General features: G+C 62.8%; 81 protein-coding genes, 3 tRNA genes and 4 pseudogenes. 39 read left to right on the forward strand and 49 right to left on the reverse strand.

Annotated elements, in window-relative coordinates:
- Nucleotides 1–52: 52 nt before the first annotated feature.
- A complete protein-coding gene (locus tag QPK32_RS21520; protein ID WP_290414851.1) occupies nt 53–1,150 on the reverse strand; it encodes a serine hydrolase in 1,098 nt (365 codons plus the stop codon).
- A 488-nt stretch (nt 1,151–1,638) separates the two neighbouring features.
- On the opposite strand from QPK32_RS21520, the gene QPK32_RS21525 reads away from it, so the two are divergent.
- Genes QPK32_RS21525 through QPK32_RS21535 form a run of 3 tightly spaced genes read left to right on the forward strand, consistent with a single transcriptional unit; the run spans nt 1,639 to nt 5,758 of the window.
- On the forward strand, nt 1,639–3,324 hold the full coding sequence (locus tag QPK32_RS21525; RefSeq protein WP_290414852.1) for a GMC oxidoreductase: 1,686 nt from the start codon (nt 1,639–1,641) through the stop codon (nt 3,322–3,324).
- Nucleotides 3,325–3,344: 20 nt separating this feature from the next.
- Entirely contained in the window at nt 3,345–4,574 is a 1,230-nt protein-coding gene (locus tag QPK32_RS21530) for a glycosyltransferase (RefSeq protein ID WP_290414853.1), read from the forward strand.
- Between the two features lie 2 nt (nt 4,575–4,576).
- Nucleotides 4,577–5,758, forward strand: a complete 1,182-nt coding sequence (locus QPK32_RS21535; protein WP_290414854.1) for a glycosyltransferase family 2 protein — start codon at nt 4,577–4,579, stop codon at nt 5,756–5,758.
- Nucleotides 5,759–5,793: 35 nt separating this feature from the next.
- Here the strand turns inward: QPK32_RS21535 and QPK32_RS21540 are convergent, their stop codons facing one another.
- Both QPK32_RS21540 and QPK32_RS21545 read right to left on the reverse strand, forming a co-directional pair.
- A complete protein-coding gene (locus QPK32_RS21540) occupies nt 5,794–6,513 on the reverse strand; it encodes a nitroreductase (RefSeq protein WP_290414855.1) in 720 nt (239 codons plus the stop codon).
- A 10-nt stretch (nt 6,514–6,523) separates the two neighbouring features.
- Nucleotides 6,524–7,420, reverse strand: a complete 897-nt coding sequence (locus tag QPK32_RS21545) for a DMT family transporter (RefSeq protein ID WP_290414856.1) — start codon at nt 7,418–7,420, stop codon at nt 6,524–6,526.
- Nucleotides 7,421–7,793: 373 nt separating this feature from the next.
- Between QPK32_RS21545 and QPK32_RS21550 the strand changes: the two genes are divergently transcribed.
- On the forward strand, nt 7,794–8,360 hold the full coding sequence (locus QPK32_RS21550) for a phasin family protein (RefSeq protein ID WP_290414857.1): 567 nt from the start codon (nt 7,794–7,796) through the stop codon (nt 8,358–8,360).
- Nucleotides 8,361–8,485: 125 nt separating this feature from the next.
- Here the strand turns inward: QPK32_RS21550 and QPK32_RS21555 are convergent, their stop codons facing one another.
- From QPK32_RS21555 to QPK32_RS21585, 7 genes are all read right to left on the reverse strand, one after another.
- Nucleotides 8,486–9,208, reverse strand: a complete 723-nt coding sequence (locus tag QPK32_RS21555; protein WP_290414858.1) for an ABC transporter ATP-binding protein — start codon at nt 9,206–9,208, stop codon at nt 8,486–8,488.
- Entirely contained in the window at nt 9,208–9,975 is a 768-nt protein-coding gene (locus tag QPK32_RS21560) for an ABC transporter ATP-binding protein (protein ID WP_290414859.1), read from the reverse strand. Before QPK32_RS21560 ends, QPK32_RS21555 begins: the two co-directional genes overlap by 1 nt.
- Nucleotides 9,972–11,192, reverse strand: coding sequence for an ABC transporter ATP-binding protein (locus QPK32_RS21565; protein WP_290414860.1), 1,221 nt, complete (start codon nt 11,190–11,192; stop codon nt 9,972–9,974). The genes QPK32_RS21560 and QPK32_RS21565 overlap by 4 nt, the downstream gene beginning before the upstream one ends.
- A 14-nt stretch (nt 11,193–11,206) precedes the next feature.
- Nucleotides 11,207–12,136: a branched-chain amino acid ABC transporter permease gene (locus QPK32_RS21570; protein ID WP_290414861.1), complete on the reverse strand. Its 930-nt coding sequence runs from the start codon at nt 12,134–12,136 to the stop codon at nt 11,207–11,209.
- Between the two features lie 280 nt (nt 12,137–12,416).
- On the reverse strand, nt 12,417–13,361 hold the full coding sequence (ispH, locus tag QPK32_RS21575; RefSeq protein ID WP_290414862.1) for a 4-hydroxy-3-methylbut-2-enyl diphosphate reductase: 945 nt from the start codon (nt 13,359–13,361) through the stop codon (nt 12,417–12,419).
- Nucleotides 13,362–13,368: 7 nt separating this feature from the next.
- On the reverse strand, nt 13,369–13,827 hold the full coding sequence (locus QPK32_RS21580; protein ID WP_290414863.1) for a peptidylprolyl isomerase: 459 nt from the start codon (nt 13,825–13,827) through the stop codon (nt 13,369–13,371).
- A gap of 132 nt (nt 13,828–13,959) precedes the next feature.
- Nucleotides 13,960–14,904 carry an AraC family transcriptional regulator gene (locus QPK32_RS21585; protein WP_290414864.1) on the reverse strand — a complete coding sequence of 315 codons (945 nt, stop codon included), beginning with the start codon at nt 14,902–14,904 and terminating at the stop codon, nt 13,960–13,962.
- A 99-nt stretch (nt 14,905–15,003) separates the two neighbouring features.
- On the opposite strand from QPK32_RS21585, the gene QPK32_RS21590 reads away from it, so the two are divergent.
- The 4 genes from QPK32_RS21590 to radC all read left to right on the forward strand — a co-directional run bounded on the left by QPK32_RS21590 (nt 15,004) and on the right by radC (nt 18,969).
- A complete protein-coding gene (locus tag QPK32_RS21590; RefSeq protein WP_290414865.1) occupies nt 15,004–15,750 on the forward strand; it encodes an SDR family oxidoreductase in 747 nt (248 codons plus the stop codon).
- Nucleotides 15,751–15,790: 40 nt separating this feature from the next.
- A complete protein-coding gene (locus QPK32_RS21595; protein ID WP_290414866.1) occupies nt 15,791–16,552 on the forward strand; it encodes an AraC family transcriptional regulator in 762 nt (253 codons plus the stop codon).
- 181 nt (nt 16,553–16,733) lie between these two features.
- Nucleotides 16,734–18,227 (forward strand): FAD-dependent monooxygenase, encoded by a 1,494-nt coding sequence (locus QPK32_RS21600; protein WP_290414867.1) that lies wholly within the window; start codon nt 16,734–16,736, stop codon nt 18,225–18,227.
- A gap of 67 nt (nt 18,228–18,294) precedes the next feature.
- Nucleotides 18,295–18,969, forward strand: a complete 675-nt coding sequence (gene radC / locus QPK32_RS21605) for a DNA repair protein RadC (RefSeq protein WP_290414868.1) — start codon at nt 18,295–18,297, stop codon at nt 18,967–18,969.
- On the opposite strand, the gene QPK32_RS21610 is transcribed toward radC, so the two are convergent.
- Together QPK32_RS21610 and QPK32_RS21615 are read right to left on the reverse strand one after the other, a co-directional pair.
- On the reverse strand, nt 18,964–20,670 hold the full coding sequence (locus QPK32_RS21610) for a response regulator (RefSeq protein ID WP_290414869.1): 1,707 nt from the start codon (nt 20,668–20,670) through the stop codon (nt 18,964–18,966). The two genes, radC and QPK32_RS21610, sit on opposite strands and share 6 nt — an antisense overlap.
- Nucleotides 20,657–22,186: an ATPase domain-containing protein gene (locus QPK32_RS21615; protein WP_290414870.1), complete on the reverse strand. Its 1,530-nt coding sequence runs from the start codon at nt 22,184–22,186 to the stop codon at nt 20,657–20,659. The genes QPK32_RS21610 and QPK32_RS21615 overlap by 14 nt, the downstream gene beginning before the upstream one ends.
- Before the next feature lie 350 nt (nt 22,187–22,536).
- On the opposite strand from QPK32_RS21615, the gene rpmB reads away from it, so the two are divergent.
- On the forward strand, nt 22,537–22,773 hold the full coding sequence (gene rpmB / locus QPK32_RS21620) for a 50S ribosomal protein L28 (protein WP_025511730.1): 237 nt from the start codon (nt 22,537–22,539) through the stop codon (nt 22,771–22,773).
- Nucleotides 22,774–22,786: 13 nt separating this feature from the next.
- On the forward strand, nt 22,787–22,954 hold the full coding sequence (gene rpmG / locus QPK32_RS21625; RefSeq protein WP_078034102.1) for a 50S ribosomal protein L33: 168 nt from the start codon (nt 22,787–22,789) through the stop codon (nt 22,952–22,954).
- A 189-nt stretch (nt 22,955–23,143) separates the two neighbouring features.
- Here the strand turns inward: rpmG and QPK32_RS21630 are convergent, their stop codons facing one another.
- The 5 genes from QPK32_RS21630 to QPK32_RS21650 all read right to left on the reverse strand — a co-directional run bounded on the left by QPK32_RS21630 (nt 23,144) and on the right by QPK32_RS21650 (nt 28,504).
- Nucleotides 23,144–24,355, reverse strand: coding sequence for a fatty acid desaturase (locus tag QPK32_RS21630; protein WP_290414871.1), 1,212 nt, complete (start codon nt 24,353–24,355; stop codon nt 23,144–23,146).
- A 133-nt stretch (nt 24,356–24,488) separates the two neighbouring features.
- Nucleotides 24,489–25,838, reverse strand: coding sequence for a mechanosensitive ion channel family protein (locus tag QPK32_RS21635; RefSeq protein WP_290414872.1), 1,350 nt, complete (start codon nt 25,836–25,838; stop codon nt 24,489–24,491).
- Between the two features lie 9 nt (nt 25,839–25,847).
- The gene (locus QPK32_RS21640) at nt 25,848–27,131 is read right to left on the reverse strand and encodes an RsmB/NOP family class I SAM-dependent RNA methyltransferase (RefSeq protein WP_290414873.1); all 1,284 of its coding nucleotides are present in this window, start codon (nt 27,129–27,131) and stop codon (nt 25,848–25,850) included.
- A 16-nt stretch (nt 27,132–27,147) separates the two neighbouring features.
- Complete coding sequence (purN, locus tag QPK32_RS21645) at nt 27,148–27,765, reverse strand: phosphoribosylglycinamide formyltransferase (protein WP_290414874.1); 618 nt, start codon at nt 27,763–27,765, stop codon at nt 27,148–27,150.
- Between the two features lie 289 nt (nt 27,766–28,054).
- Nucleotides 28,055–28,504, reverse strand: a complete 450-nt coding sequence (locus tag QPK32_RS21650; RefSeq protein WP_290414875.1) for a barstar family protein — start codon at nt 28,502–28,504, stop codon at nt 28,055–28,057.
- A gap of 385 nt (nt 28,505–28,889) precedes the next feature.
- Between QPK32_RS21650 and QPK32_RS21655 the strand changes: the two genes are divergently transcribed.
- From QPK32_RS21655 to QPK32_RS21670, 4 genes are all read left to right on the forward strand, one after another.
- Complete coding sequence (locus tag QPK32_RS21655) at nt 28,890–29,411, forward strand: glycine zipper 2TM domain-containing protein (RefSeq protein WP_290414876.1); 522 nt, start codon at nt 28,890–28,892, stop codon at nt 29,409–29,411.
- Nucleotides 29,412–29,553: 142 nt separating this feature from the next.
- Nucleotides 29,554–30,354, forward strand: a complete 801-nt coding sequence (locus tag QPK32_RS21660; protein WP_290414877.1) for a spermidine synthase — start codon at nt 29,554–29,556, stop codon at nt 30,352–30,354.
- Nucleotides 30,355–30,364: 10 nt separating this feature from the next.
- Entirely contained in the window at nt 30,365–32,161 is a 1,797-nt protein-coding gene (locus QPK32_RS21665) for a GspE/PulE family protein (protein WP_290414878.1), read from the forward strand.
- A gap of 55 nt (nt 32,162–32,216) precedes the next feature.
- Nucleotides 32,217–32,292 (forward strand) — tRNA-Lys (locus QPK32_RS21670).
- Between the two features lie 196 nt (nt 32,293–32,488).
- On the opposite strand, the gene QPK32_RS21675 is transcribed toward QPK32_RS21670, so the two are convergent.
- A complete protein-coding gene (locus QPK32_RS21675) occupies nt 32,489–35,584 on the reverse strand; it encodes a PAS domain S-box protein (RefSeq protein ID WP_290414879.1) in 3,096 nt (1,031 codons plus the stop codon).
- A 223-nt stretch (nt 35,585–35,807) separates the two neighbouring features.
- Here QPK32_RS21675 and QPK32_RS21680 point away from each other — a divergent pair.
- Nucleotides 35,808–35,883 (forward strand) — tRNA-Lys (locus QPK32_RS21680).
- Nucleotides 35,884–36,280: 397 nt separating this feature from the next.
- Here QPK32_RS21680 and QPK32_RS21685 read toward each other — a convergent pair.
- The gene (locus tag QPK32_RS21685; protein ID WP_290414880.1) at nt 36,281–37,420 is read right to left on the reverse strand and encodes a glutathione-independent formaldehyde dehydrogenase; all 1,140 of its coding nucleotides are present in this window, start codon (nt 37,418–37,420) and stop codon (nt 36,281–36,283) included.
- A gap of 155 nt (nt 37,421–37,575) precedes the next feature.
- Between QPK32_RS21685 and QPK32_RS21690 the strand changes: the two are divergent.
- Both QPK32_RS21690 and QPK32_RS21695 read left to right on the forward strand, forming a co-directional pair.
- A pseudogene (locus QPK32_RS21690) lies at nt 37,576–38,234 on the forward strand (IS5 family transposase); the annotation flags it as partial.
- Nucleotides 38,235–38,655: 421 nt separating this feature from the next.
- Nucleotides 38,656–38,958: a putative quinol monooxygenase gene (locus QPK32_RS21695; protein WP_277488299.1), complete on the forward strand. Its 303-nt coding sequence runs from the start codon at nt 38,656–38,658 to the stop codon at nt 38,956–38,958.
- 38 nt (nt 38,959–38,996) lie between these two features.
- Here the strand turns inward: QPK32_RS21695 and QPK32_RS21700 are convergent.
- A pseudogene (locus QPK32_RS21700) lies at nt 38,997–39,243 on the reverse strand (transposase); the annotation flags it as partial.
- Between the two features lie 16 nt (nt 39,244–39,259).
- Nucleotides 39,260–39,513: pseudogene (locus QPK32_RS21705) on the reverse strand (transposase); the annotation flags it as partial.
- Nucleotides 39,514–40,403: 890 nt separating this feature from the next.
- Here QPK32_RS21705 and QPK32_RS21710 point away from each other — a divergent pair.
- Together QPK32_RS21710 and QPK32_RS21715 are read left to right on the forward strand one after the other, a co-directional pair.
- Nucleotides 40,404–40,697 carry a hypothetical protein gene (locus QPK32_RS21710; RefSeq protein ID WP_105378925.1) on the forward strand — a complete coding sequence of 98 codons (294 nt, stop codon included), beginning with the start codon at nt 40,404–40,406 and terminating at the stop codon, nt 40,695–40,697.
- Nucleotides 40,698–40,930: 233 nt separating this feature from the next.
- A complete protein-coding gene (locus QPK32_RS21715; protein WP_290414881.1) occupies nt 40,931–42,115 on the forward strand; it encodes a site-specific integrase in 1,185 nt (394 codons plus the stop codon).
- 59 nt (nt 42,116–42,174) lie between these two features.
- Here the strand turns inward: QPK32_RS21715 and QPK32_RS21720 are convergent, their stop codons facing one another.
- From QPK32_RS21720 to QPK32_RS21750, 7 genes are all read right to left on the reverse strand, one after another.
- Complete coding sequence (locus QPK32_RS21720; RefSeq protein WP_290414882.1) at nt 42,175–43,869, reverse strand: DUF927 domain-containing protein; 1,695 nt, start codon at nt 43,867–43,869, stop codon at nt 42,175–42,177.
- A gap of 9 nt (nt 43,870–43,878) precedes the next feature.
- Nucleotides 43,879–44,067 (reverse strand): helix-turn-helix domain-containing protein, encoded by a 189-nt coding sequence (locus QPK32_RS21725; protein ID WP_290414883.1) that lies wholly within the window; start codon nt 44,065–44,067, stop codon nt 43,879–43,881.
- Nucleotides 44,068–44,281: 214 nt separating this feature from the next.
- Nucleotides 44,282–44,404 carry a hypothetical protein gene (locus tag QPK32_RS21730; protein ID WP_290414884.1) on the reverse strand — a complete coding sequence of 41 codons (123 nt, stop codon included), beginning with the start codon at nt 44,402–44,404 and terminating at the stop codon, nt 44,282–44,284.
- Nucleotides 44,401–45,585, reverse strand: a complete 1,185-nt coding sequence (locus tag QPK32_RS21735; RefSeq protein ID WP_290414885.1) for a site-specific integrase — start codon at nt 45,583–45,585, stop codon at nt 44,401–44,403. The genes QPK32_RS21730 and QPK32_RS21735 overlap by 4 nt, the downstream gene beginning before the upstream one ends.
- A 204-nt stretch (nt 45,586–45,789) precedes the next feature.
- On the reverse strand, nt 45,790–46,839 hold the full coding sequence (locus QPK32_RS21740; RefSeq protein WP_290414886.1) for a reverse transcriptase family protein: 1,050 nt from the start codon (nt 46,837–46,839) through the stop codon (nt 45,790–45,792).
- Entirely contained in the window at nt 46,820–47,110 is a 291-nt protein-coding gene (locus QPK32_RS21745) for a helix-turn-helix domain-containing protein (RefSeq protein WP_105378919.1), read from the reverse strand. Before QPK32_RS21745 ends, QPK32_RS21740 begins: the two co-directional genes overlap by 20 nt.
- A 52-nt stretch (nt 47,111–47,162) precedes the next feature.
- Nucleotides 47,163–47,393: a hypothetical protein gene (locus QPK32_RS21750; RefSeq protein ID WP_290414887.1), complete on the reverse strand. Its 231-nt coding sequence runs from the start codon at nt 47,391–47,393 to the stop codon at nt 47,163–47,165.
- A 997-nt stretch (nt 47,394–48,390) separates the two neighbouring features.
- Between QPK32_RS21750 and QPK32_RS21755 the strand changes: the two genes are divergently transcribed.
- From QPK32_RS21755 to QPK32_RS26760, 9 genes and pseudogenes are all read left to right on the forward strand, one after another.
- Nucleotides 48,391–48,534 carry a hypothetical protein gene (locus QPK32_RS21755; RefSeq protein WP_290414888.1) on the forward strand — a complete coding sequence of 48 codons (144 nt, stop codon included), beginning with the start codon at nt 48,391–48,393 and terminating at the stop codon, nt 48,532–48,534.
- A gap of 213 nt (nt 48,535–48,747) precedes the next feature.
- A complete protein-coding gene (locus tag QPK32_RS21760) occupies nt 48,748–49,308 on the forward strand; it encodes a hypothetical protein (protein ID WP_290414889.1) in 561 nt (186 codons plus the stop codon).
- A gap of 28 nt (nt 49,309–49,336) precedes the next feature.
- Complete coding sequence (locus QPK32_RS21765; RefSeq protein WP_105378916.1) at nt 49,337–49,891, forward strand: hypothetical protein; 555 nt, start codon at nt 49,337–49,339, stop codon at nt 49,889–49,891.
- Between the two features lie 20 nt (nt 49,892–49,911).
- Entirely contained in the window at nt 49,912–50,649 is a 738-nt protein-coding gene (locus QPK32_RS21770; RefSeq protein WP_290414890.1) for a hypothetical protein, read from the forward strand.
- A gap of 806 nt (nt 50,650–51,455) precedes the next feature.
- Nucleotides 51,456–52,379 carry a restriction endonuclease gene (locus tag QPK32_RS21775; RefSeq protein WP_290414891.1) on the forward strand — a complete coding sequence of 308 codons (924 nt, stop codon included), beginning with the start codon at nt 51,456–51,458 and terminating at the stop codon, nt 52,377–52,379.
- Nucleotides 52,380–52,387: 8 nt separating this feature from the next.
- Nucleotides 52,388–52,786, forward strand: coding sequence for a hypothetical protein (locus QPK32_RS26755; RefSeq protein WP_374046773.1), 399 nt, complete (start codon nt 52,388–52,390; stop codon nt 52,784–52,786).
- A 107-nt stretch (nt 52,787–52,893) separates the two neighbouring features.
- Nucleotides 52,894–54,564, forward strand: a complete 1,671-nt coding sequence (locus tag QPK32_RS21780) for an AAA family ATPase (protein WP_290414892.1) — start codon at nt 52,894–52,896, stop codon at nt 54,562–54,564.
- On the forward strand, nt 54,561–55,430 hold the full coding sequence (locus QPK32_RS21785) for a hypothetical protein (RefSeq protein WP_290414893.1): 870 nt from the start codon (nt 54,561–54,563) through the stop codon (nt 55,428–55,430). The genes QPK32_RS21780 and QPK32_RS21785 overlap by 4 nt, the downstream gene beginning before the upstream one ends.
- 160 nt (nt 55,431–55,590) lie before the next feature.
- Nucleotides 55,591–55,944: pseudogene (locus tag QPK32_RS26760) on the forward strand (hypothetical protein); the annotation flags it as partial.
- Between the two features lie 139 nt (nt 55,945–56,083).
- Here QPK32_RS26760 and QPK32_RS21790 read toward each other — a convergent pair.
- The 3 genes from QPK32_RS21790 to QPK32_RS21800 all read right to left on the reverse strand — a co-directional run bounded on the left by QPK32_RS21790 (nt 56,084) and on the right by QPK32_RS21800 (nt 57,554).
- A complete protein-coding gene (locus QPK32_RS21790; protein WP_290414894.1) occupies nt 56,084–56,464 on the reverse strand; it encodes an HNH endonuclease in 381 nt (126 codons plus the stop codon).
- Nucleotides 56,465–56,466: 2 nt separating this feature from the next.
- Entirely contained in the window at nt 56,467–56,766 is a 300-nt protein-coding gene (locus tag QPK32_RS21795) for a hypothetical protein (RefSeq protein ID WP_290414895.1), read from the reverse strand.
- 86 nt (nt 56,767–56,852) lie between these two features.
- On the reverse strand, nt 56,853–57,554 hold the full coding sequence (locus QPK32_RS21800) for a helix-turn-helix domain-containing protein (protein ID WP_290414896.1): 702 nt from the start codon (nt 57,552–57,554) through the stop codon (nt 56,853–56,855).
- 992 nt (nt 57,555–58,546) lie between these two features.
- Between QPK32_RS21800 and QPK32_RS21805 the strand changes: the two genes are divergently transcribed.
- Nucleotides 58,547–59,284 carry an integrase family protein gene (locus QPK32_RS21805; RefSeq protein ID WP_290414897.1) on the forward strand — a complete coding sequence of 246 codons (738 nt, stop codon included), beginning with the start codon at nt 58,547–58,549 and terminating at the stop codon, nt 59,282–59,284.
- On the opposite strand, the gene QPK32_RS21810 is transcribed toward QPK32_RS21805, so the two are convergent.
- On the reverse strand, nt 59,274–60,413 hold the full coding sequence (locus tag QPK32_RS21810) for an ABC transporter substrate-binding protein (protein WP_290414898.1): 1,140 nt from the start codon (nt 60,411–60,413) through the stop codon (nt 59,274–59,276). The two genes, QPK32_RS21805 and QPK32_RS21810, sit on opposite strands and share 11 nt — an antisense overlap.
- A 212-nt stretch (nt 60,414–60,625) precedes the next feature.
- Between QPK32_RS21810 and QPK32_RS21815 the strand changes: the two genes are divergently transcribed.
- Complete coding sequence (locus tag QPK32_RS21815) at nt 60,626–61,405, forward strand: 2OG-Fe(II) oxygenase (RefSeq protein ID WP_290414899.1); 780 nt, start codon at nt 60,626–60,628, stop codon at nt 61,403–61,405.
- A gap of 11 nt (nt 61,406–61,416) precedes the next feature.
- Nucleotides 61,417–61,836 carry a VOC family protein gene (locus QPK32_RS21820; protein WP_290414900.1) on the forward strand — a complete coding sequence of 140 codons (420 nt, stop codon included), beginning with the start codon at nt 61,417–61,419 and terminating at the stop codon, nt 61,834–61,836.
- Between the two features lies 1 nt (nt 61,837).
- On the opposite strand, the gene QPK32_RS21825 is transcribed toward QPK32_RS21820, so the two are convergent.
- A complete protein-coding gene (locus QPK32_RS21825) occupies nt 61,838–62,800 on the reverse strand; it encodes a diguanylate cyclase domain-containing protein (RefSeq protein WP_374046774.1) in 963 nt (320 codons plus the stop codon).
- A 160-nt stretch (nt 62,801–62,960) separates the two neighbouring features.
- Here QPK32_RS21825 and QPK32_RS21830 point away from each other — a divergent pair.
- Nucleotides 62,961–63,036 (forward strand) — tRNA-Lys (locus QPK32_RS21830).
- 103 nt (nt 63,037–63,139) lie between these two features.
- On the opposite strand, the gene QPK32_RS21835 is transcribed toward QPK32_RS21830, so the two are convergent.
- The 5 genes from QPK32_RS21835 to QPK32_RS21855 form a co-directional block, all read right to left on the reverse strand.
- Nucleotides 63,140–63,742 carry a response regulator transcription factor gene (locus QPK32_RS21835; RefSeq protein WP_290414901.1) on the reverse strand — a complete coding sequence of 201 codons (603 nt, stop codon included), beginning with the start codon at nt 63,740–63,742 and terminating at the stop codon, nt 63,140–63,142.
- Nucleotides 63,743–63,763: 21 nt separating this feature from the next.
- The gene (locus QPK32_RS21840) at nt 63,764–64,483 is read right to left on the reverse strand and encodes a hypothetical protein (RefSeq protein WP_290414902.1); all 720 of its coding nucleotides are present in this window, start codon (nt 64,481–64,483) and stop codon (nt 63,764–63,766) included.
- A 98-nt stretch (nt 64,484–64,581) separates the two neighbouring features.
- Nucleotides 64,582–65,193 (reverse strand): hypothetical protein, encoded by a 612-nt coding sequence (locus QPK32_RS21845; protein ID WP_290414903.1) that lies wholly within the window; start codon nt 65,191–65,193, stop codon nt 64,582–64,584.
- On the reverse strand, nt 65,186–65,641 hold the full coding sequence (locus QPK32_RS21850; protein ID WP_290414904.1) for a (2Fe-2S)-binding protein: 456 nt from the start codon (nt 65,639–65,641) through the stop codon (nt 65,186–65,188). Before QPK32_RS21850 ends, QPK32_RS21845 begins: the two co-directional genes overlap by 8 nt.
- A gap of 23 nt (nt 65,642–65,664) precedes the next feature.
- Nucleotides 65,665–67,857 carry a xanthine dehydrogenase family protein molybdopterin-binding subunit gene (locus QPK32_RS21855; RefSeq protein ID WP_290414905.1) on the reverse strand — a complete coding sequence of 731 codons (2,193 nt, stop codon included), beginning with the start codon at nt 67,855–67,857 and terminating at the stop codon, nt 65,665–65,667.
- 185 nt (nt 67,858–68,042) lie between these two features.
- On the opposite strand from QPK32_RS21855, the gene QPK32_RS21860 reads away from it, so the two are divergent.
- Nucleotides 68,043–68,651, forward strand: coding sequence for a YigZ family protein (locus tag QPK32_RS21860; protein ID WP_290414906.1), 609 nt, complete (start codon nt 68,043–68,045; stop codon nt 68,649–68,651).
- A gap of 151 nt (nt 68,652–68,802) precedes the next feature.
- A complete protein-coding gene (locus QPK32_RS21865; protein WP_290414907.1) occupies nt 68,803–69,978 on the forward strand; it encodes an MFS transporter in 1,176 nt (391 codons plus the stop codon).
- Nucleotides 69,979–70,098: 120 nt separating this feature from the next.
- On the opposite strand, the gene QPK32_RS21870 is transcribed toward QPK32_RS21865, so the two are convergent.
- The 10 genes from QPK32_RS21870 to QPK32_RS21910 all read right to left on the reverse strand — a co-directional run bounded on the left by QPK32_RS21870 (nt 70,099) and on the right by QPK32_RS21910 (nt 81,820).
- Nucleotides 70,099–70,932, reverse strand: a complete 834-nt coding sequence (locus tag QPK32_RS21870; protein ID WP_290414908.1) for an HDOD domain-containing protein — start codon at nt 70,930–70,932, stop codon at nt 70,099–70,101.
- A 142-nt stretch (nt 70,933–71,074) separates the two neighbouring features.
- On the reverse strand, nt 71,075–72,133 hold the full coding sequence (locus tag QPK32_RS21875) for a BON domain-containing protein (RefSeq protein WP_290414909.1): 1,059 nt from the start codon (nt 72,131–72,133) through the stop codon (nt 71,075–71,077).
- A gap of 113 nt (nt 72,134–72,246) precedes the next feature.
- Nucleotides 72,247–72,948 (reverse strand): hypothetical protein, encoded by a 702-nt coding sequence (locus QPK32_RS21880; protein ID WP_290414910.1) that lies wholly within the window; start codon nt 72,946–72,948, stop codon nt 72,247–72,249.
- 139 nt (nt 72,949–73,087) lie between these two features.
- Nucleotides 73,088–74,725 carry a methyl-accepting chemotaxis protein gene (locus tag QPK32_RS21885; RefSeq protein WP_290414911.1) on the reverse strand — a complete coding sequence of 546 codons (1,638 nt, stop codon included), beginning with the start codon at nt 74,723–74,725 and terminating at the stop codon, nt 73,088–73,090.
- Between the two features lie 218 nt (nt 74,726–74,943).
- Nucleotides 74,944–76,668, reverse strand: a complete 1,725-nt coding sequence (locus tag QPK32_RS21890; protein ID WP_290414912.1) for a hypothetical protein — start codon at nt 76,666–76,668, stop codon at nt 74,944–74,946.
- A 51-nt stretch (nt 76,669–76,719) separates the two neighbouring features.
- A complete protein-coding gene (locus QPK32_RS21895) occupies nt 76,720–77,193 on the reverse strand; it encodes an MgtC/SapB family protein (RefSeq protein ID WP_290414913.1) in 474 nt (157 codons plus the stop codon).
- Between the two features lie 117 nt (nt 77,194–77,310).
- Nucleotides 77,311–78,798: an efflux transporter outer membrane subunit gene (locus QPK32_RS21900; RefSeq protein WP_308632634.1), complete on the reverse strand. Its 1,488-nt coding sequence runs from the start codon at nt 78,796–78,798 to the stop codon at nt 77,311–77,313.
- Nucleotides 78,799–78,938: 140 nt separating this feature from the next.
- Nucleotides 78,939–80,549, reverse strand: coding sequence for a DHA2 family efflux MFS transporter permease subunit (locus QPK32_RS21905; RefSeq protein WP_290414914.1), 1,611 nt, complete (start codon nt 80,547–80,549; stop codon nt 78,939–78,941).
- 9 nt (nt 80,550–80,558) lie between these two features.
- A complete protein-coding gene (locus QPK32_RS26600; protein ID WP_308632635.1) occupies nt 80,559–80,798 on the reverse strand; it encodes a hypothetical protein in 240 nt (79 codons plus the stop codon).
- A gap of 8 nt (nt 80,799–80,806) precedes the next feature.
- Nucleotides 80,807–81,820 carry an HlyD family secretion protein gene (locus tag QPK32_RS21910; RefSeq protein WP_308632636.1) on the reverse strand — a complete coding sequence of 338 codons (1,014 nt, stop codon included), beginning with the start codon at nt 81,818–81,820 and terminating at the stop codon, nt 80,807–80,809.
- Between the two features lie 117 nt (nt 81,821–81,937).
- On the opposite strand from QPK32_RS21910, the gene QPK32_RS21915 reads away from it, so the two are divergent.
- The 4 genes from QPK32_RS21915 to QPK32_RS21930 all read left to right on the forward strand — a co-directional run bounded on the left by QPK32_RS21915 (nt 81,938) and on the right by QPK32_RS21930 (nt 85,048).
- Nucleotides 81,938–82,600 (forward strand): TetR/AcrR family transcriptional regulator, encoded by a 663-nt coding sequence (locus tag QPK32_RS21915; RefSeq protein WP_290414915.1) that lies wholly within the window; start codon nt 81,938–81,940, stop codon nt 82,598–82,600.
- A 128-nt stretch (nt 82,601–82,728) separates the two neighbouring features.
- On the forward strand, nt 82,729–82,914 hold the full coding sequence (locus QPK32_RS21920; protein ID WP_290414916.1) for a hypothetical protein: 186 nt from the start codon (nt 82,729–82,731) through the stop codon (nt 82,912–82,914).
- A gap of 146 nt (nt 82,915–83,060) precedes the next feature.
- Nucleotides 83,061–84,209, forward strand: a complete 1,149-nt coding sequence (locus tag QPK32_RS21925) for a sensor histidine kinase (RefSeq protein WP_290414917.1) — start codon at nt 83,061–83,063, stop codon at nt 84,207–84,209.
- Nucleotides 84,206–85,048, forward strand: a complete 843-nt coding sequence (locus QPK32_RS21930) for a LytTR family DNA-binding domain-containing protein (RefSeq protein ID WP_290414918.1) — start codon at nt 84,206–84,208, stop codon at nt 85,046–85,048. Before QPK32_RS21925 ends, QPK32_RS21930 begins: the two co-directional genes overlap by 4 nt.
- 79 nt (nt 85,049–85,127) lie before the next feature.
- Here the strand turns inward: QPK32_RS21930 and QPK32_RS21935 are convergent, their stop codons facing one another.
- The gene (locus QPK32_RS21935; protein WP_290414919.1) at nt 85,128–85,817 is read right to left on the reverse strand and encodes a dienelactone hydrolase family protein; all 690 of its coding nucleotides are present in this window, start codon (nt 85,815–85,817) and stop codon (nt 85,128–85,130) included.
- 318 nt (nt 85,818–86,135) lie between these two features.
- On the opposite strand from QPK32_RS21935, the gene QPK32_RS21940 reads away from it, so the two are divergent.
- On the forward strand, nt 86,136–88,370 hold the full coding sequence (locus QPK32_RS21940) for an NADP-dependent isocitrate dehydrogenase (RefSeq protein WP_290414920.1): 2,235 nt from the start codon (nt 86,136–86,138) through the stop codon (nt 88,368–88,370).
- Nucleotides 88,371–88,473 lie beyond the last annotated feature (103 nt).

Consider the following 88,473-nt stretch of genomic DNA (forward strand, 5'->3'; position numbering starts at 1 on the left):
AACTCAATCAAGATACAAGGGTGGGCATCACATGCCCACCATGCACGATCAATTATTGAACCATGCTCGGCGCCGTCGCCGCCGCCGACACGGTGACGGGCACGCCCGCCGCCGCCGTTGCCGGGATGGTCGCCGGCTTCAACGCCTCCAGCCACTTGCGCATCCGCCCCGCGTCCGCGGTCCGCGACTGCTTGCCCTTCGAATCGAGGAACACCATGATCACGTTGCGCCCCTGGATCATGGCCTGCATCACGAGGCAGCGCCCCGCTTCGTTGATGAAACCCGTCTTCTGCAAGCCGATATTCCAGTCCGGCAAGCCCACCAGGTAATTGGTGGTGTGGAAATTCATGGGCCGGCCGCTGCCTTCGACGACATAGCTCGGGTCCGTCGAATACTGGCGCAGCAGCGGTTCCTGGTGCGCCACCATCGCCAGCTTGGCCAGGTCGCGCGCGCTCGACACGTTCTGGCTCGACAAGCCGCTCGAGTCCACGTAATGGGTATCGTTCATGCCCAGTTCCGCCGCCTTGGCATTCATCGCCGCCACGAAGGCCGTGATACCACCCGGATAGTTGCGGCCCAGCGCCGCAGCGGCCCGGTTTTCCGAGCTCATCAGGGCGATATGGAGCAGGTTGCCGCGCGTCATGCGCGTACCGACGGGCACGCGCGAGCTGCTGAATTTCAGCTTGTCGACGTCGGCGTCCGTGATGGTGATGACTTCGTCCAGGTTCTGGCCGGACTGCACGACGATCAGGCCCGTCATCAGCTTGGTGATCGAGGCGATCGGCAGCGCGACGGAGGAATTCTTTTCGAACAGCACTTCCGAGCTGTTCTGGTCGATGACGTAGGCGACGCTGGAACGCAGGTCGAGCGGATCGCGGGTACGGTTCAGGCCAGCCAGGTCGCCGGCGGTCAGGATGGCGGCAACGGGGGCGGCATAGGCGATCTTGCGCTTGCCGCGCACCATGGCGATCCGGCGCGCCATCTGCTTGCGGTTGTCGGCGGCGATGACCCTGGCCATCTCCGTGCGCTTGGCCGGCTTGGCCTTGACCCGCTTGGTGGCCGTTGCCTTGGCCTTCACCTTGGTCGCCGCTGCAGCGGGTTCGAGCATGAAACACAGGGAAATAAGGGTAGCCAATGCGAGCTTGAGCATCTTCGAAATCCTTGAACGCGACTGATGGGCACACCCGATGAGTTCGTCGGGAGTGCGGTGGTGCGAAAGACGAGCGGACCACGACAGAATGTAACACTTGCGCGCTCGTTTTACTACAGCGCAAACTTTACTGCGTTGTAGAAATATCTTGAAGTTTCAACAGCTTGCAGGTCGACGCCTTGCCGTCCAAGTATAACGTCAAGTGCTCGTTCCGAAATACTTGTCTCCTGCCGGAACACGCTTTCAACGGCGAATTTACCGCCGCCCCTGCCAAACGCGTGGCCATTTATTGAATCAATTTATTCGGTTTACGGCGCGTGCCTTTTATCAAACACGCTCCCATGCCAATCCCTTATGTTATTGAAAGGTAAACATGAGCATGCTGGCAAATTCTTGACGATTTCCCTTTCTTAATGCCTTCACGTCATTATTAGGTGGCAATAATGCGTGGGGTTTTCGACCATTGTGCCGGGCAAAGTGGGTCGCGTATGATGATTTTTTCTACCGCATTTCTATCCGGCCAGCAGTTTGCCAAAACGACAGTGTGCATTGTCGGCGCCGGTGCGGCAGGGATCACGCTTGCATGCGAACTCGACGGTACCGGCATCGACGTCCTGCTGCTCGAAGCCGGCGGCTTCGGTCACGACCAGCGGGTTCACGGCGACTACGCGGGCGCAGCCACTGCCCCGCATCCGGATACGACCGCATTCCGGCGCACGGGATTCGGCGGCACGACGACAATCTGGGGCGGGCGTTGCGTTCCACTCGACCCGATCGATTTCACGCGCCGGCAGCATATTCCCGGCAGCGGCTGGCCGATCGCTTACGAGGAGGTGGCGGGCTATTACCCAAAAGCCATGCAGTATTGCGACGCCGGCCACGCGGATTTCTCCGTCACGGGCTCGCTGGGCACGGCACCGCCGACCATCGATGGCCTGGAATCGGATGCGACGATGCTTGCCGATCGCATCGAACGTTACAGCTGTCCGACGGATTTCGGAAAACGCTATCGCGCACGCTTGGCGCGCTCGTCGAATGTCACGGTATTGCTGTTCGCGCGCTGCATCCGGTTGGTGCGCGATGCGGACAAGGGGCGCATCGAACAGCTGGTACTGGTCGATCGCGCCGGCCGCAGGGTATGCGTCCATGCGGATACCTTCGTCCTCGCCGGCGGCGGCCTCGAAGTCACCCGCTTGTTGCTGGATTCCGACACGTCCGGTCCCGGCCTCGGCAACCGGCACGACAAGCTGGGACGCTATTACGCTTGCCATGCCGAGAGCATCTGCGCCCGTCTCGTCCCCGGCCATGGCAAGCTGCCATTCGCGTTCGAAAAGACGCTGGATGGCGTGTACGCCCGCCGCAAGCTGCAGTTTTCGGAGGCGGCGCAGCACCGGCATCGCTTGCTGAACAGCGCGTTCCGGCTGCACTTCCCGCCTTACGCCGACGCCCGCCACGGCAGTGCCGTCATGTCGACGATCTACATGGCCAAGTCCGCGCTGGTCCCCGAGCATGCCAGGATCCTGCATCACGGTGTGCCGGATACCGTCGTGTCGCCGCGGCGCGCCCATGTCAGGAATATCGCATGCGGCTTGCCGCACGTCGCGGCATTCGGCATGCGGTGGCTATTCCTGAGAAAGTTCGCCCGGCGCAAGCTGCCTTATACGCTCGTCCCGAATGCCGACGGCAGCTATCCGCTCGAATTCAACTGCGAGCAGACGCCGCTCCCATCGAGCCGGGTCTCGCTGCTGCGCGAGCGTGACCGCCACGGCGTGCGCCGGATCCAGGTCGACTGGCGCCTCGCGCGCGAGGACGTCGAGGCAGCCTGCCGTGGCTTCGTCGTGCTGCGCGATGCCCTGCGGCGATCTTCCAGCTGCCGGCTCGAATTCGACGAGGCGCGCCTCCGTGCCGCGCTGGAAAACGCGACGCCGCTCGGCGGCCACCACATGGGCACGGTCCGCATGGGCGCCAGCCCGAAGGACGGGGTCGTGGACCGCAACTGCGCACTGTTCGAACTTCCCAACCTCTATATCGCCAGCGCGGCGGTCTTCCCTACCCCGGGACACGCCAACCCGACGCTGACGATCGTCGCGCTTGCCATCAGGCTGGCCGCGCACTTGCGCGCCGGCCGGACGTTTCCCTCGACAGCGATGACCGAGACCGCGGAGCAATCATGATAAGCGAGTGCAGGCAGCCGATGCGCGTGGCCTACCTGATCAACCAGTATCCTGCCGTCAGCCATGGTTTCATTCGCCGCGAGATGCTCGAACTGGAACGATCCGGCGTCGACGTGGTACGCATTGCCTTGCGCGGCTGGAAAGGCGTCGTCGCCGACGACGAGCACCGCCGCGAGCTGGAAAAAACCCTGTATATCCAGCGGCTCGGCGTGTTCGGATTGCTCATGCATTTCGCGAGGACGAGCATGACCAGTCCGGTGCGTACGATAAACATGCTGGTGCTGGCGCTGGGAATGGCACGGCACGATCCGAGCCGATTATTCATTCACCTGTTTTATGTGATGGAGGCATGTGCGGTCGCCGCCATCCTGGCCAGGGAAAACGTCCGGCACCTGCATGCGCATTTCGGGACGAACTCGACGGAAGTCGCGATGCTTGCGTGCGGACTGACGGGTGGAACATACAGCTTCACCGTGCATGGCCCCGAGGAATTCGACAAGGCAAAGTCGATCGGCCTGGCGACGAAGGTTGCGCGCAGCGCATTCGTCGTGGCAGTCAGTTCATTCGGCCGCGGTCAGCTTTACCGTTGGATCGACCACGACAATTGGAGCAAGGTAAAAATCGTCCACTGCGGACTGGAGCCCGGTTTTCACACGGAAGCATCGAGTGCCGCGCCTGTACAAAAGCGGCTCGTGTGCGTCGGGCGGCTGTGCGAACAAAAAGGCCAGTTATTGTTGCTGCAGGCAGCCGAATTGCTCGTCCGGCGCGGTTGGGACTTCCAGCTGGTCCTCGCCGGCGATGGCGAGCTGCGCAGGCCGATCGAGGACGACATCGCATCGCGCGGACTTGGGCAGCACGTATCGATTACTGGCTGGCTGAGCAATGCGCAAGTCCGCGAACAGCTGTTGAATGCCACGGCCCTGGTCTTGCCAAGTCTCGCCGAAGGCTTGCCCGTGGCAATCATGGAGGCGATGGCACTCAGGCGTCCGGTACTGTCGACCTATATTGCCGGCATTCCCGAATTAATCCGTCCGGGAATCAACGGCTGGCTTTTTCCTTCCGGGTCGCCCGAGGACCTGGCCGCCGCAATGGAGCAATGTCTCCTTGCATCGGCCGGCGAGATCGACGCGATGGGAGATGCTGCGCGTGAAGCCGTCCTCCAGCGCCACGATATCCGCCTGGAGGCAAGGAAACTGAAGGAACACTTCGTCGACGTCCTGAACGGTGGTGCCTGCCCGATCCGAGGATAGCAATGGATTCCCCTCTGGAGTTCGTGTTACTGCTCCTGCTCGCGCCCATGGCCGCCATGACGGGCATGTTCCTCGTCCAGACCTTCGCCGCGACGACAAGCGACCGGCGCAACAAGCCTCCACCGGGTCCACGACCTTCGGTCGCCGTGCTGGTGCCGGCCCATAACGAGAGTGCCGGCATCACACAGACATTGCGGTCGATCCATGCGCAGCTCGGCCGCGATGACCGCATCGTGGTCGTCGCCGACAACTGTACGGATGCGACCGCCGCGACCGCGCTTGCTTGCGGTGCCGAAGTGTTCATCAGGACGAACGCGGAGCAGCGCGGAAAAGGCTACGCGCTGGGTTCGGGCATGCACCTGCTGGACACGGCACCGCCGCAGGTGGTGATCATCATCGACGCCGATTGCGAGATCGCGGCCGGGGCCATCGACGCCCTGGCGCAGCGCGCCTGGATGACGGGGCGGCCCGTGCAGGCCCGCTACCTGATGCTTGCGCGGCCGGACACGGGAGCGACGGCGCGCATCGCCGCCTTTGCCTGGATGATACGCAATTGCGTGAGACCGCTCGGACTCTTCCGCCTCGGACTGCCTTGTCAACTCATGGGGGCCGGCATGGCCATTCCATGGTCGCTGATCAGTACCGCATGCCTGGCGAACGGCAGCCTGGTGGAAGATATCGTATTGGGACTCGAACTTGCGGGCCGCGGTGCCGCACCCGAGTTCTGCCCCGATGCCCTGGTCACGAGCTTCTTCCCGGCGTCCCGGCAAGGACTCAAGTCGCAACGGTACCGTTGGGAGCACGGCCATCTGGGCGTGATGCTGGGCTTGGTGCCCCGATCGCTGTTTCGCGCGTTTCGCAGGCGCGACGTCCACCTCGCCGTGCTGGCATTCGACCTGCTGATTCCGCCACTCGCATTATTGATGCTCGCGCTCGGCGCCACCTTCATCGTCGCGTTGGCAATGGCGGCATTATCGGGCCCTGCATGGCCCTTGCTGGCCTCCTCGATGCTCCTTGCCGCCCTGGCCACGGCAATTTTCATCAGTTGGTGGAAGTTCGGCCGCGAATGCGTGGGCCTGTGGGACCTGTGTCTCAGCCTCGGATATGTTGTCTGGAAAATACCGCTGTATTTTCATTTCTTCGTCAGAAGGCAAGTCCAGTGGATCCGTTCGGAGCGGGGCTAGGCAAGCATCCGCTTTCCCCGCTACCGGCAGACGCACTAGTCGAGAAAACGGACGAACGAGGCCAGCGGTTCGCGTTCCGTCACCAGCGTATTCTCGATCTTGTCCGGGTCCGCATGGCCCAGCGCCATGCCGCATACCACCATCTCGTTGGGCGCCAGGCCGAGCTCGTCCGCGATGATGCGGTGGAATTGCGTGAACGCGGCCTGCGGGCAGGTGCCGAGTCCCCTGCCCCGCGCCGCGATCATGATGTTTTGCAGGAACATGCCGTAGTCGAGCCAGGAGCCCTGCTGCATCACGCGGTCGATCGTGAAGATGAGGCCGACGGGGGCGTCGAAGAAGCGGTAGTTGCGGGCATGCTGGGCCGCCATGCCGGCCTTGTCCTCGCGCGTCAGGCCCAGCAGCGCATACAGGTCCCAGCCGACCTTGCGGCGGCGCTCGATGAAGGGCGACACCCACTCGCGCGGGTAGTAATGGTATTCCTCGGTGTGCTGGCGCGCGGTGTCCGGATCCGCGTAGGCGGCCAGGATCGCCGCGCTCAGACGCTCCTTGGCCGCGCCCGTCAGCACGTGCACCTTCCAGGGCTGGGTGTTGGTGCCGGACGGCGCCCGCGCCGCCACTTCCAGGATCGCTTCGATGTCGGCGCGCGCCACGGGCGTGGGCAAGAAGGCGCGGATCGAGCGGCGCGAGGTGATGGCGGCGTCAACGGCGCGGCGGCTGGTGTCGTCGGCGATGCTGGCGGCGATGTTGGCAGTCATGTGATTCCTTTCATTTCTTGACGACGCAGGCGACGCCCAGCACGGCGACGGCCATGCCCGCCAGGCCGAGCGGGCTCAGCTTTTCTCCGAAGACCAGCCAGGCCATCACGGCCGTGGTCGGCGGGGTCAGGTACAGCAGGCTCGTCACCCGGGTCGCGTCGTTGCGGCGGATAAGGGTAAACAGCAGGAAGATGGCGCCGATCGACAGCGCCAGGATCGACCACAGCAGGGCACCCACGAATTGCGGCGTCCAGTCGACGTGCGCGAGGCTGGGCGTGAACCCTTCCAGCAGGACGGCCAGCGGCAGCAGCGCCAGCGCGCTGGCCGAGAACTGGATCACGGTGCCGGTGCGCAGGTCGAAGCCGGGGCAGAAGCGTTTCTGGATCATCGTGCCGGCCGTGATCGACAGCAGGGCCAGCACGCACAGGCCGATCGCCAGCGGCGACAGGCCGGACAGGCTGATCTTGGCGGCCACGACCAGCGCGACGCCGGACAGGCCCAGCAGCAGGCCAAGCCACTGGCGCGGCGTCACCCGCTCGCCGATCAGGGGCGCGGCGAACGCGGTCAGGATCGGCTGCATGCCGACGATCAGCGCGGACAGGCCGGCCGGCATGCCGATCTTGATCGCGCTCCAGACGCCGCCCAGGTAGCCGGCCTGCAGCAGCAGCCCGGACAGCGCCACCCAGCCGATCGTGCCGCGCGGCCAGGGCGCGCGCATCAACAGCGCCAGCGGCAACAGGATCGCCACGGCGCCCAGGCAGCGGATGATCACGAAGCTCAGCGGCGGCGCATACGGCAAACCGTACTTGGCGGCGATGAAGCCGGTACTCCACAGGAACACGAAGAACAGCGGCACGGGCGCCAGCCAGCCGGGCGGCACCGTGCCGGCATGCGCACCGGCTTGCATAGCGGGACTGGAAGCGTCGGACATGGGCGCGGGCGGCAGCTTGCGGTGTCGAATGAATATGGGAAAGACAAGTCTAGCATGCTGTCCCGTTCCGCGGATGACAGGGTCGTTTCCCTGAGACTGTTGTATCGGCACCAACAAAAATCCGGAAAATGCTTGTTTTAATTGATATTGCGCAAAGAAACGCCTTTGTGTTGTGCGCCGCATCAAAACAGCTTGACGCATAATCGAAAAGCAGCAAAAATGATTCATGCTGCGGCGCACAATCCGCGCCCGGATGACACCATTGCTGTACCGGTCCAGAGCAACATGTCCGAAGTCCGAGGGCTTTCCTGCATCACGGCCCCTATAAAATCCATTACTGGAGAACTTTATGTTTGCATTCCCTGAACAGTTTTCGAACGCGACCAAAGCCAACCTCGAAGCCCAGTTTGCCCTTCTGTCGACGCTGACGTCCAAGACGTTCGAAGGCGTGGAAAAGCTGGTCGACCTGAACATCGCTACCGCCAAGGCCGCAATCGAAGACTCGTCGGCGACCACCCGCCAGCTGCTGGGCGCCAAGGATCCCCAGGAGTTCTTCGCCCTGTCCGCGTCGCAAGCCCAACCGAGCGCCGAGAAAGCCCTGTCCTACGGCCGCCAGCTGGCATCGATCGCCACCGACACCGGCGCCGAATTCTCGAAAGCCGCCGAAAGCCAGATCGCCGAAGTCAACCGCAAGGTGATTTCGCTGGTCGACGAAGTAACCAAGAACGCCCCGGCCGGTTCGGAAACCTATGTGTCGGCCATCAAGACCGCCATCACCAACGCCAACGCCGGCTACGAGCAGTTCAGCAAGACCACCAAGCAGGCCGTCGAGGCGATGGAATCGAACCTGAACTCGGTGATGTCGCAGTACACCCAGGCCGCCAACCGCGCTGCCAACACCGCAGCCGCCGCCTGATTGCACAGCCCTGCCCCGGCAGGGAATGCAAAACGGCCCGGATCGCTCACGCGGTCCGGGCCGTTTGTTTTGTTGCCTGTGGGATCTTGAACTCAGGCTTATTCGCCCAGCTTATTTCCCCCCGCTTATTCGCCCAAATACGCCGCCTGCACGCGCGGATCGTGCAGCATGTCCTGGGCATTGCCGCTCATCGTGATCGTCCCCGACTCCATCACGTAGGCGCGGTGCGCCGCCTGCAGCGCCAGCCGGGCGTTCTGCTCGACCAGCAGGATCGTGATGCCCTGGCTGGAGACGTCGCGGATGACCTCGAAGATCTTTTCCACCATGATCGGCGCCAGGCCCATCGACGGCTCGTCCAGCAGCAGCAGCGTCGGATGGCACATCAGCGCGCGCGCCATCGCCAGCATCTGCTGCTCGCCGCCGGACAGCGTGCCGGCCAGCTGGCCCGATCGCTCCTTCAGGCGCGGGAATACGGCGTACCACTTCTCGATGTCGGCCTCGATGCCCGCCTTGTCGGCGCGCGTGTAGGCACCCATCAAGAGGTTCTCGTGGATGGTCATGCGCGTGAACACGCCGCGGCCTTCCGGCACCATCGCCAGCTTCCGCTGCACCAGTTTGAACGACTTGGCGCTGCCGAGCGGCTGGCCCTGGTAAGTGATGCTGCCTTCGACCTTGCTGGACGGCAGCGTGCCCGTGATGGCCTTCAAGGTCGTCGTCTTGCCGGCGCCGTTGGCGCCGATCAGCGTGACGAGTTCGCCGCGGTCGACGCGCAGGTCGATGCCCTTGACGGCCTTGATGCCCCCATAGGCCACCTTCAGGCCGGCGACGTTCAGGATGTTTTCGCTCATCAATGCGCTCCTCCGAGGTAGGCGTCGATGACGGCCTGGTTCTTCTGGATCTCGGCCGGCAGCCCTTCCGCGATCAGCTTGCCGTACTCCAGCACCGAGATGCGGTCGCACAAGCCCATCATGAGTTTCACGTCGTGCTCGATCAGGAGGATCGTGATGCCCGCTTGCTGGATCTTGACCAGCAGTTCGCGCAGCAGCAGCTTTTCGGTCGCGTTCATGCCGGCCGCCGGCTCGTCCAGCGCCAGCAGGCGCGGGTCGGTGGCCAGCGCGCGCGCGATCTCCAGGCGGCGCTGGTCGCCGTAGGACAGGAAGCGCGCCGTGCGGTTGGCAAACTGCCCGATGCCGACGAAATCCAGCAATTCCTGGGCCCGTGCGCGGATCGCCGCTTCTTCCTCGCGTGCCGCCCGGTGGCGGAAGATGGCGCCGAACACGCCCTGGCGGGTGCGCACGTGCCGTCCCACCATCACGTTTTCCAGCGCCGTCATCTCGCCGAACAGGCGGATGTTCTGGAAGGTGCGCGCGATGCCGGCCTTGGCGACGGCATGCGGGGCAGACGGCGAATAGGCCTTGCCGTCGAGTTCGAAGGTGCCCGTGTCCGGCTGGTACAGGCCCGTGATCACGTTGAAGAACGTGGTCTTGCCGGCGCCGTTGGGACCGATGAGGCCAACGATCTGGCCCCGTTCGATGCGGATCCGGACGTCGGTCAGCGCCTGCAGGCCGCCGAAGCGCTTGTTGACGCCGGCAATGTTCAAAAGGACATTACTCATGCCAGCTTGCCCTCATTGTCTTCTTCCTCGTCCCTGGCCGTGGCCGCGGTCGGACGGTCTTCCTTGATCGGCGACGGCCACAGGCCGGCCGGGCGGTACAGCATGATCAGGACCATGGCCAGGCCGTACAGCAGCTGGCGCAGCACCTCGGCCTCGATCACGACCTTGCCGAACAGCGTCTGCTGGGCCGGCTCGACGACGTGGCGCAGCACTTCCGGCAGCGCCGCCAGCAGCATGCCGCCCAGCACCACGCCGGGGATGTGGCCGATGCCGCCCAGCACCACCATCGCCAGCACGGAAATCGATTCCGTCAGCGAGAACGATTCCGGCGACACGAAGCCCTGGAAGGCGGCGAACATGGCGCCGGCCACGCCGCCGAACGAGGCGCCCATCGAGAACGCCAGCAGCTTCACGTTGCGGGTATTGATGCCCATCGCCTTGGCGGCGATCTCGTCCTCGCGGATCGCGACCCAGGCGCGGCCCAGGCGCGAGTGCTGCAGGCGGCTGGTCATGAAGATCGTCGCGATGCACAGCAGCAGGAACAGGAAGTAGTAGGCGTTCACGGACGGCATGCCGAACCCGCCGATGAACACGGTGGCGCGCGAGCCCGGCTCGCCGGCCAGCGACAGGCCGAACACGCGGATCGGGTCGATCAGGTTGATGCCTTGCGGGCCGTTGGTGAAATTGATCGGATCGTTCAGGTTGTTCATGAAGATCCGGATGATCTCGCCGAAGCCCAGCGTCACGATGGCGAGGTAGTCGCCGCGCAGCTTCAGCGTCGGCGCGCCCAGCAGCGCGCCGAACAGCGCCGCGACGATGGCCGCCAGCGGCACGATCGCCCACACGGACAGGTGGATGCCCTCGGTGCGCACGCTCTCGCCGAAGGCGGCGACGATCGCATCCTGCAATTCCGGGTGGTAGTTGATCAGGGACTCCAGCAGCGCCGCGAACTGTGGCGATGCGAGCAGGCCCGTCAGGTAGGCGCCGACGGCGAAGAAGGCGATGTAGCCCAAGTCGAGCAGGCCGGCGAAGCCGACCACGATGTTCAGGCCCAGTGCCAGCATGATGTACAGCAGCGCGATGTCGACGATGCGCACCCAGGAATTGCCGAACTGGGCGGCAATGAAGGGGAATACCAGCATCAGCGCCAGCACGACGGCCATGCTGGCATAGGCCTGGCGCGGCTTGTGGACCGTGTCGAACGTAAGGAGTGCCATGGATGTCCTCCTGCTTACGCGCGGTCCGCCACGCGCTCGCCCATGATGCCCGACGGGCGCACGGTCAGCACGAGGATCAGCACGATGAAGGCGAAGATGTCCTGGTAGTTACTGCCCAGGAAGCCGCCCGTCAGGTCGCCGATATAGCCGGCGCCCAGGCTTTCGATGATGCCCAGCACGATGCCGCCGATCATGGCGCCGTAGATATTGCCGATACCGCCCAGCACGGCCGCGCAGAACGCCTTCATGCCCGGCAGCGTGCCCATGGCGAACTGGATCGACGCGTAGTTGGCGCCCCACATGACGCCGGCGACAGCCGCCAGCGCGGCGCCGATGGCGAAGGTGGAGACGATCACGCGGTTCGCGTCGACGCCCATCAGGCCCGCCACGCGCGGGTTCTCGGCGACGGCGCGCATGGCGCGGCCCATCTTCGTCTTCTCGACCAGGAACACGAGCGCCAGCATGGCGACGGCGGCCAGCACCAGCAGCAGCACCTGGGTCCGGGAGATGACGGCGCCGCCCACCATGATCGGGTCCGACGACAGCAGTTGCGGGAACGGCAGCGGGCTGCGGCCCCAGATCATCATGGAGAAGGTCTGCAGCAGGATCGACACGCCGATCGCCGTGATCAGCGGCGCCAGCCGCGGCGCATTGCGCAGGCGGCGGTAGGCGATGCGCTCGATCAGCACGTTGACGAGCATCGTGACGGGAATCGCGCCGACGATGGCGATGGCCAGCTGCACGCCGCCCGGCAGGCCAGGGAAGGCGCCGTCCAGCACCTTGAGGATCGACAGGCCGACCATGGCGCCGATCATGAGGACGTCGCCGTGGGCGAAGTTAATCAGGTTCAGCACGCCGTACACCATCGTGTAGCCGAGCGCGATCAGCGCATACATGCTGCCCAGCACCAGTCCATTGAGGATCTGTTGGACAAAGGTTTCCATGCCGTCGTTTTTTCCTTTCGTAACAAAAACGGCACCCGGGATGCGAGTGCCGCTCTGTGGGCTGGCCTTGATGCCGCTGTTATGCAAGCAACATCATTCCAAACGCCATCATCATAACGATGTTTTTGGAAAACGAATATCGGAAAATGGATGACGGGGAGAATACGCACCACCAAAACGTCGTCCCCGCGCAGGCGGGGACCCAATGTGCTCGCGCAGCCATCATGCAGGCAGAACTTGGGTCCCCGCCTGCGCGGGGACGACGTGATACGTGTAACTTTTAAGCCGCCGCCTTGCCCCCATCCAGCCCCTTCGGCAGCGGGAACGTGACGTTCTCTTCCACGCCCTCGAGCGCGCGCACATTGGCGGCGCCCAGTTCCTTCAGGCGGTCGATGACGGCCTGCACCAGCACTTCCGGGGCCGAGGCGCCGGCCGTGACGCCGATGCGGCGCTTGCCCGCGATCCAGGCCGGGTCGATGGCGGTGGCGTTGTCGACCATGTAGGCCGGCGTGCCCATCTTGTCCGCCACTTCGCGCAGGCGGTTCGAGTTGGAGCTGTTGGGGCTGCCGACGACGATCACCACCTCGACCTGCGGCGCCATGAACTTGACGGCCTGCTGGCGGTTGGTGGTGGCGTAGCAGATGTCGCCCTTCTTCGGCTCGATGATCTCGGGGAAGCGTTTTTTCAGCGCGGCGATGATCTCGGCCGTGTCGTCGACCGACAGCGTCGTCTGCGACACGTAGGCCAGCAGCGCCGGATTGGCGACCTGCAGGTTTTCCACATCCTCGACGGTCTCGACCAGGTGCATGCCCTCTTCCGCCTGGCCCATCGTGCCCTCGACCTCGGGGTGGCCGGCGTGGCCGATCATGATGATCTCGGCGCCCTGCTTGCGCATCTTGCCCACTTCCACGTGCACCTTGGTCACCAGTGGGCAGGTGGCGTCGTACACCTTCAGGCCGCGCGATTCGGCTTCGTCGCGCACGGCCTTGGAGACGCCGTGGGCCGAGAACACCAGGGTGTTGCCGGGCGGGACGTCGTCGAGGTCTTCGATGAAGATGGCGCCCTTGGCACGCAGGTCGTTCACGACGTAGGCATTGTGGACGATCTCGTGGCGCACGTAGATCGGCGCGCCGAACTGCTGCAGGGCACGCTCGACGATCTCGATGGCGCGGTCGACGCCGGCGCAGAAGCCGCGCGGCTGGGCTAACAGGATCTCGTTTTCCATGTGGTCTTTAGAGTACGGAAATCAATTGCACTTCGAACCGCAGCGGCTGGCCGGCCAGCGGGTGGTTGAAGTCGAACAGGGCGGCATCCTCGCGCAGTTCGCGCAGCACGCCGGCGAAGCGGCCGCCGCCCGGCGCGGCGAAGTCGACCAGGTCGCCGACCTGGTAGTCGGCGTCCGGCACGGAATTCTCTTCCAGTGTCTTCTTCGACACCAGCTGGATCAGCTCGGGATTGCGCGGTCCGAAGCCCTCTTCCGGGCCCAGCTCGAAGGTCTGGTGCGCGCCTTCCGGCATGCCCAGCAGGCGCTGCTCCAGGAACGGCGCCAGCTGGCCCTGGCCCAGCATCAGCGTGGCCGGCGTGCTGCCGAAGGTGGTGACGATGTCGGTGCCGCCCTGCGTGGCCAGGCGGTAATGCAGGGTCAGGTAGGCCGATTCGGTGACGACGGGAACGTGAGTGGTGTCGGACATGGTGAAGGTGTGCGGTTTGGCGTGCAAAGCGCTATTGTAAGCCAGAAGCGCTCCTTCCCGCCGCGTTCGGGGGCATTCCAGCCGCAAGCTGTTGCACGTTTTTTCGGCAGGCCGGAGATGAATGCTGCTTCGTCAAGCCGCTTCCCGTTCCACACCGCGTTCCTGCGGCTGGCGTGCAAACCGCGCCGGCGACACGCCGACATGGCGCAGGAAGGCGGCGCCGAAGGTGCTGGCCGAGCTGTAGCCGACCTGCTCCGCCACCCGCGCGACGGACAGGCCGCCCTCGCGCAGCAGGCGCTGGGCCAGCGCCATGCGCCACAGCAGCAGGTAATCCATCGGCGTCGCGCCGACCGTCCTGCTGAAGCGCTCGAAGAAGGCCGAGCGCGACATCGCCGCCGCCTGCGCCAGCTGCTCGACGGTCCAGGCACGCGCGGGCTCCCCGTGCAGGCAGCGCAGCGCCGCGGCCAGGCGCGGATCGGCCAGGCCGCGCGCCACGCCCGGCGAGGCCGCGCGGCAGTCGTCCTGGCAGGCGGTCAGGCGCAGCGCCTCGATCAGCACCACTTCCAGCAGGCGCGCCAGCACCACCTCGCGCGCCGGCCGCCCGGCACGCGATTCGTCGTTGATCATCTGCACCAGCGTGGCCAGGCGCGGCTCGCCGCGCACCAGCAGCCAGCGCGGCATCAGCGATACCAGCAGCGCCGCATCGGGCGACTCGAACGTGCAATGGCCGATCAGCATGCGCGCGGCGACAGGCCCGTCCGGATCGCCCACGTGCACGCCGCCCGGCACCATTTGCACGGGCGAGGAGACGGCGTCGCGGTCGACCGCGCGCGGATTGCCGACATCGCTCGTCGCGAAGCCGTGCGCGGCCGGGATCAGCACGAAGTCGCCCGCGTGCAGGGTGATCGTGTCCTGGCCGTCGATGGCGAGATCGCAACTGCCCTCCAGCACGGCGCAATAGAAGGGCTGGCCGGATCCGGTACGCCGCACCAGCCAGGGCGCCGCGCAGGCGACGACCTTGGTCGTGGCGGCGCGGGGCTGCAGCAGCGAGACGACTTCGGCTAACGGGTCGGTCATGACGGACGCTCGCGATAGAAAGATGGACTTCCGAGTGTAGCAAGTCCAGGCCCGCAGGTCTATCGTTCCGGTTCCACATCACCAACACAAGGAAATGCCATGCAAACCGTCATGATCACCGGCTGCTCGTCCGGCTTCGGCCTCGATACCGCCAAGCTGTTCCTCGAGCGCGGCTGGAACGTCGTCGCCACGATGCGCACGCCGGACCCGGACCTGCTGCCCCGCTCCGAGCGCCTGAAGATCGTCGCCCTCGATGTCACCGATGCCGCCAGCATCCAGGCCGCCCTCGACGCGGCCGGCCCCATCGACGCGCTGGTCAACAATGCCGGCATCGGCGTGCTGGCGGCGCTCGAAGGCACGCCCATCGCCACGGCGCGCGAGGTCTTCGAGACGAACACCCTCGGCACCGTCGCGATGACGCAGGCCGTGCTGCCGCAGTTCCGCGCGCGCCGCGCCGGCGCCATCGTCAACGTCACCTCGAGCGTCACGCTCAAGTCGCTGCCGCTGCTGTCCGTGTACACGGGCAGCAAGGCCGCCGTGAACGCGTTCACGGAATCGCTGGCGCTGGAGCTGGAACCGTTCGGCATCCGCGCCCGCCTCGTGCTGCCGGGCCGCGCGCCCGCCACGCGCTTCGGCGAGAACGCCCGTTCTCGCATGGGCAGCGCCTTCCCCGAGCCGTATGCGCAATTCGCCCAGGGCGTGTTCGCCGCCCTGCAGGACATGTCGACGCCGACGACGGCGTCGCAGGACGTGGCCGAAGCCGTGTGGCACGCCGTCACCGACCCGGCGGCGCCGATGCGCATCCCCGCCGGCGCGGATGCCGTGGCGCTGGCGAACGAAGACTGAACGTTGTCTACAGGCGCGCGCGGCATGCTATCGTTGGCACATGTCCCACCGTGAATTCGCGCCGCCCGCGGCCTTGCGGGAATCGGTCCGCTGCTTCTGGCACGAGCGGCGCGCCGGCCCGGCACGCATCGACGTCCTGCCCGACGGCCATCCCGAAATCGTCTTTCATGCGGGCGGCCCCTGCCGCATGGAAGACGGCAGCCCCCTGCCTTCGCCGTTCGTCATGGCGCTGCTCGACGGCCCCGTTGCCTTGCGCACGGACGGCCCGCTCGACATCCTCGGCATCCGCTGCTTTCCCTGGACCGTGTACGAGCTGCTCGGCCTGCCGTCCGGCACGGCGGCGATCGATTTGACCGCTCACCCGATCGCCACGCTGCAACCCACCGTGGCCCGCGCCCTGCTCGACGGCCGCGTCGACGATGCGGTCGCCGCGCTCGCCCGGCACCTGTCGGCCGGACGGGTCGACGTCGATCGCCTGCTGGCGCGCGCGGGCGGCGCCATGCGCGACGCGGGCGGCACGCTGCCCGTCGTCCGCGTCGCGGCGGCGGCCCATGCGACGGTACGCACGCTGGAACGCCGGTTCAAGCGCGCGTCCGGGCGCACCGTGAAGGACGTGTCGGGCCTGATGCGCTTCGAACAGGTGCGCAACCGGCTGTGGATCGATCCGGACGCCGACCTGGCCGGCCTGGCGCAGGAATACGGCTATGCGGACCAGCCGCACCTGAGCCGGGAATTCAAGCGCTACAGCGGGACGACGCCGGCAGCGTTCGCGCAGGGGCGCCGCGAAGAAAACAAGTCCTGATCAATCAACCCGTCGCCCCTGCGAAGGCAGGGGCCCAAGTCCTGCAAGCATCGCCGCGACGCCGGCAACATTGGGCCCCTGCCTTCGCAGGGCGACGGTGCATGACGTTTGTCGCATTCGTGCAAGCCATGACCTGCACCTGCCCCGTACCGTGCGGCTTTCATTACCGGAAACCCGCACCATGCACCCTAGCTACGACGTCATCATCGCCGGCGCCGGCCCCGTCGGCCTGTTCCTGGCCTGCGAACTTGCCCTGGCCGGCTGCGCCGTCCTCGTCCTGGAACGGGAACCGGATCCTGACTCACCATTGAAGCGGCTGCCCTTCGGCCTGCGCGGCCTGAACGCGCCCACGATCGCGGCATTCGAACGCCGCGGCCTGCTGGACGAGCTCGCCATGCCGGCGCCCCTCGCGCATACCGCCGGTGTACCCGGTTCGCGTCCTGGCGGCCACGTCGCCGGCATCCAGTTCTCCATCGACGACGTCGACACCACCCAGTGGCCGTGGCGCCTGCCGGATGCGGGCGCTCCCACGCGCATGGCCGAGATGGCCGCGCTCGAACGGGTGCTGGCGCGTCGCGCGCAGGCGCTCGGCGTGACGATCCGGCGCGGCGCCGCCGTGGATGCCGTGCGCCGGCATGCGGATGGCGTCACCGTCACGGCCGGCGGCGCGACCTTCGCGGCCGCCTGGCTCGCCGGCTGCGACGGCGGCCGCAGCGCGGTGAGGAAGGCGCTCGGCGTCAGCTTCGCCGGCACCGAGCCGGCGTTCACGGGCTATACGGTGAGCGCCGACATCGCCCACCCGGAGCTGCTGCGCCCAGGGCGCAACCTGACGCCGGCCGGCATGTACCTGCAGTCCCAGCCGGGCTACCTCGTCCTGCAGGACTTCGACGGCGGCGCCTTCCACGACAGCGGCGAGCGCCCCACGCGCGCGCATGTGGAGGCGCTGCTGCGCCGCATCTCCGGCACCGGCGTCGCCATCGAGGCCCTGCACGTCGCCACCACCTGGACCGACCGCGCGCGCCAGGCCGTCGCCTACCGCAGCGGCCGCGTGCTGCTGGCCGGCGACGCGGCCCACATCCACGCTCCGCTGGGCGGCCAGGGCCTGAACCTGGGCATCGGCGACGCCATGAACCTGGGCTGGAAGCTGGCCGCCACCATCCGGGGGAAGGCCCCGGATGGCCTGCTGGACAGCTACCATGCCGAGCGCCACCCGGCCGGCGCGCGCGTGCTGGACTGGTCGCGCGCCCAGGTCGCCGCGATGGCGCCGGAACCAGGGGCCCGCGCCCTGCACGCCGTCCTGCGCGACCTGCTGGCGACGCGCGACGGCGCCACCTATGCGGCGGGACGGGTCTGGGGCGTGCTGCAGCGCTACGACCTCGGCCAGCCGCACCCGCTGGCGGGCCGCGGCATGCCCGCCTTCGCCTTCGACGACCGCAGCGCCGTCGATGCCCTGATGCGCGCGGGACGCGGCTTCCTCCTCGATTTCTCCGATGCTAGTTCTCGCGCGACATTGGCTGGCGAATATGGCATCGCCTACGTTCCGGCCAGCGCGCCGGAACGCCTGGGCACCAGCTGCCTGCTGGTCCGCCCCGACGGCATCGTCGCCTGGGCCAGCGAAGGGCGGGACGATTGCGGCGGCCTGCGCGATGCCATGGCCCGCTGGTTCGCCGCCTGAACGCACATCAGTATCTTCGGAACATAGCGAGCCGATAATGCATCCCGGGCATCCGACGGGAGAACGCATGGGCATCAATGACTGGATCGAGGGAGAGCGGCCGCGCGAGCGCCTCGTGCGCGAGGGGGCGGCGGCATTGTCGAACCCGGAATTGCTGGCGCTGCTGCTGCGCGTGGGCGTGCGCGGGAAAAGCGCCGTCGAGCTGGGACGCGACATCCTGCAGCACTTCGGCTCGCTGCACGGCCTGTTCGGCGCGTCGCTCGACGATTGCACGGAGGTGCACGGCCTGGGCATGGCGAAATATGCGCAGTTGCAGGCCGTGATGGAACTGGCGCGGCGCGCCATCGCCGAGCAATTGCAGGCCGGCGAGACCTTCGCCTCACCCGAACTGGTGAAGCGTTACCTGCGCATGAAGCTGTCCGGCAGGCGCCACGAATCCTTCGTCGTGCTGTTCCTGGACGTCAAGAACCGCCTGATCGCCGACCGGGAACTGTTCCGGGGCACGCTCACGCATGCGAGCGTGTACCCGCGCGAAGTCGTCGTCGAGGCGCTGGCGCACAATGCCGCCAGCGTCATCCTCGCGCACAACCATCCGTCGGGCGTGGCCGAACCGAGCGCCGCCGACCTCGGCCTGACGCGGCAGCTGGCGCAGGCGCTGGAACTGGTCGACATCCGCGTGCTCGACCACATCGTCGTGGCCGGGCCGCTGGTGCATTCGTTCGCCGAGCACGGGCAGTTATGAGGTCGTGCGGGCCAGCGCGCGGTCGACGCTGGCCGCCAGGTCGGCCAATTGGAAGGGCTTGCGCAGCAACATGTCGTTCCCGAGGATTTCCTCGATGGCGCGCATGTCCGCATAGCCGGTGGCGATGATCATCGGCATGTGCGGGAAGACCTCGCGCGCCTTGCGCATCAGTTCGGCGCCCGTCATGCCGGGCATCAGGTAGTCGGTGATCATCAGCGCCGGGTGCTCGCGTTCCAGCGCGGCCAGGGCCGCCGTCCCGTCCGCCGCCTGGATCACCTGGTGGCCGAGGGCCTGCAGCGATTCCGCGACCGAGTTGCGGACCACGTCGTCGTCCTCGACCAGGAGGATGCGCGCCCGCACCTGGGGCCGCGGCGGCAGGTCCGGGGCGGTACCGGCATCGGCTTCGTCCGCCGCGGCGCAGCGCAGCCAGATCTCGACCGTGGTGCCCTGGCCGGGCAGGCTGACGATGCGCGCGGCGCCGCCCGACTGCTGCGCCATGCCGTACACCTGGCTCAGGCCCAGGCCCGTGCCCTTGCCCACCGGCTTGGTCGTGAAGAAGGGTTCGAACACCTTGGCGGCCACGTCCGGCGGCATGCCCTCGCCGTCGTCGGCCACGGCGATGCGCACGTAATCCCCGTCCGGCAGCAGACCTTCCGGCGGCACGGCGCGCGCCGCGTGGAAGCGCAGGCTGCCGCCGTCCGGCATGGCGTCGCGGGCATTGATCGCCAGGTTCAGCAGCGCCATCTCCATCTGGTTCGCGTCGGCCAGCACGGCGCCGCAGGCATGGTCGAGGTCGAAGCCGAGCGCGATCGCTGAGCCGACCGACGTCGCCACCAGTTCGCGGATGCCGTCGAACAGCGCGTCCACGGGAACGGGACGCAGGTCCAGGCTCTGGTTGCGCGAAAACGCCAGCAGCTGGCCCGTCAGCTTGGCGCCGCGCTGGCAGGCGTTGCGCGCCACGCCCGCGCGCTTTCTGGTCGCCTCGTCCGCCGACGTCAGCATGATCAGGTCCATATTGCCCTGCACGACGTTGAGCAGGTTGTTGAAGTCGTGCGCGATGCCGCCCGTCAGGCGCCCGATCGCTTCCATCTTCTGCAGCTGGGACACGGTCTGCAGCACCCGTTCGCGTTCGATGATCTCGTTGGTCAGGCGGTCGTTGGCCTGGGCCAGCGCGCGCGTGCGCTCGTCGATGCGCAGCTCCAGCGTCTCGTTGAGCTGCACCAGCTGTTCGCGGCTGCCACGCAGGTCGCGGGCATCGCGTTCGCGCTCCACCACCATGTCGCGCGCATGGTACTGGCGGCGCCGTCCGCGCAGGGCCGAGGCGGCCGCGCTGCGCAGCGTCTGCACGTTGAGCGGACGCTCGAGCAGCAGGATGTTGCCCAGTTCGGCGAGCCGGCCGCGCACGCCGATGCCGTCGCGGCTGACGGGCCGCGACACCAGCAGCACCAGGGGAAAGTCGGACCAGGGCGGCTGGCGCTCCAGGCTGGCGGCCAGACGGTCGATGCCGGCGTCGTCGAGCGCTTCCTCGGCGACGATGGCGGCGCCGGCGCCCTCCGCGATGCCGGCCAGCAAGGCGTCCAGCGAGGCCATGACGGCGCAGCCGAACTGCTCGCGTTCCAGCACTTCGGCGATGACCTCGGCGTCGCGGCCGCGCGGCGCAAGCACCAGGAGGCGCAGCTCGGGGGCGTCAGGACTGGCCATCGCTTCCCAGGTCGACCCGGTTGTCCATCATGGGCGTGCGGCCGCGGTAGGCGGGAACGCCGCTCAGCACGCCCTCGAAGCCTTCGAGGGGGGCGCCGATGCGCACGCCGTCCGGGCCCAGCAGCATTTCGTGGATCGTCAGCGCGTGGGTGGTCGTGCGGCTCTTGATCACGGTGAGCGCGCGCCGCACCCGAGCGTGGGCTTCGAAGAAGCGCAGCAGCACCGTCGTGTCGCTCAGGTAGCTGAGGTCGACGTCGGTGCGGACCTCGCCGACCAGGCCGTGCTGGCCCAGCACCAGCATCGTCGTCACGCCGCGCAGGTTCAGGTAGGACAGCAGCTCGTGCATCTGCAGCGTCAGGTACTGCTCTCCCGGCATCGCCTGCAGGTAGGCGTTCAGGCTGTCGATGGTGACGAACTTCACGCCATGCAGTTCGACGGCGTCGCGCAGCATCTGGGTGAATTCGCCGGGCGTGAGCTCGGCCGGGTCGATGTGCAAGACCGACAGCTGGCCGTTGTCGAGGTAGGACTGCAGGTCCATGCCGAAGTTCGTGTTGCGGGAAAAGAAGGTGCCCATGCCTTCGTCGAACAGGTAGAAGGCCGCCTTCTCGCCCCGCTCCAGCGCGGACAGCATGCAGCGCACGGTCAGCGTGGTCTTGCCGATGCCGGACGGCCCCACGATCAGCGTATTCGTGCCGGCCACCAGGCCGCCGCCGAGCAGGTCGTCGAAGCCCTGCGAGCCGCTCGAATGCATCTGCGGCGCGAACGCGCGTCCATGCTCGGCTGCCACCAGGCGGGGGAAGATGCGCAAGCCGCCCGTCTCGAGCACGTAGTCGTGGTAGCCGCCGCGGAACTGGATGCCGCGCATCTTGAGGATGTTCACGCGGCGCCGTTCCTTGCCGAATTCCTTGGCGATCTGCTCCAGGCTGATCACGCCGTGGGCGATGCTGTGCAGGTGCTGGTCCGACTGGGCGGTCTTGTCGTCGAGCATCAGCACGGTACAGGCACGTGCCGTGAAAAACTGTTTCAGCGCGAGGATCTGGCGCCGGTAACGCAAGGGATTCTGGGCCAGCAGGCGCATTTCGGACAAGCTGTCGAACACGACGCGCAGGGGTTTGACGCGGTCGACCTGCTCCATCACGTTCTGCGTCGTCTCCCCCAGCTCCACCTCGGCCGGGTGGAACACGGATTGCTGGGACTCGGGATCGAGCGCCGTATCGCCGGCGAGCTCGTAGATGTCGATGCCGTCCATGACCCAGCCATGGCTTTCCGCCACGGCCTCGAGCTCGTCGGTCGTCTCCGACAGCGTGATGTACAAACCGCGTTCGCCGCGGGCGGCGCCTTCGAGCAGGAATTGCAGGCCGAGCGTCGTCTTGCCGGCGCCGGGCGAGCCTTCCACCAGGTACACACGCTGGGCCGTCAAGCCGCCGTTGAGGATGTCGTCGAGGCCAGCGACGCCGGTGGAGATACGGGAAGTGGATATACGGCCGGGACGGCGTGTGCTGGAAACCTGGGTCATGTATAGCGGCAAGTCATTGGTAAAAGAGATACCGAAACGAGATACCGAAACGCCACCGGCACGGAATGTTGGCGGGAGCAACGCTTCGATACGCGGTCGGCAAAGGATGCGATTGCTGGGCAGGCCACATGTTCATTATAGGCCGAGTAGGCGCCGGGCGGTGTGCGCTTGGCCGGGAATAACAGTGTGTAAACAGGAACTTAGAAGTGAAATATTGCGGAAGAATACGATTGTTAAATTTTGCGAGTTTTTTGAGAAACAATTTTTTTTCGCAAGTTGTTGATTACGCTGCTGTTTTCACGCTATACTCTCGTTTTTCCAATTGTGGAAGTTTACTCAAGGAGTGCGCTATGGCACGTGTTTGCCAAGTTACTGGCAAGGGCCCGATGGTTGGCAACAACGTCTCCCACGCCAACAACAAAACCAAGCGTCGTTTTCTGCCGAACCTGCAGAACCGTCGCATCTTCGTAGAATCGGAAAACCGCTGGGTCTCCCTGCGTATTTCGAATGCCGGCCTGCGCGTCATCGACAAGCTGGGCATTGACGCTGTGCTGGCCGACATGCGCGCCCGCGGCGAGAAAATCTAAATAGGGAGTCATCATGGCAAAAACTGGCCGCGACAAGATCAAACTGGAATCGACCGCAGGTACCGGTCACTTCTACACCACGACCAAGAACAAGCGCACCATGCCGGCGAAGATGGAAATCACCAAATTCGACCCGAAAGCACGCAAGCACGTTCTGTACAAAGAAACCAAGATCAAGTAATCCTGGTTTTGCGTCGAAGAAGCCGCCACTGAAAAGTTGGCGGCTTTTTTTTTGGTGCAGCGTCGCCCATGCGCAGGAAGGGACCCGATGTCCCGGTGCTCATGACACCTGGATCCCTGCCTGCGCAGGGACGACGGCATAAAAAAACGGCTCCGGAAGGAGCCGTTTTCATTGACCGATCACGGACGATCAGGCATAGCTGCGCAGGCGCATCGAGAATTCCTGCAGCGACTTGATGCCCGACGCTTCGGCGCGCGCGCACCAGTCCTGCAGTTGCTGCAGCAGCTGGTCGCGGGTCGAGTGCGAGCGTTCCCAGATCGCGCCCAGTTCCACGCGCATCTGGTGCATCGTTTCCAGCGCCTTGCTGTGCTGGAACAGCTCGACCAGCTGGGCCTGCTGAGCGGCGGGCAGCTTGGCCGGCTCGCGCTGCATCGACTTGCGGGCGCTCTTCAGGAAACGGGCTTCCAGCTCGGCCTTGTGCTTCAGGTGCTCCACTTCTTCGCGGAACGCCGCCTTGACGGACTTGGCGTATTTCGCCATCACGTCGTAGCGGTTGGCGATGACGGCCTGCAGCGTGTCGAAGTCGGCTTCCAGCTTGTTCTTGGCCAGGCGCGGCTTCGGGATCGTCTTCTTGATCTTGGCCAGGCCCACCGCCTGCATCATGCGGATGTAGGCGTAACCGATGTCGAACTCGTACCACTTGCTCGACAGCTTGGCCGAGGTGGCGAAGGTGTGGTGGTTATTGTGCAGTTCCTCGCCGCCGATGATGATGCCCCATGGCATCAGATTGGTCGCCGCGTCATTGCAGTCGTAATTGCGGTAGCCCCAGAAGTGGCCCAGGCCATTGATGATGCCGGCCGCCGTGATCGGGATCCACAGCATCTGCACGGCCCAGATCGTGATGCCGACCACGCCGAACAGCATGAAGGTCAGGGGCAGCAGCAGCGACACGCCCAGCCAGCTGTACGGGGTATAGAGCTTGTTCTCGATCCAGTCGTTCGGGCAGCCGTGGCCGTACTTGTCCAGCGTTTCCTTGTTCTTCGTCTCGGCACGGTACAGTTCGGCGCCTTCGAGCAGCACCTTCTTGATGCCGTGCGTCACCGGGCTGTGCGGATCCTCGACGGTCTCGCACTTGGCGTGGTGCTTGCGGTGCACGGCCGCCCATTCCTTGGTCACCTGGCCCGTGGTCAGCCACAGCCAGAAGCGGAAGAAGTGGCTGGCGATGGGGTGCATGTCCAGCGCGCGGTGCGCCTGGTGGCGGTGCAGGTAGATGGTGACGCTGGCGATCGTGATGTGCGTGACGACCAGCGTGTACACGACCATCTGCCAGACCGACAGGTCGAGCAGACCGCCGTCCAGGAAGGACAGCACGGCGTGCAGGGTATTGCTCAGAGAATTCATCGATGCTCCACTGAAGGAAAAGTAAGTCGTTCTTTCTGTGGAACGATCACAAGGGGAAAACAGTCATTCGAACTGCATGACGCAAATACGCATTTTACGCGGATCCGCTTCCGCGCGGCATAAGCACTCTCAATCAATGTGCTGGTGGCGATGAATCTTCCGGCGTTTTTGCGATCCGCGCCACAACCGACGCTATATGGGAGTCGAGCAGACGCGTATCAACCGAAGGATAGCCAAGTTTGATCTCGCCCTTTGATACGAGCGCATAGATCTTCTTGTTGATTTCCGACACCACACCGCCCTGCCCGTTCTCCGGATCGGCGATCCAGAAGCCGAGGTCGAGTTCGTAGCCATCCGGGCCGAAGCGCGACAGCGAACAGCCTGGCGCCGGATCCTCCAGCACGCGCGGGGTGCCGGCGGCCTGCTCGATCAGCAGCGGCATCACGACGTCGAGGTCGCTGCCATAAGCTACCGTGATCTTGGTGCCGGCGCGCACGCGGCGACTGCTCAGCGACTGGTTCTGCACCGTACCGGAGATCAGCATCTCGTTCGGCACCACGGTCTCCACGCCGTCCAGGCCCTGCAACACGGTATAGCGGGTATTGATCTGCGTGACCTTGCCGGTGAAACTGGTCACCGAGATCATGTCGCCGATGGACAGGCTGCGCTCCATCAGGATGATGAAGCCGGACACATAATTGCTGGCGATCCGCTGCATGCCGAGACCCAGGCCGACGCCCAGCGCGCCCCCGAACACGGACAGCACGGTCAGGTCGATGCCGACCCAGCGCAGGCTGGCCAGGATGGCGCCGACGATCAGCACGGCGCGGCCGACCCTGGCCAGCGCCACGCGCAGCGAGCTGTGCAGGGCCGTCATGCCCATCAGGCGCTCTTCCAGCGCCGTGCCGGCCCACAGCGCCAGCATCAGCATGACGACGATCGTCACGATGCCCTGCAGCAAGTCGTCGATCGACACGAAATCGTTCTTCTTGGGGCCGTACTGCAGCCGGTAGCTGCCCAGGAAGTCGGCGATGTCCGGCCACAGCCCCGTGATGTACAGCACGACGGCCAGCCACACCAGCAGCACGAAGATCTTCTCGAACGTGACGAAGGCTTCGCCCAGCTGTCCGCGCCGTGCGAACACGCGCCGCAGCAGGTAGAAGGCGGCGCGGATCAGCGCCAGCGACCAGAAGATCGGGATCGCCACCTTCACGATGTTCGTATGGAAGCGATACTTGTTCAGGACGAATTGCGCCAGCGTGAGCAGGGCCACGACCAGCAGCGGCGCCATCACGCGGGCAAAGCTGTCCACGCCCGCGTGCATGGCATCGGCCACGCCGCGGCGGCGCTGCCACCAGCCGCGCGCCAAGCGCGTGACGACCAGCCCGAGCAGGATGGCCGCGACGATCGACCCGATCTGCCACGGCATGCCGGGGCGGCTCAGGTCGTCGAGGAGGTCACCGATCAGGTTGGTCAGCGGCATGGGACGTGCTTACTCCTCGTCCGCCTCGGCCGCGGCCGGCTTCGCAGCCGCCTTGCGCTCCAGCACGGCGGCAAAGAAGCCGTCGGTACCGTGCTTGTGCGGCAGCATCTTGAGGGTATCGCCCATCTCCAGCGCGATGCGCTGCTCGGCCAGCACCTTGCTCACCGGCACCAGCTCGAAGTCCGGGTGCGTGGCCAGGAAGCCCTGCACGATGGCATCGTTCTCTTCGTCCAGCAGGCTGCAGGTCGCGTAGACCAGGCGGCCGCCGAATTTCACGAGGCGCGACGCGCCGTCCAGGATGGATGCCTGCTTTTCCGTCATCTCGGCGATGGCGCCTTCCTGCTGGCGCCATTTGACGTCCGGGTTGCGGCGCAGCGTGCCCATGCCCGAGCACGGCGCATCGACCAGCACGCGGTCGATCTTGCCGGCCAGGCGCTTGACCTTGGCGTCGCGCTCGTGCGCGATCACGACCGGGTGCACGTTCGACAGGCCGCTGCGGGCCATGCGCGGCTTGAGCTTGGCGAGGCGTTTTTCCGACACGTCGAAGGCGTACAGGCGGCCCGTGTTGCGCATGATCGCGCCGATGGCCAGCGTCTTGCCGCCGGCGCCGGCGCAGAAGTCGACGACCATCTCGCCGCGGCGCGCGCCCAGCAGCTGGGCCAGCACCTGGCTGCCCTCGTCCTGGACTTCGATCGCGCCTTCCTTGAACAGCGGCAGGTTCTGCAGCGCCGGCTTCTTCCACACGCGCAGGCCCAGCGGGGCGTACGGGGTCGGCTCGGCCTTGATCGGCGCCGTGGCCAGCTCTTCGATCACCTTGTCGCGGTCGGCCTTCAGCGAGTTTACGCGCAGGTCGAGCGGGGCCGGCGTGTTCAGCACGGCGGCCAGTTGCTGCGTTTCCTCTTCGCCGTACTGGGCGACGAATTTCTCGTACAGCCAGTCCGGCAGGTTGGCGCGCTGCCTGGGCGGCAGCAGGCTGCGGTCGATTTCCTGGATGCGCGCCACGAAGGCGGTTTCTTCCTCTGTCAGGCCGCCGAGCGACTCGGCGCCGATCGCGTCGGCCATGCCCATCAGCACCAGGCGGCGCATGGTGGCGCCGCCGGCGAAGTCGGTATAGAAGGTTTTATTGCGCAGTACGGCATAGATGCACTCCGCGATGGCACCGCGCTCGCGGCCGCCTAAGCGGGGGTGGTCCTTGAAGTAACGCGACAGGGTGACGTCGGCCGGGGCGGTAAAGCGCAGGATCTCGCGCAATACCTCTTCCGCATTGCCGAGAATCGCGGGTGGCAATCTCATGGTGTTCCTTGAATTTTCAACTACTGGTGGCCGCGGCGATCCGGACTGCGCCGTCGTCAATGCTCAGTTTGCCTTCGACGAACAAGCGTACCGCTTGCGGATAAATCACGTGTTCCTTTTCCAGCAGGCGCTGGGCCAGGCTCTCTTCGGTATCGCCGGGCAGCACCTCGATGCGGGCCTGCAGCACGGTCGGGCCATGGTCCAGCTCGGCCGTCACGAAGTGCACGGTCGCCCCGTGCTCGAGCACGCCCGCCTCCAGCGCCTGGCGGTGCGTGTGCAGTCCGGGGAACAGCGGCAGCAGCGAGGGATGGATGTTCAGCATGCGGCCGGCGTAGTGCTCGACGAACGGCGCCGTCAGGATGCGCATGAAGCCGGCCAGCACGACCAGGTCGGGCGCGAAGCCGTCGACGGTCTCCCGCAGCGCCGCGTCGAAGGCTTCGCGCGAGGCGAATTCCTTGCTGGGGACGACGGCCGTCGGGATGCCGCGCGCCTGGGCGAATGCGAGGCCCTTGACGTCGGGCTTATTGCTGATCACGGCGGCGATGCGGGCCGGCCAGCGCTCGGCGTCGAGCGCACGGACGATGGCTTCCATGTTGCTGCCGCGGCCAGAAATAAGGATCACGATATTTTTCATAATCGCGTATTGTAACCCGGGGCTGGGTGTGGGCCCAAGGAAACGGAGGGGCTGCAAAGTTGGGACGTTGCAGGAATGGCAGACTGAATGACATCGCCAAGCTGTTCAACGTAGTCCCTGCGAAGGCAGGGATCCAAGCTGAGCTTCCGGAGTTAACAGGACAAAAACGATCGTGAAGCCGGCGACTTCGTGGTCGTTAATGGTTTGCGGAATTCCCGACGTCGGGAACGATGCTTGGATCCCTGCCTTCGCAGGGACGACGGTCTATAAGCTAAGGGCTGGATCGGGCTTACTCGAACGGCCGCGCGCCCACCCACCCCACCGACTGCGGCGACTGCGGTTCTTCGAAGGAATAAAACACGCGGAACGGCACTTTCTTCTCGGCCCAGAATTCCGCCGCATCGCGGAACACGTCGAGCAGCGTTTCGCGCGCTTCCTTGTCGAATTTTTGCGTATTCGGCAATTGATCGAGCACGGCCAGGAAACCCGGTTGCGGACCGGCGTCCGCGATCACATTGGTCAGGCAATTACGCAGCGCATCGAAATTCTTGCTGCAGGGCTTGGGGAAGAAAAATTGCTCGCCGATGCGGGAGCAGACTTGCTGCTTGGTCACGGCATTGGTGCACAGGGCATAGAGAAAATGATGGCCCATGCGGAGCGCTTCTTTCTGCAACTCCGTAGGACGGTAGGCGCGGATCGACTGCACAAGATTCGGCGGTACTCTCATCAACAAACTCATCTTTTCCTCAAATACCCGGTCGCCAGCGCGTGGTCTTGTGGAAGCGTCGGGCTTGCTCGCTTTCTCCTGGTCTCGTTTCCACGCGCCAATAAAACCCTAAGTCTCCTAAGGGTAACGTTTTGTGGTATGGGAATCAACCCGAATATGGCCGAGCACGGCATATTTGTAAAAAATGCCGTGTTTTCAGAGAAATTCATGGCGGTTTTCTAACGTTTTTACTATCCGAAAGACCGTGGTGGCATGTGCATACCAGCTGTTACATTTTGTTGCCACGCGGATCGTTTCTTCCCGCTTTTCGGCGCTACCATAGAATCGTGGCGTAAAAAACGCTTTCCACCAACACCGCAAACGTCAAGCACCCAGAATCCAGAATCGAGGTATGACCATGAAACTGCAAGCCAAATTGATTGTTTCCGCCCTGGGCATCTGCGCCCTGCCGCTGGCCCAGGCCCAGGCTGGCGCCTTCGAGGACTTCGGCCAGGTCGTGCGCGTGCAGCCGCGCGTCGAGCAGATCCGCACGCCGCGCCAGGAATGCCGCACCGACTATGTGCAGGTGCCCGTGCAACAGCAACGCAGCCAGGCCGGCACCGTGATCGGCGGTATCGCCGGCGCCCTGCTGGGCAGCCAGGTCGGCAGCGGCAACGGTAAAGTGGCCGCTGCGGCAGCGGGCGCCATCGCCGGCGGCATGGTCGGCGACCACGTCGACAACGATGGCCGCCAATACGGCAACGGGGTGCAGGAACAGGCAGTGCAGAAATGCCGCACCGTCGACGCCGTCGAGACCCGCACCAACGGCTACGACGTGACCTACGACTACCGCGGCCACACCTACACGACCGTGATGGACCGCGACCCGGGCAACCGCGTGCGCCTGCGCGTCTCGGTCGACCCGGTCCAGTACCAGTAAGCGGTAGCAATAAGCAGCAATCAGCGGCTTTTCGCTTTTCCGGGCGCGGTCCCCCTCCTCTTCGCCGCGCCCTCGGCTTCCCCGGTGCTTGCACCGGGGAAGCCGGTCCAACGATAATAGGACGTTCCCTTCAGGTCGCCCTATGCTCATCAAACGCAAATCCATCGAACTGGCCGAATCCTCGCGCCGTCCCGCCCGCAAGCCCAAGTTCGCCCCCGTCACCCTGTCCGAACAGGACGGTGTCCGCTATCTCCACTTCGGTACCGAATGGGTGCAAGGCGCCATGCGCATCCGCAAGCCCGACTGGCCCGAGCTCGAATACGCCCAGCAGATGATGGCCTGGATGCTGTTCGTCGAGCAGCCGCGGGCCATCGCGCAGCTGGGCCTGGGCGCCGCCTCGCTGACCAAGGCGACCTACCGCCTGTTCCCGGACGCCACCGTCACGGCCGTCGAACTGAACCCGTCCGTCATCGCGATCTGCCGCTCGATGTTCAAGCTGCCGGAAGACGACGCGCGCCTGCAGGTGCTCGAAACGGATGCGCTGGACTTCGTGCTGGACGACGCGAACCACGGCGCCTTCGACGCGCTGCAGTGCGATTTGTACGACGCCACCGCGCGCGGCCCCGTGCTCGACACGCCCGAGTTCTACCAGGCCTGCAACGACTGCCTGCTTGATACCGGCGTCATGACCGTCAACCTGTTCGGCGACCACCCGAGCTTCGCCAAGAACATCAAGGCGATGCGCTTCGCCTTTGCCCACGTGATCTGCCTGCCCGAGGTCCACGACGGCAACGTGGTCGCGCTGTGTTTCAAGACGGCCCCCGACCTCGATCCTGCCCGCCTGGCCGCGCGCGCCGCGCAAATCGTGGCCGACACCAAGCTGCCGGCCAAGTCCTGGCTCAGGGACCTCAAGGCAGGGATCCAGGCCGCCGGCAAAGCCTGACTGGAACGCCATGCAGACCGCCGCGCCAGCGAAGAACACGCCGCAGAAACTCGACCTGCAGACCATCTTTTCCTGGCTGCTGGCCGACGGCATCGTCGAGAAATCGACGGTCAAGCCGCACTTCGCGCAAGCCCAGGGCATCCTCAAGAATGCCGTGGGCTCGATGCATCCCCTCACCGCGGTCGCCCAGTGCAAGATCGTCTCGGCCAGGGCGCCGCACCGGCTGCTGACGCTGGACGTGCTCAGCGAATGGTGCGCCGCCAAGGTGAACCTGCCCTGGCTGCGCATCGACCCGCTCAAGATCGACTTCACCAAGGTCGCGGACGTGATGTCGGCCACCTACGCGGCGCGCTTCAACATCCTGCCCGTGGAATTGAAGCCGGACGCGCTGGTGGTGGCGACCGCCGACCCGTTCCGCACCGAGTGGCAGGACGAGATCGCGCGCATCTCGCGCCGCCGCATCGACCTGGTGATCGCCAATCCGCTCGACATCGCCCAGTACATCTCGCAGTTCTTCAGCCTGGCCAAGTCGATCCGCGACGCCAACAAGGCCAGCGGCCAGGACCTCGCGCTGCGCAACAACTTCGAGCAGCTGGTCGAACTGGGCAAGGCCAACCGCCAGGTCGACGCCAACGACCAGCACATCGTCAACATCGTCGACTGGCTGTGGGGCTATGCGTTCGAACAGCGCGCCTCCGACATCCACCTGGAGCCCAAGCGCGAGTCCGGCGTGATCCGCTTCCGCATCGACGGCATGCTGCACCAGGTGTACCAGGTGCCGGCCGTCGTCATGCTGGCGATGACGGCCCGCATCAAGCTGCTGGGCCGCATGGACGTCATCGAAAAGCGCAGGCCGCAGGACGGCCGCATCAAGACGCGAACGTATGCGGGCCAGGAAGTCGAGCTGCGCCTGTCGACGATGCCCACCGCCTTCGGCGAAAAGCTCGTGATGCGCATCTTCGACCCGGAAGTGGTGGTCAAGACCCTGCCGGAACTGGGCTTCCCGCCCGACGACGCGATGCGCTGGGACGGCCTCACGCGCCGCCCGCACGGCATCATCCTCGTCACCGGCCCCACCGGTTCCGGCAAGACGACCACGCTGTATACGACCCTGAAGGCGCTCGCGACGAGCGAGGTGAACGTCTGCACGGTGGAGGATCCGATCGAGATGGTCGAAGCGGCGTTCAACCAGATGCAGGTGCAACCGGGCATCGACCTGTCGTTCGCCGACGGCGTGCGCGCGCTGATGCGCCAGGATCCGGACATCGTCATGATCGGCGAGATCCGCGACCTGGAGACGGCCGAGATGGCGATCCAGGCCGCGCTGACGGGCCACCTGGTGCTGTCCACGCTGCACACCAACGACGCGCCGTCCGCCGTGATGCGCCTGCTGGAACTGGGCGTGCCCTACTACTTGCTGGAAGCGACGCTGATCGGCATCATGGCCCAGCGCCTGGTGCGCACGCTGTGCCCCCAATGCAAAGCCGCTGATGGAGAACTCAACGACGCCGTCTGGAACAATATCGCGGGCAGCTGGGACATGCCGAAGCCGCAGACCGTCTACCGCCCGATCGGCTGCCCGGAATGCCGCCAGACGGGTTTCCGCGGCCGGACCGGCCTGTACGAGCTGGCCGTCGTCACCGAAGGGTTTTCCAGGCTGATCCAGGAAGAGACGGACATCGGCGCGCTGCGCCGCCAGAGCGTGGCGGACGGCATGAAGCCGCTGCGCATCGCCGGCGCCCTGAAGGTGGCGGAAGGAGTGACGACGGCCGAGGAAGTGCTGAAAGTGACGGCGGCGCTCATTTAATTTGTATCGCCCCTGGCGCAAACGCGAATCACCCGCTATAATGCGTGCCTTCTTCGGGTCGTTAGCTCAGTTGGTAGAGCAGCGGACTTTTAATCCGTTGGTCGCTGGTTCGAGCCCAGCACGGCCTACCAGAGAATTCAGCGAGAACGCCAGCCTTCGGGCTGGCGTTTTTGTTTTTGGCTGCCACCTCCGCGTCGCCCCTGCGAAGGCAGGGACCCATGCTGAAGTCCCGAAGCCTCTCTTTCAATCATGCTGCGGCATTTCAAGGATCCTGAATCCTGATGCTCAGTATGGGTCCCCGCCTTCGCGGGGACGACGGTTTCCACGTCAGCGGCGCACGCTCGCCAGGATGTTCTCCACATCCCCCATCTGCACCGGCTTGGTCAGGTGATGGTCGAACCCCGCCTCGCTCGACCGGTTGCGGTCGTCCTCCGCGCCCCACCCCGTCAGCGCCGCCACCAGCACCACGTGTTCCAGTGCCGGGATGGCGCGTATCGCGCGCGCCGTCTCGTAGCCGTTCATGCGCGGCATGCCGATGTCGAGGAAGGCCAGCTGCGGCGCGAAGTCCCGTACGGCCGCCAAGGCCTCGACACCGTCGTGCGCCACGCGCGTCACGTGGCCGTTCAGTTCCAGCACCATCGCCAGCGTGACGGCCGCGTCCACGTTGTCGTCCACCACCAGCACGCGCACGCCGTCGGCCTGCGGTACCACGGCCTGCTCGCCCGCCGCCGGCGCGGCGCCGGCCGGCGCGACGGAGGCCAGCGGCAAGCGCACGGTGAACGTGCTGCCCGCGCCCGGTCCGGCGCTCTCCGCCTTCACGCTGCCGCCGTGCATCTCGACCAGGCGCCGCACCAGCGACAGGCCGATCCCGAGCCCGCCCTGCGCACGGTCGATGCTGCGGCCGACCTGGCTGAACATCTCGAACACGCCTTCCAGCGCATCGGCCTGGATGCCGACACCCGTATCCGAGACCGCGATCACGGCCTCGCCGCCGTCGCGCCGCAGCGCCAGCACGATATTGCCGCCGGCCGGCGTGTACTTGGCCGCGTTGTTGAGCAGGTTGGCCACGACCTGGGCGATGCGGGTGGCGTCTACGTCGGCCGGGAACGGCTCGCCCGCCACGTCCAGCTGGAGCAGGTGCTGCCCCGCCTCGATGACGGGCAGGCTCGTCTCGACGGCGCTGGACAGCACGTCGGCCAGGTCCACGCGCGCCCTCTTGAGTTCCAGCTTGCCGCCGCTGATGCGGGCGATGTCGAGCAGGTCGTCGATCAGGTGCACCATGTGCGACACCTGGCGTTCCATCATCGCGCGCACCCGGGCATTGGACGCGGCATTGTCGCCGCCCAGGCGCATCACGCCCAGGCCGCTGCGGATCGGCGCCAGCGGGTTGCGCAGCTCGTGCGCCAGCGTGGCCAGGAACTCCGTCTTGCGGCGGTCCGCCTCCTTCAGGTCCGCGGCCAGCTGGCGCAGCGTGTCGTCGGCCCGCTTGCGCGCCGTGATGTCGGAAAACAGCAGCGCGACGCGGCGGCCGGACGCATCGCCCATGCGCGTGGCGTAAACGTCGAACCAGCGCCCCATCGCCGCGGCCTCGCTCTCGAAGTGCTCGGACTTGCCCGTGCGGGCGACGCGGCCGTAGGTGTCGATCCAGAGGCGGTCCAGGTCCGGCACCAGCTCGCGCGCCGTCTTGCCGGTGGCGCCGGCCAGGCCCGTGTGCTCCTCGAACATCGCGTTCATCTCGACGAAGCGGTAGTCGATTGCCTCGCCCGCATCGTCGAGGATCACGTCGATGATGCAGAAGCCCTGGTCCATCGACTCGAACAGCGTGCGGTAGCGCTCCTCGCTGGCGCGCAGTCGTTCCTGCGCGCGCTTGCTCTCGGTGGTATCGAGCACGATCGCGACGATGCCCTGGATTTCGCCGTCCGGCCCGCGCAGCGCGTTCACGCTGCTGGTGGCCGGCATCAGGGAACCGTCCTTGCGCAGGTATTCCTTGTCGATCGCGGCCTGCATGCCGTCGACGAGCAGCTTGCCGACCGTGGCGAGCGTCGAGCGCACCGACGCGGGCGCGGTGACCTCGATGACGCTGCGGCCCACCAGCTCCTGCGGCGCATAGCCCAGCATGTCGCCGAATTTCTGGTTCGCGAAGGTGATGCGGCCCGTGGTATCCATCTCCACCACGCCGGTCGCGGCCTGGTCGACGATCTTCTGGAAGCGCTCGCGGCTCGCATGCAGCTCCAGCTCCGCCTGCTTGCGGTGGGTCTGGTCGACACCGTGCGCGAGCAGGCCCGTGACGCGTCCTTCGCCGTCGCGCAGCGCCATGTAGACCAGGTCGAGGAAGCGCTCCTCGAGCGGCATGCCGGGCTCGCGCTGCAGCATGACGGGCATGTCGAGGCCGACGAACGGTTCGCCCGTCGCGTAGACGCGGTCGAGCAGCTCGAAGAAGCCCTGCCCCGCCACCTCGGGCAGCGCCTGGCGCACGGGCTGGCCGACCAGGTCGCGGTTGCCGACCAGCTGCAGGTAATGGTCGTTGACGAGGTCGAACACGTGCTCCGGCCCGGTCATCACGCACATGAACGCGGGGGCCTGGCGGAAGATGTCGTTGATGCGGTCGTTGGCCGCCCGCAGCTCCCGCACCAGTCGCTCGCGCTCCCCATCGGCCTCGATGTCGGCCGAGATGTCCGTATGCGTGCCCACCCATTCGACGACGACGCCGGCCGCATCGACGATCGGCACGGCCTTGGCGCGCATGTGGCGATAGCGGCCGCCGGCATCGCGCAGGCGGTGCTCCACGCAGTAGATGCCGCGCGTCTCGACGGCGCCAGCGCGGGCCTCCAGGGTGGCCGCGCGGTCGTCCGGATGCACGGCGTCCAACCAGCCGTCGCCGCGGTACGCATCCGGCGCCTGGCCCGTAAACGCCTGCCAGGCCGGCTGCGGCGCATCGAAGCGGCCCGTCGCCGAGGTGACCCAGACGATGGCGCTGGTCGCCGTCACCAGCGAGCGAAAGCGCGCCTCGCTGGTCGCCAGCTCGCGCTGCGCCTGATGGGCGGCGGTGACGTCGCGCGACACGGCCAGCAGCCTACCGCCCTCGCCGCCCAGGTCGACGGGCGTGACGACCACGTCCCACCACTTCGGCGTTCCCCTGGCCGACGGACAGGCCGCCTTGAACTTGCCGGTACCGCCCTGCGCGGCGACATCGATGGCCGCCTGCACGTCGGCGCGGCTGTCCTCGGGCCAGAGCGAGACCCAGGCCGTTCCCGCGACGGTGGCGACATCATCGATCTCCATGGCCCGCAGGCCATTGCGGTTGATGGCCAGCAGCCGGCCATCGGTACCGAGCAGCTTGACGCAATCGGGGCTGGTTTCGAACAGCAAGCGCCCCAGGTCCGGGTTGGCCAAGGACGCCGGGAAGACACATTCATCCTGCATGGAGCGAGCGATTTCTTTGAATATCTTTGCTTGGAGATCCAAGAAGCCAAGATGTTTTTGACGAAATCGTATCTATACCATACAAAAGGATGCCATTACGCCAATCATTCGTGCGCGGCGGGCGCTTGTGGCGTTTTCCGTCCCCGACGGCGCTTGCCGACCCAACATTGCAAGAAAAACCTTAGCAGATCGGCGCCGACCCGCTATAATGCACGCCTTCTTCGGGTCGTTAGCTCAGTTGGTAGAGCAGCGGACTTTTAATCCGTTGGTCGCAGGTTCGAATCCCGCACGGCCTACCATGAATTACAAAGAAGCCCACGAATTTCGGTTCGTGGGCTTTTTGCGTTCTGGTCACCCTCTGGTCGCTTCGAAAAAGGTCCGCCCCCCCCCCTGCCGGGAGTTTTTCCGCGTTGATTTCCTGCGCCGCCCTGCCTGTCGAGTACTGCCTGACGTTGATGACCGGACGGGCTTTGACAGCTAGGTCAGCGAGGAAGCTGACGGTCTAGTAGCCTGGTCAGGCGTAATTTACGCAACAAAGCTAATCAAACTGGAAACTAACAAAGTTCTTCCGCGCAATCTTCTCTCTTTAATATCCTTAAATGAAATAAAATTGCGCGAGAGCCCGTTTATTATAGAACCTATCTACTTTGAATTTACAAATCGTCTTTTAACATTCGCCTATAAATAATATTTTCCTTATTTATTAGGTTTTAGCACGACTTTGGTCCACCCTTCCGCACGTTTATCAAAATTCCGATAGGCAGTCGGTGCATCATCTAGTCCAAGCTGATGTGAAATGATCTGCGAAGGCGTTGCTTTACCTTTATGGATCAATTTTGCCAAATAACGGTTGTAATGCTTGACGTTGGCTTGACCGGTGCCAATCTTCTGACCCTTGAACCAAAAATTGCCAAAATCGAAGGCAATTTTACCTTCCTTTCCTAACGCGTCTGGACTCTTTGGATCTTGTGGGAGGAATACACCAACTACGCCAATGCCGCCAGTAGGCTTGACCGTCTGTACCAAGTTATTCATTGTTAAATTTGGCACTTCCTTACCGTGCTTGTCGCAACATTGATAACCAACGCATTCGCAGCCGCAGTCGGCACCTTCGCCGTTAGTAAGGTTCAAGATTTTCTCGACGCCGGCGCCTTCGGTGTCGTCGATCGCCACCGCGCCCATCTTTTCGGCCAGAGCCAAACGATCCTTGTGCGTGTCCACGACGAAAACTTCGCTTGCGCCTTTAATGAACGCAGACATGGTCGCCATTAGGCCGACCGGGCCGGCGCCGTAGATCACGACCGATTCACCCGGCTTGAGGCCAGCCAATTCGGTAGCGTGGTAGCCGGTCGGGAAAATGTCCGACAACATCACGTAGTCATTTTCCTTTTCCTTAGCGTCTTCCGGCAGCACCAAGCAGTTGTAATCGCCGAATGGCACCCGTAGCAGTTCGGCCTGGCCGCCGCTGTACGGACCCATGCCGGCAAAACCGTAGGCAGCACCGGCCGTGCCAGGGTTTGCCGTCAGACAAAAGCCGGACAAGCCCCGTTCGCAGTTTTGGCAAAAGCCGCAGCCGATGTTGAACGGCAGACAGACAACGTCGCCGACCTTAACGCGTTCGACAGCGTTGCCGATCTCGATGACTTCACCCATGTTTTCGTGGCCCAAAATACGGCCCGTTTCCATGTTGGTGCGGCCTTCGTACATGTGCAGGTCAGACCCGCAGATATTAGTTGTTGTGATACGGACCAAGACGTCAGTCGGCTTTTCAATCTTGGCGTCCGGCATGTCTTTAACTTGGACGTCGCACGGACCATTATAAACGAGTGCCTTCATGATTATCCTTTCAGAACGAGGGTAAATTCATCGCAAATAGCGGCATTAGGGAAGAAAGGTATAACAAATTTCTTCACGAGTGCGCACTGTTGAAAGCGGCTTTGTTGCGTAAATCAGGACTAACCAGCGTGCAGCGCGTAAGTATGGCAGTCTGGCCAAACTACAGCACCGTCAGCAGGCGGCAAAAGACGCTGCAGGTGGCAATCGGCACTATGCCGACCACGACGGGCTTGCAATTGCTGGTGGACAGCACTGGCATCAAGATGCTGGGTGAAGGCGAGTGGAAGACGAAGAAGCACGGGGCAAACCATCGCCGCCAGTGGCGCAAGGTGCATCTCGGGATCGATGCGTCCACGCTCGAGATCCGGGCCATGGGAGTGACCGATAACGGTATCGGCGACGCACCTGTCCTGCCAGCGCTGCTGAGCTAGATTCTGCTGACGAGCGCATTGCCAGCGTCAGTGGCAACGGTGCGTACGAGACGAAGGGCGTTAAAGGCATTGCATTGCGCACTGCGCATGTCATCATCCCGACCCGGAAGAACACCATGCCCTGGAAGGCAAACAACCGTGGTGCCGATGCACATAACGACATCCTGCGAGTTACAAAAAGGCTGGGACGGGCAATCCGGAAGAGATGGAGCGGCTACCACCGGCGTAGCCTTGTTGAAACCAAGATGCGCTGTTTCAAGTTGCTGGGCGAACACGTCATGGCACGCGACTTCGAACGTCAGGTCGCCGAGCTACAAGTACGGGCTGCCATGCTGAACCGCCTCACCCGGCTGGGCACAACGGTTACGGTCCCAATGTTATAAAACGAACTACAAAGTAGCGTCCGCTCGGCCCTCGCTCGATTTATGCAACAAAGCCGTTTTACTCCATAAACAGCCTCACCTTTACTTCAAAGAGCGGTGGTTCGCGTCGCAAGATCGGCAAGGCGTAACGCAACTATCAAACCATGTACTTACCTCCAGAGCAACAAGCGCCGTACACTGAGCATTGCGAACGGCCGGGTTCGGCCAAGAGCGGGAGTTCGTCGGATTACCCATCTGGTTGTATAAGTGTTGAACTTATGGCAGTCACTAAAGTGTTGAGAAACCCAGTGTCGCCCTCTATATACTCTTTGCCACGTGCAGGAGGCGGCTTCGCCGCAAATGGTGGCGGTGCGGTCATCATTGCATTTGGCTCATTGGAAAGTTGATAATTTGGTGGCTGTTTAACTACAGGAGATATCTCATGGTCAAACTTGCATTGTTCGTTCGTCTAGAAGCCAAGCCGGGTAAGGAGAAAGAAGTAGAGAACTTTCTGTTAAGTGGTCTTCCCCTAGTTCAGGCAGAGCCGGCTACTACAGCTTGGTTCGGCATCCGCCTAGGGCCATCAACCTTTGGCATTTTTGACGCGTTTTCAGATGAAGCTGGGCGGCAAGCTCATCTTTCCGGCCAAGTCGCAGCGGCGCTTATGGAAAAAGCGGGGGAGTTATTTGCCGAGCCGCCGTCAATCGAAAAGGTTGACGTTCTTGCGGCAAAGCTGCCAGGCTAAGCAACCCCAGTAAGTCGCCCTGGCCGACGACTTAGAGCCTATCCCAGTAGACCTGCTGAACGCCAGGCAATGACTCCACAAACGAGGTGAAGGCAGGCGAGATAGTTGCCTGCCTTCTTCGGCCAACGGATCAGCAGGCCACGGAATCGATTCATCCAGCTGTGCGTGCGCTCGACGACCCAACGTCGGGCGCGAAATCCTGCATCCTTGTTCAGTTCTAAAGCTTCTTCATCGCGCGCTCTGAATGTAGGCAATGAAGCCAAGATCCTCGACCCATTGACGTACTTACCGGCAAAGCGCCGATCGCTACCTGCAGCGTCTTTTGCCTACGGCTGACCGTACTGTAGTCCGGCACCGGCCAGTCGAGTCTAGCCAGGTGCAGCAGGCTTTGCATCATACCCATGGCCTGGCGCAGCGGCAAATTGAAGAGGCACTTGATGCTCAGGCAGAAATGGATCGCCTGCTCGCTGAACATCTGGCTGCGCCCGCGCTTGCCGTTTGGCTCGCCATGCCAGGCCATGTTCGGATCGAGCCAGATGAGCCGCGTGCCTTCAGTGCTTCGTTGTATGTTTTCCAGTTCGTGGTGCGGTATTTCTGAGGAGCCGGTTTATGCGCTCAGGCTACCAGATGTCCCGGCTCTACCCTGGCCAGGGTCGATTTGTGCAACAAAGCCGGTCATGACCGTTCAGCCTGCCTTGACCGCCGCCTTAGCAACCAGCGTCTTGAGGAACACGTGCTCCGCGCTTTCTGGCGCAGTTGTGCATTCCCCCGCCTCGCATGCGAAAAAATTACCGAGCTTACTGATCTTCGGTATGGCTTGGCTATCGCAGCATGGCATTCGAAGATCAGCCATCTTATAGGTTTGCTTGACGTATTCCCATGCGATCAAATCGCAGTCGAACGCATAGACGTCGGCGTCACCTCTTCGAGCTCTAAGCGGCAAAATTAATTTCCAGATTACCTATCCAATCCGCTCGTCTCGTTGGGCGAAGCTTTCCGAACCACTTAGACGGGTTGTACGGAGGATCGTAGCCTTCATCGTTCTGATGTGCAAGATGTGCAGAACCCCTGTCGGCTCTAGGATGCAGGGGCTACTGAACAGGTGTGCTGCGTGTGCAAAACATCACCTGGACTACGACATCGAAAAATCTGCTGGTTAGAGCCACCCAGATTGGACGTGGCACATCAAAAAAGGCCCATTTCGACCGGACTACGGAGTGCGCTGAATGCCCCCCGGTGATCTATCAAGTCCTTCCACCGTTTTTCCCAAGCTGTAAACGCTGTAAGCGCTTGTCGAGAATCGACCTCGCCGCGTCTGGTTCAACTGGCGACGGGATTCCACGCCACCGCACTTTGCCCCAGCTGCCAACAAAGATCTCGCCCCAACCAGTGCGCAAGGTGTGCAGGCCCAACCTGTACGCCCTGCACAGTCATGCCAACACACCATGAAAAATCACGAAGACAAGTCCCCCCTATTTTCCCTTGGCGACATTTACATCACCAAACGCGCAGACGCCGAGCTGGACGCTCGCGCCGTCACCTCGGCAACGCTACTGGAACGGTACGTTACCGGCGACTGGTCAAACCTGTCGGCTGAAGACATCAAGGCAAACCGCGCCGCTATCCATGATGGCGGACGTATCCTCGCCTCGTACCGCATCGCGCCCACCGTCCGCATTTGGATCATCACCGAGGCCGACCGCGCCAGCACGACGATTCTGCTACCCGACGAATACTGACCCCTCAGCTGTTTCGCCGAATGGCACTGGCCCGCCGCCACTCCGACCGGAAATAGACCGGAGGCCACCCCGGCAGCGGAGCCGAAAAAGCGTGCGTTGTAATGATCCACGCCCAGCCACAACCATTTGACCGTGAACGCCGCCGTTCCGGTCCGCTCCACGGATTCGAACTTCCCGGAACGCCTACCGCGCTCCGCATCTGCGCATCAACCCACCATCGAGAATCTAAATGTATGAACAGACAATTTCGCTTCAACAAAAAACTTATCGATGCCCTCCCCCCGCACCCCGAGGACGCCAAGTCCAAGGAAAGCGAGTATTCCGATACCGAGGTCGCGGGACTGCGCATCATCGTCAACCGGCGTGGCCGCAAGTATTTCCTCTTCCGTTACTCCTTCGACGGAGCCAAGCGCAGCATGAAGCTGGGCGATTATCCGCAGATGGAAGTCACCGACGCCAGACACCGCGCGCTCGACTGTCGCCGTCAAGTCGCTACCGGGACGGACCCGCAGGCAGCGGCTGCAGCCGTAGCGGCATCACAACTGGCACTGCGTCGGTTCGTGATCGACGACTACCTGCCGCACGCTTATGCCACCAAACGTAGCGCCAAGGATGACGAGGGCCGGATGCGCAACATCCTGCCGGAGTTTGGCGACTTGCAACTGTCGCAGATAAGCAGCCATACCATTCAACAGTTCCATGACCGGTTGCGCGTGCAGAAGTGTGCAGCCACTGCGAACCGCCATCTTGCACTGTTAAAGCGATGCTTTAACCTCGCCATCATCTGGGGCAAGCTCGACGGACCGAATCCGGTACGGGGAATACGCATGCATCAGGAGAACAACCAGCGGCAGCGCTACTTATCAGACGGCGAGCTGCGCTCGTTTTTGAGGGCACTTGACGAGGAACCAAACCGCCCGCTGGCAGACGCGCTGCGCTTCTTACTCATGACCGGCGCGCGCCGTAACGAGGCGCTGATGGCACGGTGGGATTCGATTGACCTCGACAAAGGTCAGTGGTTCCTGCCGAACACGAAGAGTGGCAAGAGCAGATTTATCTTGCTGAACGACGCTGCCATCGAGTTACTCCGCCAGTGTGGTCGGCCTGCTGGCCACGTTTATGTGTTCCCAGGTAAGAATGTGGGCGAGCCCATCTGCAACCCGTACAAAGGCTTCAAGCGGGTACTGAAGCGGGCGGGCATTAGGGATCTGCGGATTCACGACCTGCGACACAGCTTCGCCAGCTTGGCGATCAACAACGGGGCGACGCTCTATGAGGTGCAGCACCTGCTCGGCCACGCCGATAGCAAGACCTCGCAGCGATACGCGCACATGGCGTCGGACAACCTGCGCAAGGCCAGCGCGCAAGTAGCCGCAGTGATCGCACAGGCCCGGCCACAAGCCGAGTCCGTGGCGTAAACGAAAAATCGCTCAAGAGTGACTTGAGCGATTTTTTTTTACTCCGTTCGGAGTGGGCATTAAGCTGCGATCGGGACTCCATCTGGCCAGATGCGTTTGGTAACGATGGCGTAGCCACGGAAGCGATTGTTGCAGAAGCGGTGGACTCGTCGTCCAGGCTGTTCCGTCTTGAGTGCACCCAACCCGGCCAGCTCATCGAGAATCCGCGTCGCGTCGTCACCGAGTTCGCGGTTCAACACATCGACGGAAATGACCGTGATGTCGTTGTCTACGAATGCGACGGCCTCGCAGTTCAAGTCGGGTCTACCCGGATGAAGCTCGTCGATGCGATCGGTGAGAAACTGACGAATACGCGCTAACGAGCTGGCACGCGTACTCCACCATAGTTCAGTCACCATCTTGAGTGCTGCGTTGATTTTTTCGTCCGCGTTCTCATCGAATACACCTGCCATTACCGCGATCCGTCCGGCTACAACTGCCCCGGCGAGCCGCTTGACGACGCGGCGCTCACCGGATTCGCAGTCGGCGGGCAACAGGACGTTCTCGATGTCTGGGGCCATCGCCAGGAGCTCGTTTAATTCCTCCGGATTGTCGCAGCAATACTGGATGATTGCCTCACCAGCCGTACCGTACTGCTCGCTGCAGGCACGCTTGAGGTGGCTGGTCGCAGCATTGAACGAACCGAACTCTCCGTAGTTGTTCAGCACCCCGACATCGGTAATAGGGATGTCGATAGCACGGTCTGCCTGACCACCATGCATTTTCCGCCCGCTCGCCGCGATGGTGTCAGCGATCGTCACTTCCGCCGACACGATTACATTCGACTGCCAGCGTTCGCGGTCCGCCGCTTCGCCCGTCGATTTCATGCGATGCTTGCCTTCGCCGGACGCCATCATATAGCACGCCTGATGGACGATCGCCGCACTGCTTTCAGTCAGTTCGTCGAGAAGCGTCGGCAGCGGGCTTTGCTTGCCGAGCAATGCCTCGAAGCCGTTAAGGGTGCCGTTGAACCGTGCGATAAATGCCGGGTCCTCGACCTGCGCACCTTGCGCGGGATCGACTCCATTGCCGAAGATACTGGCGGCGCATTGTTCCGCGAGCGTCTTTCCGAGCCCCTTCTGTCCGCAGAAGTTAAACATGCTAGAACTCAGGCCGAGGCGGTCCAGGAAGATGCTTGCGATGGCGATACAGGTCATCGCGAGGATGATCGGGTTTTCGACGATCAACACGCCGATCTTCGCGCGCCATTCGTCGAGTGTACCGCGCGAACACATCGCGCCCGCGCCAGAGGGGTCGATCCAGAAGTCGTCCGGATCGTTGTCATCGCTGGCGATCAGCTTGCGCCCGGTAAAGAAAGCCTGATGATCTGCGATCCAGCGAGTGTTCGTGACCAGTTCGCGCGTCGAGAGCTTGGCAACCGCAGCGGCGGTGGCCATCAGGTAGTCCGACAACAGCTTAGGTTTGTAGATGATCGTCCCGCGCGTGCTGAGGATTTCGCTGATCGCCTTGGGCGTGCCGAGCGTCCCGTTGTCAACACGCACCATGCAGGGAAGTACGCCCTCGACGAACGGGGTAATCGCCACCGCACACGAGGTGGTGTTCGTTGCGGGATCGAACACGAAGCGCTCTACGTATGCTTCGCCATGCATGACAACAGTGAATCCTGCGTCTCCTCGATCGAACTGCACGGAGCCGTTCTGGACAATGTATTTGTCGACCGTGCTCGGCGCGGCGGTATTGCTAGGCTTATTCATAGTTAGCTCTTAGATGTTCTTATTCGTTTCCACCCATGCACGCACGTCTTCGCATGCGTACCGCACCGCTCGGCCCACCTTGACGAATGGGATTTGCGGACCCAGCCCGGTAGAGCGGGCTTTCTCTAGGGTCTGCGGCGCGATGCGCAGCAACGATGCCACTTCCTTCGTTGTTAGATAACTGCTCGGTTCGTACATTGGATGCTCCTTTAGGTTGCGTTAAGAAAATTCAGCAAGCCCATATTAAGCGGATGAGCTAACGAAGAAAAGTCTTGAAAAACAGTGACTTACAACAATAAACATAAGCAAATAGAAGGCGGCGGATGAGGGTTTTACCGGCCTCCAAGACCGTCAACCGATTTCGCCCTGGTAACTCGTTCACGCACCGAAAAATCGGCGGCATGCCGATACTTCAGCCGGGCAAGGCGATTCCCGCCTCTTTTAAGCCCGGATTCACTTCCTTTTTTCGCTGTCCACCGAGTGAAAATATTTTTGGAATGTCGTAGTCTTGCGACATTCCAGTACCTTCGATCACACCAACTCGCCAACCAAGTTGTTCGCATCGATCAATGCTTGGTCCTGCAGGTGTGCATAGCGTGCAGCCGTGACGTTCGGTGACGAGTGGCGCAGCGCCTTGGAAACGGTGAACAGGGGTACGCCCGCGTTGACAGCAATCGATGCCCAGGTGCGGCGCAGGTCGTGGATCGTGAAGCCCTCGATGCCCGCGCTCGCACAAATGCGCTCGAACACCTTTGCGGGCCTCGTCATGGGCTTGGCCGGGTCCTTGCCTGGAAACAGATAACCGGCCTTCCGTTTGCCGATTACCACGCGCAGCAGTTCCACCGCCGTTGAGCTGAGGCAGATATGTGCCGACTTGCCCGACTTCGTCATCGGCAAATGCCACGTGCAGCTTGCCAGATCGACGTCATGCACCTTGGCGGCGAGCGCTTCGCCGAGCCGCGCCGCAGTCAGAAAGAGCAGCATGAACAGCGACGCCGCAGCCCGGTTGCTCTCGTGATCGCAAGCCTCCTTGAACGCGGCACGCTCGGCCGTATCCAGCACTCGGGTACGGATGTTCGCCTCTGCGAGCGGACGGATGTGCTTGGCGGGGCTCTTCGTATGCAGGTCATTCTCGACGGCGTAACGGAATATCGCCTTCAGCAAGGCGAGGTAGCGATTGACGGTCGCGGGCGACAGGTGCTCGCGCTCGCTCAGCATGTCGAGGAAGGCCACGATGTTCGACGACCTGATGGCAGCCAGCGGCAGGTGTCCGAATTCGCTGGACAGCCAACGCTCGAATTTCTGCACGTCGTCCTTGATGCTGCGCTTACGAGCTTTTACAGCCGGGTAGTAATGGTCGGACCAGAGCTGAGAGAACGTGATGCCGACGCGGCTCGGTGCGCGCGGATCGATGCCCTGTGCAGCCTGGAGGCGTGCAGAGGTGCAGGCGAGACGTGCCTGTTCGACCGTGAAGTGGGCGCTGTAATCCCCGAGCGCCAGGGATAGGCGCTGCTTGTGAAGAACCGGGCGAGCGCGGAAGTTGATGCGACCACTGCGATACAGGACCGCGATCAGCCCGACGCATTTCGTGTCGTAGCAGTCGAGTTGATCCTTGTCGCTGTAGGCAAGGAACGAAGCCAAGGCCGTATTGAGGCTGGCCTTCGTGAAGCAGAACTTGGTCGAAAAATTGTGGTTACTTGTTTTGTCGGGCGGCATGTTGATAGTCCTTTACTAGGACTACCGGGATCAATCATAACGATTCGCCATCGAGAGCGCATCCCTGACCGTCAAGCTTGGTCAAGGAACCCGACCACAGCATTAGGAAGCGCTCGCCCGTGAGACACTTATTTGCTTCGCCTGAAGGGTAAATCACGCATAGAGCCGATCAACATCCGACGAGCCAACTGGGCGATCACCTATTTAGTCCCAAGGTGCAGGTTCCGAGTTGGAAATGCCAACGGCTTGCCGGCCTACCTCTTGTGTACGTTGCAGGCCCTGAGCAGCATCTTCAATCATTTTCCGTAACTTTTTTAAGCGCGCCTTTAAGGGTGCCCCTTCGGAAGGATGAAAGCTGTTCAACAGACCAACACGGCTCGATACCGTTAAAAGCTCTTTATGAAGTGCCTCATCATGCTCGCCAAAGGCAGCTCTGGCCTCAAGCTGAAAGACGGACGTGCGAATGCCTCGGCGCATTTCCTTGGGCAAAGCAACTCTGACGTTATGCACGAGCTTCGTTGTTACGATTCGCGCCCCTGCTGTGTGCACCTCATGCTTCTGGCGCTTGGGTTGAACGCCAGCGCTGCGGAGCATCGCATAGACACTGGAGATAATTTCCGACTTCTCGCTATTGGTAATGCGACGCTTGCATGAAACGCTAATATCATCTACATAGCGGGTGTACTGGTAGCCGCGACGCTGGAACTGCTTGTAGAGTTGGGGCTCTCTGGCCCAAAAGACCAGGTTAGCCAAGTAGGAACTGGTAACGGCCCCCTGCGGCACGCCGTCATCCTTCACCGTGAGCAGTGTCAGGAGATTTGCGACCTCCTCAGAAAACCCAAACAGGCTGCACCACATCGCCTTCACAAGGGTAGACGAAATTGTCGGGAAAAAGTTGGCAATGTCTTCGCCAATTGTAATTTTTGCGCCTACGTGGGCTTCAGCATTTTTACGAGGACTGCGTCCCTTAAGACTTCCGTTCAAGTAATCCGGGTACTCGACACGGCTTAGAATGCGATCTTTGATGCGTCTCTGAGCATATTTCAGGCGCGGATAAGCGTCGAAGGTCTGGCGCTTGCTTCCGTCTTTTTTTATTTCTTCCGCTGCCAGTCGATATGATTGATTTGCTGCCGCAGCGATGCGCTTTAACCATCGCTCAGGGATTCCCAGTGCCATTTCGAGCGCAGCGATGCTATGGATTGGCTCACACGGATAATACGGAATACTCTTGTCACTATTCGGGGGCTTTTTCATCCAAAAGCTCCAAAGCAGTCAATGCTAACTGTCCCGCAAGCTCCTTGTTAATGCCTGCAAGTTCGCCCTTCTCAGCAGCAAGGAAAAATAAAATCTCGACAGGAATCTTTAGTGCAGCTGCAATCTTCTCGACCGTAGATATGGTTGGGTCGCGCTTGGAGTTCTCAAGCATCGAAAGATAGGAAACCGAACACCCGGCCAGCTTCGCAAGAGCCTCTTGAGAAAGCTTTCGGCGTTGGCGACTAGTCTGGATCGCTTTGCCAAGGTTCATGATATTCAATCAAAAAATTAATGGGCTTGTTGTGCAGGAGCTCGGCTAAACATCACATCAGGTCTCGAATGTTGCTAACCAGACGAAGGAAGTCTGCAATTACTTGAAACGCACGATAGCAAGCTACCGTTCTGCGCTCCGATCCTTCCTGTCGGCTGACAATCTCCAATTCAGCGATGACGGTGTTCAACTCAGCAACTGCACGCATGTCGAGCTGGCTATGATACGTATCGCGCAGGTTTTTCAACGTGCTGATACTTGTTTCGAGAGTATGTGGCTGCATAATAAGCGTCCTTCAATCCGGGCGAAATTGCCCTGCCCCGTTAGCAAATAAGCCGGAAGGTGCCAGCCCGACATAACAAGCCCATTACCAGTCGAAACCCTTCGAGCGCTGCCCCACCGTTCGTTCGCTGCACATGGCAACTGGCTCGCGGTCGGTTAGCACTCGTCGCTCCGGGCAATGCGGCCCGTTGCGGGGAATTTAGCCTACTTCTGGAAGTGGGCAATCCTGAAAACGTCCAGGATCGTTAAGCAGCTTTTTGCTATCAAACTTCGGGTACTGAAGTACACATACATCGAACATCATCCGAGCGGTATCACTCGGCCTGAAGCTATTAGAACACAGCCGTAATGCAGAAATCAACAAGAATTTTCACTGTCAGTGAAAATTTACGCACATACGGTCGTGACACAGTGCATACGTAGTGGCTCGGAACGTCCGTCAGGTGCGCTACTTGCGACCGAAGTAAGAAAGCCCTTTGACGTCGCACTTAGCGCTCTTGCTAGGTGCGAGCCGCGTAGCGCGTGCTCGCCAAGCGCAGCCATTGCTGCTTGTCATAGCATGGCACGCCATGCGTCTTCCGCGCACCTCGGCCACGCTTGCTACGCAGCGCTATGCGAGTCTCGCACCGACTGCGTAAGCCTTTTGAGGATTTGCGTCAGTGACGGGACCGAGAAAAGCGAGTTCCTTGACCAGGAACTTGCTTCAAGCCATTAACACTCAGCGCAGGACGAAGAGCCGTCTTCAAGGTGGTACCCAGCGAGCCAAACCGCTATTGTAGGTATCGCAAATAATATCGGGAGACGTAGCCATTCGATAATGTGGCCACCGGATGGACACTTATCTCTACACCGCACTAAATGCCGAGCGCTCGCAGATACAGCTGCTTTGTGCTAAAGCGTCGGGAGCCTGCTCCGTAGACATGCAAGGCACCGACTGCACTTAGCCACATTCGAAATTACAGCGCTTCTAGTCATATATTATTTATTTGCAACAAATCATGAAGCCCCTTGCCCGCAATCCGGACAAGGGGCTTTTCTATTTCAGCGTGTATCAAGGAACTCTAATCAATGAAGAAATTTATCACTCCTCCGAACTCGCAATGGTCGAGCAACAAGATCAACGCATCGCCCCGGACAACTAGGCCGAACAATTACCCGACCATGCTGCCTGACATCAAGGAAACATTTCTGCCGAGCAGTCTGGACCTGACGTTCACGCTGAGCTTCCGGCGCTAGAACTGTGGAACGGTGAGCGTGTATGCCGCCGCTACCGAGCATCAATGAAAGCTCCATACCGGTAAACGGTGCGGGGCTTTTCTTATCCCAACCAGTTAAACGACCTGTAGAGAAATCAAATGAACCAAGCAGAAACAACAAACATCGGCGACGTGCCCGCCGAAACGACCGGAGCGACCGGCCTCCGGGGCTGCTGGCTGCTCAAGTCCGCCAAGGCTATGAAGCTGGGCAAACATGCCGAAGGCGGAATCCACTATCAAATCCTTACCGACAACCAGCGTCATGACCCGTCGTTCAAGATCGTGGGTAACGAGGGCGGCGGCTACTTCAGCAAGGAAGTCATCGCCTTCGGTAACGTCGAATCCTGCCTTACCGCGCATCCGCAAGATCAGCCCTTCCCCTCCAAATTGTTGCAGACGGCGTTCACCGGCCGGTCCAGCAATAACGCGGGATTCCTCGCCGCTATCCTGCGCGCCGAGGGCTTGCTGGCTCTCGCTCCCGACACGGAAGGCCGCCACGTTATGTCCGGCGATTGGGCCGCATGGAAAGCGTCCGTGCTCGCCGAGCCGGGGCGGCTGCTCGAATCAGAGCCAGTAAGTAAGGAAGAGAAGGCCGAAGATAAGGAAGCCTCTACGCCGTCCGCTGACGAAAAAGATCCACCTCGGCGCGTGAAGAAATAGCAAACACAATCACTCAAGGACCGACCTCATGACCAGCAACTACTCAACAGCGTGGGAAGCGGGGCGGCTCGTGCGTTACCTGATGCGCGCGCCGAACGTCTACATCTTCGGAGGCCTTCTAAAGCACATCGCCTGCCCCACCGTACACCCCGAATTCACCGATATAGACCTCATCGCAACCGACAGCCGGGAACTGGTTCGCATTCAGGACACCTTCGACTACGTGTTCAGGGAGCTACCCAGGATCGGGAACCGACCACGCTACTTCATCGGAAAGTCACAACGAACCGACAAGGTAGTCCAACTCGTCCTAATGCGCTCCCACGTCCAGGCAATGCAGTTCGCAGTCGAGGGTCCGCAGTACGACATCGACCGCGCAGCGTTTGGCAACCGCCGGTTCTACTTCGATGAGGCCATCGGAGAAGTAGCCATCCGGCATGCCATTAGGACGAAGCGAGCAAGCCGCATCACCGCACCCCGCAACCTGACGCACTACGCGCCGCACCGGCCGCAGATCGAACAGCGCCACAAGCTCAAGCTGATGCGCAAGGGCTTCACCGTCATCGACTGCCCCGCCCCGTAACCAACCCAGAAAGGCCACCCATGACCGTCACGATCTACGTAACAAAGGAAGCGATGGCGACCGTCCACAAAATCAAGGATCTCGACTACTACGACCGCTGCTGCTTGGCGGACAACGAAGCAACTGACCTCACCCACAAGGAAGGCTACTATCTCAAGACCACCCACAAGCTCAATCTCGCCCCGTTGCCGGAAGGTGCCCTACTCGTCGCCAGCCTGTGCACCGGCGGCGCCGACTACTCGGAGCGCGTGAGCATTCCCGCCAACCTACGCGGCTGTATCTTTGAGAAGGCCCCCAATCTTCCCCCGCGCTACAAGGAGATCATCGAATACTGGTCCGGCGAACCGCTGAACACGAATGCGGGCGGCGCTGTCTACTACCAGAACCCGATGAACGCCTACGTGGTCGACCTGTCCCTTCTTGATGCGGCGAACGCGGCAGGCAATTACGGCGGCAATGTGGAAGGGATGGACGCCCTATTGTCGGAAGGGGTCGTCGTGCACATCGCGGGGCTAGGAAAGGTCCTCAGCAACGCTCTAGATGAAGCGTTTGTCGAGGTCGAAATCCCGCTGGATGACGCGATGCTCGCCCTGGACAACCCCGAGTTCCTGACTGGTCAGCCCTACGTGCAATCGATGGGCCAGCGCTCCGAACGCATCTTCTTGAAAGTGTCGGACATACGCCACTCCCCCGACCCCGATCAGATTTTCGTGGACGCGCTGCGCTACGAAGAACTCGATTACGGTTTCTATTACTGACTCCATAGCGGTGTGCGAGATGTGCAGAGTGTGCTAGCCACCCTCCTGCCTATTGTGGAAAGGGCATTCTGGTCGCTCTCTGGTCGGGGCCACAGCCAATACGATCAAGCTGAATCCATTAGCGGCAAGTTGTCGCTGACGCGCACAAGAGTAAGGCCATTCATCCATGATCCTTGTGCAGCAAGGAGATACCTCGTGCAATCGGATAGAATGGCTGGCAAGTTATCTCGCAATCGCGGCTGCTTCTGGCACTTTTAATCCGTTGGTCGCTGGTTCGAGCCCAGCACGGCCTACCAAGTATTTCCAAGAAGCCCACGAATTTCGGTTCGTGGGCTTTTTGCTTTTCTGGTCCCTCTCTGGTCGCTTCGGAAAGATCCCGCCGCTCCTCCTCTCTAGGTCAGTAACTATTTCTCTCACTAGGCAGGTCTAAGTCTGACTCGGCACAGGAAAAATGGCCCACTTTAGCGAGCTGACCAATAGCTCTGAATGGGGTCCGGCGAGCTATCCGAGCTTTCCCTCCTCTTTCCCCGGCTCAAACCCTTAAAAAGCTCGCGCCTGCCGCCACTTTGTGTCTTTTCCGACCTGGGCCAAGCGGAGGTTGTATCGCACACCAGGGCGCCACATGTTATTAGTTGCACCAAGCTTTGCAGATAAGTAACATGATGAACAGCGCGCATAAAACCAGTCCAGGTGACTTGCAGTGCCATTGCGCGAACTGCCATCGCTTCCTTCACAGATTATTAAAGACGAGCGCGCAGGCCGACAATGATAGTGGCGCAACGGAAACTAGCAATTGAGGGTAATAAATGGCTGAAATTACGCGCAAACGAACCGGCGAACTCTTGCAAGCGCTTTTCAAAATCCTGTTGGCTAGCCCGACAGGTCTACCTGCACGTGATGCCCTTTATCAGCTCGCTTCAAAAGTGACCCTTACTCCTTACGAGGCTGGCGATTACGAGTCAGGCGGTCGGCGTTTCGAAAAAGTGGTGAGATTTGCGACTGTGGATTGTGTTAAGGCGGGGTGGCTCATCAAGGAAAAGGGGACGTGGTCCGTTACAGACGAGGGAAGACAAGCTTTGGGCGATTATTGGGAGCCAGAGGCCTTCTACCGAAGGGCAGTTAAGCTGTATTCCGAATGGAAAGCATTGCAGCCGAATGCCGATCCTAGTGATGCTGTACCGAATGCTTTTAAGCCCTCAGACGAAATCGCTGAAAAGCTAGACACATCCGCGAAGGCAGTAAGCGTAACGTTCGACGAGGCTGAGGAGCAGGCTTGGTCCGAAATCTCGACGTATTTAAGAGCGATGAATCCCTACGAGTTTCAGGATTTAGTGGCGGATTTACTTCGTGCGATGTCCTACCATGTGAGCTGGGTTTCACCTCCTGGAAAAGATGGTGGCGTCGACATTCTTGCTTGGCCAGATCCTCTCGGCACTCGGCCACCCCGCATTAAAGTCCAAGTGAAACGACAGCAACAGGCGATCTCTGTTGATGGCTTACGGTCATTTATGGCTGTCCTAGGTGATGATGACGTTGGACTTTTTGTTTCCACTGGAGGTTTTACAAAAGATGCTGAGTTTGAAGCACGAACACAAGAAAAGCGCCGTATTACTTTGATCAGCCTCGACAAATTATTTGATCTCTGGGTTGAGCACTACGAGAAACTCACCGATCAAGCGCGCCGCCGATTGCCTCTGCGGCCTATTCGTTTTCTTGCTCCGCTAAACTGAAGGCGATCATGCCAGACTATGCCGATGTCGCTATACGGGCCGTTTCCGAATTGCGTAGTGGACGGGCGAATTCGCCCCGCGATGCTTGGGATAATGCGGCCGTTGAAATCTTTCCCAGCAGCCCGTCAATGCAATCAAAGGGCTGCCCTAGAACCACATTTCTAACGCTCTGCGCTAGCGGCGCCGTGAAAGGGTTGCCTTCAACTGAAGTTGTGCGAGACAGCGAAAATTCTCGGCATGCTCGCGACTGCTTGAGGTTATTAGCTAGACATCCCAACTACTTGTCCATGGGTCCACGACAATTATGGCGCCTAATAACTGACTCATCCGGAAAAGCCTACAACCAACAAATCCATGTAATCATAGGCCTAGCCAAGGCCGGATTACTTCAATATGAGGCGATATAGTTATCCAATATATTGATGAGCAATCGAAAGTATACTTAACATATAAATGATTAAGTTAAATTCGACGCTTCAATAAAATAGTTTTGATTACTACAGCAGTATAGATAATGAATATATTTTTCAGCAAGGTAAAATTACCCACTAACATGACCGATGGATGTTACCTGACACAGGATCACGTCGGAAGCAACTATGGCAGCCCTTGGGACGACTATGGCTACGTAATAACATTCAAATGCTATATCGTTAAAGACGGTAAGCAAGAGAATTTAGGTTCTGTAAAAATCCTGACGAAGGACGAAACCAACACAGCAAAGGTATTTGCATCCGCGAGCGCCGAATCAATTATAGAAATCACGGATATTCTAAATCCGGAGAAGTTCGTCTCGCTTTCTAGCGATTTAGACTATTACAGAAAAAAAAAAATCTTTAGTCAAATCAATGAGATCGAAAAATTTCTAGAACTGATTTGTGATGCCAGCTTTTATTATCAGCTACAAGACGTATTTCGTGGCTGGCCAGGTTTCTCGAGTGGCATATTGAGATCCGGGAGCGCCTCTGAGGCCGCTCTTAAAAAGGGTCACCAGATCGCGATCGGAAATTATGAAATTCAGGAAAACTTCATTTTTACGATAAATAATCTGCCGGACACCTTTGATCCAATCACCTTAAGCTTCGACAATGTTGAAAACAACATTAACTCTCGTCGGATAAATGTTTTAGTTGGCGAAAATGGAGTTGGCAAATCGCATGCGTTGCTTTCCCTTGTACGAAACATTACCGGTGTTGATAACACCGGCGAATCACTACCATTTTTCCATAAGATAATATGCATTGCCTACTCACCTTTTGAAAAGTTTTATACGAAGAGTGAGATTGCGACAGCGTTACACGAAGCGCGTATAGGCCCTATTAAAAAAGATTCGAAAACGAAGAGAGAGCGACGCCGACTGAATGTAAACGCTTATGCTTATATTGGGTTCAAAAAAGAAGATGGGGAATTTTCTTTAGGTTGGCCGGCGATCCACAGCGTCATATCATTGCTAAAATTAATTTCGTACGACGAAGAAAATAGGTGGTGGCGCAACAAGTCAAAATTTGATCAGCTTTTCGAAGCGCTTAGGCGCCATATCGAGTTCGATGCGATTGGGATAAAAGAAAAAACTGGTGCGTTTCTATACATAAACAAAGAAAACTACGATCGAGTAAAACTCAAACTTGACCATCTCGATGCAAATCAAGGCCTCAACTTCTTTTTGAATGAAAAGCAAGTTAATTTGAGCTCAGGGCAGAATATCTACGCATATATGCTGCCTTCACTGATGGCAGAGATCGAAGAGGAGAGTTTAGTTCTCATAGATGAACCTGAGTTATATTTACACCCAACCCTTGAAATTGCCTTATTGGATATGCTGAAGACAGTACTAAGTGTCACAAAATCATATGCAGTAATAGCCACCCATTCACCAGTAATGGTAAGGGAAGTTGATAAGGAGGCGGTAAATATACTGCGCAAGCGAGAAGGAAGAACAACAGTTTTCCGTCCGCCCTTCCAAACTCTAGGTGAGTCGACCGATAGAATTTCTGGCGAAGTATTCGACGATTATTATACCAATAAGCCTTTTCAACAAAGCATTAACAATCTGATCAAGGATGAGAAAATCTCGATTGACGAGATAGAGAAGATATCTGCGTTCGTCGGAGATGAAGCGTTAGCTTATGCCATAACAGTTTTAAGCGATACCGAAAATTCAGAAGTAGAAATCAGCGACCTATGAAATATCTGCCTCATATGCGGGTTAGTCCAATTGATGAGTGGCTTAATTTGGCATTAAAATGCCGGAAAGCCAACGTAACTGGACTAAATGCTCTCGCCGCCAGAATCCGCACGTCATATGAGTTGTATTCGACACTAATAGATGACGTAGGCACTAAAGTCCCCGACAGTGCTTTTGCCGCTGAAAAGTTGCTTTTACTCGACTATTACTCGGGTGCCCCGTCCGAGTTGGCGCGTCTTATGACAATGCGACGAGCTGACACCACCATTCATGAATGTCCATACTGCGGATATCCGAACATTCCTGATACACTCGACCATTTTATTCCGAAAGATGAATGGCCAGAATACGCATTTTTAGCTGACAATCTTGTCCCGCAGTGCAGAGGTTGCGCACCCACCAAAGGCCAACATTATTTTTGCGATATCGAAAATTCGGCAAAGTTTATTCATCCTTTCTACTGTGATTTGATTTCAAAATTAACGTTTCACGTTTCGATGGTATTTGCAAAACCTGTTCCTACTTTTTCAGTAGATTTTAAAAGCAAAGGCACGTTATCTGCACATCAAAAACAACGACTTGCATTACATATAAAACACTTAAAAATAAGAACACGTATTATTAGCTATTGCCATAAAAGCTTTAATCATTGGCTGGATTTGGTTAGAAAAACAGGTGTAGACGCTTCGATTGCTTTCTCTCAGCGCCTGGAAGAAAAAGGAGGAGCGGACATGCCAAGTGAGAATTGGGATCATGCATTCTTTCATGCTGTACTGAACAATAAAGATGCTATGGATTATTTGTTATCTGAAAGAAAGTTGATAAAAAATAATGTTGTCGAGCCGCTGTCAGATTTGGGCATCTGACTCTTTCATCGCAGCTCAGCCGGCCGGCCGCTGATGGGGCCAGATGAGCTAATTTTTTAACGATTAGAAAAGCCTTATGTCCGACGCGATCCTTACGCTGAAGTGGCCAGAGGTCATTAAGAACCTCTGGGCAGCACAATAGGCATTTGCAAAGCACTATAAAGATACCGGCCTAAAATTTACGCTCGATGGCCGCCTAGTAGGCGATATCGCCGAAGCCTTGGCGCTCGACTACTTCGACCTAGAGCTTCCTCCGAAGCGTACAGGAGGCGTCGATGCCTGGACTCGTTCAGGAAAGACTGTTCAGGTAAAGGCAACCGGGAACCCAAAATCCGGCCCAGCATTTACACCGGGCAAAGGACGCGCGGAATACCTTCTCTTCTTCGCGATCGAGTTCCAGGCAAACACAGCGTCAGTCATCTATAACGGTCCAGAGGCACCGGTACGAACCCTGCTACCAGCTGAGGTGCTTCGACTTGGCCTGTGTGGTCACGACCACACTTCCCCGCCCTAATCCCGCCACGCTCGTACGACTAGAAAAATCTACTTCCGAGTTCGGCCAATTTCAGCCATAAGCAGCCGCCTTCCATCATCCTCGATTCTGTTTGCCAAAGTTCACATTTATCTCCGGTCAAGTGCGCAAAATTTCTCGACTATAAGTTCATAGCTCTGCTTTCGAGATATAGCAACAAGTCAGAAAATGAAACCCCGTTACCTTTAGACTGATTACATAATGGATGCGTAAGCTGAAGGTTGGTAAATTCATTGCCACCGCCTTTTGAGTGGGGAATTTTGTGATCCACATGGAAATATCCCCATGCAATATTTTTCCTGCAAATAGCACACTTTCCGCGCTGAGAATCATATAACTCGTGTAGCTGGGCTTCTATCCAAGAGCGTCGCTTTATCGGCGAAATTTCTTTCAGAATTTCAACCGCTTCCTGGAGAATGAAGGCCAACTGCAGTTCACTTGCCTTTTCCTTTCTAGTTGCAGATTTTAGGCAATCTGTAAGCCGATCTATTTCATTGCTCATAATCACGCCGCCAATGCTTTTGCAATTCTAGTTTGATTATTCCTGAGGCGACGTAGCACAGATTTTGCCCGCAGAATATCCGATTGATTGATAGCGTCTTTCACTAGAATCTCGCAAGTGCTGACCATGAGTCCTATTTGCTCTTTCATCAAATTTAATTCGTTCTGTGGTCGATTCTTATAGTTTCCGAATTGATCAAGTTGTGATGACATTAATGCGAGACTTGTCTCAAGGCTCGATACGCGGGATTCGAGCTCGGCTGTGCGGCGCTCTAGCTCCGCGATTCGTTCTTCGATATTCATTCCAAAAATCCTTTCCGGGGAACTTTTCTTTTTCCGATAACGAAAGTACTGGTGAGTACTATCGCACGCGCTTTTATGGGCGAGTATTAGAACGACTGCCCACTACGATGATCAATCACACGCTGGACAACTACGCCTATGATTTCTATGTTCAGCGAATCAAAAGGAATAGGGCTAAAAGGTGCCGCAGAATCGAGAGGTACAAGCATTGCGGTTGGTAAGCCAGGTTCGCGGACCAAACGACGCAAGCCAGCTTCATTTTCAGCGCCGCGTTGTCGGAATATCACATCCGCGCCGTTAGGAATAACGTCGGCTGTATGCGGAGCTGCTTCAAATATGACGATGCAGCCAGCCGGATAGGCTGCATTGTCTGGCTTTGTACCTGGGTAACGAACAGCGGTATGGCGACCAAAAAAATTTTCCGCAAAAGGGACGAAACGATCTAGATCTGCTGACTGTCGTTCGTTACTTGGACTCTCGTTGTAGACCAGCTTGGGAGCTTGCCAAATTTTGTCCCACTCCTGAACGTACAACAACGAGATCTTGGTAGCGATTTTGGGGATCTTAGCGCGTTGCTGATCCAGATAACTAAGAGTATCTTGCGTATTGCCAGTGGCGAGCCACGTTGCGTCAACATTAAGTACCTGCGCGATCTTTGCCACCATACCCTCGCGCGGAAATTGGCGGCCGTTTTCGTACATAGAAATGTTGCGCACGTCGATACCGAGCCTGTTAGCCACGTCCTCTTGAGTCAACTTTGCGTTACGTCTCGCGTCCAAGATGCGCATAGCGAATTCATGATTTGGTCCGTCAATAACATGTACCATGTAGCTCACCGCTCGTAAAGTTTCCAAAAATACAACTACAACTTCATATTTTTCGGAAAATATTTAAATATTGTTCGTTGAAACATCATACATGATGTTCTTAAGAAGTCAACATCATGTTTGTGCTCGTCGGTTTGGTTGACCGGGGCTCGCGTTCTAAGGTTCCCTCTCTGCCTCGCTCCTGCAGGACTACTAGTTGATGGATCACTATCTAGACTCGAAACAAATGCGCAGTTTTCGAAGTCGATCTCAACGTCCACTATGGGTCGAATCCGGAAGTAGAGGAGATGCGATACCTGTAAGCCCTTGGGTCTGCACGCCCCCTGACACACACTGACGCGGTAAATACCCTTAGCCAGCTGAACTCAGTCGGATCTGACACCGACCTCTGGGGTTCTTCGAGAAATCCAAGTCTCTTACAACGAAATTTTGCGTTGCTGGTTCGCTCGATCCAGCCAGTCCACACTGCTCCGTCCCTCAACAGGTGTGCTGACTGTGCAGGGTGTGCGCGTCACTGGCCTTCCCTCACCTGACAAGGTGCTGGATGTACTGGCCGCCTCGCTACCTGCCATCAACAAAGCGTGCCGGATGTGCTGGGTGCGCCGACTACTTCTCCACTCTCCCATCAAAGACGTACTGGGTGTGCTGGGTGTGCAGGGTGTGCAGCCCCAATAGCCGTTCCCATCAATAGATGTGCCCGATGTGCCGGCTGTGCAGGGCACTCCGGCCCGTCCTGCGCAAAAAGCCTTTGCCAGCAGCCACCACGACCAGAAATGGACCGGACAGCTCAGCGACTTCCGGCCGGACTCGCTCACCGGCCGATGTCGCTCGCCAGACCTCACTCATTGGACCGTGAACGCTCCGGCCACGGCCTGAAACACGGATTCGAACTTCCCGGAACACCGCCAGCGCTTCCCATCAGCGTATCAACCTACCATCGAGAACCTTCAATAATGAACAGACAATTTCGCTTCAACAAAAAACTTATCGATGCCCTCCCGCCGCATCCCGAGGACGCCAAGGCCAAAGAAAGCGAGTATTCCGATACCGAGGTCGCGGGGCTGCGCATCATCGTCAATCGGCGTGGCCGCAAGTATTTCCTCTTCCGTTACTCCTTCGACGGTGCCAAGCGCAGCATGAAGCTGGGCGACTATCCACAGATGGATGTTGGGAACGCTAGGCAGCGCGCACTGGACTGTCGCCGTCAAGTCGCTACCCGGACCGACCCGCAGGCTGCGGCAGCGACTTCGGCGGCCGCTCGGCTGACGCTACGTGAGTTCGTGACCAATGATTACCTGCCTCACGCCTACGCCACCAAGCGTAGCGCCAAGGACGACGACGGGCGAATGCGCAACCTGCTTCCCGACTTCGGCGATCTTCCTCTAGCAGAAATCACAAGCCATTCCATCCAGCAGTTCCATGACCGGTTACGCGTGCAGAAATGTGCTGCCACGGCGAACCGACATCTTGCGCTCCTAAAGCGGTGCTTCAACCTGGCCATTATCTGGGGCAAGCTCGACGGACGTAATCCAGCAAAAGGGATACGCATGCATCAGGAAAATAGTCAGCGACAACGCTACCTATCAGGCACTATGGAAACCATTAACAAGATTTTGCTCTTCCAACGAAAACGCCAGCCTTCCGGCTGGCGTTTTTGTTTTCTACCCAAGCAGGTTAGCATCAGTACATGATCTTCCCACCCTCGGTAATGATGCTCAAGTCCACATAATCCGACCCATTGTGATCCCCCGCCCCGAACGTGACCGTATAGCCGCCCAGGTTATACGCCCCCATGGTCTCCAGCGCATGGATGAAATTCTTGCGCGTCGGCTCGCCCTTCACGTGGCGCAGGCCTTCGACGAAGACCTTGGCGGCCATGAAGCCTTCCAGGCTGGCGTAGTCGGCCTCGCGGCCGGACTTGGTGAGGTAGAGCTTGCGGTATTCCTTGACGACGCCCAGCTTGTCGTCCCACGGCGACGGGATCACCTGCGAGATCATCACGCCGCGCGCTTCCGGGCCCAGCTCGCTGGCCAGTGCGCGGCTGCCGACGAAGGAGACGTTCCAGAAGAACGGCACGCTGGCCGCGTCCTTGCGCATGGCGCGGATGAAGGCGGCGCTGGATTTGTAGGCCGAGATCATGACGACGGCGCGCGGCGCGGCCGCCTTCATCCTGGCGACGGCGGCAGCGACGTCGGTGCTGTTGCGCTCCACCGATGCCGTCGCGAAGACCGCCAGCTTGCGCTTCTTGAGGGCCTGCGTCACGCCTTCCAGGCCGGCCTTGCCGTAGGCGTCGTTCTGGTACAGCACGGCGATCTGCTTGCTGGCGCCGATGGCTTCCAGGTGCTCGACGATCTTTTCCGTCTCTTGCGCATAGCCGTCGCGGATGTTGAAGATGTTCCTGTCGAACGGTGCGCGGAACGATTGTGCGCCCGTCATGGGAGCGAAGAACGGGATGCCCTTGCCGACCCAGGGCAGCGCCGCGTTCGAGGTAGGCGTGCCGACGTAGCCGAACAGGGCGAATACCTGTTCCTTGTCGACCAGCGCGGCGGTGTTGGCGCCGGCGCGGGTCGGATCGTAGCCATCGTCCAGCGTCGTGAGGACGATCTGGCGCCCGTTCACGCCGCCGGCCGCATTGACCGATTCGAAATACGCGAGCGCGCCGTCGCGCATCGCCGTGCCCAGCGCCGACGCGGGGCCGGACAGCGCGGCGGACTGGCCCAGCACGATGGCCTTGTCGGTGACGCCGTTGTCGGCCAGGACGCCACCCGCCGCAAGCACGAGGCCGAGGGCGGCGCATGTTTTGGTGAAATAGCTTAGCAAGACGAGAGACCCCTCATGAAAGTAGTTGCATACTAACTGAGTCTGATTTCTGACTGGAAAGAACTTATCGGGATGTTGTGCAAATGCGGCAGTGGATCGCGCCGCTGGGCCGATTTATCGTCATTTGCAGAAACTGTTCTCTTCGGAACAGGATTTTTCTCATGCAACGTGCGGCACATAATCGTTCCATTCTTTGCACAGGAAGAACTATCATGAAAATGGCTTCACCCGATCCCTACGGCGGCTACGTCATCGCCACGCAAACCGGTTCGCTGCCGATGGGCGGCACCGTCGCCGACACGCCCATCTATGCGTTGCGCCGCCTCCCGCCCGGCATGCTGGCCTCCGCCGGCGCGGCCGCCGCGGCGGTGCGCAGCGATATCGACATCGGCGGCCAGCTCGCCTTCGTCATCGACAACGTCCTCAGCGAAACCGCCTGCCGTACCCTGATCGACATCGGCGAGCATTTCGGCTTCCGCGACGAGGCGCCCGGCATCAGCACGCCGCCCGGCATGCGCATGAACCAGGCGCTGCACTGGATGGCCGACCCCGAGCTGCTGGAACACATCTACCAGGCAATCGGGCCGCTGTTGCCGCAAACCCTGCACGGCCGGGCCCTGTGGCCGAAGCTGAGCCAGCGCATCAATTTGTACAAGTACCGCGATGGCGACGTCTTCAATCGCCACACCGATGGCGACTGGCCGGGATTCGGCTTCGCCACCGACCGGATCGGCATCGAGGAATGGCTGGGCGGCCGCTCGCAGCTGACGATGCTGCTGTACCTGAATGGTCCGGAAGACGGCGTGCAGGGCGGCGCCACCCGCCTCTACGGCGATGGCGGCGCGGTCGTCGATGTCACGCCGAAAGCCGGCTCCGCGCTGTTTTTCCAGCATGGCTTCCGACACGGGTCGGTCGTGCACGCCGGACTGCAGGTGCATGGCGACACGCCCAAGTATGTGGCGCGGATTAACGTTCTCTACGACAGCCTTTGATCGGAATCACGATGAAATATCTACACACCATGGTGCGCGTCACCGATCTCGACGCTTCCCTCGCCTTCTACCGGGACGCGCTGGGCCTGGAAGTCGTCAAGCAGTTCGACCAGCCGCAAGGCCGCTTCACGCTGGTCTACCTGGCGGCGCCGGGCGACCACCAGGCCCAGATCGAGCTGACCTACAACTGGGATCCCGAGCACTACACGGGGGGCAGGAATTTCGGCCACGTGGCGTTCGAGGTCGACGACATCTATGCCGCCTGCCGGCGCCTCATGGAACATGGCGTGACAATCAGCCGTCCGCCGCGGGACGGCTGGATGGCTTTCGTGCGCTCGCCCGACAATATTTCGATCGAGCTCCTGCAGCGTGGCGGCGGACTGGCGCCCGCGGAACCCTGGGTGTCGATGCCCAACAGCGGCACCTGGTAGTTCACGCGGCCGCCACGCCCACCTCCACCCGGTTGCGCCCGCCCTTCTTGGCCGCGTACAGCGCCTTGTCGGCCGCCTCGATCAGCGCCTCGGCCGTGTTCAGGCCTTCGGGCCGGAACGCCGCCACGCCGATGCTGAGCGTGACCATCGGCCAGTGCGCCGCCGGCGCATGCTTCAATTGCAGCGAGGCCACATGCTCGCGGATCGTGTTGGCGTGGGCCTCGGCCTGTTCCAGCGTCGTGTCGGGCAGGATGGCGGCGAATTCCTCGCCGCCGTAGCGCGCGGCGACGTCGGCCGGGCGCTTGAGCATCGCGGCCAGCGCCTGGGCCACCTGCGTCAGGCAGGCGTCGCCCTGCTGGTGGCCGAAGAAATCGTTGTAGGCCTTGAAGGAATCGATGTCGACCAGCAGCAGCGCCAGCTCTCCCCGCGCGCGCTGGGCGCGGCGCAGTTCGCGGTCCAGGGCGACGTCGAAGTAGCGGCGGTTGGCGATGCCCGTCAGGCCGTCCACGTAGGAACGGGCGCGCAGCGATTCGGCATGGTCGAGCAGGCGCTTTTCGCGCTCGACGGTGCCGCTGACGTCGCGGATCTCGACCAGGCAGAAGCGCTCGCCATGTTCCTTGAACGACGTCACGCTGACGGCCTGGTCGATGCGCGGGCCGTCGAAGCTGCCCGCTTCGCGCAGCGGGAACGGGGTGCGGTTGTCCGTCGACGGAACCGTGCAGGCGTGGTCCTCGGACAGCGCACCCAATATCGCCGCCTCGACGCGCGAGCCGCGCAGTTCCGGGAACACGTCGAACAGCGAATGGCCGCGCACCCGGGCGGCCGCGCGGCCGGAGCGCGGCACCATCCAGTTGTTCCACAGGACGATCCGGTGCTCGGCATCGAGCACGACGATCCCGCTCTGGACGAGGTTAACGGCGCGCTCGGACAGCGCGGCAAAGGTTTCGGTTTCGGTCAGGAACACGGCATCGCTTGATGTCTACGGATCAATCGATAATACCGTAAATCAATGCTCGCAAGAACATGCGATGAAGGCCATCATGCCAGGCCAAGCGGACAATTGTTGCCAATTTTCACGCAAACACTTGGCCGGGAGCCGTCGAGCCGCTATAATGCTCGCCGTCGGGTCGTTAGCTCAGTTGGTAGAGCAGCGGACTTTTAATCCGTTGGTCGCTGGTTCGAGCCCAGCACGGCCTACCAGATTCAGCGAAAACGCCAGCCTTCGGGCTGGCGTTTTTGTTTTCACGTCCTGCAAGGCATGCGGCGCGCCGCCCTGCGACTGCAGGCGCGGCGCGCCATGCCGTCACGCCGGCATGTCGATGCCTACCAGCCCGCGCTGCGCCGCCAGCACCACCGCCTGCGTGCGCGCCGAGGCGCCCAGCTTGGTCATCAGGCTGCGCAGGTGCCACTTGACGGTGCCTACCTCGATGCCCAGGTCGCGTGCGATGCGCTTGTTGCAGTGGCCCTTGGCCAGCAGCTGCAGCACGTCGCTCTCGCGGTTGGTCAGGCGGTCGCCCGGCAGGCCGTCGCGGATGCGCTCGACCACGGTCGGGCACAGGTAGCGCGAACCGGTCAGCACGTAGCGCACGGCGTGCTGCAGCTGGGCCGCCGAGGTATCCTCGAGCAGGTAGCCGCCCACGCACACTTCCAGCGCGCGGCGCACGTCCCACTCCTTGTCGCGGTTGGTCACGACCAGCACTTCCTGGCCGCGGCCCCGGCCGGCCGAGGTGCGCGCCAGTTCCAGGCCGGTGTCGTAGTCGGTGACGACGACGTCGGCCCCGGCCATCGACTCCGGCTGCTCGGCGTGCAGGGTGACCAGCCATTCCTTCGATTGCAGCAATGCCGCCAAGCCGGCGCTCATGGCCGGATGGACGTGCATGACGTGGATCGTTTTCATCGTGTTCATGCGGTTCTCCTGCGGATCGGTTCAAGCAAAACGGATGTCGCTGACGACGATCGACACCACCAGCGGCTCGGCATTGTGGCTGCCGTCCGGATTGCGCACGTAGATCATGTGGCGGGTCGGCAGCGCGATGCCGTCGACGGTGGTGTAGTCCGAGAAATAGTGCACGGCCGGCGTGCCGCCGTTGATGTCGACGTCGTAGTCGTGGCGGCGCAGCCTGGCATCCGCGCCGAAGTAGAACGTCTGCACGCGGCTGTGCGTGGCAATGGCGTCCGGATAGGTCACCTGCAGGCGGCGCCAGGTCTCGCCGTTCTCTTCCCAGGCCGACAGTTCCGCGAACTGGAAGCCGGGTTCGGCGAAGGCGAACGGCAGGGTCAGGTAGTTCCACATCGCGTAGCCGACGAAATACGCGAGGTGCAGGTCGTTCCACGGCGTCTCCAGGCCGAACCCGGCGAAGGCGGCGCGCGGGTTGTCGAGCGCTTCGACCACGGTGCCGTCCAGCGTCTCGACGGCGGCGCGTTGCGGGGTGACCGCGGTGCGCCGGTCCGGGCTGCCGAACGGCGCGTGCGAAGTCCATTGGCGGTGCAGGTCGATGGTGACGTCGACCTCGTCGAGCATGCCTCCTTTGCCCTTCATGGGCCACAGGATGCCGCCCTGGCTGAGGTGGGCCGACAGTTTATCGTGCGATTTCCAGCGGGCCAGGCCGCCGTGTGCTTCCAGGACTTGCGCGAGCAGTGCGTTCATGATGCTTTCCTTCCTTAATTTCGAAGTTGAATTTTCCGTGGTTGGCGGCCCGTCTGCGCGGGCTCGCCGTGTACTTCATTGATGCCTTACTTCATGCTTCAGTTCGGGCACGGCAACCCGGCATCGGCCCAGGCCACCAACGCCTTGACGAAGTCCTCGTGAGACATCGCCGGTTTGGTGCGGTCTGCGCCCGGGTTCCAGGCCCACAGCACCAGCGGGTCCGTCTCCATGTGCTCGATGACTTCCTTCGGGGTCTTGCGGTTGCCGTTGCGCTCCGGATCGCGCATCTGCAGGCAGATCTGTTTCTTGTCCAGGCCGTGCCAGTTCATGCTCAGCGGCGCCAGGTGCCAGTTCGGCACGCCGGGGACCCGGCCGTCGGCCGTATTGGTCGCCTGGTGGCAGGCCTGGCAGCGCAGCGCCGCCGAGCCGTGGCCGTCGGCGCCGCGCACCACCTGCTGGGCGTGGATCACGCCCCAGTCCTTCTGGCGCGGCGCCTCGATCTGGTGGCAGTTCACGCAGCGCGGTCCCATCACGACGCTGGCGACCGGGTCGAACAGCGCGGCGTCGCCCTTGCTCTTGCCCTGCTCGGCCGCGTCCGCTGCGCCGGGCCAGGACAGCGCCACCAGGGTCAGCACCAGCGCACCGGCGATGCCGGCCAGGCAGGACAGGATCGTCCTCAACATCGTTTCCTTGACCTCCAGCTTATGCATTGCCTGCCGCCTTGTGGATCGCCAGGCGGATGCGCTGGTAGGTGCCGCAACGGCAGATGTTGCCCGACATGGCCTGGTCGATGTCCTGGTCGGTCGGGTGCGGGATCTCGCGCAGCAGCGCCGTCGCCGCCATGATCTGGCCCGACTGGCAGTAGCCGCACTGCGGCACCTCCAGCTCGGCCCAGGCCTGCTGCACGCGCTTGCCGACCGGATTGGCGCCGATCGCCTCGATGGTCGTGATCTTCTTGCCGACCGCGGACGATGCCGGCATCACGCAGGCGCGGGTCGGCTGGCCGTCGACGTGGACCGTGCAGGCGCCGCACAGCGCCATGCCGCAGCCGAACTTGGTGCCGTTCATGTGCAGCTCGTCGCGCAGCACCCACAGCAGCGGGGTATCGGCCTCGGCTTCCACTTGCTGCTGCTTGCCGTTGATGTTCAGTGTGATCATGCTTTGCTTCCTGTTCTTCAAAATTAAACGGTGGCGCCGATCGGCATCTTGCGTACGCGCTTGCCGGTGAGCGCATGCACGGCGTTCGCGAGGGCCGGCATCACGGCGGCCGTTCCCGGCTCGCCCATGCCGCCCGGCGTTTCGCCGCTGTCCACGATATGGGTTTCGACCAGCGGCGCCTCGTGCATGCGCAGCACGCGGTAGTCGTGGAAGTTGCTCTGCTCGACGCGGCCGTCCTTGATGGTGACGGCGCCGTACAGTGCGGCGCTGATGCCGAACACGACGGCGCTCTGCACCTGGGCCTGCACGGTGTCCGGGTTGACGACGGTGCCGCAATCGACCGCGCACACGACGCGCGGCACGCGGATCTCGTTTTCCGGACCGACGACAGCGTCGACCACCATCGCCATGTAGGTGCCGAACGCGAACTGCACGGAGAGGCCGCGTCCCGCGCTGCCCTGCTTCGAACCGTTCCAGCCGGCCTTTTCGGCCGCCAGCGCCAGCACGTTGCGGGCACGCGGGTTGTGGGCCAGCAGGTCGAGGCGGTACTGCAGCGGATCGACGCCGGCGGTGAACGCCAGCTCGTCGATGAAGCTTTCGACCACGAACACGTTGTGGGCCGGGCCCACGCCGCGCCAGAACGCCGTCGGCACGCCTTGCGGCTCGTGGCGGGTATAGGTCACGCCGATCGACGGGAACGCATACGGCGGGTTGTCGGCGCCGTCGACGGTCTCGCTATCGAAGCCGTTGTTGAAGGCGGCCGGCATGAAGCGGCCCAGCACCGACGACCCCGTGATGTGCGCGGTCCAGGCGACCGGCTTGCCGGCGGCGTCCAGGCCCGCCTGCATGCGGTCGTAGAAATAGGGGCGGAACATGTCGTGCTGGATGTCTTCCTCGCGCGTCCAGATCACCTTGACGGGATGCTTGACGTGTTTCGCGATGCGCACGGCGCGCTCGACGCCGTCCACCTCCAGGCGCCGGCCGAAGCCGCCGCCGATCAGGAAGTTGTGGATCGTGACCTTCTCGACCGGCAGGCCGGAGGCCTTGGCCGCGACCACCTGGGCCAGGCCGATGATCTGGGTGCCGACCCACACGTCGCAGCGGTTGGCCTGCACGTGCACGGTGCAGTTCATCGGTTCCATCGGCGCGTGCGCCAGGAACGGCAGTTCGTAGGTCGCTTCCACCACTTTCGCGGCACCCTTCAGGGCGGCTTGCGGATCGTTCTCGAGGCGCACCTTGGCGCCCGGCGCCTGCGACGCCTTGGTCATGTCGGCGACGATGCTCTCGGTAGAGACCTTGGCGTTCGGGCCGTCGTCCCAGCGCAGCGCCAGCGCGGCGATGCCCTTCTTGGCGGCGCCCATATTGTCCGCCACGACGGCGGCGCAATCGTCCAGGCGCATCACCTGGCGCACGCCCTTGACCTTCATTGCCGCCGCCTCGTCCAGGCTTGCCACGCGGCCGCCGTTGACAGGGGAGATCGCCAGCGCGGCGACCTTCATGCCGGGCAGGACGACGTCGATGCCGTACTGCGCCGAGCCGTCCAGCTTGCCCTTGGTGTCGAGGCGCTTGGCCGGCGTGCCGATCAGGCGGAACTGGTCGCGCGACTTGAGCACGATGTCCTTCGCGTCGGGGACCGGCTGCTTCGCCGCCGCATCGACCAGCTGGCCGTACGACAGCTTGCGGCCGCTGGCCGTGTGGATCACGGCGCCACGCTCGGCGCGGCAGGTCGACGGATCGACCTTCCACTGCTGGGCGGCGGCGCGTACCAGCATGATGCGCGCGCCGGCGCCGGCCTGGCGCATCGGCATCCAGGCCGCGCGCATGGTGGTGGAACCGCCCGTCATCTGGCCGCCCAGCGCCGGGTTGCCGTAGCGGGTGGCATCGGCCGGGGCATGTTCCAGCGCCACGTCGGCGAGGTCGATCTCGAGCTCCTCCGCGATCAGCATCGGGATCGAGGTATAGGTGCCCTGGCCCATCTCCACATAGGGCATGACCAGCGTGACCTTGCCGCCGCGGTCGATGCGCACCAGCGCATTGGGGACGAAGCTCGCGGACGAGGAGGTGGAAGCTGCGGCTTGCGCCAGCGCGCCCGGCACGGCAACCTGCAGCAGCAGGCCGCCGCCGGCGGCGCCAAGGGCTTTCATGAACAGGCGGCGGCCCGCACGCGCAGGCGCGGGCGCGTCGTCGAGTACCAGATTCGGCGTCGTGGGATTCATCGAGGTGTCGCTTTCTCTTTCAGTGGAGGACGTGTTCCGGCGGCATCGGCGAATCTGCGGTAAGCTGTACGCTGCCGGATTGCCTTTTCGACGCGTGTCGGAACGGTAAAATGATAAGTTGCAGACGTCTTTCCGAGACGGACGAATACCCCACAATTCCGGCCATTCGATGTCCTTCCGCCAGCATGCCCCAGACCATTCCCGCCGCCGTCCACCACGAACTGATCATCAAGAAAAGCCGCTTCATCGCCTGCGTGCAACCCATGCCGGACCGCGCCGGCGCGCAGAAGGTCGTGGCCGCGCTGCGCGCCGAACACCCGGGCGCCGCGCACGTGTGCTGGGCGCTGCTGGCGGGCGGCCAGTCGGCCGCGGTCGACGACGGCGAGCCTAGCGGCACGGCCGGGCGGCCGATGCTCGACGTGCTGCGCCACCAGGACCTCGAAGGCGTGCTGGCCACCGTGGTGCGCTACTTCGGCGGCGTCAAGCTGGGGGCCGGCGGGCTGGTACGCGCCTACACGGACAGCGTGGCGCAGGCCCTGCTGGGCGCCCAGAAGATCGCGATCGTCCGCCAGCGCCACCTGGCCTGCCGCGCGCCCTACCCGCTCGAGGGCCTGGTGCGGCGCGAGCTGGAAGGCGCCGGCGCGACGCTGGACGCGGTCGAGCATGCGGACGACGTGCGCTTCGGTTTCCACCTGCCCGAGGATGCCGCGGCGGCGCTGGTGGCGCACCTGAACGAAGCGGGCAATGGGCGCATCGCCTGGCTCGATGCCGACGACGAGGACGAGGCGCAGTAGGCAGCGCGCCGCCATCATCTCGTCGAATACCGGACATCACCACTCGAAAGCGGACTTGCCCTGCGCCAGCCGCGATAATGACCGGTTCCCCCGTGCGCGCGTCATGGCTCATCCATGCGCGCGCAACATCAAACCACTACGAAAAAACACAATGATCAAAAAGAGCCTGGCCCCTCTCGCCCTCGGCGGTTTCGGCATCGGCATGACCGAGTTCGTCATGATGGGTATCCTGCCCGACATCGCCACCGGCCTGTCCATCACGATTCCCCAGGCGGGCTACCTGATTTCCGCCTATGCGGTGGGCGTCGTCGTCGGCGCCCCGACCCTCGTCAGCATGCTGTCCAGCCGTCCGCCGCGCAGCGTGCTGGTGCTGTTCATGCTGATGTTCACGGTGTTCAATGCGCTGTCCGCGTTTGCCCCGAACTTCGAGGCCATGCTGCTGCTGCGCTTCCTGGCGGGCCTGCCGCACGGCGCCTTCTTCGGCGTCGGCGCCGTCGTCGCCACGCGCCTGGCCGACAAGGGCAAGGAAGCGGCGGCGCTGGCCAGCATGTTCACGGGCCTGACGCTGGCCAACGTGATCGGCGTGCCCGTCGGCACCTGGCTCGGCCACAACATGAGCTGGCGCATCGTGTTCCTGATCGTGGGCCTCATCGGCCTGGCCACGGTCGTCATGATCAACCGGCTGATCCCGTACTTCGAGGCGGTCAGGGGACCGGGCCTGGCCCACGACCTGAAGATCTTCCGCAAGCCGAACCTGTGGCTGGCGCTGGGCATCACCTCGATCGGCACGGGCGGCTTCTTCGCCTGGCTGAGCTACATCGCGCCCCTGCTCACCGACGTGACGGGCTTCCACGCGGATGCGATCCCGCTGGTGATGACGGCGGTCGGCGTCGGCATGACGGTGGGCGTGCACGTGGGCGGCAAGCTGGCCGACAGCGTGCCGCCGCTGCGCGCCATCCTGTTCCTGCTGGTCTCGATGGGCGCCCTGCTGTGCCTGAACGCGCTGCTGGCCGGCTCGCGCGAGGCGATGGCCGTCCTGGCCTTCGTCGTCGGCGCCAACGCGCTGGCACTGGGCCCGCCGATCCAGATGCTCCTGATCGAACACTCGCGCGAAGCCGAGATGCTGGGCTCCTCGCTGGGCCAGTCCGGCTTCAATATCGGCAATGCGCTGGGCGCCTTCCTGGGCGGCATCCCGCTGACGCTGAGCTATTCCTTCGCCTCGCCGCTATGGGTGGCGGCCAGCCTGGCGCTGTGCGGCGTGTTCCTTGCCGCGTGGATGATGCAGCACGGGCGCCGCAATGCGGCCGTGCTGGCGCCGGAAGCCTGATTACTCGCTAGCCCAAAAACCGTCGCCCCGCGAAGGCAGGGGCCTAATTTCCACGTGCGCAGCGACGCATGCAAAATTGGGCCCCTGCCTTCGCAGGGCGACGTTGTTTCCCACCGGCGTTCACACCAGCAGCGCCTGCCCCATCGATGCGCTGATCGCTTCCGCCTCCTCGACCATGCGGTGCAGGCTCGCCTCGTCGAGCAGGTAGTCGAGTGCGCTTTCGCTGTGTTCCGGCACAGGCCGCTGCGTGCCCAGCGGCGACGGCACCGTCGCGTACATGTTCGCCAGCAGCAGCGTGTCGAGCAGCGTGGTGGGCGGCATGTGCATCCAGCTGCCGCGCAGGTCGAACATCGCGTCCATGATCGGCTCGGGCAGCGCCAGCTTGCGCGCCACTTCGCGCGTGACGACGTCCTCGCACAGCTCGGCCCACTTTTCCGGGTCCTCGTCGAGCAGGCCCGGATACTCGTCGGCGCGCGACAGCAGGTAGAAGCCGCCGACCTCGTGGACGATGCCGGCGAACATGGCGGTGTCCGGATTGACGTAGGTGACGCGGCGCGCGAACACGTGCGCCAGCGCCGCCACCTGCACCGTGTGGTCCCATAGCTGCTCGGCCTTGGCGCGCAGCGCGGGGTCGTCGATGCGCGCGCCGAACTGGCGCACCACCAGGCCGGCGACGAGCATCTGCAGGTTGCGGTAGCCGACCCGCGCCACGGCATCGCGCACGTTGGTGATCTGGCGCCCGGCGCCGATGAAGGCGGGGGAATTCGCCAGCGCGACGGTGCGCGCCGCCAGTTGCGGCTCGCCCAGCACGAGGCGGATCGCATCCTCCAGGTGGCAGTCCGGATCGTTCAGGGCTTGCTGCAGGCGCAGCACGGCGTTCACGCTGGTGGGAAAGGAAATATCGCCGCGCTCAGCCTGGGCGACGATGGTTCCGAAGGCTTCTAATCTGTTCACGGCGGCGATTATACGCCTCATGTGATGCTTCAGAAGCAATTTTTGGACGAGCGTTCGCTACCTGTGGTAGATCAGCAAAAAAAACGGCCGGATACAAAATCCGGCCGCCAAAGGGCAACTGAAGGGCGATTGGACGTGCTGTTTATTTGACCTGGATGGCGCTCTTGACGTTGGTGACGCCGGACACGCCCTTGGCCACCTTGACGGCCTTGTCGGCCTCGTCCTTCGAGTTGACGAAGCCGCTCAGCATGACGACGCCCTTCTCGGTCTCGACGTGGATGCCCAGCGATTCCAGCGCCGGCTCCTTGACCAGGCCGGCCTTGACCTTGGTGGTGATGGCGGTGTCGGCCGCGGCCACGCGCGTCTTGGCGGCCAGGTTGCGGGTCTTGTCGCCGGCCTTGTCGGCGCCGTTCTCCACCTTTTGCCCCGCATCGGCCGTCGCCTCGCGCGTCGTGGCGCCGGCGCGGTCCAGCGTGTTCTCGGTCTTCTGCGCCACGGTCGATGCGACTTCCTTCGTCTTGTCGGCGGCGGTGCGGGCGACTTCCCTGGTCTTGTCGACGGCCACCGCGGCGGCGGCGCGGGTCTTGTCGGCGGCGGTGTCGGCTGCAGCGGCCGTGCTATCGCGCAGCGGCGACGGCTTGGTCTCCACCAGGCATCCGGTCTTGCCGTCGTTGCCGGCCTGCGCGCACTTGTCGACGGCGGCCGACTTGGCCGGGTCGCGGGTATCGGTCGTCGTCACCAGGCCGCCGGCGGCGGTGGCACCTGCCGTGCTGGCGCCCGTGGAGGCGGTGTCCTTGCGGTCGGCCTTGGCGTCGGCGATGGCGGCCGTGTGCACGGACTTGGCATTGTCCATGCAGCTGTCCTTGTCGGCGCCCTGCCTGGCGTCGCACTGCTGCTTGGCCAGCGCATATTCGGCATCGGCCAGGTTCGAGCGCGCCTTCTCGCGGCTGCGCGGTGTGGTGCTGTACTGCGCCAGGGCGGCGTTTTCGGCGCGCACGCGCGCCACCTTGGCTTCGGCCATGCAAACGTCCTTGTCGTTGCCGCTCATCGCGTCGCATTTCGCCGTCGCCGCCTTGTACTCCGCCGCGGCTTTCTGGTTCATGTTGCGGTAGGTGGCCGGATCGTTGTTCAGCGCTACCGTCGGCGCGGCGATGGCGGTACCGGCGGCGGCCGCGATAAGCGTCGCAATCAGCGTTTTCATGGTCGATGTCCCTGTGTCTGTGGTTGTGATGGGGAGATTTAACGCCCCCTTCGTGCCGCCCTCTGTGCGGCATCGTACACTTGCCAAAAAAACCACGAGACAGGACGGGCCCGTCAGTCCTTCAGCAGCCCTTCGCGCCACAGGGGCAGCGCATCCTCGAACGGCTTGCCGGCGGCGCCGAAGCGCCTGCCGTCGCGCGCCAGGCCGACCCAGGCCCGGGTATCATGGCCACTGCGATGACCGCTCCTTGCCGCCGGCTGGGCGGCGCGCACCTTGTCCAGCCAGGCGTAGATGCGTGCATAGTCGGCCGGATAGCGGTGCTGCGTCCAGGCCAGCGCCACCAGGTCGGCATAGCCTTCCTCGCGGCGCATCTCGCGCATCGCCTTCGATGCCGCCAGCAGCGAGGGATCGTGCGCGCGTTCTTCCCCCGTCTCCACGAAGCCGGCCGGCAGCGCATGCCAGTCGCCTTGGGCATGGCGCCAGCAATGGCCCACCTCGTGGGCCGCCATGGCCTCGATCAATTCGGCCTGCTGGCCGGACGGGACGCCGTCCAGCACCCGCTCGGCATCGGGATTGCCGCGCAGCGAGAGCACCAGCTTGCAACGTCCGCCGGCGAAGCCCATCGCCATGGCCACGTCGTTCGGGCCGGCCTGCGGCTGCACGACGACGTCGATCGGCAGGTCCAGCGAGCGCGAATACGCCAGCACCGGCAGGGCGGCGTGGAGCCAGCGTCGTTCGAGCGCGGTGAGTTCGGTGGCGCCGGCCGACGGGGCCAGCGAGAGCGCGCACAGGGCGGCGAGGAGGAGCTTGGACATGGGAGGGTTCCCCGACGAAAGCGAAATGCCTATAGGCAATTCTAGCGCCGACTTAACCCTCCCTCACAAGAATAATTTGCCGCCTGGTTAAAAGCGTAATGCTGTCGAAAAACTATCTGGATCATGCCCACCCTACCGGCTAATAGGCCAGTGCCGGTGCGCGGGCGGCGGCGGAGTACGGCGCAGCGGCTGCCACTGCCACGGCGCGTCCATCGAGCTTGAACACGCCCACCAGGCGCTCCAGCTGCTCGGCCTCGTCCTGCAGGGCGGCGGCGGCGCTGCCGGCCTGCTCGACCAGGGCGGCGTTCTGCTGGGTCGCCGTGTCCATTTCGCCGATCGCGCGGTTGACCTGTTCGATGCCGGCGCTCTGCTCCTGGCTGGCCAGGCTGATCTCGGCCATGATGTCGGTGACGCGCTTGACGCTGCCGACGATCTCCTCCATCGTGCTGCCGGCCGCGTCGACCAGCTTGGCGCCCTCGTCGACCCGCGACACGGAACCCTGGATCAGCGTCGCGATTTCCTTGGCCGCCGCTGCCGAGCGCTGGGCCAGGTTGCGCACTTCGCTGGCCACCACGGCGAAGCCGCGGCCCTGCTCGCCCGCACGGGCCGCTTCCACGGCCGCGTTCAAGGCCAGGATATTGGTCTGGAACGCGATGCCGTCGATGACGCTGATGATGTCGGCAATCTGCTTCGACGAGGCATTGATCGAGGCCATCGTCTGCACCACCTGGGCCACGACGGCGCCTCCGCGCTGGGCCACGTTCGACGCCGACTCGGCCAGCGCATTCGCCTGGCGCGCATTGTCCGCGTTCTGGCGCACGGTGCTCGTCAATTCTTCCATCGACGACGCCGTCTCTTCCAGCGAACCGGCCTGGCGCTCGCTGCGCGCCGACAGGTCGTGGTTGCCGGCCGTGATCTCGACCGATGCCTTGGCGATGGTGACGGCGCCGTCGCGCACCTCGGACACGATGGCGACCAGGCCGTCGCGCATGCCTTTCATGGCCACCAGCAGGCTGTCCTTGTCGCCCGGACGCGTCTGGATGTCCACCGCCAGGTTGCCGGCGGCGATCTGGGTGGCGATGGCGGCCGCGTAGTCCGGCTGGCCGCCCAGCTTGCGCAGCAGGCCACGGCCGATATAGGCCGCCGCGGCGCTGCCGGCGGCGATGGCGACGGCCAGCAGGCCCAGCATCCAGGCGAAGAAGCTGCCCGTCATCCGGCGCGCGCTTTCGGCCGCGTCGTTGTTCAATTTTTCTTCGAGGTCGATCAGGCCGTTGACGCTGGCCAGCCAGGCGACGAAGGCGGGACCCGCTTCCTTGTCCAGCAGCACGGCCGCTTCCGCGCCGTTGCCGGCCTGGCGCAGCGCGATCAGGCGCGCGATCAGCGGCTGGGTGCGGGCCTCGACTTCCTTGATGGCGGCCAGCGCCTGCTTTTCTTCGGGCAGGATGTCGCGGCTGGCGGCGAACAGCTGGTCCAGCGGTGCGGCGGACGCCTGGTAGTCGGCGTCGAGCTTCCTGATCAGCTCGACGTGACGGTTGGCCGTTTCCGGCGTCGATGCCAGGGCGACGTCGCGCACGGCGATCGCGCGGTCGTGCACGCTGCCGCGGAAATTGATGGCATAGCGCTGCTTGACGCTGTTGACGTCGTTCATGTGGGTCAAGAGGGCATCGATCTGGCCGACCCGGTAGATCGCCAGGCCCGCCAGCACGGCCATGAGGACGAAGACGCTGCCGAAGCCGAGCGCCAGGCGCTTGCCGATGGTAAGTCCAGAAGTTGTCATGCTATTTCTCGCTGAGTGGAACCGGAATGGGCGATCCGGGCGCAGTAGCCGATCGAGGGCGATTGAAATTCTCAATCGATTTTTAATTCACTATAGCATAAAAGAAATAAAGCTTGCTTGATTGCAAGCATGCGCGGCCGCGCGAGTATGACAGAGGAACGTAAACACGTCGCCCCACGAAGGCAGGGGCGACGGTAATGATGTGGGCGAGATGCGTCTTATGGGCGCTTCGGTGCGGCCAATTCAGCCGCGGTGACGAAGCTTGGGCGGATATCGTTCGGCACCGCCTTCATCTTGTCCAGCGCCTTCTGCACGTCCGGACGGATGACGACGTAGCGCTGCATGAGGGCCTGGGCGCGCGCATAGTCGCCGGTCGCCTCGATGGTGAGGAATTCGCGGTCGAGGTCGGCCACGGCCTGGCGGATCTTCGCGAAGTCGACCGAGAAGGTGCCGTCGCCGTGCGAGACGAAGCCGCCCTTGTCGAGCAGGTAGTTGACCTGGATCGCCATGCCGCGCGCGTGCGAATCGGTCAGGCCGAAGTGCAGCGTGCGGAAGGCGGAGGCGAGGAAGGTGTTGTACAGCTTGCGCTCGGCCGCCGGGCCCTGCCCCAGCGAATCCTTCAGCTGGCCCTTGTCCATCATATACGCGAGCGCCCACAGGCCCGTCACGTCGGCCTTGGCTTCCTCGATGGTCGAGTAGGCATCCTTCAGGTCCTGGCGCGGCGTGGATGCCTTGCCGTCCTTGCTGGTCGCATGCGGGCCCAGGCCGTGCATGATCTCGTGCGCCAGGATGTGGGTGAAGAAGGAATCGAAGTCGAGGTCCTTCCGGTCTTGCGGACGCAAGACGATCTTCGAGATCGGCGTGAGCGTCGCCTCGAACTTCGCTTCCTGCACGTTCTTGAGCATCACGCGCTTGGAACCGCGCTGGCGGATCACGCGTTCGTCGTTGGGCAGGTTGTAGGCGGCCGTCTGCACGCCCATATTGCCGTCGCCCGCGCCGTAGACCTGGTTCACCACGACCATCGGCGCGATCGCCCCGACCTTCGGGTTGCGGTATTTGGCGTCCAGCGGCAGGTTGTTCTCCAGCTCCTGCAGGTGCTGGCCGAAGAAGTTCAGCTTGGCCGTCTCCTGCTGGTCGCGCACGTTGACGTAGGCTTCGAAGGCGGCCTTGTAGCCGAACAGCTCGTCGTTATAGGTCTCGTAGGGGCCGATGGTCACGTCGACCGGCGCATCGAGGTCCATCCAGGCGAAGTCCGAGGCCAGGTAGTCGTTCGACAGGAAGGCCTCGGCGCGCAGGGTCAGGAATTTCTTCAGCGAGGCGTTGTCCGTGGCGGCCGCGGCTTCCCTCAGCAGCGCGGCCAGCTTCTGCAGTTCCGGACGGTAGGCGTCCGAATACTTCACGGTTTCGAATGTGCCGTTCTTGCCGGCGCGGATCACGGTGAAGAACCATTGCGCCTGTTCCTTGTCCTGCGGGGCCAGGCCGTTCATCCACGCTTCCAGCCGTTCCTTGCCGGCGCTCTCCGGATAAAAATTGCCGCCGGCCGGCTTGTGCGTCGGGATCTTGATGCCCGCATACTCGGCCGGCATGAAGGAGCGGTGTTCGTCGAGGATCGACCACGGGCCCTTGTTCAGCCAGAAGTAGTCGCGCCGCGCCTGGCCCAGCGCCGTCTTGTCCTTCTGCAGCGCGGCCCACAGCGCCTCGTTGCCGGACCAGCGCTGGCGCAGCTGCAGCGTGTCGACGATCTTCGCCGCTTCGATCAATTTGCCGATGGCGACGCGGTCGCCGGCCGACAGTCTGGAGGTATCGGCCTTCAGGTCGACGGGCGCGTAGCGCTTGCTCATCGCCTGCAGCTGGGCGGCGGTGGCGGGATGGATGGCAGTATCGGCAGCGTGGCTCATGCCGGCGACGGCCAGCATGACGAGGGAGGCGAGGGTTTTCTTCATGGTTCATCGAAGGGGTTGCAATCGGACGATTGTAATCCCGTTCGCGACGCATCAGCCCTTCGCGCCGTTCTTCGGCAGGCGCAGGATCGCCAGGATCACCAGCGCGAACAGGGTGCTGAGCACGGCCGTCGCCTCGCGTCCCATGCCCGCGGCCACGCCGACGGCGGCCGTCAGCCAGACGCTGGCCGCCGTGGTCAGGCCCTTGATGTCGTTCTCGTCCTTCAGCTTGAGGATGGCGCCGGCGCCGAGGAAGCCGATGCCGGCCGTGACGCCCTGCAGCACGCGCGACAGGTCCTCGACCTTCATGCCGGCCTGCAGGGGGATCAGGACGAACAGCGCGGAGCCGAGCGAGACCAGCATGTGGGTGCGCAGGCCGGCCGGTGCGCCGATCGATTCGCGCTCCCAGCCGAGCAGGCCGCCGAGCACGACGGCCACCAGCATGCGCACCGTGATACGGGTGATGTCCGCGACATTACCCAGGTCGGAAAATTCGAATTGGATCGTTTGCCAGATCTGCTCCCACACGCGGTGCGCCCTCCCCCATCGTTCGAGGAAGGATGATGCCAGCTCGACGGGAATGGCGGCGCCCTGTTCGAGCGAAACGGACGCCGCCCCCGCGAAGGCAGGGGCGACGGTTCGACATTATTGGCTGCCCGCCTGCGCCACCGTGGCTTCCGGCTTGCCTTCGCTCCAGCCGCCGCCGAGCGCGCGCGCCACGGACACCGCGGCAACCAGGCGCTGGGTGCGGATCTGGGCGGCGGCGCGGTCGGCCGCCAGCGTGCTGCGCTGGGCGTCGGTGACGTCCAGGTAGGTGGAGACGCCGCGGTCGTAGCGCGCCTGCGCCACCAGCAGCGCGCGCGCCGCGGCCGCGCGGGCCTGCTCCTGCACGTCGCCCTGCTGCTGGCGCTGCTGGACGTCGGACAGCGCGTCTTCCACCTCGCGCAGCGCCGTCAGCAGGCGTCCCTCGTGGTTGGCCACCGCTTCGTCGTAGCGGGCGCGGGCCAGCTTCAGGTTGGCGCGGTTGCGGCCGCCGTCGAAGATCGGCAGCGACAGGGCCAGCGGGCCGGCCGAGAACTGGCGCGCGCTGCCCTGCGAGATGTCGGACAGGCTCTTCGAGGCGAAGCCGAAGTTACCGGTCAGCGAGACGTTCGGGTAGAACGCCGCCTCGGCCACGCCGATCTGCGCGTTCGACGCCCGCAGCTGGGCCACGCTGGCGGCCAGGTCCGGGCGCTGGCCCAGCAGGCTGGCCGGCAGGCCGACCGGGATGCTCGGGGGCAGCGGCAGCGCCAGCGCATCCGTTGCCGCCGGCAGGATCGGCTGGCTCGGCGAGGCGCCGGCCAGCACCGCCAGCGCGTGTTCCAGGTTGTTGCGCTGGCGCTGGACTTCCTGCAGGTCCGATTCGGCGTTGGCGCGCTCGATGCGGGCGCGCGCCACGTCCAGTTCGTTGGACAGGCCGGCGTCGAAGCGCGCCTGGATCAGCTGCTCGGATTCGCGGCGGGTGGCCAGCGCGTTGTTCAGGATCGCGATCTCGGCATCGAGGCCGCGCAGCTGCCAGTACGAGGTCGCCACCTGGCTCGACAGCATCAGCAGCACGCCGTCGCGGTCGTCCTGGGCCGCCAGCGCCTGGGCGTCGGCCGCTTCCACGCTGCGGCGCACGCGGCCCCACAGGTCCAGCTCCCACGAGAAGTCGGCGCCGATCGAATAATTGTTGCCCTCGATGGAGCGGTGCCCCAGCGCCAGGCCCTGCGCCGTCTCGGCCGAGGTGCGCGAGTTCGAGATGCCGGCCGAGGCGTTCAGCGCAGGCCGCTGGGCGGCGCGGGTCACGCCCAGTTGCGCCTGCGCCTGCACCAGGCGCTGCGCGGCGGCGCGCACGTCGGGATTCTGCTGCATGGCGCGCGTCTCGAGCTGGTCGAGGGTGGCGTCGCCGAACACGGTCCACCATTGGGCCGGCAGGCGCGCGGCGCTGTCGACCTGCGTGCCGGCCTGGGCGCCGGCGTGGCGGTAGGCCGCGTCGGTGGCGCCTGGCGGCGCCTTGAAGTCGGGGCCGAGGGTGCCGCAGGCGCTGACGAAAGCGGCGACGGCGAGCGCCAGGACGGTGCGGGTGAGAGGCTTGATCATCATAGTTTTCATTGAATTCTCCGTCGTCCCCGCGCAGGCGGGGACCCAATTTTGCTGGCGGACCGCACACAACTTGGGTCCCCGCCTTCGCGGGGAGTCGGCCCCGGCAATGTCGGGGACGACGTGCAAACGGTACGTTCTATTGTTGACTGTCAGTGACCACCACCGCCAGCCCCGCCCGGCGACTTGACCTTGTCCGCGAACCACAGCGGAATGCAGGCCGCCAGCAGGATCACGCCGACGATCAGGAAGGCGTCGTTGTAGGCCATGACGAAGGACTCGCGCCGCACGATGCGGTCGATCGCGGCGATCGCCTGGTTGGCCGCCGTCGCCGGGTCCATGCCGGCGCCCATGAAACCCTGGGTCAGCTGGTCGATGCGGCTCTGCGTGGCCGGCGCCGCCAGCGACACGGCTTCGCCCAGGCGCGCCGAGTGGAAGTGCTCGCGGTTCGTCAGCGTGGTCGCCAGCAGCGCGATGCCGACCGAGCCGCCCAGGTTGCGGGTCATGTTGAACAGGCTCGATGCCGATCCCATGTCGCGCGGCGCCACGCCGTTCATCGCGAAGTTCGACATCGTCAGCATCACGAACGGCTGGCCGATGGCGCGGATGATCTGCGTGAGCATCAGCTGGTCGTAGCCGGTGGTCGCGTCCATGAAGCCGTTCATCACGCACGAGACGCCGAACATCGTCAGGCCGAACATGCACAGCAGGCGGTTGTCGACCTTCTGCGACAATTTGGCGACGAACGGCATCACGAACAGCTGCGGCAGGCCCATCCAGGCGATCACTTCGCCGATCTGCATCGGCGAGTAGCCGGCGATCTGGCCCAGGAACAGCGGCAGCAGGTAGGACGAGCCGTACAGGCCCATGCCGACCACGGACGACAGCACGGTCGCCACCATGAAGTTGCGGGTGCCGTACAGGCGCAGGTTGACGAAGGGCTCGGGACGCGAGAAGCCGATCACGATCCAGCCCAGGATGCCCACCAGCGCCAGCGCGGCGAAGGTGATGATGAAGCTGGAGTCGAACCAGTCCTTGGTATTGCCCTCTTCCAGGAAGATCGTCAGGCTGGCCAGGCCCGTGGCCATGAAGGCGATGCCCAGCCAGTCGGCCTTGAACAGCGCCTGCAGGTTCTGCGGTTCCTTGTCCAGGCCCCACCACATGCCGCCGATCAGCAGCACGCCCGGCACGAAGTTGATGTAGAAGATCCAGGGCCAGCCGTACAGCTCCGTGAGGTAGCCGCCCAGCGTCGGGCCCATGGCCGGCGCCAGCGTCGCGGTCAGGCCGAACATGGCCATGCCGGCGGCGCGCTTGGAGGGCGGCAGGCGCGTGAGCACGAGGGTCATCGCCATCGGGATCAGCGCGCCGCCCGTGAAGCCCTGCAGCATGCGGAACACGATCATGCTGTCCAGGCTCCAGGCGGAGCCGCACAGCGTGGAGAACAGCAGGAACAGCGCGGTCGTGCCCATCAGGTAGCGGCGCTGGCCGAAGGCGCGGGTGAACAGCGCCGTCATCGGGATCACCACGATCTCGGCGCACAGGTAGGCGGTCGAGATCCACGAACCCTCTTCCTGCGTGGCCGACAGCGTACCGAGGATGTCGCGCAGCGAGGAGTTGGTGATCTGGATGTCGAGCACCGCCATGAAGGCGCCGAGCAGGCCCGCGGCCACCGCGATCCAGGTGCGCAGGCTGACCTGCGTCCCTTCGGCGGGCATGGCCGGCATGCCGGCCGGCGCGCCCATCGGCTTGGTGGAACTCGTCATGGGGTGTCCTTAGTTGGCGGCGGTGCGCGCGGGCTGCTGGGCCGGCTGCTGCTGCACCTTCTGGCGCAGGTCGATCTCGACCACGGTCGACATGCCCGGCGCCAGGCGGCCCGCGAACTGCTTCAGGTCTTCCGGCTTCAGGGTGATCTTGACCGGCACGCGCTGGACGATCTTGGTGAAGTTGCCGGTGGCGTTATCGGCCGGCAGCAGCGCGAACTGGTTGCCCGAGGCCGGCGAGAAGCTGTCCACGCGGCCGATCAGCTCGTGCTTCGGCAGCGCGTCGACTTCGACCTTCNATCGGCCGGCAGCAGCGCGAACTGGTTGCCCGAGGCCGGCGAGAAGCTGTCCACGCGGCCGATCAGCTCGTGCTTCGGCAGCGCGTCGACTTCGACCTTCACTTCCTGGCCGACGACGATGCCCGGCAATTGCGTTTCCTTGAAGTTGGCGGTCACCCACACGTCGTCCTGGACGATGGCGGCCAGCTGCTGGCCCGGCTGGATGCGCGCGCCGACTTCGATGCTCTTCTTGCCGATGCGGCCCGTCACCGGGGCGACGATGCGGTTGTAGCCGAGCTGCAGGCGGGCGTCCTTCAATTGCGCCTGCAGCACCTTGACCTGGGCTTCGAGCACGCTGCGCGCGGAGGTCGCGGCGGCGATCTGGGCCTCGGCGGCGCCGACCTGGTCGCGGCGCGCGGTCACGTCGGCGTTGGCGGAGGCGCGCGCGGCGGTGGCGGCATCCACCTCGGCCTTCGAGACGGCCTTCATCTGGGTGTTGTACAGCTGGCCGAAGCGGTCGGCGTCCTGCTTGGCGCGCACCAGGTTGGCCTGGGCCTGCACGACCTGGGCCTTGGCGGCCGAGGCCTGCGCCTTGGCCTGCTCGATGGAGGCGTCGGCCTGCACGATCTGCTGCTGGACGCTGGCGATCTGGGCCTGGATCTGCTCCACGCGCACGCCCTGGTCGGCCGGGTCCAGCTCGGCCAGCACCGTACCGGCCTGGACCAGCTGGTTGTCGTCGAACAGCACCTTGGTGACGACGCCGGGGATGCGCGACGAGACCGCGTGCACGTGGCCGGCGATATAGGCGTTTTCGGTATCGACGAAGTTATGGCTGCGGTACCACATGCGGCCACCGGCGGCCAGCGCGGCGACGGCGATCAGGCCGACCACGACCAGCACGCGCTTGTTCGGCCCCTTGGCGGGGGCTGCGCCGGCGGGGGCGCCCGGCGGGACGGCGGAAGCGGGCTTCTGGGCCGTGGTTTGCGTATCTGCCATGAGTGCTACTCCGAAAGAAAAAATGAAATGGGTCAATCTCATTATTCGACAAGTCGTGGCGAAAGTCAAGAAATGAAACGGTTGCATTTCATTTGGAAGTGCCTTACATTACACCTCATGGAGAAACCATTGCACGACAGCGCCGAATGCCCCGGCAAGACCGCGGGACGGCCGAAAGCCGCCGACGTCGAGGCGCGCACCCAGGAGTTGCTGCAGGTCGCAGGCCGCCTGTTCCTCGAGAACGGCTATACCAAGACCAGTCTGGAATCGATCGCCCGCGCCGCCCACGTGGCGGTACGCACCATCTATGTGAAGTTCGGCGGCAAGGCCGGCCTCCTCGATGCGGTCCTGTTCGCGAAGCGCCACCGCTTCTTTCGCAGCCAGCCGATGGAAGCCGACGACCGCCCGTTCCGCGAGGTGGTCGGCGATTTCGCGCGCCAGATGCACGAGCTGATCAATTCCCAGGAAGCCGTCGAGATGCAGCGCATCGTGCTGGCCGAGGCATCGACCAATCCGGAGCTGGCCGAAGCCTTCTGGAACGGCGGCCCGCACCAGACCCGGGACATGCTGGCGCGCTACCTCGCCCGCCCGTCGGTGCGCGCCCAGTTGCGCCCGGACCTGCCCTTCGACTTGCTGCCCGCGCACATGATGGCCGTGATCTGCGGCGAGCAGATGAAGCGCTTCCTGGGCCAGGAAGTGGCCATTTCGCCCGAGGTCGCCCTCGCCGAACTGGAGCAACGCATGGAACTGTTCTACCGCAGCGTCCTGCTAGGAAATTGAACACAGCAGTGAATGTGCGGCAGCGCACGGAACACCCCGCCATGCATCGGGCATCCTGACATCTTTGGTAAGGAGGATGTCATGGAAAACAACAATATGTTCACGAAATACCGCTGCAAGGAGGCTGCATGAGCAAGTCGTCCCGTTACGAATGGCGCGACCAGCAGGCCGCGCTGCAAGACCAGATGAAGGGCTTCCTGGCCAACCCGAGCAACGAACAGCTCGAAGCCGTGGTCGCCGAAATGCGTGCCTACGCCAGCGCCGCCCAGTCGGGCGCGATCGAGATTCCGCAGCGCTGGACCAGCTACAGCTGATCCTTGTCGATTGAAGTCCGGTGGCCGTCGCAGATCGGCCCACCGGACCGCCCCGCCCCAACCGCCGTTTCCTCCCGCGCATTTCGCGCCCTCCCCTCGCGCTTCGTCGCATTTTTTCCGCTCTCCGCGATACCCATGGTAATTTCTTGTCCAAACAGAACAAGGACACCATGGCCCCGCATCCGAGCACGACGCATCCGCTGGAACTGATCGCCCCGTTCCGCCGCTGGCGCCCGTCGCCGCTGCGCAATCTCGTCTATACGCTCGTCTGGAACTGCCTGGTCGGCGTGCTGATCGCGCTGGCGCTCTGGATCGCCGGCCGTCAGCCCCTGCCCTACCTGCTCGCCGGCTGCCTGCTGACCTCGAACCTGGTCGGCCTGTCGATCCACGTGGCGCTGAACCTCCTGATGCATTTCGTGCCGTCCAGCCGGCCCGGCGGGTGCTCGCCCGTCATGCGCGCCTGCCGCATCCTGCTGACGTTCTGCTGCGCCGTGTTCGGACTGGCCGTCGCGGAAGCGATCCTGGGCGGACAGATTCCGTTCCGGGGCCAATTGCCGGGTGCCAGCCTGATGAAGATGCTGCCCTACGCCGCCGTCATCGCCCTGGTCATGGTGACGATCCTGGCCGCCGGCGAACGGCGCCTGGCGCGCGAGATGGCGGCCGCGCGCCAGCAGGAGCAGATGGCCGAGGCGGCGCGCCTGCTGGCCGAGGCGAAGCTGCGTGCGCTGCAGGCCCAGATCGAGCCGCACTTCCTGTACAACACGCTGGCCAATGTCGTGAGCCTGATCGGCCCCGACCCGGCACGCGCGCGCCACATGCTGGAACGCCTGATCGATTTCCTGCGCGCGAGCCTGTCGGCCAGCCGCGCCGAGCGCTCCACGGTGGGCGCCGAACTCGATCTCGCCGCCGCCTACCTCGACCTGCTGGCCGTGCGCATGGGCGCTCGCCTCGCCTGGCGCATCGAGGCCGGCGACGAGGTGCGCGCGCTGCCGCTGGCGCCGATGCTGGTGCAGCCGCTCGTCGAGAACGCGATCATGCACGGGCTGGAGCCGAAGGTCGAGGGCGGGACGATCGTCGTGCGCGCGCAGCGCAGCGGCAGAGGGCTGTGCGTGGAAATCGCCGACGACGGCATCGGCCTCGTGGACGCCGCCCCGCGTCCCGGCGGCGGCGTGGGCCTGTCGAACCTGCGCGAACGGCTGCGCAGCTTGTATGGTCCGGCGGCGCGGATACAATTGATGGAAAACCAACCGAGCGGCGTGACCTCGCGCCTGCTGCTGCCCCTGGAGAGCACGTGACCCATCCCGCCGCGCCCCTTGCCGTCATTGCCGACGACGAACCGCACCTGCTCGCCTACCTGGAAGAACAACTGGCGCTGGCCTGGCCGTCACTGCGCATCGCGGGACGCGCCGCCAACGGCATCGAGGCGCTGCGCCTGGTCGACGAGCTGGCCCCCGACGTGGTCTTCCTCGACATCCAGATGCCGGGCCTGAACGGCATGCAGCTGGCGGAAAAGCTGTGCGCGGAAGGGACGCGCACGCCGCGCATCGTGTTCACCACGGCGCACGAGCACTATGCGCTGCAGGCCTTCGAGCAGTCCGCCTTCGATTACCTGTTGAAGCCGATCCGCCTGGAGCGGCTGCAGCGTACGGTGGCGCGGCTGCAGGAAACGCTGGCGCAGGCGGCAACGGCATCGGCGCCGGCCGTCGACCCCGCCGCGGCCGGGATGCTGGTCCAGCTGATGCGCCAGCTCGGCATGGCGGCGCCGGCGCCAGGCGATGTACCGGTGCCCGTGCCCACCCCCGCAAGCGCCCCGCTGCAATGGATCCGCGCGGCGCAGGGCCAGGAGACGCGGTTGATCGCCGTCGACGAAGTCATCTACTTCCAGAGCAACGACAAGTACACGAGCGTGTTCGTGGCCGACGGCGAACACCTGATCCGCACGCCGCTGCGCCAGCTGCGCGAACAGCTCGATCCGCAGCAGTTCTGGCAGATCCACCGCGGCGTCATCGTCGCCGCCCGCCACGTCGCCGGCACCCGCACGGATTTCCGCGGGCGCCTGCTGGTGCGATTGAAGGGGCGCGAGGAGCAGCTCGTGGTGAGCCGCAATTACGTCGACCTGTTCCGGCAGATGTAGGGCGCGGCCTGCTGCTCGGCGACGCCATGGTGGGCAGGTGTGCCCACCGAAGGTGCCACAAGCGTCAGAACAGGTGCTGTCAGAACAGGTGCTTCAGGAAGAAGGCGTCGGTGCGGCTGTTGGCCAGCGTCGTGTCGGCCGCGTGGTGGCTGCTGCCGTTGGGGCGGGCGAACGCGTGGTCGCGGCCCGGGTAGACGTACACCTCGGTATCCGGCTTGGCTTCCAGCGCGGCGCGGATCGCTTCCTGGGCCGGCGGCGGGATGTAGGCGTCGGCGCCGGCCAGGTGGTATAGCACGGGCTTCGTGATGTTGGCCGCCTCGGCCAGGAAGTTGTCGGTGCCGCCGCCATAGTAGGCCGCGAAGGCGTCGCCGTCGGTACGCGCCGCGGCCAGGTAGGTCAGCAGGCCGCCCAGGCAGTAGCCGGTGACGCCGACCTTGCCGTTGCCGCCTTCCAGCGTGCGCACGGCGGCGATGGTCGCGGCGATGTCCTGCACGCCCTTGTCGATGTCGAAGCTCTTGTACAGGCTCATGCCTTTCTCGAAGTCGGCCTCGCTCAGCTGCACGCCCGGCTCGGCGCGCCAGAACAGGTCCGGCGCCACGGCGATATAGCCTTTCAGCGCGTAGTTGCGGACGATGCTGCGCATGCCCTCGTTCACGCCGAAGATTTCCTGGATGACGATCACGACCGGATGCGGGCCCGGGGTGGACGGGTATTCGACGTAGCAGTTGAAGGTGCCGTCCGCGACGGTCACGGGCAGTTGCGTGGACATGGTGGTGTACTCCTGAGTTAATGATGCGTGCATCATAGGCGATCCGCGCCGCGTGCGTATGACGCAACCCTGCCCACTGGCCGGTTCCCACGATGTGGAAAATCATTGCACTATCCGATTGCCAAAGGTCGTGCAATAATATAGTCCGTCCTATGTCTTATATAAGACTTAGCCAGAAGACAAGAAAAGACAGCGACGTTTGCGGCCGCCACATCGAGGTCCGACGGAGTATGATTTCGCGATCCGTTCATCGCGCCGGCCAGGCGATGTCTTTTTGTTGAGTATTCGAACCCTTCCCGCACATCGAGGAACAAGCGTATGAGCAGTGATCAGACCATCATCTACACCCTGACCGACGAGGCGCCCCTGCTGGCTACCCATGCCTTCCTGCCCGTCATCGAAACCTTCGCCAAGCCGGCCGGCATCACCATCGAAGAGAGCGACATCTCGGTTGCGGCGCGCATCCTGGCGGCTTTCCCGGAGCGCCTGACCGAAGCGCAGCGCGTGCCGGACGCCCTGTCGGAGCTGGGCAAGCTCACGCTGACCCCGCAAGCGAACATCATCAAGCTGCCGAACATCTCGGCCTCGGTGGGCCAGCTGCAGGCCGCCATCAAGGAACTGCAGGGCAAGGGCTACGACCTGCCCGACTACCCGGCCAACCCGACCACCGACGAAGAAAAGGACATCAAGGCTCGCTATGCCAAGTGCATCGGCTCCGCCGTGAACCCGGTCCTGCGCGAAGGTAACTCGGACCGCCGCGCGCCCAAGGCCGTCAAGGAATACGCACGCAAGAACCCGCACTCGATGGGCGAATGGTCGGCCGCGTCGCGCACCCACGTCTCGCACATGACCCACGGCGACTTCTACCACGGCGAGAAGTCGATGACCCTGGACGGCGCGCGCGACGTGCGCATGGAACTGGTCACCAAGTCGGGCCAGACCGTCGTGCTGAAGCAGAAGGTCGCGCTGAAGGCCGGCGAGATCATCGACTCGATGTTCATGAGCCGCAAGGCCCTGATCGAGTTCTACGAGAAGCAGATCGAGGACGCCAAGAAGACCGGCATGATGTTCTCGCTGCACGTCAAGGCGACCATGATGAAGGTCTCGCACCCGATCGTGTTCGGCCACGCCGTGCGCACCTTCTACAAGGAAGCCTTCGCCAAGCACCAGGAAACCCTGGACAGCCTGGGCGTGAACGTCAACAACGGCATGGCCGACCTGTACAACAAGATCGAGAAGCTGCCGGAATCCCAGCGCGACGAGATCATCCGCGACATCCACGCCTGCCAGGAACACCAGCCGGAACTGGCCATGGTCGACTCGGCCAAGGGCATCACCAACTTCCACTCGCCGAACGACGTGATCGTCGACGCGTCGATGCCGGCCATGATCCGCGCCGGCGGCAAGATGTACGGCGCCGACGGCCGCCTGAAGGAAGTCAAGGCCGTGCTGCCGGAATCGACCTTCGCCCGTATCTACCAGGAGATCATCAACTTCTGCAAATGGCACGGCGCCTTCGACCCGCGCACCATGGGCACCGTCCCGAACGTCGGCCTGATGGCCCAGCAGGCCGAGGAATACGGCTCGCACGACAAGACCTTCGAGATCCCGGAAGACGGCGTCGCCAACATCGTCGACATCGCCACCGGCGAAGTGCTGATGTCGCAGAACGTCGAGACCGGCGACATCTGGCGCATGTGCCAGACCAAGGACGCGGCGATCCGCGACTGGGTCAAGCTGGCCGTCACCCGCGCCCGCAACTCGGGCATGACCGCCGTGTTCTGGCTGGACGCCTACCGTCCGCACGAAAACGAGCTGATCAAGAAGGTCAAGACCTACCTGAAGGACCACGACACCACGGGCCTGGACATCCAGATCATGTCGCAGGTGCGCGCAATGCGCTTCACGCTGGAACGCGTGGTGCGCGGCATGGACACCATCTCGGTGACCGGCAACATCCTGCGCGACTACCTGACCGACCTGTTCCCGATCATGGAACTGGGCACCAGCGCCAAGATGCTGTCGATCGTCCCCCTGATGGCGGGCGGCGGCATGTACGAAACGGGCGCCGGCGGTTCGGCACCGAAGCACGTGCAGCAGCTGGTCGAGGAAAACCACCTGCGCTGGGATTCGCTGGGCGAGTTCCTGGCCCTGGCCGTGTCGCTGGAAGACCTGGGCCTCAAGACCGGCAGCGCCAAGGCGAAACTGCTGGCCAAGACCCTGGACGCCGCCACCGGCAAGCTGCTGGACAACCGCAAGTCGCCGTCGCCGAAGACCGGTGAACTCGACAACCGCGGCAGCCAGTTCTACCTGTCGCTGTACTGGGCCCAGGAACTGGCCGCGCAAACCGAGGACGCCGAACTGGCCGCCTACTTCGCGCCGCTGGCCAAGAGCCTGGCCGAGAACGAAGCCAAGATCGTCGCCGAGCTGCTGGAAATCCAGGGCAAGCCGGTCGACATCGGCGGCTACTACAAGCCGGACAGCGCCAAGGTGAAAGCCGTGATGCGTCCGAGCGCGACGTTCAACGCCGCGCTGGCGTCGGTCGGCGCGTAATCGCTTAGCCGACAACGTAAAAACCCCGGTACCGCGCCTGCGGTACCGGGGTTTTCTTTTACGGTAGATACCGTCTTGCCTGTCAAGCTGCGAAAGCGTAATT

Origin of the sequence: Massilia sp. YIM B02763, assembly GCF_030412015.1 — a bacterium.
Lineage (GTDB): Bacteria > Pseudomonadota > Gammaproteobacteria > Burkholderiales > Burkholderiaceae_D > Telluria.

Bases quoted from the DNA above. Each gene is read 5' to 3' on its own strand.
- QPK32_RS21520 (WP_290414851.1), bottom strand. From the start codon at position 1,150: ATGCTCAAGCTCGCATTGGCTACCCTTATTTCCCTGTGTTTCATGCTC.
- QPK32_RS21525 (WP_290414852.1), top strand. From the start codon at position 1,639: ATGATGATTTTTTCTACCGCATTTCTATCCGGCCAGCAGTTTGCCAAA.
- QPK32_RS21530 (WP_290414853.1), top strand. From the start codon at position 3,345: ATGCGCGTGGCCTACCTGATCAACCAGTATCCTGCCGTCAGCCATGGT.
- QPK32_RS21535 (WP_290414854.1), top strand. From the start codon at position 4,577: ATGGATTCCCCTCTGGAGTTCGTGTTACTGCTCCTGCTCGCGCCCATG.
- QPK32_RS21540 (WP_290414855.1), bottom strand. From the start codon at position 6,513: ATGACTGCCAACATCGCCGCCAGCATCGCCGACGACACCAGCCGCCGC.
- QPK32_RS21545 (WP_290414856.1), bottom strand. From the start codon at position 7,420: ATGCAAGCCGGTGCGCATGCCGGCACGGTGCCGCCCGGCTGGCTGGCG.
- QPK32_RS21550 (WP_290414857.1), top strand. From the start codon at position 7,794: ATGTTTGCATTCCCTGAACAGTTTTCGAACGCGACCAAAGCCAACCTC.
- QPK32_RS21555 (WP_290414858.1), bottom strand. From the start codon at position 9,208: ATGAGCGAAAACATCCTGAACGTCGCCGGCCTGAAGGTGGCCTATGGG.
- QPK32_RS21560 (WP_290414859.1), bottom strand. From the start codon at position 9,975: ATGAGTAATGTCCTTTTGAACATTGCCGGCGTCAACAAGCGCTTCGGC.
- QPK32_RS21565 (WP_290414860.1), bottom strand. From the start codon at position 11,192: ATGGCACTCCTTACGTTCGACACGGTCCACAAGCCGCGCCAGGCCTAT.
- QPK32_RS21570 (WP_290414861.1), bottom strand. From the start codon at position 12,136: ATGGAAACCTTTGTCCAACAGATCCTCAATGGACTGGTGCTGGGCAGC.
- ispH (WP_290414862.1), bottom strand. From the start codon at position 13,361: ATGGAAAACGAGATCCTGTTAGCCCAGCCGCGCGGCTTCTGCGCCGGC.
- QPK32_RS21580 (WP_290414863.1), bottom strand. From the start codon at position 13,827: ATGTCCGACACCACTCACGTTCCCGTCGTCACCGAATCGGCCTACCTG.
- QPK32_RS21585 (WP_290414864.1), bottom strand. From the start codon at position 14,904: ATGACCGACCCGTTAGCCGAAGTCGTCTCGCTGCTGCAGCCCCGCGCC.
- QPK32_RS21590 (WP_290414865.1), top strand. From the start codon at position 15,004: ATGCAAACCGTCATGATCACCGGCTGCTCGTCCGGCTTCGGCCTCGAT.
- QPK32_RS21595 (WP_290414866.1), top strand. From the start codon at position 15,791: ATGTCCCACCGTGAATTCGCGCCGCCCGCGGCCTTGCGGGAATCGGTC.
- QPK32_RS21600 (WP_290414867.1), top strand. From the start codon at position 16,734: ATGCACCCTAGCTACGACGTCATCATCGCCGGCGCCGGCCCCGTCGGC.
- radC (WP_290414868.1), top strand. From the start codon at position 18,295: ATGGGCATCAATGACTGGATCGAGGGAGAGCGGCCGCGCGAGCGCCTC.
- QPK32_RS21610 (WP_290414869.1), bottom strand. From the start codon at position 20,670: ATGGCCAGTCCTGACGCCCCCGAGCTGCGCCTCCTGGTGCTTGCGCCG.
- QPK32_RS21615 (WP_290414870.1), bottom strand. From the start codon at position 22,186: ATGACCCAGGTTTCCAGCACACGCCGTCCCGGCCGTATATCCACTTCC.
- rpmB (WP_025511730.1), top strand. From the start codon at position 22,537: ATGGCACGTGTTTGCCAAGTTACTGGCAAGGGCCCGATGGTTGGCAAC.
- rpmG (WP_078034102.1), top strand. From the start codon at position 22,787: ATGGCAAAAACTGGCCGCGACAAGATCAAACTGGAATCGACCGCAGGT.
- QPK32_RS21630 (WP_290414871.1), bottom strand. From the start codon at position 24,355: ATGAATTCTCTGAGCAATACCCTGCACGCCGTGCTGTCCTTCCTGGAC.
- QPK32_RS21635 (WP_290414872.1), bottom strand. From the start codon at position 25,838: ATGCCGCTGACCAACCTGATCGGTGACCTCCTCGACGACCTGAGCCGC.
- QPK32_RS21640 (WP_290414873.1), bottom strand. From the start codon at position 27,131: ATGAGATTGCCACCCGCGATTCTCGGCAATGCGGAAGAGGTATTGCGC.
- purN (WP_290414874.1), bottom strand. From the start codon at position 27,765: ATGAAAAATATCGTGATCCTTATTTCTGGCCGCGGCAGCAACATGGAA.
- QPK32_RS21650 (WP_290414875.1), bottom strand. From the start codon at position 28,504: ATGAGTTTGTTGATGAGAGTACCGCCGAATCTTGTGCAGTCGATCCGC.
- QPK32_RS21655 (WP_290414876.1), top strand. From the start codon at position 28,890: ATGAAACTGCAAGCCAAATTGATTGTTTCCGCCCTGGGCATCTGCGCC.
- QPK32_RS21660 (WP_290414877.1), top strand. From the start codon at position 29,554: ATGCTCATCAAACGCAAATCCATCGAACTGGCCGAATCCTCGCGCCGT.
- QPK32_RS21665 (WP_290414878.1), top strand. From the start codon at position 30,365: ATGCAGACCGCCGCGCCAGCGAAGAACACGCCGCAGAAACTCGACCTG.
- QPK32_RS21675 (WP_290414879.1), bottom strand. From the start codon at position 35,584: ATGCAGGATGAATGTGTCTTCCCGGCGTCCTTGGCCAACCCGGACCTG.
- QPK32_RS21685 (WP_290414880.1), bottom strand. From the start codon at position 37,420: ATGAAGGCACTCGTTTATAATGGTCCGTGCGACGTCCAAGTTAAAGAC.
- QPK32_RS21695 (WP_277488299.1), top strand. From the start codon at position 38,656: ATGGTCAAACTTGCATTGTTCGTTCGTCTAGAAGCCAAGCCGGGTAAG.
- QPK32_RS21710 (WP_105378925.1), top strand. From the start codon at position 40,404: ATGAAAAATCACGAAGACAAGTCCCCCCTATTTTCCCTTGGCGACATT.
- QPK32_RS21715 (WP_290414881.1), top strand. From the start codon at position 40,931: ATGAACAGACAATTTCGCTTCAACAAAAAACTTATCGATGCCCTCCCC.
- QPK32_RS21720 (WP_290414882.1), bottom strand. From the start codon at position 43,869: ATGAATAAGCCTAGCAATACCGCCGCGCCGAGCACGGTCGACAAATAC.
- QPK32_RS21725 (WP_290414883.1), bottom strand. From the start codon at position 44,067: ATGTACGAACCGAGCAGTTATCTAACAACGAAGGAAGTGGCATCGTTG.
- QPK32_RS21735 (WP_290414885.1), bottom strand. From the start codon at position 45,585: ATGCCGCCCGACAAAACAAGTAACCACAATTTTTCGACCAAGTTCTGC.
- QPK32_RS21740 (WP_290414886.1), bottom strand. From the start codon at position 46,839: ATGAAAAAGCCCCCGAATAGTGACAAGAGTATTCCGTATTATCCGTGT.
- QPK32_RS21745 (WP_105378919.1), bottom strand. From the start codon at position 47,110: ATGAACCTTGGCAAAGCGATCCAGACTAGTCGCCAACGCCGAAAGCTT.
- QPK32_RS21750 (WP_290414887.1), bottom strand. From the start codon at position 47,393: ATGCAGCCACATACTCTCGAAACAAGTATCAGCACGTTGAAAAACCTG.
- QPK32_RS21755 (WP_290414888.1), top strand. From the start codon at position 48,391: ATGAAGCCCCTTGCCCGCAATCCGGACAAGGGGCTTTTCTATTTCAGC.
- QPK32_RS21760 (WP_290414889.1), top strand. From the start codon at position 48,748: ATGAACCAAGCAGAAACAACAAACATCGGCGACGTGCCCGCCGAAACG.
- QPK32_RS21765 (WP_105378916.1), top strand. From the start codon at position 49,337: ATGACCAGCAACTACTCAACAGCGTGGGAAGCGGGGCGGCTCGTGCGT.
- QPK32_RS21770 (WP_290414890.1), top strand. From the start codon at position 49,912: ATGACCGTCACGATCTACGTAACAAAGGAAGCGATGGCGACCGTCCAC.
- QPK32_RS21775 (WP_290414891.1), top strand. From the start codon at position 51,456: ATGGCTGAAATTACGCGCAAACGAACCGGCGAACTCTTGCAAGCGCTT.
- QPK32_RS26755 (WP_374046773.1), top strand. From the start codon at position 52,388: ATGCCAGACTATGCCGATGTCGCTATACGGGCCGTTTCCGAATTGCGT.
- QPK32_RS21780 (WP_290414892.1), top strand. From the start codon at position 52,894: ATGAATATATTTTTCAGCAAGGTAAAATTACCCACTAACATGACCGAT.
- QPK32_RS21785 (WP_290414893.1), top strand. From the start codon at position 54,561: ATGAAATATCTGCCTCATATGCGGGTTAGTCCAATTGATGAGTGGCTT.
- QPK32_RS21790 (WP_290414894.1), bottom strand. From the start codon at position 56,464: ATGAGCAATGAAATAGATCGGCTTACAGATTGCCTAAAATCTGCAACT.
- QPK32_RS21795 (WP_290414895.1), bottom strand. From the start codon at position 56,766: ATGAATATCGAAGAACGAATCGCGGAGCTAGAGCGCCGCACAGCCGAG.
- QPK32_RS21800 (WP_290414896.1), bottom strand. From the start codon at position 57,554: ATGCGCATCTTGGACGCGAGACGTAACGCAAAGTTGACTCAAGAGGAC.
- QPK32_RS21805 (WP_290414897.1), top strand. From the start codon at position 58,547: ATGAACAGACAATTTCGCTTCAACAAAAAACTTATCGATGCCCTCCCG.
- QPK32_RS21815 (WP_290414899.1), top strand. From the start codon at position 60,626: ATGAAAATGGCTTCACCCGATCCCTACGGCGGCTACGTCATCGCCACG.
- QPK32_RS21820 (WP_290414900.1), top strand. From the start codon at position 61,417: ATGAAATATCTACACACCATGGTGCGCGTCACCGATCTCGACGCTTCC.
- QPK32_RS21835 (WP_290414901.1), bottom strand. From the start codon at position 63,742: ATGAACACGATGAAAACGATCCACGTCATGCACGTCCATCCGGCCATG.
- QPK32_RS21840 (WP_290414902.1), bottom strand. From the start codon at position 64,483: ATGAACGCACTGCTCGCGCAAGTCCTGGAAGCACACGGCGGCCTGGCC.
- QPK32_RS21845 (WP_290414903.1), bottom strand. From the start codon at position 65,193: ATGCATAAGCTGGAGGTCAAGGAAACGATGTTGAGGACGATCCTGTCC.
- QPK32_RS21850 (WP_290414904.1), bottom strand. From the start codon at position 65,641: ATGATCACACTGAACATCAACGGCAAGCAGCAGCAAGTGGAAGCCGAG.
- QPK32_RS21855 (WP_290414905.1), bottom strand. From the start codon at position 67,857: ATGAATCCCACGACGCCGAATCTGGTACTCGACGACGCGCCCGCGCCT.
- QPK32_RS21860 (WP_290414906.1), top strand. From the start codon at position 68,043: ATGCCCCAGACCATTCCCGCCGCCGTCCACCACGAACTGATCATCAAG.
- QPK32_RS21865 (WP_290414907.1), top strand. From the start codon at position 68,803: ATGATCAAAAAGAGCCTGGCCCCTCTCGCCCTCGGCGGTTTCGGCATC.
- QPK32_RS21875 (WP_290414909.1), bottom strand. From the start codon at position 72,133: ATGAAAACGCTGATTGCGACGCTTATCGCGGCCGCCGCCGGTACCGCC.
- QPK32_RS21880 (WP_290414910.1), bottom strand. From the start codon at position 72,948: ATGTCCAAGCTCCTCCTCGCCGCCCTGTGCGCGCTCTCGCTGGCCCCG.
- QPK32_RS21885 (WP_290414911.1), bottom strand. From the start codon at position 74,725: ATGACAACTTCTGGACTTACCATCGGCAAGCGCCTGGCGCTCGGCTTC.
- QPK32_RS21890 (WP_290414912.1), bottom strand. From the start codon at position 76,668: ATGAAGAAAACCCTCGCCTCCCTCGTCATGCTGGCCGTCGCCGGCATG.
- QPK32_RS21900 (WP_308632634.1), bottom strand. From the start codon at position 78,798: ATGAAAACTATGATGATCAAGCCTCTCACCCGCACCGTCCTGGCGCTC.
- QPK32_RS21905 (WP_290414914.1), bottom strand. From the start codon at position 80,549: ATGACGAGTTCCACCAAGCCGATGGGCGCGCCGGCCGGCATGCCGGCC.
- QPK32_RS21915 (WP_290414915.1), top strand. From the start codon at position 81,938: ATGGAGAAACCATTGCACGACAGCGCCGAATGCCCCGGCAAGACCGCG.
- QPK32_RS21920 (WP_290414916.1), top strand. From the start codon at position 82,729: ATGAGCAAGTCGTCCCGTTACGAATGGCGCGACCAGCAGGCCGCGCTG.
- QPK32_RS21935 (WP_290414919.1), bottom strand. From the start codon at position 85,817: ATGTCCACGCAACTGCCCGTGACCGTCGCGGACGGCACCTTCAACTGC.
- QPK32_RS21940 (WP_290414920.1), top strand. From the start codon at position 86,136: ATGAGCAGTGATCAGACCATCATCTACACCCTGACCGACGAGGCGCCC.